The sequence below is a fragment of the Aggregatibacter sp. oral taxon 513 genome (assembly GCF_018128305.1).
Classification (GTDB): domain Bacteria; phylum Pseudomonadota; class Gammaproteobacteria; order Enterobacterales; family Pasteurellaceae; genus Aggregatibacter; species Aggregatibacter segnis_A.
This window is the reverse complement of sequence record NZ_CP072381.1, coordinates 978,166-1,093,508: the sequence shown is the minus strand read 5'-3', so window position 1 is coordinate 1,093,508 and position 115,343 is coordinate 978,166. Positions and strand designations below refer to the sequence as shown.

Annotated in this window: 108 protein-coding genes, 1 tRNA gene, 1 other RNA gene, 2 pseudogenes and 2 riboswitches (1 of these 114 running past the window's edge); of the genes and pseudogenes, 55 read left to right on the top strand and 57 right to left on the bottom strand. The window is 42.3% G+C overall.

Annotated features, from left to right (window positions below):
- Positions 1–88: 88 nt before the first annotated feature.
- The 13 genes from J5A60_RS05260 (at position 89) to dapB (ending at position 12,761) form a co-directional block, all read left to right on the top strand.
- Positions 89–1,273 carry a lipoprotein-releasing ABC transporter permease subunit gene (locus tag J5A60_RS05260; RefSeq protein WP_212509686.1) on the top strand — a complete coding sequence of 395 codons (1,185 nt, stop codon included), beginning with the start codon at positions 89–91 and terminating at the stop codon, positions 1,271–1,273.
- 15 nt (positions 1,274–1,288) lie between these two features.
- Positions 1,289–1,975, top strand: a complete 687-nt coding sequence (lolD, locus tag J5A60_RS05255; protein WP_109128663.1) for a lipoprotein-releasing ABC transporter ATP-binding protein LolD — start codon at positions 1,289–1,291, stop codon at positions 1,973–1,975.
- Entirely contained in the window at positions 1,975–3,225 is a 1,251-nt protein-coding gene (gene lolE / locus J5A60_RS05250; protein WP_212509685.1) for a lipoprotein-releasing ABC transporter permease subunit LolE, read from the top strand. Before lolD ends, lolE begins: the two co-directional genes overlap by 1 nt.
- Before the next feature lie 102 nt (positions 3,226–3,327).
- A complete protein-coding gene (gene aroG / locus J5A60_RS05245) occupies positions 3,328–4,410 on the top strand; it encodes a 3-deoxy-7-phosphoheptulonate synthase AroG (protein ID WP_371817611.1) in 1,083 nt (360 codons plus the stop codon).
- Positions 4,411–4,555: 145 nt separating this feature from the next.
- Positions 4,556–5,962 (top strand): replicative DNA helicase, encoded by a 1,407-nt coding sequence (locus tag J5A60_RS05240; protein WP_048750499.1) that lies wholly within the window; start codon positions 4,556–4,558, stop codon positions 5,960–5,962.
- Positions 5,963–5,986: 24 nt separating this feature from the next.
- On the top strand, positions 5,987–7,069 hold the full coding sequence (gene alr, locus J5A60_RS05235) for an alanine racemase (RefSeq protein ID WP_212509684.1): 1,083 nt from the start codon (positions 5,987–5,989) through the stop codon (positions 7,067–7,069).
- Positions 7,070–7,085: 16 nt separating this feature from the next.
- Positions 7,086–8,735: a glucose-6-phosphate isomerase gene (pgi, locus tag J5A60_RS05230; RefSeq protein WP_212509683.1), complete on the top strand. Its 1,650-nt coding sequence runs from the start codon at positions 7,086–7,088 to the stop codon at positions 8,733–8,735.
- A gap of 152 nt (positions 8,736–8,887) precedes the next feature.
- Positions 8,888–9,361 carry a 6,7-dimethyl-8-ribityllumazine synthase gene (gene ribE, locus J5A60_RS05225; protein WP_006718423.1) on the top strand — a complete coding sequence of 158 codons (474 nt, stop codon included), beginning with the start codon at positions 8,888–8,890 and terminating at the stop codon, positions 9,359–9,361.
- A 6-nt stretch (positions 9,362–9,367) separates the two neighbouring features.
- Entirely contained in the window at positions 9,368–9,793 is a 426-nt protein-coding gene (gene nusB, locus J5A60_RS05220) for a transcription antitermination factor NusB (RefSeq protein ID WP_109103870.1), read from the top strand.
- A 24-nt stretch (positions 9,794–9,817) separates the two neighbouring features.
- Positions 9,818–10,801, top strand: a complete 984-nt coding sequence (gene thiL / locus J5A60_RS05215; protein ID WP_212509682.1) for a thiamine-phosphate kinase — start codon at positions 9,818–9,820, stop codon at positions 10,799–10,801.
- Between the two features lie 10 nt (positions 10,802–10,811).
- On the top strand, positions 10,812–11,303 hold the full coding sequence (locus tag J5A60_RS05210) for a phosphatidylglycerophosphatase A (protein WP_212509681.1): 492 nt from the start codon (positions 10,812–10,814) through the stop codon (positions 11,301–11,303).
- 6 nt (positions 11,304–11,309) lie between these two features.
- Positions 11,310–11,930: a LysE family transporter gene (locus J5A60_RS05205; protein WP_212509680.1), complete on the top strand. Its 621-nt coding sequence runs from the start codon at positions 11,310–11,312 to the stop codon at positions 11,928–11,930.
- Between the two features lie 18 nt (positions 11,931–11,948).
- Positions 11,949–12,761, top strand: a complete 813-nt coding sequence (dapB, locus tag J5A60_RS05200; protein ID WP_212509679.1) for a 4-hydroxy-tetrahydrodipicolinate reductase — start codon at positions 11,949–11,951, stop codon at positions 12,759–12,761.
- A 92-nt stretch (positions 12,762–12,853) separates the two neighbouring features.
- Here dapB and yfaE read toward each other — a convergent pair whose 3' ends face one another.
- The 10 genes and pseudogenes from yfaE to J5A60_RS05150 form a co-directional block, all read right to left on the bottom strand.
- Positions 12,854–13,102 carry a class I ribonucleotide reductase maintenance protein YfaE gene (gene yfaE / locus J5A60_RS05195; protein WP_005703065.1) on the bottom strand — a complete coding sequence of 83 codons (249 nt, stop codon included), beginning with the start codon at positions 13,100–13,102 and terminating at the stop codon, positions 12,854–12,856.
- A 68-nt stretch (positions 13,103–13,170) separates the two neighbouring features.
- The gene (locus J5A60_RS05190; RefSeq protein WP_212509678.1) at positions 13,171–14,556 is read right to left on the bottom strand and encodes a DASS family sodium-coupled anion symporter; all 1,386 of its coding nucleotides are present in this window, start codon (positions 14,554–14,556) and stop codon (positions 13,171–13,173) included.
- A 258-nt stretch (positions 14,557–14,814) separates the two neighbouring features.
- Complete coding sequence (gene nrdB, locus J5A60_RS05185) at positions 14,815–15,945, bottom strand: class Ia ribonucleoside-diphosphate reductase subunit beta (RefSeq protein ID WP_005700384.1); 1,131 nt, start codon at positions 15,943–15,945, stop codon at positions 14,815–14,817.
- 1 nt (position 15,946) lies between these two features.
- On the bottom strand, positions 15,947–16,840 hold the full coding sequence (locus J5A60_RS05180) for a hypothetical protein (protein ID WP_212509677.1): 894 nt from the start codon (positions 16,838–16,840) through the stop codon (positions 15,947–15,949).
- A gap of 8 nt (positions 16,841–16,848) precedes the next feature.
- Entirely contained in the window at positions 16,849–19,119 is a 2,271-nt protein-coding gene (nrdA, locus tag J5A60_RS05175) for a class 1a ribonucleoside-diphosphate reductase subunit alpha (RefSeq protein WP_212509676.1), read from the bottom strand.
- Between the two features lie 299 nt (positions 19,120–19,418).
- Positions 19,419–22,514 (bottom strand): type I restriction endonuclease subunit R, encoded by a 3,096-nt coding sequence (locus tag J5A60_RS05170; protein WP_212509675.1) that lies wholly within the window; start codon positions 22,512–22,514, stop codon positions 19,419–19,421.
- 84 nt (positions 22,515–22,598) lie between these two features.
- Positions 22,599–22,832, bottom strand: a pseudogene (locus J5A60_RS05165) (hydroxyacid dehydrogenase); the annotation flags it as partial.
- 8 nt (positions 22,833–22,840) lie between these two features.
- Positions 22,841–23,914 carry an AAA family ATPase gene (locus J5A60_RS05160; protein WP_212509673.1) on the bottom strand — a complete coding sequence of 358 codons (1,074 nt, stop codon included), beginning with the start codon at positions 23,912–23,914 and terminating at the stop codon, positions 22,841–22,843.
- A complete protein-coding gene (locus J5A60_RS05155; protein WP_212509672.1) occupies positions 23,911–25,176 on the bottom strand; it encodes a restriction endonuclease subunit S in 1,266 nt (421 codons plus the stop codon). Before J5A60_RS05155 ends, J5A60_RS05160 begins: the two co-directional genes overlap by 4 nt.
- Positions 25,177–25,182: 6 nt before the next feature.
- Positions 25,183–26,730, bottom strand: coding sequence for a type I restriction-modification system subunit M (locus tag J5A60_RS05150; protein ID WP_212509671.1), 1,548 nt, complete (start codon positions 26,728–26,730; stop codon positions 25,183–25,185).
- Between the two features lie 312 nt (positions 26,731–27,042).
- Here J5A60_RS05150 and J5A60_RS05145 point away from each other — a divergent pair, with 312 nt between their 5' ends.
- The 3 genes from J5A60_RS05145 to J5A60_RS05135 are packed head-to-tail and all read left to right on the top strand — an operon-like array spanning position 27,043 to position 31,189.
- Positions 27,043–28,071 carry an ABC transporter substrate-binding protein gene (locus J5A60_RS05145; RefSeq protein ID WP_212509670.1) on the top strand — a complete coding sequence of 343 codons (1,029 nt, stop codon included), beginning with the start codon at positions 27,043–27,045 and terminating at the stop codon, positions 28,069–28,071.
- A gap of 57 nt (positions 28,072–28,128) precedes the next feature.
- Positions 28,129–30,147, top strand: coding sequence for an iron ABC transporter permease (locus tag J5A60_RS05140; RefSeq protein ID WP_212509669.1), 2,019 nt, complete (start codon positions 28,129–28,131; stop codon positions 30,145–30,147).
- A 1-nt stretch (position 30,148) separates the two neighbouring features.
- Positions 30,149–31,189 (top strand): ATP-binding cassette domain-containing protein, encoded by a 1,041-nt coding sequence (locus tag J5A60_RS05135; RefSeq protein ID WP_212509668.1) that lies wholly within the window; start codon positions 30,149–30,151, stop codon positions 31,187–31,189.
- A 103-nt stretch (positions 31,190–31,292) separates the two neighbouring features.
- Here J5A60_RS05135 and J5A60_RS05130 read toward each other — a convergent pair whose 3' ends face one another.
- From J5A60_RS05130 to J5A60_RS05120, 3 genes are all read right to left on the bottom strand, one after another.
- Positions 31,293–31,613, bottom strand: coding sequence for an HI1450 family dsDNA-mimic protein (locus J5A60_RS05130; protein ID WP_212509667.1), 321 nt, complete (start codon positions 31,611–31,613; stop codon positions 31,293–31,295).
- A 124-nt stretch (positions 31,614–31,737) separates the two neighbouring features.
- On the bottom strand, positions 31,738–32,739 hold the full coding sequence (gene purR / locus J5A60_RS05125) for an HTH-type transcriptional repressor PurR (RefSeq protein WP_212509666.1): 1,002 nt from the start codon (positions 32,737–32,739) through the stop codon (positions 31,738–31,740).
- 312 nt (positions 32,740–33,051) lie between these two features.
- Positions 33,052–34,143 (bottom strand): homoserine O-acetyltransferase, encoded by a 1,092-nt coding sequence (locus tag J5A60_RS05120; RefSeq protein ID WP_212509665.1) that lies wholly within the window; start codon positions 34,141–34,143, stop codon positions 33,052–33,054.
- Positions 34,144–34,336: 193 nt separating this feature from the next.
- Here J5A60_RS05120 and J5A60_RS05115 point away from each other — a divergent pair, with 193 nt between their 5' ends.
- Positions 34,337–35,059, top strand: coding sequence for a vancomycin high temperature exclusion protein (locus J5A60_RS05115; RefSeq protein ID WP_212509664.1), 723 nt, complete (start codon positions 34,337–34,339; stop codon positions 35,057–35,059).
- On the opposite strand, the gene cra is transcribed toward J5A60_RS05115, so the two are convergent.
- The gene (gene cra, locus J5A60_RS05110) at positions 35,043–36,032 is read right to left on the bottom strand and encodes a catabolite repressor/activator (protein ID WP_212509663.1); all 990 of its coding nucleotides are present in this window, start codon (positions 36,030–36,032) and stop codon (positions 35,043–35,045) included. The two genes, J5A60_RS05115 and cra, sit on opposite strands and share 17 nt — an antisense overlap.
- Positions 36,033–36,333: 301 nt before the next feature.
- On the opposite strand from cra, the gene J5A60_RS09560 reads away from it, so the two are divergent.
- Positions 36,334–36,702, top strand: a complete 369-nt coding sequence (locus J5A60_RS09560; protein ID WP_249113867.1) for an NYN domain-containing protein — start codon at positions 36,334–36,336, stop codon at positions 36,700–36,702.
- A gap of 255 nt (positions 36,703–36,957) precedes the next feature.
- Positions 36,958–37,122, top strand: coding sequence for an OST-HTH/LOTUS domain-containing protein (locus tag J5A60_RS09555; RefSeq protein ID WP_249113866.1), 165 nt, complete (start codon positions 36,958–36,960; stop codon positions 37,120–37,122).
- A gap of 95 nt (positions 37,123–37,217) precedes the next feature.
- Here J5A60_RS09555 and ilvN read toward each other — a convergent pair whose 3' ends face one another.
- The 3 genes from ilvN to J5A60_RS05090 all read right to left on the bottom strand — a co-directional run bounded on the left by ilvN (position 37,218) and on the right by J5A60_RS05090 (position 41,273).
- The gene (gene ilvN, locus J5A60_RS05100) at positions 37,218–37,709 is read right to left on the bottom strand and encodes an acetolactate synthase small subunit (protein WP_111294188.1); all 492 of its coding nucleotides are present in this window, start codon (positions 37,707–37,709) and stop codon (positions 37,218–37,220) included.
- Complete coding sequence (locus tag J5A60_RS05095; protein ID WP_212509662.1) at positions 37,709–39,427, bottom strand: acetolactate synthase 3 large subunit; 1,719 nt, start codon at positions 39,425–39,427, stop codon at positions 37,709–37,711. The genes ilvN and J5A60_RS05095 overlap by 1 nt, the downstream gene beginning before the upstream one ends.
- A gap of 313 nt (positions 39,428–39,740) precedes the next feature.
- Entirely contained in the window at positions 39,741–41,273 is a 1,533-nt protein-coding gene (locus J5A60_RS05090; protein ID WP_212509661.1) for a Na+/H+ antiporter NhaC family protein, read from the bottom strand.
- Between the two features lie 95 nt (positions 41,274–41,368).
- A riboswitch (Lysine riboswitch) is annotated at positions 41,369–41,542 on the bottom strand.
- Positions 41,543–41,702: 160 nt separating this feature from the next.
- Here J5A60_RS05090 and J5A60_RS05085 point away from each other — a divergent pair.
- The 5 genes from J5A60_RS05085 (at position 41,703) to J5A60_RS05065 (ending at position 46,458) form a co-directional block, all read left to right on the top strand.
- Entirely contained in the window at positions 41,703–42,101 is a 399-nt protein-coding gene (locus tag J5A60_RS05085; protein WP_212509660.1) for an H-NS family nucleoid-associated regulatory protein, read from the top strand.
- A 63-nt stretch (positions 42,102–42,164) separates the two neighbouring features.
- Positions 42,165–43,001: a formyltetrahydrofolate deformylase gene (gene purU / locus J5A60_RS05080; RefSeq protein WP_212509659.1), complete on the top strand. Its 837-nt coding sequence runs from the start codon at positions 42,165–42,167 to the stop codon at positions 42,999–43,001.
- A gap of 158 nt (positions 43,002–43,159) precedes the next feature.
- The gene (rlmE, locus tag J5A60_RS05075; RefSeq protein WP_006718370.1) at positions 43,160–43,789 is read left to right on the top strand and encodes a 23S rRNA (uridine(2552)-2'-O)-methyltransferase RlmE; all 630 of its coding nucleotides are present in this window, start codon (positions 43,160–43,162) and stop codon (positions 43,787–43,789) included.
- A gap of 115 nt (positions 43,790–43,904) precedes the next feature.
- Positions 43,905–45,839, top strand: a complete 1,935-nt coding sequence (gene ftsH, locus J5A60_RS05070; RefSeq protein ID WP_212510749.1) for an ATP-dependent zinc metalloprotease FtsH — start codon at positions 43,905–43,907, stop codon at positions 45,837–45,839.
- An 82-nt stretch (positions 45,840–45,921) separates the two neighbouring features.
- On the top strand, positions 45,922–46,458 hold the full coding sequence (locus J5A60_RS05065; RefSeq protein ID WP_212509658.1) for an elongation factor P hydroxylase: 537 nt from the start codon (positions 45,922–45,924) through the stop codon (positions 46,456–46,458).
- A 58-nt stretch (positions 46,459–46,516) separates the two neighbouring features.
- Here the strand turns inward: J5A60_RS05065 and queF are convergent, their stop codons facing one another.
- A complete protein-coding gene (queF, locus tag J5A60_RS05060; RefSeq protein WP_212509657.1) occupies positions 46,517–47,356 on the bottom strand; it encodes an NADPH-dependent 7-cyano-7-deazaguanine reductase QueF in 840 nt (279 codons plus the stop codon).
- Positions 47,357–47,364: 8 nt separating this feature from the next.
- Positions 47,365–48,147, bottom strand: a complete 783-nt coding sequence (locus J5A60_RS05055; RefSeq protein ID WP_212509656.1) for a Zn-ribbon-containing protein — start codon at positions 48,145–48,147, stop codon at positions 47,365–47,367.
- A 109-nt stretch (positions 48,148–48,256) separates the two neighbouring features.
- Between J5A60_RS05055 and J5A60_RS05050 the strand changes: the two genes are divergently transcribed.
- The 4 genes from J5A60_RS05050 (at position 48,257) to cspD (ending at position 49,912) form a co-directional block, all read left to right on the top strand.
- Positions 48,257–48,571 carry a YqcC family protein gene (locus J5A60_RS05050; RefSeq protein ID WP_212509655.1) on the top strand — a complete coding sequence of 105 codons (315 nt, stop codon included), beginning with the start codon at positions 48,257–48,259 and terminating at the stop codon, positions 48,569–48,571.
- Positions 48,568–49,281: a tRNA pseudouridine(65) synthase TruC gene (gene truC, locus J5A60_RS05045; protein WP_212509654.1), complete on the top strand. Its 714-nt coding sequence runs from the start codon at positions 48,568–48,570 to the stop codon at positions 49,279–49,281. The genes J5A60_RS05050 and truC overlap by 4 nt, the downstream gene beginning before the upstream one ends.
- A gap of 53 nt (positions 49,282–49,334) precedes the next feature.
- Positions 49,335–49,499, top strand: coding sequence for a YoaH family protein (locus tag J5A60_RS05040; protein ID WP_212509653.1), 165 nt, complete (start codon positions 49,335–49,337; stop codon positions 49,497–49,499).
- A gap of 203 nt (positions 49,500–49,702) precedes the next feature.
- The gene (gene cspD, locus J5A60_RS05035) at positions 49,703–49,912 is read left to right on the top strand and encodes a cold shock domain-containing protein CspD (RefSeq protein ID WP_109128629.1); all 210 of its coding nucleotides are present in this window, start codon (positions 49,703–49,705) and stop codon (positions 49,910–49,912) included.
- A gap of 58 nt (positions 49,913–49,970) precedes the next feature.
- On the opposite strand, the gene matP is transcribed toward cspD, so the two are convergent.
- Entirely contained in the window at positions 49,971–50,417 is a 447-nt protein-coding gene (gene matP, locus J5A60_RS05030; protein ID WP_006718352.1) for a macrodomain Ter protein MatP, read from the bottom strand.
- 145 nt (positions 50,418–50,562) lie between these two features.
- Here matP and J5A60_RS05025 point away from each other — a divergent pair, with 145 nt between their 5' ends.
- From J5A60_RS05025 to truA, 11 genes are all read left to right on the top strand, one after another.
- A complete protein-coding gene (locus tag J5A60_RS05025) occupies positions 50,563–52,347 on the top strand; it encodes a Lon protease family protein (RefSeq protein WP_212509652.1) in 1,785 nt (594 codons plus the stop codon).
- A gap of 142 nt (positions 52,348–52,489) precedes the next feature.
- The gene (fabA, locus tag J5A60_RS05020; protein ID WP_006718349.1) at positions 52,490–53,020 is read left to right on the top strand and encodes a bifunctional 3-hydroxydecanoyl-ACP dehydratase/trans-2-decenoyl-ACP isomerase; all 531 of its coding nucleotides are present in this window, start codon (positions 52,490–52,492) and stop codon (positions 53,018–53,020) included.
- A 183-nt stretch (positions 53,021–53,203) separates the two neighbouring features.
- Positions 53,204–53,280: transfer RNA gene (locus tag J5A60_RS05015), tRNA-Val, on the top strand.
- Between the two features lie 156 nt (positions 53,281–53,436).
- Positions 53,437–54,747: an NCS2 family permease gene (locus J5A60_RS05010; protein ID WP_212509651.1), complete on the top strand. Its 1,311-nt coding sequence runs from the start codon at positions 53,437–53,439 to the stop codon at positions 54,745–54,747.
- A gap of 2 nt (positions 54,748–54,749) precedes the next feature.
- Complete coding sequence (locus J5A60_RS05005; protein WP_212510748.1) at positions 54,750–55,106, top strand: DsrE/DsrF/TusD sulfur relay family protein; 357 nt, start codon at positions 54,750–54,752, stop codon at positions 55,104–55,106.
- Between the two features lie 69 nt (positions 55,107–55,175).
- A complete protein-coding gene (gene recB, locus J5A60_RS05000) occupies positions 55,176–58,838 on the top strand; it encodes an exodeoxyribonuclease V subunit beta (RefSeq protein ID WP_212509650.1) in 3,663 nt (1,220 codons plus the stop codon).
- A complete protein-coding gene (gene recD / locus J5A60_RS04995; RefSeq protein WP_212509649.1) occupies positions 58,838–60,817 on the top strand; it encodes an exodeoxyribonuclease V subunit alpha in 1,980 nt (659 codons plus the stop codon). The genes recB and recD overlap by 1 nt, the downstream gene beginning before the upstream one ends.
- A gap of 10 nt (positions 60,818–60,827) precedes the next feature.
- Positions 60,828–61,424 (top strand): bifunctional 2-polyprenyl-6-hydroxyphenol methylase/3-demethylubiquinol 3-O-methyltransferase UbiG, encoded by a 597-nt coding sequence (locus J5A60_RS04990; RefSeq protein WP_212509648.1) that lies wholly within the window; start codon positions 60,828–60,830, stop codon positions 61,422–61,424.
- Between the two features lie 241 nt (positions 61,425–61,665).
- Positions 61,666–62,094 carry a 50S ribosomal protein L13 gene (rplM, locus tag J5A60_RS04985; protein ID WP_006718336.1) on the top strand — a complete coding sequence of 143 codons (429 nt, stop codon included), beginning with the start codon at positions 61,666–61,668 and terminating at the stop codon, positions 62,092–62,094.
- Between the two features lie 17 nt (positions 62,095–62,111).
- Positions 62,112–62,504 (top strand): 30S ribosomal protein S9, encoded by a 393-nt coding sequence (gene rpsI / locus J5A60_RS04980; protein ID WP_006718334.1) that lies wholly within the window; start codon positions 62,112–62,114, stop codon positions 62,502–62,504.
- A gap of 149 nt (positions 62,505–62,653) precedes the next feature.
- On the top strand, positions 62,654–63,439 hold the full coding sequence (gene truA / locus J5A60_RS04975; RefSeq protein WP_212509647.1) for a tRNA pseudouridine(38-40) synthase TruA: 786 nt from the start codon (positions 62,654–62,656) through the stop codon (positions 63,437–63,439).
- Positions 63,440–63,540: 101 nt separating this feature from the next.
- Here the strand turns inward: truA and J5A60_RS04970 are convergent, their stop codons facing one another.
- Positions 63,541–64,998, bottom strand: a complete 1,458-nt coding sequence (locus J5A60_RS04970) for a DASS family sodium-coupled anion symporter (RefSeq protein ID WP_109103823.1) — start codon at positions 64,996–64,998, stop codon at positions 63,541–63,543.
- A 209-nt stretch (positions 64,999–65,207) separates the two neighbouring features.
- Here J5A60_RS04970 and J5A60_RS04965 point away from each other — a divergent pair, with 209 nt between their 5' ends.
- Positions 65,208–65,984, top strand: coding sequence for an MmcQ/YjbR family DNA-binding protein (locus tag J5A60_RS04965; RefSeq protein ID WP_212509646.1), 777 nt, complete (start codon positions 65,208–65,210; stop codon positions 65,982–65,984).
- 76 nt (positions 65,985–66,060) lie between these two features.
- Here the strand turns inward: J5A60_RS04965 and J5A60_RS04960 are convergent, their stop codons facing one another.
- On the bottom strand, positions 66,061–67,545 hold the full coding sequence (locus tag J5A60_RS04960) for an aldehyde dehydrogenase family protein (RefSeq protein WP_212509645.1): 1,485 nt from the start codon (positions 67,543–67,545) through the stop codon (positions 66,061–66,063).
- Positions 67,546–67,836: 291 nt separating this feature from the next.
- On the opposite strand from J5A60_RS04960, the gene thiI reads away from it, so the two are divergent.
- Complete coding sequence (gene thiI, locus J5A60_RS04955) at positions 67,837–69,285, top strand: tRNA uracil 4-sulfurtransferase ThiI (protein WP_212509644.1); 1,449 nt, start codon at positions 67,837–67,839, stop codon at positions 69,283–69,285.
- Between the two features lie 91 nt (positions 69,286–69,376).
- Here the strand turns inward: thiI and pepE are convergent, their stop codons facing one another.
- A complete protein-coding gene (gene pepE, locus J5A60_RS04950) occupies positions 69,377–70,087 on the bottom strand; it encodes a dipeptidase PepE (protein WP_212509643.1) in 711 nt (236 codons plus the stop codon).
- Positions 70,088–70,226: 139 nt separating this feature from the next.
- A complete protein-coding gene (gene yvcK, locus J5A60_RS04945) occupies positions 70,227–71,195 on the bottom strand; it encodes a uridine diphosphate-N-acetylglucosamine-binding protein YvcK (protein WP_212509642.1) in 969 nt (322 codons plus the stop codon).
- Between the two features lie 226 nt (positions 71,196–71,421).
- Positions 71,422–71,583, top strand: a riboswitch (molybdenum cofactor riboswitch).
- Here yvcK and moaA point away from each other — a divergent pair.
- The 6 genes from moaA to J5A60_RS04915 all read left to right on the top strand — a co-directional run bounded on the left by moaA (position 71,572) and on the right by J5A60_RS04915 (position 75,124).
- Complete coding sequence (gene moaA / locus J5A60_RS04940) at positions 71,572–72,585, top strand: GTP 3',8-cyclase MoaA (protein WP_212509641.1); 1,014 nt, start codon at positions 71,572–71,574, stop codon at positions 72,583–72,585. Its footprint overlaps the riboswitch before it by 12 nt.
- A 52-nt stretch (positions 72,586–72,637) precedes the next feature.
- The gene (moaC, locus tag J5A60_RS04935; RefSeq protein WP_212509640.1) at positions 72,638–73,120 is read left to right on the top strand and encodes a cyclic pyranopterin monophosphate synthase MoaC; all 483 of its coding nucleotides are present in this window, start codon (positions 72,638–72,640) and stop codon (positions 73,118–73,120) included.
- Positions 73,120–73,365, top strand: a complete 246-nt coding sequence (gene moaD / locus J5A60_RS04930) for a molybdopterin synthase sulfur carrier subunit (RefSeq protein WP_109858816.1) — start codon at positions 73,120–73,122, stop codon at positions 73,363–73,365. Before moaC ends, moaD begins: the two co-directional genes overlap by 1 nt.
- Positions 73,366–73,821 carry a molybdopterin synthase catalytic subunit MoaE gene (moaE, locus tag J5A60_RS04925; RefSeq protein WP_109103816.1) on the top strand — a complete coding sequence of 152 codons (456 nt, stop codon included), beginning with the start codon at positions 73,366–73,368 and terminating at the stop codon, positions 73,819–73,821.
- Between the two features lie 206 nt (positions 73,822–74,027).
- Positions 74,028–74,669: a stringent starvation protein SspA gene (gene sspA, locus J5A60_RS04920; RefSeq protein WP_006718306.1), complete on the top strand. Its 642-nt coding sequence runs from the start codon at positions 74,028–74,030 to the stop codon at positions 74,667–74,669.
- Positions 74,670–74,680: 11 nt separating this feature from the next.
- Entirely contained in the window at positions 74,681–75,124 is a 444-nt protein-coding gene (locus J5A60_RS04915) for a ClpXP protease specificity-enhancing factor (protein ID WP_212509639.1), read from the top strand.
- 159 nt (positions 75,125–75,283) lie between these two features.
- On the opposite strand, the gene asnS is transcribed toward J5A60_RS04915, so the two are convergent.
- Positions 75,284–76,687, bottom strand: a complete 1,404-nt coding sequence (asnS, locus tag J5A60_RS04910) for an asparagine--tRNA ligase (protein WP_048750409.1) — start codon at positions 76,685–76,687, stop codon at positions 75,284–75,286.
- 196 nt (positions 76,688–76,883) lie between these two features.
- On the opposite strand from asnS, the gene J5A60_RS04905 reads away from it, so the two are divergent.
- The gene (locus J5A60_RS04905; RefSeq protein WP_212509638.1) at positions 76,884–78,083 is read left to right on the top strand and encodes an ROK family protein; all 1,200 of its coding nucleotides are present in this window, start codon (positions 76,884–76,886) and stop codon (positions 78,081–78,083) included.
- A gap of 103 nt (positions 78,084–78,186) precedes the next feature.
- Entirely contained in the window at positions 78,187–78,915 is a 729-nt protein-coding gene (gene bioD / locus J5A60_RS04900) for a dethiobiotin synthase (protein ID WP_212509637.1), read from the top strand.
- Between the two features lie 132 nt (positions 78,916–79,047).
- On the opposite strand, the gene pyk is transcribed toward bioD, so the two are convergent.
- The 23 genes from pyk to J5A60_RS04785 all read right to left on the bottom strand — a co-directional run bounded on the left by pyk (position 79,048) and on the right by J5A60_RS04785 (position 102,274).
- Positions 79,048–80,487 carry a pyruvate kinase gene (pyk, locus tag J5A60_RS04895; protein WP_212509636.1) on the bottom strand — a complete coding sequence of 480 codons (1,440 nt, stop codon included), beginning with the start codon at positions 80,485–80,487 and terminating at the stop codon, positions 79,048–79,050.
- Positions 80,488–80,702: 215 nt separating this feature from the next.
- Positions 80,703–81,509 carry a tryptophan synthase subunit alpha gene (trpA, locus tag J5A60_RS04890; protein ID WP_048750406.1) on the bottom strand — a complete coding sequence of 269 codons (807 nt, stop codon included), beginning with the start codon at positions 81,507–81,509 and terminating at the stop codon, positions 80,703–80,705.
- A gap of 2 nt (positions 81,510–81,511) precedes the next feature.
- A complete protein-coding gene (gene trpB / locus J5A60_RS04885) occupies positions 81,512–82,705 on the bottom strand; it encodes a tryptophan synthase subunit beta (RefSeq protein ID WP_212509635.1) in 1,194 nt (397 codons plus the stop codon).
- Positions 82,706–82,721: 16 nt separating this feature from the next.
- Complete coding sequence (locus tag J5A60_RS04880) at positions 82,722–83,477, bottom strand: SDR family oxidoreductase (protein WP_212509634.1); 756 nt, start codon at positions 83,475–83,477, stop codon at positions 82,722–82,724.
- A gap of 260 nt (positions 83,478–83,737) precedes the next feature.
- Positions 83,738–85,042, bottom strand: coding sequence for a sodium ion-translocating decarboxylase subunit beta (locus J5A60_RS04875; protein ID WP_212509633.1), 1,305 nt, complete (start codon positions 85,040–85,042; stop codon positions 83,738–83,740).
- A gap of 10 nt (positions 85,043–85,052) precedes the next feature.
- Positions 85,053–86,846, bottom strand: coding sequence for a sodium-extruding oxaloacetate decarboxylase subunit alpha (oadA, locus tag J5A60_RS04870; protein WP_212509632.1), 1,794 nt, complete (start codon positions 86,844–86,846; stop codon positions 85,053–85,055).
- 16 nt (positions 86,847–86,862) lie between these two features.
- Positions 86,863–87,129: an oxaloacetate decarboxylase subunit gamma gene (locus tag J5A60_RS04865; RefSeq protein WP_109858828.1), complete on the bottom strand. Its 267-nt coding sequence runs from the start codon at positions 87,127–87,129 to the stop codon at positions 86,863–86,865.
- A gap of 215 nt (positions 87,130–87,344) precedes the next feature.
- Entirely contained in the window at positions 87,345–87,590 is a 246-nt protein-coding gene (locus J5A60_RS04860) for a YgjV family protein (protein ID WP_109858829.1), read from the bottom strand.
- Positions 87,591–87,753: 163 nt separating this feature from the next.
- Positions 87,754–88,527: a restriction endonuclease gene (locus J5A60_RS04855; RefSeq protein ID WP_109858830.1), complete on the bottom strand. Its 774-nt coding sequence runs from the start codon at positions 88,525–88,527 to the stop codon at positions 87,754–87,756.
- A 50-nt stretch (positions 88,528–88,577) separates the two neighbouring features.
- Complete coding sequence (hybG, locus tag J5A60_RS04850; protein ID WP_109858831.1) at positions 88,578–88,856, bottom strand: hydrogenase maturation factor HybG; 279 nt, start codon at positions 88,854–88,856, stop codon at positions 88,578–88,580.
- Between the two features lie 30 nt (positions 88,857–88,886).
- A complete protein-coding gene (gene hybE, locus J5A60_RS04845; protein WP_109858832.1) occupies positions 88,887–89,396 on the bottom strand; it encodes a hydrogenase-2 assembly chaperone in 510 nt (169 codons plus the stop codon).
- Positions 89,397–89,629: 233 nt separating this feature from the next.
- A complete protein-coding gene (locus J5A60_RS04840) occupies positions 89,630–90,109 on the bottom strand; it encodes a HyaD/HybD family hydrogenase maturation endopeptidase (protein WP_109103800.1) in 480 nt (159 codons plus the stop codon).
- Positions 90,109–91,818 (bottom strand): hydrogenase 2 large subunit, encoded by a 1,710-nt coding sequence (gene hybC, locus J5A60_RS04835; protein WP_109128603.1) that lies wholly within the window; start codon positions 91,816–91,818, stop codon positions 90,109–90,111. Before hybC ends, J5A60_RS04840 begins: the two co-directional genes overlap by 1 nt.
- Positions 91,818–93,044, bottom strand: a complete 1,227-nt coding sequence (gene hybB, locus J5A60_RS04830) for a Ni/Fe-hydrogenase cytochrome b subunit (protein WP_212509631.1) — start codon at positions 93,042–93,044, stop codon at positions 91,818–91,820. Before hybB ends, hybC begins: the two co-directional genes overlap by 1 nt.
- Positions 93,037–94,077, bottom strand: coding sequence for a hydrogenase 2 operon protein HybA (gene hybA / locus J5A60_RS04825; protein WP_109103798.1), 1,041 nt, complete (start codon positions 94,075–94,077; stop codon positions 93,037–93,039). The genes hybB and hybA overlap by 8 nt, the downstream gene beginning before the upstream one ends.
- 1 nt (position 94,078) lies before the next feature.
- The gene (gene hybO, locus J5A60_RS04820) at positions 94,079–95,227 is read right to left on the bottom strand and encodes a hydrogenase 2 small subunit (protein ID WP_212509630.1); all 1,149 of its coding nucleotides are present in this window, start codon (positions 95,225–95,227) and stop codon (positions 94,079–94,081) included.
- A gap of 309 nt (positions 95,228–95,536) precedes the next feature.
- Complete coding sequence (gene trpCF, locus J5A60_RS04815) at positions 95,537–96,967, bottom strand: bifunctional indole-3-glycerol-phosphate synthase TrpC/phosphoribosylanthranilate isomerase TrpF (protein WP_212509629.1); 1,431 nt, start codon at positions 96,965–96,967, stop codon at positions 95,537–95,539.
- Between the two features lie 33 nt (positions 96,968–97,000).
- Positions 97,001–98,002, bottom strand: a complete 1,002-nt coding sequence (gene trpD / locus J5A60_RS04810) for an anthranilate phosphoribosyltransferase (RefSeq protein ID WP_212509628.1) — start codon at positions 98,000–98,002, stop codon at positions 97,001–97,003.
- An 11-nt stretch (positions 98,003–98,013) separates the two neighbouring features.
- Positions 98,014–98,406 carry a tautomerase family protein gene (locus tag J5A60_RS04805; RefSeq protein ID WP_005703192.1) on the bottom strand — a complete coding sequence of 131 codons (393 nt, stop codon included), beginning with the start codon at positions 98,404–98,406 and terminating at the stop codon, positions 98,014–98,016.
- Between the two features lie 56 nt (positions 98,407–98,462).
- A complete protein-coding gene (locus J5A60_RS04800) occupies positions 98,463–99,047 on the bottom strand; it encodes an aminodeoxychorismate/anthranilate synthase component II (protein ID WP_048750390.1) in 585 nt (194 codons plus the stop codon).
- A gap of 10 nt (positions 99,048–99,057) precedes the next feature.
- Positions 99,058–100,605: an anthranilate synthase component I gene (gene trpE / locus J5A60_RS04795; RefSeq protein WP_212509627.1), complete on the bottom strand. Its 1,548-nt coding sequence runs from the start codon at positions 100,603–100,605 to the stop codon at positions 99,058–99,060.
- Between the two features lie 179 nt (positions 100,606–100,784).
- Positions 100,785–101,339 carry an HAD family hydrolase gene (locus J5A60_RS04790; protein ID WP_048750388.1) on the bottom strand — a complete coding sequence of 185 codons (555 nt, stop codon included), beginning with the start codon at positions 101,337–101,339 and terminating at the stop codon, positions 100,785–100,787.
- A complete protein-coding gene (locus J5A60_RS04785) occupies positions 101,339–102,274 on the bottom strand; it encodes a KpsF/GutQ family sugar isomerase (RefSeq protein WP_048750387.1) in 936 nt (311 codons plus the stop codon). The genes J5A60_RS04790 and J5A60_RS04785 overlap by 1 nt, the downstream gene beginning before the upstream one ends.
- A 123-nt stretch (positions 102,275–102,397) precedes the next feature.
- Between J5A60_RS04785 and rnpB the strand changes: the two genes are divergently transcribed.
- Positions 102,398–102,786: RNase P RNA component class A (rnpB, locus tag J5A60_RS04780), an RNA gene on the top strand.
- A gap of 19 nt (positions 102,787–102,805) precedes the next feature.
- Here rnpB and J5A60_RS04775 read toward each other — a convergent pair.
- A complete protein-coding gene (locus J5A60_RS04775; RefSeq protein ID WP_160309762.1) occupies positions 102,806–102,967 on the bottom strand; it encodes a hypothetical protein in 162 nt (53 codons plus the stop codon).
- On the opposite strand from J5A60_RS04775, the gene htpX reads away from it, so the two are divergent.
- From htpX to J5A60_RS04750, 5 genes are all read left to right on the top strand, one after another.
- The gene (gene htpX, locus J5A60_RS04770; RefSeq protein ID WP_212509626.1) at positions 102,957–103,826 is read left to right on the top strand and encodes a protease HtpX; all 870 of its coding nucleotides are present in this window, start codon (positions 102,957–102,959) and stop codon (positions 103,824–103,826) included. The genes J5A60_RS04775 and htpX overlap by 11 nt on opposite strands.
- 244 nt (positions 103,827–104,070) lie before the next feature.
- On the top strand, positions 104,071–105,060 hold the full coding sequence (pheS, locus tag J5A60_RS04765; RefSeq protein ID WP_212509625.1) for a phenylalanine--tRNA ligase subunit alpha: 990 nt from the start codon (positions 104,071–104,073) through the stop codon (positions 105,058–105,060).
- A gap of 19 nt (positions 105,061–105,079) precedes the next feature.
- Positions 105,080–107,470: a phenylalanine--tRNA ligase subunit beta gene (pheT, locus tag J5A60_RS04760; protein ID WP_212509624.1), complete on the top strand. Its 2,391-nt coding sequence runs from the start codon at positions 105,080–105,082 to the stop codon at positions 107,468–107,470.
- A 3-nt stretch (positions 107,471–107,473) separates the two neighbouring features.
- Positions 107,474–107,770, top strand: a complete 297-nt coding sequence (locus tag J5A60_RS04755; RefSeq protein WP_006718254.1) for an integration host factor subunit alpha — start codon at positions 107,474–107,476, stop codon at positions 107,768–107,770.
- Between the two features lie 66 nt (positions 107,771–107,836).
- The gene (locus J5A60_RS04750) at positions 107,837–108,319 is read left to right on the top strand and encodes a C40 family peptidase (RefSeq protein WP_212509623.1); all 483 of its coding nucleotides are present in this window, start codon (positions 107,837–107,839) and stop codon (positions 108,317–108,319) included.
- Between the two features lie 121 nt (positions 108,320–108,440).
- Here J5A60_RS04750 and ttcA read toward each other — a convergent pair whose 3' ends face one another.
- From ttcA to purK, 8 genes and pseudogenes are all read right to left on the bottom strand, one after another.
- A complete protein-coding gene (gene ttcA / locus J5A60_RS04745; protein ID WP_109432310.1) occupies positions 108,441–109,373 on the bottom strand; it encodes a tRNA 2-thiocytidine(32) synthetase TtcA in 933 nt (310 codons plus the stop codon).
- A gap of 212 nt (positions 109,374–109,585) precedes the next feature.
- Positions 109,586–109,663, bottom strand: a pseudogene (locus J5A60_RS09620) (iron dicitrate transporter); the annotation flags it as partial.
- Positions 109,664–109,784: 121 nt separating this feature from the next.
- Positions 109,785–109,994, bottom strand: coding sequence for a molybdopterin-binding protein (locus J5A60_RS04735; RefSeq protein ID WP_006718235.1), 210 nt, complete (start codon positions 109,992–109,994; stop codon positions 109,785–109,787).
- An 87-nt stretch (positions 109,995–110,081) separates the two neighbouring features.
- On the bottom strand, positions 110,082–111,116 hold the full coding sequence (locus tag J5A60_RS04730) for an ABC transporter substrate-binding protein (RefSeq protein ID WP_212509622.1): 1,035 nt from the start codon (positions 111,114–111,116) through the stop codon (positions 110,082–110,084).
- A 12-nt stretch (positions 111,117–111,128) separates the two neighbouring features.
- Positions 111,129–111,917, bottom strand: a complete 789-nt coding sequence (locus J5A60_RS04725) for an ABC transporter ATP-binding protein (protein ID WP_006718231.1) — start codon at positions 111,915–111,917, stop codon at positions 111,129–111,131.
- Between the two features lie 9 nt (positions 111,918–111,926).
- Entirely contained in the window at positions 111,927–112,913 is a 987-nt protein-coding gene (locus tag J5A60_RS04720; RefSeq protein ID WP_111305908.1) for an iron ABC transporter permease, read from the bottom strand.
- Positions 112,914–113,140: 227 nt separating this feature from the next.
- The gene (locus tag J5A60_RS04715; protein WP_212509621.1) at positions 113,141–114,331 is read right to left on the bottom strand and encodes an amino acid aminotransferase; all 1,191 of its coding nucleotides are present in this window, start codon (positions 114,329–114,331) and stop codon (positions 113,141–113,143) included.
- 89 nt (positions 114,332–114,420) lie between these two features.
- Positions 114,421–115,343 carry the 3' portion of a 5-(carboxyamino)imidazole ribonucleotide synthase gene (gene purK, locus J5A60_RS04710; RefSeq protein WP_212509620.1) on the bottom strand. Its footprint extends 166 nt past the window's final position, so the window shows 923 of its 1,089 coding nt (coding positions 167–1,089); its start codon lies beyond the right edge, outside the window; its stop codon occupies positions 114,421–114,423.

The window sequence follows — 115,343 nt, the reverse complement described above, 5'->3', positions numbered from 1 at the left end:
ATTCTTTGCCGATTTTCTGCTTTTTATCTTGGTCTATGCTAAACTAGCGCGCAATTTTTTCCGTATTTTGAATGATTTCTTATTCGTTATGAGTTTATCTATCCCTCTTTTTATTGCATTGCGCTATTGGCGGGCAAAAAGTGCCGATCGTTTTGGACGGTTGGTGACGAATTTAGCCAGTTTCGGCATTGTGCTTGGCGTGATGGCATTGATTATCGTGCTGTCTGTGATGAATGGTTTGGAAGGTTATCAAAAACAACAGGTGCTTTCTTCCATTCCACACGCCATTGTTAGCCCAAACGGCAAGGTGAAGATCGATGATGCCGAGCCACCGATGCCAAATTTTGTGCAAAAAGCCGTGCCGATAAACATGACCAATGTGATTTTTCAAACTGCAAGTGGTGTTAGCGCAGGACAAGTGATTGGAATTCGACAATTTTCAGATGACCCGATTTTGTCTGCTTTATCCGAATCGCATTTTGAGGATTTGCTCCCGACAGGTGAGTTTAAAATCATTCTTGGCGATCAACTGGCGCAGAAATTAAACCTGCATGTCGGCGACAAAGTGCGTTTGATGATTACCGAAAACAGCCAATACACGCCGTTCGGGCGCGTGCCGTTGCAGCGTTTATTTACCGTCAGCGAAATCTATTTTGATACGGGCGAAGTGTCAGGATATGAAGCCTTCGCCAATTTAACGGACATTGGTCGCTTAATGCGAATTCAGCCGGGCGAAGCCCAAGGTTTCCGTTTATTTTTAACGGATCCGTTCCAAATTACCGAGCTGCCGGTGGCATTTCCCACAGCCGCGCAAATTACCGATTGGCGCACGCAAAAAGGTGAGTTTTTCCAAGCGGTGCGTATGGAAAAAAATATGATGGGCTTGTTGGTGAGCTTAATTATCGTGGTGGCGGTGTCCAATATTATTACGTCTTTAAGCCTGATGGTGGTGGACAAACAGGGCGAGATCGCCATTTTGCAAACCCTCGGTTTAACGAAAGGACAGGTGCGTTCCATCTTCATTTATCAAGGTTTATTGGTGGGGTTAATGGGCACCTTGGCGGGCGCTATATTGGGCGTGTTAGTGACGTTAAATTTGGATGCCATTGTGAATCTCTTAGGTGCAAAAACACTTTATTTACCGACTGCACTTGAGCCTTGGCAAATCCTGACGATTGTCGCGTTTTCCTTATTATTGTCATTGTTATCCACCCTTTATCCTGCCTATCGCGCCGCGAAAGTCGAGCCGGCAGAAGCCTTGCGCTACGAATAAAAAAGAGATGAAAAAATGAATACAGCATTATTATCTTGCCAACATATCACGAAATTTTATCAAGAAGGCACCCAACAAACGGAAGTGCTAAAACAGGTGTCTTTTTCTATGCAACCGAGCGAATTGGTCGCGATTGTGGGCAGTTCCGGTTCGGGCAAAAGTACGTTGCTACACACCTTGGGCGGTTTGGATCAACCGAGCAGCGGTGAAGTGTTTATCAAAGGACAATCGTTGCAACAAATGAGCCCGAACGCCTTGGCGAAGTTGCGCAATCAATATTTAGGGTTTGTGTATCAGTTTCACCATTTGATGGCAGATTTCACCGCACTTGAGAATGTCATGATGCCGATGCTTATCGGGCAACAAAATAAAACGGAAGCACAGGATCGCGCCGAACAGATCTTAAGTGCGGTCGGTTTACAGCACAGAATTTCACATCGCCCGTCTGCGCTATCCGGCGGGGAACGTCAACGTGTGGCGATTGCCCGTGCGCTGGTGAATAACCCGGCATTGGTGTTAGCAGACGAACCCACCGGGAATTTGGATCACAAAACCACGGAAAGCATTTTTGAGTTGATTCAACAGCTTAACCAAGAAAAGCAAATTGCGTTCTTATTGGTGACCCATGACTTGAATTTGGCGGAAAAATTGAATCGCCGTTTAATTATGCAAGACGGCGTGCTACGCGAGGAAAATGCCTGATGAATACGCCATTTTTTATTAGTTGGCGCTATCAACGCAGTAAACATAAAAACCGTTTGGTGTCGCTGATTTCGTTTTTTTCCAGCATCGGCATTGCCTTGGGCGTGGCGGTGTTAATTATCGGCTTAAGTGCCATGAACGGCTTTGAACGTGAACTCAATCAACGGATTTTGGCGGTGGTGCCGCATGCGGAAATTTTCTCTGCAAACGGGCAAAACAATGCACCGATTGATCATTGGCAACATCTTGCCGCTAAGTTGAAACAAAATCCGCAAATCATTGGCGTTTCGCCTTTTGTCAGTTTTACCGCCTTAGTGGAAAATGGCGCAAAATTAAAAGTAGTACAAATTAAAGGCGTGGAAACGGTATTGCAAGATCAAGTGAGTTCTCTTGGGCGTTTCGTGTTAAATCAAGGATGGCAAAATTTCGCGCAACATGGCGGGTTGGTGTTGGGCTCGGGGATTGCACGAGAGTTGGATGTACAAGAAGGGGATTGGGTTTCCTTGTTAATTTCACAACAAACAGGCACGGAAAATTTAACCCAGCCATTGCGTGAACGAATTCAAGTAACCGGCATTTTGCGTTTAGATGGGCAGCTGGATCACAGCTATGCCCTCATGCCTTTGGCGCAGGCGCAGCAGTTGATGGATTATCAAGCGGAGCAGGTGAGTGGGGTAGAATTGAAAACCACCGATCCGTTTAACATTCAAACCCTTGATTATTCCATGTTGCAAGATTATCCGCAGATGCTCTACCTGCAAAACTGGATCAGTAAATTCGGCTATATGTATCGTGATATTCAGCTGATTCGCACGGTGATGTATATTGCCATGGTGCTGGTGATTGGGGTGGCGTGTTTTAACATTGTGTCCACGCTCATTATGGCAGTGAAAGATAAAGCCGGCGACATTGCCATTATGCGTACTCTTGGGGCGAATAATGGGTTTATTAAGCGTATTTTTATTTGGTATGGCTTGCAGGCAGGCATGAAAGGCTGTCTCATTGGCATTGTGTTGGGCGTGATTTTGGCCTTAAATTTGACCGCACTTATACAGGGTTTGGAAGGTTTAATCGGTAGGAAATTATTATCTGACGGCATTTATTTCGTGGACTTCCTACCAACCGAGCTACATTGGCAAGATGTGTTGCTGGTGTTGCTTTCTGCGTTAATTCTCAGTTTATTTGCCAGCCTTTATCCGGCAAATCGTGCGGCGAAATTGCAACCGGCACAGGTATTAAGCGGTCATTAAAAAAGAAATCAAATAAACTAGTTTACTAGTACAAATTGCAGTGGTAGAGTAATACCACTTTTTCGGTCATTTTAGAATTTTATGAAGATAAGCGAGTGAATAATGAATACAAAAAACGATATTTCTATTGAAAACGATGATACGCGAATTGGCAAGATTGAACAGGTGTTACCCCCGATTGCGTTGCTAGAAAAATATCCGGCAAGCAGCGTTGCGGTGAAAACGGTGGAAAATGCCCGTCACGAAGTGCATAAAATTATTCATGGTGAAGATGATCGTTTACTTGTGGTTATCGGGCCTTGTTCCATTCATGATCCGAAAGCTGCATTAGAATATGCGAAACGCATTAAATTAATGCGTGAAAAATACCAGGATACCTTACAAATTATCATGCGTGTGTATTTTGAAAAACCGCGTACCACTGTGGGCTGGAAAGGTTTAATTAATGACCCGCACTTAAATAATACCTATGCCTTGAACGACGGTTTGCGTATGGCACGTAAATTATTGTCTGACATTAACGATTTAACCGTGCCGACGGCAGGGGAGTTTTTGGATATGATCACGCCGCAATATTTAGCGGATTTCATGAGTTGGGGCGCGATTGGTGCAAGAACCACCGAATCCCAAGTGCACCGTGAACTGGCTTCCGGTTTATCTTGTGCCGTTGGCTTTAAAAATGCGACCAACGGTGGCGTAAAAATTGCCCTAGACGCGATTGGTGCCGCAGAAGCACCACATCATTTTTTGTCTGTTACGAAGTTTGGTCATTCTGCTATCGTTTCCACCAAAGGTAACGAAGACTGCCACATTATTTTACGTGGTGGTGACAATGGCCCGAATTACAGCGAACAAGATGTTGCCGAGGTGTGCGATGAACTTGCCAAAGCAGGTTATAGAGCCCATGTCATGGTGGATTTCAGCCATGCCAACAGCTACAAACAATTCAAAAAACAATTAGATGTGAGCCGTGAAGTGGCACGTCAAATTGCCGCAGGTTCCGATAAAATTTTCGGCGTGATGATTGAAAGCCATTTGGTTGAAGGCCGTCAAGATTTGGTCGAAGGCAAACCATTAACTTACGGCCAAAGCATTACCGACAGCTGTATCGGTTGGGAAGACAGTGAAAAAGTCTTGCAAGAGTTATCCGATGCGGTGGTGGCAAAACGCAAATTAAACGGCTGATCTTTCTTTTCACCCGTTCATTTCAAACAAAAGTGCGGTGGATTTTCAGAGCGAATTTCCACCGCACTTTTTTTGACTTTTAAGTTAAACCGCCTCCGGATTTGGTATATCATATAGGGACTTATTTTTATCCACTGAGGCAATAATGGCGTCTAAAAATTCTCCTCCGGCAAAAGAACAAAACACCACCAATTTGAACATTCCACCTCATTCTATTGAAGCTGAACAAGCCGTGTTGGGCAGTATTTTACTGAACAACATGTATTGGGATGATGTGGCAGAAAATGTGGTGAAAGAGGATTTTTATCGCTTTGAACATCGTCTGATTTTCGAGGAAATGGAAAAGCTGATTGCCCAGCAATCGCCGGTGGATTTAATTACCTTAGAACAGGCACTAAAAAGTCGCGAAGTCATCGAACAGGTGGGCGGTTTTGCTTATTTGGCGGAGCTTTCTAATAACACGCCGAGTGCCGCCAATGTGGTGGCTTATGCCAATGTGGTGCGAGAAAAAGCAATCATGCGCGAGTTGATTTCCGTGGGGAACAAAATTGCGCAAAACAGCTATTCTCCGAAAGGGCAGGATGTGAAACATTTGCTGGATGAGGCGGAGCGAGAAGTTTTTGCCATTGCTGAGAAGCGCACATCTGGCACTGAAGGCCCACAAAATATCATTTCCATTCTGGAAAACACCATCAATAAAATAGAACAACTCAGTCAAATTAAAGATCATTCCGGTGTTACCGGCGTTTCCACCGGTTTCAAAGATTTAGATAAGAAAACGGCAGGTTTGCAAAAATCTGATTTGATTATTGTGGCGGCGCGTCCTTCCATGGGGAAAACCACCTTTGCCATGAACCTATGTGAAAATGCGGCGTTAGGCAGTGATAAACCGGTATTGGTGTTCAGTTTAGAGATGCCGGCGGAACAAATTATGATGCGTAGCTTGGCGTCACTTTCGCGTGTGGATCAAACGAAAATTCGTACCGGGCAGGGCTTGGATGACAACGATTGGGCAAAAATTTCCAGTACCATGGGGATGCTGGCTAAAAAACCGAATTTATTTATTGACGATTCTTCCGGTTTAACGCCGACGGAGCTACGTTCCCGTGCCAGACGGGTTTATCGTGAAAATAACGGCTTAAGTTTAATCATGGTGGACTACCTTCAATTAATGCGTGCGCCGGCTTTTTCTGAAAATCGTACGTTGGAAATTGCGGAGATCTCCCGTTCCTTGAAAGCCTTGGCAAAAGAATTAGAAGTGCCGGTGATCGCCCTGTCACAATTAAACCGTACCTTGGAAAACCGTCAGGATAAACGCCCGGTCAACTCAGACTTGCGTGAGTCAGGCTCTATTGAGCAGGATGCGGACTTGATTATGTTTATTTATCGCGACGAAGTGTATAACCGTGAATCGGAAGAAAAAGGCATTGCGGAAATTATCATTGGTAAACAGCGTAACGGGCCGATTGGACGTGTTAAATTGGCATTCCAAGGCAATTTTTCCCGTTTTGATAACTTAGCAGAACATCATCATTATGATGACGAATATTAGATAACAGAGTAAAAGAGATAAAAAATGCACATGAAACCTGCAACAGCAAAAATCAGTTCTGTTGCGTTAAAACACAATATTCAAACCATTAAACAAAAAGCCCCAAACAGTAAAATTATTGCGGTGGTAAAAGCCAATGCCTACGGACATGGTGTGGTGTTTGTTTCTTCTGCCGTCGAAAGTATGGTGGATTGCTTTGGCGTAGCGCGTTTAGAAGAAGCACTAAAATTACGCTCCAACGGCATCACCAAACCGATTTTGCTGTTAGAAGGTTTTTTCTCTTCCAAAGACCTACCTATTTTAGCCGTTAATAACATTCAAACTGTCGTGCATAGCCAAGAACAGTTAGAGGCTCTTGAAGAAGCCCAAACGCCTAATCCGGTGAAAGTGTGGTTAAAAATTGATACAGGAATGCATCGTTTAGGCGTGCATTTGGACGAAGTGGACAACTTTTATCAAAAACTCAAATCGCTTCCGTGTGTTGATTCGAATATTGGCTTTGTGAGCCATTTTAGCCGTGCTGATGAGCTAGAGTGCGGTTACACAGAAAAACAATTAAGCCGCTTTTTACAGGCAACGGAAGGCAAAGCCGGTGAGCGGAGCATTTCTGCTTCCGGTGGTATTTTGTTCTGGCAGGACGCGCATTTAGACTGGATTCGCCCTGGCATCATTATGTACGGCATTTCTCCAAATAATACCGCAGGAAAAGAATACGGTTTAACGCCGGTGATGAATTTAACCTCCTCCTTAATCGCCGTGCGCGAACATAAAAAGGGCGAGCCGGTGGGATACGGCGGTGTTTGGACAAGTGAAAAAGATACGAAAATCGGTGTGGTAGCTATCGGGTATGGTGACGGTTATCCGCGTGATGTGCCACAAGGGACACCGGTTTATCTGAATGGTCGCCGTGTGCCGATTGTGGGTAAAGTGTCCATGGATATGCTGACTGTCGATCTTGGCGCAGACAGCCAAGACAAGGTCGGCGATGAAGTGATCTTGTGGGGCAAAGAATTACCGATTGAAGAAATCGCAGAAATTACGGGCGTTATCAGTTATGAATTAATCACTAAATTAACCCCGCGTGTATTAACCGAATACATTGATTAAATTTAAAGGAGTGCTTATGCAAAATATCAATCCAACCCAAACGAATGCATGGAAAGCGTTAACCCAACATCATGCGCAACATAAAAATACAACCATTCAAGATTTATTCGCGCAAGAGAAAGATCGTTTCGCCAACTATTCCTTAACCTTTAACAACGAGATTTTGATCGATTTTTCCAAAAATAACCTGACTCAAGAAACCCTTGGTTTATTGCGTCAACTCACTGAAGAGTGTGGTTTAACCCAAGCTAAAGAAGCCATGTTCAACGGTGAAAAAATCAACCGTACGGAAAATCGTGCCGTATTACATACCGCACTTCGTAACCGTTCTAATACGCCGGTTTTCGTGGATGGCAAAGATGTGATGCCGGAAGTGAATGCCGTGCTCGCCAAAATGAAATCGTTCTGTGAACGCGTGATTTCCGGTGAATGGAAAGGTTATACCGGCAAAGCTATTACCGATGTGATCAATATCGGTATCGGCGGTTCCGATCTTGGCCCTTACATGGTGACCGAAGCCTTGCGCCCGTATAAAAATCATTTAACCATGCATTTTGTTTCTAACGTGGACGGGACACACATTGCGGAAACGTTGAAAAAAGTGAATCCGGAAACCACTTTAATTTTAGTGGCGTCCAAAACATTCACCACCCAAGAAACCATGACGAATGCCTTGTCTGCCCGTGATTGGTTCCTTGCTGCAGCAAAAGATCCTGCCCATGTGGCAAAACACTTTGCCGCGCTTTCGACCAATGCAAAAGCGGTCGCAGAATTCGGCATTGATACCAACAATATGTTTGAATTCTGGGATTGGGTAGGCGGTCGTTATTCTTTATGGTCTGCTATTGGTTTGTCTATTGCGCTTTCTATCGGCTTTGAAAACTTTGAAGCCTTATTAAGCGGTGCCCATGAAATGGATAAACATTTCCGCAATGCGCCATTAGCACAAAATATTCCGACAACGCTAGCTTTAGTGGGCTTGTGGAACACCAACTTCCTCGGTGCACAAACGGAAGCGATTTTACCGTACGACCAATATTTACACCGTTTTGCCGCCTATTTCCAACAAGGCAACATGGAATCTAACGGTAAATATGTCGGCCGTGATGGCAAAGTGATCGACGGCTATCAAACCGGCCCAATTATTTGGGGTGAACCGGGCACGAACGGTCAGCACGCGTTTTATCAATTGATTCACCAAGGTACCACATTAATTCCTTGTGATTTCATTGCACCGGCGCAAAGCCATAATCCGTTGTCCGATCATCACAACAAATTGCTTTCCAACTTCTTTGCCCAAACCGAAGCGTTGGCATTTGGTAAAACCAAAGAACAAGTGGAAGCCGAATTCTTGAATGCAGGTAAAACCTTGGAAGATGTGAAAGACATCGTGCCGTTTAAAGTGTTTACCGGTAACAAACCGACCAATTCCATTTTGTTACAAAAAATCACACCGTTTAGTTTAGGGGCGTTGATTGCCATGTACGAACACAAAATTTTCGTACAAGGTGTGTTGTTCAACATTTACAGCTTCGACCAATGGGGCGTGGAACTAGGTAAACAACTTGCTAACCGAATTCTGCCTGAATTAGTAAATAACGAGAAAGTGGAAAGCCACGATAGTTCAACCAACGGCTTGATTAACCAATTCAAAGCTTGGCGTTAATTCTGTCTGATTGGCAATGCTAATTAGCAATAAAGTGCGGTTATAAAAAACAGTGTTTTTTAACCGCACTTTGGCTTTTTCTTACTGCCAGAAAATGAATTTTATGCTAGAATCCGCGCACTCTTTTTTATTCATCTTACAAAGGAAATCACATGAAAATTTTAGAAGGTCATATCGCTGCACCAGAAGCGAAAGTTGCCGTTGTTATCGGACGCTTTAACAGTTTTATCAATGAAAGTCTTTTGGAAGGTGCTCTTGATGCGTTGAAACGTGTCGGTCAAGTAAAAGACGAAAATATCACTTTAGTTCGCGTACCGGGCGCGTATGAATTGCCATTAGTTGCGCGTCGTTTGGCGGAAAGCAAAAAATTTGATGCTATCGTGGCTTTAGGCACGGTGATTCGTGGCGGCACAGCGCATTTTGAATATGTGGCAGGCGAAGCCAGCAGCGGCTTAGGCAAAGTGGCGATGGAATCTGACATTCCGGTAGCATTCGGCGTATTAACCACTGAAAACATTGAACAAGCCATTGAACGTGCGGGCACCAAAGCGGGTAATAAAGGCGCGGAAGCCGCCTTGGTTGCGTTAGAAATGGTAAATCTTTTAAATCAAATTCAGGCAGCCTAAGTGACAATGACGGAACAAGTAAAGAAAATTTCTCCTCGTCGTCGTGCGCGTGAATGTGCCGTGCAAGCGTTATATTCTTGGGCGGTTTCACAAAATTCACCGGAAATCGTAGAACTCAATTTCATGACCGAACAGGACATGAAGGGCGTGGATACCCCGTATTTCCGTAAATTATTCCGCCAAACGGTGGAAAATGTGGAGGCAGTGGAGCGCACCATGCAAGGCTACTTAGATCGTGGTTTAGAGGAACTGGATCCAATCGAAAAAGCCATTTTACGTTTAGCGGTGTATGAGCTGCAATTTGAGGCGGATGTACCTTATAAAGTGGTGATCAACGAAGCAATCGAAGTCGCCAAAGTTTTTGGCGCAGATGAAAGCCACAAATACATCAACGGTGTGTTGGATAAAATCGCACCGGTTGTACGACGTTAATCTTCATTGAGACAAGGAGGCACAATGACAGAGGGTGAATTTGATATTATTCAACGCTATTTTACCGCCTCTAAACGTGTGCCTCGCAAAGATGTCCTCCTTTCTGTCGGTGACGATTGTGCCGTCACCGAATTAAATCCTAATCAGCATCTTGCTATTACCACCGATACTATGGTGGAAAACATCCATTTCTTGCCGAATATTCGTCCTGCCGATTTGGCGTATAAAGCCGTTGCGTGTAATTTAAGTGATCTTGCCGCCATGGGCGCAGAGCCTGCTTGGATTTCATTAGCTTTAACCTTACCAAAAATTGATCATGATTGGTTGGCGGAATTCAGCGAAAGCTTTTTTGATATCCTCGATCATTACAACGTGGATTTAATTGGTGGAGATACAACCAAAGGGCCTTTAAGTGTCACCATTACTGCGCAAGGGATTATGGCGAAGAACAAATGCCTTTGTCGCCATCACGCCAAAGTGGGCGATTGGATCTATGTATCCGGCACCTTGGGCGATAGCGCTGCGGGCTTGTCTTTCCTATTGCAGGGCAAAAGTGCGGTCAATTCTGCGCAAGAATATTTAATTCGTCGCCATTTACATCCTACACCAAGAGTCCTATTTGGCATGGAACTGGCGATGACCGGTGTTGTGAATGCCGCCGTGGATATTTCTGACGGGTTCGTTGCTGATCTTGGACATATTTTAACGCGCAGCCAATGCGGCGCGGTGGTTGAGTTGGACAAACTCCCACTTTCCCCTCAATTAATTGAGGAATTTGGCGCGGAACAAGCGGAACAATTTGCCTTATCGGGCGGTGAAGACTATGAATTATGTTTTACCGTTCCAGACAGCCATAAAGCAAAATTAGAAAAAGCCTTGGCGCATCTTGGCATTTCTTATACCTGTGTCGGACAAATTCGCCATGCCGGCAAAAAGCGCATTCAATTTCAACGTAACGGTCAACCGGTTGACATCGTGACCAGTGGCGGTTTCGATCATTTTAAATAGGTCTTTTATTATGACTGCACCACAAAATCCTCTCGAACGGGTAACGTTGCGCAACCCTATTCATTTTCTCGCATTGGGTTTCGGTTCCGGTTTATTGCATCCTGCGCCCGGTACTTGGGGCAGTTTAGTGGGCGTGATCGTTGGCGCATTATTACTGCCTTGGCTGGGTGCAAAAACGTTTTTTATATTGACCGCACTTTGTTTCTTTCTTGGTATTTGGTTATGTGAACGTACCAGCCATGACATGGGTGTGCACGATCATGGCAGCATTGTTTGGGATGAGATCGTCGCGGTTTTCTTGGTGCTGTTGGCTGTGCCGGAAGTGTCCTTATTTTGGTGCGCCGTTGCTTTCGTGACCTTCCGCCTGTTTGATATTTTAAAACCTTACCCGATTCGCTATTTCGATGAAAAACTCACCAACGGCTTCGGCATTATGGTGGATGATATTTTGGCGGCAGGTTATAGCATTCTCGTCATTCTCGCCTTAGCACATTTTATCTAGCAAATCATGTTACATTTAATGTTCGTTCATTTAATGGGGTTGCTTTCGCCTGGGCCTGATTTCTTTTATGTCAGCCGTACCGCTGCAATACATTCTCGGCGAACCGCAATTTATGGTGTGATTGGCATTACGATTGGCGTGACCATTTGGGCGACGGCCGCGGTGTTAGGTTTGGCGATTGTGTTTAAAACGATGCCGGCGTTGCAAGGTATTGTGATGGCATTGGGCGGTAGCTATTTGTTTTATCTGGGTGTGAAAATGGCTCGGGTCACAACCAATGCGGTATTTGATGAAAGCAATTTGGTGCAAAACACAGCGTCTAAAAATGAAATCATCAAAGGACTGCTGGTGAATTTATCCAACGCCAAAGTGGTGATTTATTTCAGCAGCGTGATGTCTTTTGTCCTCGTCAACATCACTGAAACGCGGCAAATGTTGACCGCACTTTTGATTATCACGATAGAAACCTTTGTTTATTTCTATGTGATTTCCCTCTTATTTTCACGCCCCTTTGCAAAACGTTTTTATAGCCGATATAGTCGCTATATAGATAACGTGTCAGGCGTGATTTTTATTCTGTTTGGCGCGTACTTAATTTACAGTGGTGCGTTGAACATCATGAGTTAGTTTAAATCGGAGAAGATTATGGCTTTAAGAATTGCAATCGTAGGCGCCGGCGGACGCATGGGGCGCCAGTTGATTCAAGCAGTACAGAACGCAGAAGGCGTGGTATTAGGCGCGACATTTGAACGTAAAGGTTCCTCATTGGTGGGCGCAGATGCCGGTGAGTTGGCGGGCATTGGTCACTTAGGCATTCAGGTGGGCAATGATTTAAACGCGGCAAAAGAACAATTTGACGTGCTGATTGATTTCACTCGTCCGGAAGGCACCTTGGAGCATTTGGCATTTTGTGTGGCGAATCAAAAAAATATCATTATTGGCACAACAGGTTTTGATGACGCAGGCAAAGCAGCGATTAAAGCCGCTTCGGAGCATATTGGTGTTGTGTTTGCCTCTAACTTCAGCGTGGGCGTGAATCTGGTGTTTAAATTATTGGAAAAAGCCGCCAAAGTGATGGGCGATTATTGCGACATTGAAATCATTGAAGCGCATCATCGCCACAAAGTGGATGCGCCGTCCGGCACCGCACTTTCCATGGGCGAACACATCGCCAAAACGTTGGGGCGTGATTTGAAAACCCACGGCGTATTTTGCCGTGACGGCATTATCGGTGAACGTAAACGAGATGAAATTGGCTTTTCTACGATTCGCGCTTCTGATGTGGTTGGCGAACATAGCGTTTGGTTTGCCGACATCGGCGAACGCGTTGAAATTGCCCACAAAGCTTCCAGCCGTATGACCTTTGCTAACGGCGCTGTGCGTGCGGCGAAATGGCTTGAGGGAAAAGACAAGGGCTTGTTTGATATGACGGATGTGTTGGATTTGAATAATCTATAAAAGTAGGGGCGAGTAAGCGCCCCTTTTTGTATCCGAAATCGATCATCATTTCAGCTTCATCGATCAAAGTGCGGTCATTTTTCACCGTGTTTTTACAACTCAATCTCCAAATCCTCTTCCACCCGACAACAACATAATAAAATCTCGTCTTGTTGTAAAAAGGCTAACGGTGTTTCTGCGTAGGACACTTTGCCTTTTTTTATTTTTACTCGGCAAGAACCACAATAGCCACTACGACATTGGTATTCATGATGAATGCCATGTTGTTCCAAGCGATTGAGAAGCGGGATTTGATTATCGTGTTCGATGGTTTGGCGACTGTGTAATAAATGAATTTTCATGATCATCAAAAGAAAAAAGAGCAGTTAGAAAACTGCTCTAAATAGCATTGGGCGTATTGTAATCGAAATTAGATCCACACGAAATATGCCATGCCGCCAATTATTCCGATACAGAAAAGGTTGAGAATAAAGCCGACTTTTGCCATATCCACTTGTTTGACATGCCCCGTAGCGAACACAATCGCATTCGGCGGTGTGGCGATTGGCAACATAAAGGCACAACTTGCACCGCAGGCGATGATAGCGGCGAGGGCAATTGGTGGCAGGTTTAAGGTTTGTGCTACCGAAATCACAATCGGCATGATCAATGCTGCGCTGGCGGTGTTAGAGGTGAATTCTGTGAGGAAGATGATGAACGCACTGACAACGAAACAAAGCACCCACAGCGGTTTTTCATTGGTAAATTGCACAATGGTATCTGCCATGATTTTACTGGCACCGGAGTCTTTCATCACGATACTCAAGGTTAAACCACCGCCGAAAAGCATTAACACGCCCCATTCCACACGTTCTTGAATTTCTTTCCATTTGGCTACACCGGTCACGCCGATAATCACCACGACGGTTAAGGCGATAATACTGTCGAAACTATCAATTTTTTTCTCTAAGCCCAGTAAACCGGAGAACCACGGGTTGATGAGCGAGCTAAACAGAAGCAGTAATGCCATCACGCTGAAGATAATGAGAGTGATGATGTTCTTTTTCGTGAAAGAGACTTTTTCAAGAGAAGGGGCAAATTCAACATGAAAGTTGGGACGTAAAATTACCCAAAGGGCAAATAACATGGAAGGTAGCAACAACAGCATTACCGGGAAGCCATAGCCTAACCATTCAGTAAAAGTCACTTGAATTTGAGAGGCTAAGATGGCATTAGGGGCGCTACCGACTAAAGTGCCAATGCCTCCGATACTGGCACAGAACGCCATGCCTAATAAGGTAAACGCATACAGGCGATAATTTTTTTCTGCATTCAACCCTTTTAACATCCCGATGGTAAGTGGCAACATCATTGCCGCAACAGCCGTGTTGTTGATCCACATAGATAAAAAGGTGGTGACCCCAAATAAATACGCCACGGAAAGTTTTAAATTGCCTTTGGCGAGTCGCACGATGTAATTCGCGATGATTTTATCCAGTTGCTGAATTTGTAATACTGCCGCGATAACAAAGCCGCCGAAGAACATATAAATAATCGGCGTAGCAAAAGGCGCAAGGGCTTTCTGTGTATTAATGAGCCCCAAACCAATGGCGAGAATAGGCACCATAAGCGAGGTTACCGTAATATTAAAGGCTTCCGTTAACCACAAAATACCGATGAACGTCAGCAAGGCCAAGCCGCGGTTTTCCTTTGGTGAGAAGGGCAACGTGTTGATTAGCACCAACATCAAGATAAAATCCAAAACAAGAATAATCAGGCTTTTATATTTAGCGAAGAAAGGGATTTGTGTTTGCATAATAAATGTCCTCCATGGCTGCTATTTATTAGCATTATTTTAATAAACTAGAAACATTTTTTTAACAAAATTGTGACGGCTATCAAATATATTTTGTGAAGAAGAAAGAGATAAAAGTGCGGTGATTTTTATGAAAGGATTACATGCTTGTTTTACTGAGTAGAGGAGACAATCATTGAGAAATAAAAAAGTGCGGTAGATTTTACCGGCGTTTAAAAACACCCGAAAAACCCACCGCACTTTTAGCGATATGAAAGATTACAGATCGAAATCGTCGAAATCTTTGGTGTCCACTTTGGAGTCAATTTGACCCACTAGATAAGAACTCACTTCCACTTCTTGTGGTGCCACTTGTACGTTGTCGGAAACCAACCATGCGTTGATCCAAGGAATCGGGTTGGAACGCGCTTGGAATGGCAATGGCAAGCCAACAGCCTGCATACGGATATTGGTGATGTATTCCACGTATTGCACCAAAATATCTCGGTTCAAACCGATCATGGAACCGTCTTTGAACAAATAATCCGCCCAGTCTTTTTCTTGTTCTGCTGCCGCCAAGAATAAATCGTAGGCTTCTTGTTTACATTCTTCCGCAATCTCTGCCATTTCCGGATCGTCTTGACCAGCCGCCATGATATTTAAAATGTGCTGTGTACCGGTTAAGTGTAACGCTTCATCACGGGCGATGAATTTAATGATTTTTGCATTGCCTTCCATTAATTGACGTTCAGCAAAGGCAAAGGAGCACGCGAAAGACACATAGAAACGAATGGCCTCAAGCGCGTTCACGCTCATCAAACAAAGGTAAAGTTGTTTTTTCAAGTTACGCAAGGTGACGACACATTCTTTGCCATCTACAGTGTAAGTGCCTTCACCGTAGAGGCTATAAAGTTGGCTGTCGCGGATTAAATCGTCGTAGTAAGAAGAAATATCGCGCGCCCGTTTGATGATTTCTTCGTTGGTCACGATGTCGTCAAACACGATAGACGGATCGTTCACAATGTTACGGATAATGTGCGTGTAAGAACGGGAGTGGATGGTTTCGGAGAACGTCCAGGTCTCGATCCAGGTTTCTAATTCCGGTATGGATACCAATGGCAACAATGCTACGTTTGGGCTGCGACCTTGAATAGAATCTAACAAGGTTTGATATTTTAAGTTGCTGATGAAAATATGTTTTTCATGTTCAGGCAACGCCGCGTAGTCGATACGGTCTTGCGACACATCCACCTCTTCCGGACGCCAGAAGAAGGAAAGTTGTTTTTCAATGAGCTTTTCAAACGTCTCATATTTTTGTTGATCGTAACGGGCAACGTTAACGTTTTGACCAAAGAACATCGGCTCTTTTAACTGGTCGTTTTTGTTTTGTGAGAAAGTGGTGTATGCCATTTTAATGTCCTAATAAGTTTGTTAAAGCAGGTATGAATTGTCCAAGAGTAGTAAGTATATTCGCGTGATCACTGATTAATCCAATAAAGTTTTTGTATTTTTCATTAAACGTTTTACTACTATTAGCTTCTTTCATCTGAGTCAGTAGACTTAGTAATTCACTTTTATATTTCATATCAATATCTGATATAGAATTAATACTATCAGCTATTTTTTCAAATAATTCAGTGCTATTCATTTGAATTTTTTGAGAGAACTCTTGGCTATTTGTTGCAACATTTTGAGTTCCTCCATAGAAATTAAAAGTATTTTGAACAATTTGTTCTGCATGTTTTAGGTCATAAGTCTCTGTCATTGGGGTCTCTCCAATTTTAGGGTATTCTTGGTTTATTTTCAGGCAGAAGTCTAAAATTATATTCCTTACTTTTTCTAATATCTCAGTAATTGCTGATGTAGGGATCTCTTGCCATGCATCTAAGCATGTCGCATGTTTATAAATTTTTTTCCCCTCAAGGAGAATTAAATTATGATCCCAGTTTGCATATAAAATATTTGAAGTCGAATTCCTTAGTAAATGCTCTAAGGCAGACACTCCTCTAGATATGTAGCAAGTATTAACATATTCTCTGTACTTCTCGCTTATTGCTATAGATGGGATATTTTGATTTTCTATGAGCATAGTAGGATACTTAAAATTCCCCTTGGAATGAACTTGGATTATTCTATAAGAAGGAAAATTATCTTTGGTTTCATACCCATTAATTTCATTATTAACCCAATTTACAAGCTCTGTATTTTTTAAACGATAAGCAAGAATCTTACATTTCATCAGAGTTTCGTCTAATGAAAGGCTGTGATTTACACAGCCATCAATAATATCTTGTAATAGATTCATATAAAACCTTAGATCTTACACGCCCCACCTGCACAGCCGTCATCTAAATCTTCTTGGCTGTCTTCGGCACCGTCACGGGTGTTTTGGTAGTAGAGGGTTTTTAAGCCGTATTTGTAAGCGGTTAACAGATCTTTTAACAACACTTTCATCGGCACTTTGCCATCTTCAAAACGTTTCGGATCGTAGTTGGTGTTGGCGGAGATGGCTTGGTCAACGAATTTTTGCATGATGCCGACCAAGTGCAAGTAGCCGTCGTTGCCCGGGATGTCCCAAAGCAATTCGTAGTTTTCACCTAAGTTTTCATAATCCGGCACCACTTGTTTCAAAATACCGTCTTTCGAAGCTTTGACGCTCACGTGGCCGCGAGGCGGTTCGATACCGTTGGTGGCGTTGGAAATCTGAGAAGAGGTTTCCGACGGCATTAAGGCGGTGAGGGTAGAGTTGCGCAAGCCGAATTCTTTAATGTCGCGGCGTAGGCTTTCCCAGTCGTAATGCAACGGCTCTGAGGTTAAGCTGTCGATGTCTTTTTTGTATGTATCGATTGGCAAAATACCTTGCGCGTAAGTGGTTTCATGGAAGTATTCACACGCGCCTTGCTCTTTTGCCAAGTTCATGGAGGCTTTCAATAAATAATATTGAATGGCTTCGAAAGTGCGGTGGGTTAAATCGTTGGCGCTGCCGTCAGAATAACGCACGCCGTGTTTCGCCAAGTAGTACGCATAGTTAATGACGCCGATACCTAAAGAACGACGGGCTAGGGAACTGCGTTTTGCCGCAATCACCGGATAATCTTGGTAATCCAATAAAGCATCTAATGCACGCACCGCAAGATCCGCCAGATTGTCTAGCTCGTCTAAGTTTTCCAATTTGCCCAAGTTGAAGGCGGAAAGGGTACAAAGGGCGATTTCGCCTTGTTCATCGTTAATATGGCTTAACGGTTTGGTCGGTAAAGCGATTTCCAAACAAAGATTAGATTGACGCACTGGTGCCACTTTCGGATCGAACGGTGAGTGAGTGTTGCAGTGATCCACGTTGTGAATGTAAATACGACCGGTGGACGCACGTTCTTGCATTAATAAAGAGAACAATTCCACGGCTTTTACGGTACGTTTACGAATGGACGGATCCTGTTCGTATTGCACGTAAAGTTCTTCAAACTTGTCTTGATCCGCAAAGAACGCTTCATAAAGCCCCGGCACGTCGGACGGGCTAAATAGGGTGATGTCGCCGCCTTTGATTAAGCGTTGATACATTAATTTGTTCAGCTGTACGCCGTAGTCCATGTGACGCACGCGGTTGTCTTCCACACCACGGTTGTTTTTTAATACTAGCAGGCTTTCTACTTCTAAGTGCCAAATTGGGTAATACACGGTTGCCGCACCGCCACGCACACCACCTTGAGAGCAGGATTTCACGGCAGTTTGGAAATATTTATAGAACGGAATACAACCGGTATGGAATGCTTCGCCACCACGAATTGGGCTACCCAGCGCACGAATCGCACCGGCATTTACACCGATACCGGCACGTTGAGAAACATATTTCACGATGGCAGAGGCGGTAGCGTTAATGGAATCCAAGCTGTCGCCACATTCAATCAACACACAAGAGCTGAATTGACGGGTTGGCGTACGTACGCCAGCCATGATAGGGGTTGGCAAGGAAATTTTGAAGGTAGAAGTCGCATCGTAGAAACGACGGATATAATCCAAGCGAGTTTCTTGCGGGTATTTGGAGAACAGACTTGCTGCCACTAATAAATAGAGGAATTGGGCGGATTCGTAGATCTCACCGGTCACGCGGTTTTGAACGAGATATTTGCCTTCTAATTGTTTTACTGCCGCATAAGAGAAGGTCATGTCGCGCCAATGGTCGATAAAACCGTCCATTTCATCCCATTCTTCACGGGTATAATCATCCAATAAGGCATGATCGTATTTGCCCATGCGCACGAGTTTTTTCACATGATCGTATAAACGAGGCGGATCGAAATGGCCGTAAGCCTTTTTACGCAAATGGAACACTGCAAGGCGCGCAGCAAGGTATTGATAATCCGGAGAATCTTTGCTGATTAAGTCTGCAGCTGCTTTGATAATGGTTTCGTGAATATCAGAGGTACGAATGCCTTCGTAAAACTGAATGTGAGAACGCAATTCCACTTGTGAGACGGACACATTGTCCAGTCCTTCTGCCGCCCATGTAATTACGCGGTGGATTTTATCGAGGTTAATCGGCTCCAGTGTGCCGTCACGTTTGGTGACCATTAGTGCCTTATTCATAGAAGATGCCTGCTCCTTGTGAAATGTGTTAAAACACAATATATAGTTATTGTTCGAAAAATCGCGCACAAGATAATGTGTTCTTATTGAAAGTTCAAGCGGTATATTTTTTCTCAATAGAGTTGACATCAAATAACTGGTTATAAATAAAGAAGATTTTTCTATGGGCGGAAATAGGCATTTATTAAAATTTGTGCGCGAGATCAAATTTTGAATTAAAAACGGATCCGAGGATGTTTTTGGAGATCAAAAGTGCGGTGAAAAAGTAGATTGAATTTCAACCGCACTTTTTTATTTGACTAGAGAGTTCCTCCAATCCCTTTAAATTTCTCAACAAATGCAGCGATTTTTTGGAATATACGTTGTTTGGTTGTGAGATACTGCGGATTAAGTGGGCTCATTTTCGGGAGCGCATCATTTAAATCCGTACCTTGTTCACTGGCGTATCCGCGTTTTAAAGATACGCTCATGTAACGTTTTGCGGCATCAATATTCAGTCCTTCACTGCTCATCAATTCATCGGCTTCTTGTTGTTGCTCTTTTTGGGCAAATTGGAAGAATGACTCAATAATGCCAGCTTTGTCGGCAATGTTATCCAAGTCAGTTTGATTAATAAAATCCACAATCAAACTTTCTTTTGCTCGGTTTCCTAGGCTTGCTCGAATGATAGATCGAATTTCATCAATGAGTTCAGATTTATTTTTCGTTTTCTTATTGTGTTCGAAAATCAATTCTAAGATGTAATCTAGATTGATTTCTTGGGATTTTAATAAATCCACTTCAAACACCACATCGTCCCAATCAATGGTCGATTTTGCTTTTTCCTCGCCCTCTTTTTGACGACGGAGCCAATCTCGAATATCGTTATAAGTAGATCGATAATTTTGAATATTACGTTCACTTGGTATATCAATAGGCCGCATTTCAGCAAAAGCGTCATCCGTTAAATAATATTTTTCTTTAAAGGCTTCAACGGCTTTTTCATCTGCTGTATCAAGCGATTGGAAGGCTTGCAAGGCGGCGAATTCGTCATAATTTTGCAGAATATTTTCAACCCGCAAATATTCACCAAATAATTTCACAAAGTCTTTCTTATCTTTTTCCGTTTGAATTTCACTTGGATCAGGAAATTTTTCTTTTAGCTCAGTTACAATATCAACATATCCACGACAAGCAACACCGGCATCGGTAAAGCCTTCCATATATTGTTGATAACTTTTTTCCAATACGACATTGCGTGTATTGGACTTACCGAAAAGCGTAATGGCATCAATGGTGTCTTGTTCCAAATCGCGGAAGGTCACGATGTTGCCAAAACTTTTAGTGCTGTTATAAATGCGATTTGTACGTGAATAAGCCTGAATCAAACCATGGTAGCGTAAGTTTTTATCTACAAATAACGTGTTTAACATCGGCGCATCAAAACCGGTTAAAAACATTCCAACAACAATCAGTAAATCCACTTCTTTGTTTTTGACACGTTTGGCTAAATCACGGTAGTAGTTTTGGAAGGATTTACCATCCACATCGTAATTCGTCGCAAAATAGTTGTTGTAATCGTCAATGGCTGATTTTAAAAATTCTTTGGCAGTAGAATTCATCGCTTCTACTTCAAAGCTTTCATCCACAATATCCCCAATGGCATCTTGCTCTTCATTGGCGGCAAAGGAAAAAATTGTCGCAATTTTAAGTGGATTTTTGACCGCACTTTGCAACCGTTTGAACGTTTCGTAATAGATTTTAGCCGCATCGACACTGCTTACGGCAAACATGGCATTGAAGCCATGATTACCCGTATTAAAACGATGGGTCTTTTGTTTGAAATTGTCTAAAACATATTGGGCAATTTGCTCGATGCGTTTAGGTTGTAAAAAGGCTTGTTTCTTCTCAAGTGCGGTCAGTTTTTCAAGATTTTTTTCGGTTTCAATGCTTTTAAATTGCGGGCGAACATCATTGTAATCCACTTTAAATTTCAGCACTTTTTCATCACGAATCGCATCGGTGATAATGTAAGAGTGGAGTTCGATGCCAAAAACACTCGCCGTGGTTTCTGCACCTAATGCGTTCCTTGGGAAAATTGGCGTACCGGTAAAACCGAATTGATAGTATTTTTTGAATTCTCTCGTCAGATTTTTTTGCGCTTCACCAAATTGAGAACGATGACATTCATCGAAGATAAAGACGACTTGTTTATCGTAAATCGGTAATTTATCTTCCGATTTCATCAGGTTGTTGAGTTTTTGAATTGTGGTAACAATTATCTTATTGTCATCTTTTTCGATATTGCATTTTAATCCTGCCGTACTTTCCGAACCATTCACGCTATCCGGTGAAAAGCGTTGGTATTCCTTCATGGTTTGATAATCCAAATCCTTTCTATCAACCACGAAGAATACTTTTTCAATAAAGTCTAATTCCGTTGCAAGGCGTGCAGCTTTAAAGCTGGTGAGCGTTTTGCCGGAGCCGGTGGTGTGCCAAATGTAGCCGCCACTTTCTTTATTGCTCCAATTTTTAGCCAAATAAGAACTTTTAATTTTCCATAAAATACGCTCGGTGGCGGCAATTTGATACGGGCGCATAATCAATAGGGTGTCGGAAACATCAAACACACAGTAATTCACCAACACATTAAGCAGGGTATGCTTTTGCAAGAAGGTCGCTGTAAAATCTTTTAAATCTTTAATTAAGGTATTTTTTGCCGTAGCCCAATTCATTGTGAAGTCATAGCTGTTTTTATCGCGCTTGGTGGTGTTGGCAAAATAGCGAGTATCTGTGCCATTAGAAATGACAAAAATCTGAATGTATTTAAAGAGCGAATTTTCTTTATTGAAGCTTTCTTTGCTGTAGCGGTGAATTTGATTAAAAGCTTCACGAATAGCCACACCGCGTTTTTTTAATTCAATATGTACAAGCGGCAAACCATTCACCAAAATCGTCACATCATAACGATTGTCATAGCTGCCGCTTTGCTCAAATTGATTGATGACTTGTACAGAGTTATTGGCAAGATTTTTCTTATCAAGCAAATAGATGTTCTGAATGCGTCCATTATCAAACACAAAATCATAAATATAATCATCGTGAATCTTACGGGTTTTCTCAATGAGACTATCACTTTGTTTATCCAAATATTCCTCTAAAAAACGTCGCCATTCCGCATCGGAGAAAACCACGTTATTCAAGTGCTGTAATTGTACCCGTAAATTTTTAACCAATGCATCATGGCTATTGAGCTCTTGTAAATACTCATACCCTTGCGCCTGTAAATCACGAATAAACTCACGCTCAAGGCTCCCTTCAGTTTGATAACCGGCATTAGGCTCTTCTACAAGCTTATTATATTGATCTAAAACGATAAAATGGTTGGATTCGGCGATGGTTTTATATTGGGTCATAAGGGTTCCTTAATTCTTTTGCTTTTTCAGATCTTTTTGCCAGTTTTCTAAACTTTCTAAATCTTCAGTATCTATTTACAATGTTTTTGCCTGATATTGCTTACCATTCTGGGCAGTTATCAAGTAATCCTTGATAACTGAATTTTCGTCTAATTCATTGTCTTCTAATATATTTTTTATATGTAAGGCGATATTTTGTACAGAGGTGTCAAAAAGTCCCGCAAGCTGACTTTCAGTCAACCAAGCCTCATTTTCGACAACCAATAAAGCAACGTGAGATTTACCATCATCGGTGTTGTAGATGATTAAGTCGTTCATTAGTGTTACTACACGAAATTGCAGAATTCATCAATAGCTCTAATTAATTTTTTTACTTCATTTTTATCAGAATCACTTAAATTTGAAGTTTCTTCGCTTGAATGCGCTGAGTGGCTATTTAGATCAATTAGTCTAGGCTTAAAATCATTGCCTGTTTTTTTATTAATGGCTTCTAAGAGATCTTTCCATCCTTTATATCCAAGATAAGTAGATGTTTTTTCTAGGAGATTACGGAGAAAATTAAAATGATATTTTTGTAGATCTCCATTAACTATGGCTTTCTGAATTTCTTTTCTCAAAAAAATATGATATGCGAATGGGTGATCATTATCTTGTTTAATTAGAGCATATTCTTCATTTTCATATTTCTCTAGATAATATTTTTTATAGTCATCTTTTTTAAATTCATTATGTAATACATTATAAAATAATGGGTTGTGTGTTGATATTATTACTCTTACTTTGGATTTTATGATCTTAATTATTTTTGCTAAATCCATAGCTAGTTCTATTAAATGATTCTCATCTAAAGAGCTAACTGGATCATCTATAAAAATGTATTTAATGGATTTGAATCTGTCGTCAGATTCTTCATAACTTATTTTTACTTTATCTAAAATAGTGTAAAATACACTCCATATGAAGTTGCTTTCTTCCCCTTTTGATATTTTTATTTTTTCTTCTGCCCTGTTATCTCCACTAGCATAGTAAAAAATCACTTTAGAAAAGTCTTTATCAATATTAGGGGTTAGTTTGTTATTGTTTATATATCTTTGAAAGTGTGAGATTATTTCTTCTTTTTCATCCTCATATAATATGTTGTTTATCCAGTCAATAAATTTATTTTTATGTATATTCAATATTGGTGTCGGACTCTCATTATTCCAATGAAAAATATCTTCAGTATACGAGTTGTAATATATTATTTTTCTATTCTCATCTATAGATGTAGATGATTGGACTAGCTTCTTGAATTCATTTGACAACCTTGTTTTGCCTGTTCCATTGAAGGCATAAATTAAATGAACTCTCCCTTCGTCTAGCATTAAATCTTGAGATAGTTCAGATAATTTTTTACTCATAAATCCCCCTTCCCTAAAAAGTTTAGTAATTCATTTTGATAATATGAATATTGTTTTGTTCGATTATTAATTTCTTTTGGTAAACCATGAAGTAATGAGTTTGTTAAACTATAAAATTTATCTAGTTTTTCAATAATACTTTGTTGAATAATTACTTCGGGAACAGGTATTCTAAATTCCTTAACTTTTGAATCTGAGATTGCAGGATATGCAGAACCACTTTGATTTTCTTCCACATAGTTTTTAAAGTTAATTGTAGATAAAAAGTAAAATAACCATTTTGGTAAAACAATATCAGTATTAGCTCGTAACACACAGTATCCTGTACTTGCTATTTCACCTGAAAATTCTTTAGTAATTGATGCCATACGTTGCTGTGTTGGTCTGGTTGTTGCAAAGATAATATCATTTTCTTTGACTATTTTTTGTGCTCTACTAGGAGCGTTTAGTGCATTAATTTCAATGGTGTCGATAATATTATTATTTTCTCTATCTACAGACGTTAAATCTATATAGCGATATGTTTTAGTATTGTTTTTCCATCTTATATTTTGAGTTTTTTCAACAAGCTCTTCCAACGTTTTCCACTCAAACCCAACCTTCCCAAGTTCTTCTTCACTTAACAATCTCTCCCGATAGTATTCATACTGCTTCCGGCGTAGTATAAGCTCGCTGGTAAGCTCGCTGGTAAGCTCGCTGGTAAGCGCTGTCAATGCGTCCAAAATTCGGACGATTTCGGTTTGGACAGAGAGTGGAGGGATGGGGATAACCAAAGATTTCCAGCGTGGTAGAGTTAAACCGAACCTTGTAATTCCTTGGGCATTTTTTCTGATTTGTTGCTTTATTTGTGATGTTCTAAACAGATAATTTAAAAACTCAGGTAACAGAAAATTAGTATCATGAATTCTAATTCTCATAATGTGGTAACTATAAACAGCATTATCAATATTTTCCAAAGCAACGGCAGATTGTCCTATTTCATCTAAAATTTCAGACGTAGGAGTGATAAAAAGATCGCCTTTCAAAATATTGCAATCAATAATTTTTTTATCACTTGCTGTTACTATCATGGTTGGAGTGCTATTTGATAAATATTGATTATTAAATACATCTGTAAAATTTAATAACCTAACACTTTTTTCACTTTCATTAATTTTTTTATCCACTCCAGTATTACGTAACTCTGATACTTCACCTAAAGTTCTCCACTCAACCTCAGCCCCATCCAATAATTTTTCTAAAAAAGTGCGGTTGTTTTTCATGGTGTTTTACCCCTCAATTTCCGCTACAATCTTGTCAATTTCAGCACGCAAGCGGTCGATATTGGCAACGGTTTCACGAATTTCAGCGTTGAGTTTATCGATATCGATCACTTCTCGAGTGTCTTTTTGTTCTACATAAGAACTCACCGCAAGGTTGTATTCATTGTTAACGATGTCTTCAAAGGACACGGATTTGGCTAAATGAGGCACATCTTCTTTATCGGCAAACAATTTGAGAATTTGCTCGATATGTTCCTCTTCCAAAATGTTGTTATTGGTGGCGGATTTAAATAAACCGCTGGCATCAATAAATTGGGTTTGGGTATTGGGTTTATGTTTGGAAAGCACCAAAATATTCACCGCAATACTGGTGCCGAAAAAGAGATTTGGCGCAAGCGCAATGACCGTTTCCACATAGTTATTATCCACCAAATATTGACGAATTTTTTGCTCGGCACCGCCGCGATAAAAAATGCCGGGGAAGGAGACAATCGCCGCGCGGCCTTTGGCTGAAAGATAACTTAACGCATGCAAAATAAAGGCAAAGTCCGCTTTGGATTTTGGCGCAAGCACGCCGGCAGGGGCAAAGCGTTCATCGTTAATCAATGTCGGGTCGTCTGAACCAATCCATTTCACGGAGTAAGGCGGATTAGAAACGATAGCATCGAAGGGTTTATCATCGCCAAATTGCGGATTCATTAAGGTGTTGCCAAGGGCGATATCAAACTTGTCGTAGTTGATGTTATGCAAAAACATATTCATACGAGCAAGGTTATAAGTGGTGTGATTAATTTCCTGCCCGAAGAATCCCTCTTCAATGATGTGTTCATCAAATTGTTTTTTCGCTTGCAATAATAAAGAACCCGAACCGGCCGCAGGGTCATAAATTTTATTGACCTTGTCTTGTCCATATAAAGCCAGTCGAGCAATCAGCTTGGAAACGCATTGTGGCGTAAAGAACTCGCCACCCGATTTACCGGCATTAGCAGCATAGTTGGAAATTAAAAATTCGTAAGCATCACCGAATAAATCAATATGATTATCTTCAAAGTCACCAAAATCTAATTCGGCAACGCCTTTTAATACAGCAGCGAGACGACTGTTTTTATCGGCAACGGTATTGCCCAAGCGGTTGCTGGTGGTATCAAAATCAGCAAATAAGCCTTTGATATCCTGTTCGGAAGGGTAGCCTATGGCGGAGTTTTCAATGTCGTTAAAGATTTGTTTTAATTCGGTGTTAAGATTTGGATTGGTGTTGGCATTCGCCGCAATATTTTTAAATAATTGGCTGGGGTAAATAAAATAGCCTTTTGCTTTGATAGTATCTTCTTTGATGGTTGCAATAATAGGGTCGTCATCATTAAACGCAGAATAATCAACGCTATCATCGCCACCTTCAATATAGTTGGCAAAGTTTTCGCTGATAAAACGATAGAAAAGCGAACCAAGCACATATTGTTTAAAATCCCAACCATCAACAGCGCCCCGTACATCATTAGCGATTTGCCAAATACGGCGTTGAAGCTCTTCTCGTTGTTGAATTGCAGTGGCCATGATTGAAACTCCTTAGAGATTATTAAAAGACATTGATAATTAAGGCGCTATTCTACCTTTAATGTCATGTTTTGATAAAGGTTAAAACATTTGAAAAATGAGTATGTCATTAAAAATCAAAAGTGCGGTCTTTTTTCCCAACAAATTTTAAACCACAACGACAAATTCATCGTTTTTGTTTACAGGTGATTGGTTGTACCTGTATTTACAAGGCTTTCATTGGCATAAAAATTAAACGCAATCGATTTCGATTTTTCATGTAATGGCATATAATCTCAGCCTTTCATTATTTCAGTTTAAGAGAGCGTTGAAATGCAAAAATGGTTTAAACATAGTTTAGGTTTGGTGTGTCTTTCGTCTTTATTTTTTAGCCAACAAGTTGTGGCAGAAGGGCGTTTGACCGTGTATTGCACGGTGCAAAATGCCTTGTGTGAAAAAGTGACGACGCAGTTCGGGGAAAAATATGATGTGAAAACTGAATTTGTACACGGGGGCACGGAAACCATTTTTGGCAAGATCAAAGCGGAGAAAGACAATCCGCAGGCGGATTTTTGGTATGGCGGCACCATTGAGCCGCATTTCCAAGCAGGCGAGTTGGGTTTGTTAGAAGCCTACCGTTCGCCAAAACAAGTGGAAATCTTACCGCAGTTTAAATCGCTTATGATGCAAAAAGGCGATTTTACTTCCGTGGCATACATGTTGGTGTTGGGCTTTGGTGTGAATACACAAAAATTGGCACAACTGGGTTTGCCCGCACCACAAAGCTGGGAAGATTTGCTCAAACCGGAATATAAAGGTGAAATTCAACTGCCCGATCCGCGCGCTTCCGGCACGACCTATACCATCATGGCAACCTTGATTCAGCTTTGGGGCGAAGAAAAAGCCTTTGATTATTTGAAAAAGCTCAATGAAAACGTGTCGCAATATGTGAAAAGTAATTTAGTGACGGCGAATTTATCCCGTGGTGAAAGTGCGGTGAGTGTCGGTTTTGTGCATGCGTATGCCACCGAGAAAGAAAAAGGCGCGCCGGTGGAAACGGTGATCCCACAAGGTAAAACCGGTTATGCATTGGGAGGTGCAAGTATTATTAAAGGTGCACGTAACCTCGATAATGCTAAACTTTTTATGGATTTTGTACTGTCGAAAGAGGTACAGGAAATACCATGGCGTGAATTCGGTTTATATCAAATCCCAACCAATGCCAATGCGGAATCTTCACCAAAATCCGTTGACCCGAAAAAATTAGATTTTGTTGAATTTGATTTTGTGAAATTTGGTTCTAAAGACGAAGGCAAGCGATTAATTAATAAGTGGCTGGCTGACATCAAATTATCGAAATAACCCTACCTATGCTCGGCATAAATATTGTGCCGAGCAAGATCTTATGCTGACGTATCCATGCTAAAACACCTATTCCATCAACCTATCACTTGGATTTTGCTCGCTTTCTTGGCATTTGCCTGTTTGCCGGTGCGTGCCTTGGATTATGGCCTTTTCGGGGCGACCGCGAAAGAATATTTCGCCGCGATGGGATGGGCTCAGGTCAATATCAGTTGGCTGTGGTTTGGTGCATTGTGGATTTTCCCCTTTTTTCAGCGACTGCCTGATTCTCGTCGCTCGGCAAAAATAATCGTTATTTTGACCGCACTTTTGAGCTTCTTCATTTGGTTCTCCGCGGAAGCTTATGCTTTTCGCTTCGGTTATGCGGTGATTTTCCTGTTTATTGCCATAGGCTCCATATTCGTCAATGCCTTGGCGTGGTTAGGTTTTTTACGGGGAGATCGTTTTTTATTGGCGGTCGCCACAGGCCTTGCCGTGTTGGTGATCGGTTTTATTTTTTATCCGATCACCGCATTATTTACGATCTTTTTTACTGGCGAATCCGGTGAATTTGGCAATGTTTTTACGCTATTAAACCACCTCGGCTTGTGGAAAGTCATTGGTAATTCCTTGGCGGTCTCCTCTGCGGTCGGCGTATGTTCTGTTATGTTTGCTCTTGTTTTGGCGTTGTACACCACAAGAATTGCCAAACGCAGTTTGTTTATCAGCAAGATCTTTTCCTTATTGCCGATGGTGACGCCGCCTTTTGTTGTGAGCTTAGGTGTGATGTTGATGCTTGGGCGCTCAGGCTATGTCACTCAATTTCTTACGCAACATTTCGGCGTGAACCCGAATTGGCTTTATGGTTTTAACGGTATTCTTATTTCTCACACGTTGGCACTCACGCCCATGGCATTTATGTTGTTGGAAGGGGCATTAAAAAATCTTTCACCGAAATTGGAAGAAGCCGCCGTGATGCTCGGCGCAAATCGTTGGCAGAGTTTCCGTTTTATCGTGTTGCCGTTATTAAAACCGGCACTAGCCAATGCCTTTTTAATCGTGATGGTGCAATCTTTGGCGGATTTCAGCTCGCCTTTTGTGTTAGGCGGCAATTTTGACGTGTTGGCAACGCAAATTTATTTTTACATTGTGGGGGCACAAAACGACTATGTCTCTGCAAGTGCCTTGGGGATTATTTTGTTAAGTATCTCCCTCGGGATTTTCTGGCTGCAATATCATTTTATCGGGCGTAAAAATTACGTTACGCTCTCGGGCAAAGGGTTTGAAGGTCGAAGCACGCCTTTATCTTTCGGTTTAAAGATTACCGTTGTAAGTATTTTTGCTGCCTGGGTTGGTTTCAATGCTTTATTGTATGGCAGTATTTTTTACGGCAGCGTGATGCAGAACTGGGGTGTTAATCACACTTTTACTTTGCAACACTACATCACGCTATTCGGACAAGGCTGGAAGAACGGTGCGATTCCTTCTTTACTGCAAACTGTCTTGTTCGCAGTGATCGCCGCCCCTTTTACGGCAGTGAGTGGCTTTTTGTTGGCTTATTTCTTTTCTCGTCATCGTTTCTTCGGACAAAAACACATTGAATTTCTCACGTTGCTCAGTTTTGCGGTGCCGGGAACAGTTGCCGGGGTGTCTTACATCCTTGCGTTCAATAATGTCCCGCTCTATTTAACCGGCACAGGAGCGATCATTGTGCTTTCGATGGTGACTCGCAATATGCCTATTGGTTTGCGTGCCGCATTAGTGAATTTTAAACAATTAGATCCGGCATTGGATGAAGCTGCCTATTCTTTAAAAGCCAGTGCGTTTCAGACGTTACGTTTTATTACTTTGCCTTTATTGAAGCCCGCTTTATTGTCTGCTTTAGTGACCAGTTTTGTGCGTGCCATGACGACCATTAGTGCGATTATTTTCTTAGTTACGCCAAGCACCCGCGTGGCAACGTCGTTTATTTTAAATCGGGTAGAAGATGGCGATTACGGTTTAGCCGTGGCCTATGGCGCTAGTTTAATTGTGATTATGATGCTGGTTATCGGCTTATTTGGTCGATGGGTTGGTGAGACAAAGTTAGGACGATAACATGACACAACATATTGAATTAAAACAGGTTTATAAAGCTTTTGGTTCAACCAAGGTATTGCAAGATTTCAATCTTTCTTTTGAAAAAGGCAAATTTACGACCTTATTGGGTGCATCAGGCTGTGGCAAAACCACCATTCTGCGCCTCATTGCCGGATTAGAAGATCTCGATCAAGGGCAAATTTTATGTGACGGAAAAGACATCAGTCGGTTACCGCCACAACAGCGTGGTGTCGGCATTGTGTTTCAATCCTATGCGCTTTTCCCGCATTTAACCGTCGGGGAAAATGTGGCGTTCGGTTTGAAAATGCAGGAAACCCATTCCTCAGACATCGCCGAAAAAGTCAGTCAAGCATTAAAAATGGTGGAGCTCGAGGGGTTTGAACATCGCCGTATCGAACAACTTTCCGGTGGGCAACAACAACGTGTCGCCTTGGCGCGGGCGTTGGTAATTGCGCCACAAATTTTATTATTTGATGAGCCGTTAAGTAATTTGGATACCAACTTGCGCCGCACCATGCGTGAGATGATTCGCCATTTACAACAGAAATTGGGCATTACCGTGCTCTATGTGACCCACGATCAAACAGAAGCCTTTGCTATTTCTGATGCAGTCGTGGTGATGAATCAAGGAAAAGTCGAACAGATTGGTTTGCCGAATACGCTCTATCATCATCCAACCTCTCGTTTTACGGCAAACTTCATGGGGGAAGTGTCTTTCTTTCCTGTGACGGTAAAAAACGGAAACTATGTTCTGGCAGAAAATCCCTTGTCGATTGAATCGAATGAGCTACCACAGGATGGAAATTATTTACTCGGTATTCGCCCGGAAGGTGTGTTATTGGCATTAACCGGCGAACCTGCAGAACGTTGTGATGTGCAATCGGCGATTTCTATGGGGAATTATTGGGAGATTCAGGTGCGATGGCATGGATTGCCATTATTGGTGCATTTAAATCCGAATGATTACATACCAAATCAGCCCGAGTATTTTGTTAAGTTACGTCCGATTGGTTGGTTTGTGCTGCCTGTAGAGAAATAGGAAAGACGGAAAGTGCGGTGGGTTTTACCGTGTTTTTCGCCCTGTGTTAGACGAACAGGGCAGGGCGAGGGTTTTCGCGTGCCGGAATGAACGGAAATACGCGTTATTCTTTCCAAATAATATGATATTGACGATCTTCTTCTCGGTGAGAAATTAAAAACTTGGCAAAAATATCATCCATTTCGTCTTGTTCATTCACCAGTCCAATCCAGACTTCGGCATATTCTTCCGGATCAATTAACACACCAATTTCTTCTTCCCAGTTATCAGCGGTTTCGACGAACTCCACAGCGCCATGTTCTTCAAATTGCAGATTAAATAACAGAATATCGGCAGGATCGAGATTTTCCGGTGCCATTTCAAGAAAAATATCATAGGCAATATCAATAGCCGTATCGGGATCCAGTTTTTTGAATTCGCTCATTTGTGTATTCCATGCAAGTAAATTGGGGGCTCATCATAGCATAATTGCGGCGAAAGTGCGGTCGGTTTTTGTGGCGTTTTAAATGTAAAGAAAAGAGGCTTTTTTGAGCCCCTTTTTTATTTGTTTATGACATTTTTTTCACCGATTTGCGAACCACCAATTCAGGGTGGATTTCAATTTTTTCTTTCTGATCGGATTTATGGTTAATGCGTTCAAATAATAAATTCACGGCTTGCACACCTAAACGAGACTTAGATTGGTGCACGGTTGTCAGTGGCGGTGAATAAAAACGTGAGGCATGAATGTTGTCATAACCGATAATGGAAATGTCTTCCGGTACACGTAAGCCTTTTTCGCCAATCGCAGAAATTGCGCCCAACGCCATGACATCGTTACAACAAAATACAGCGGTTGGTAGGTTGTCTTGGCTTAAAATTTTATTCATGCACTCATAGCCGTCTTCCGGTTCAAAAAAGCCTTCCATTACCCAGTTCGGATTAACGGTTAAACCGGCTTCTTTCATCGCATGGATAAAGCCTTCATAACGGGTTTTAGCCGTCGTTTTAGTGAGTTCACCGGCAATAATGCCGATGTATTTATGACCGTTTTCAATGAGATGTTTGGTGGCTAAATAGCCGCCATCAAAGCTGTTATCTTGAATGATGTCAGTGTATACATTCGGGCCCCAATCCATCACGACCATCGGGATATTTTCAAAAGAATGGAGTAGGTTTAAGGAATCCGGCAAATATTCGGAACACATGACCAAAATGCCATCTACGCGTTTTTTCGCTAGCATTTCTAAATGGTTTTTGATTTTTTCCGCATTATTTTGCGTGTTACACAGAAACAATGAATAACCTTGGCGATAGCAGTGTTCTTCTACTGCATGAATGATTTCTGCAAAATAAGGGGCTTCACTGGTGGTGACGATCATGCCGATAGATTTGGTGGTATTCACTTTAAGGCTACGCGCCACCGCACTTGGGGAATAATTAAGATCTTTGATGGCCTGTAAAACCAAACTTTCTGTTTCTTGTGCCACAAAGCGGGTTTTATTGATTACGTGCGACACCGTGGTGGTGGATACGCCTGCCATTTTGGCAACATCTTTGATGGTAGCCATAACTTTCTCCCTAAAAATTTTGGCTATTATAAAGAGGTAAGTGCTTTTGGTTAAGGGCATAACACAGAATTTTTATTAATCTGTCGGCTTTTTCATATTTGGTTGGCTTTTTATGTGAATTTTTTGTTAAGATATAGGCTCTTTTAACATAAAGACAAAAAAAGAGGTGAATCATGGGGACTTTCGGTTATGCAATGATGACGGTTGCGCTTTCTCTTAGCGTGATTCTTGTTTTAGCGTTTTCCATTTTTTAATGAAAAACACATCAAAAAGAAACCGCACTTTAAAACGAAGTGCGGTTTCTTTTTAGGTTCATTTTTCTATTTTTCCTGCCAATCCATCACGAATTTTATGTTCAAAAAAGGCGTAGTCCACTAAAAAGGCATCATGACCATAGTCTGAGCTGAATTCGTAATAATTTAAATTCACACCATTTTCTTCCAATAGCTGTTTGCTTTTGCGTAATTCCGGCAATTTGAACAGTTGATCGTTATCCACTGAAACTAACGTGTAGCGTGCTTGAATGCGGGAAAGTGCGGTTTTTAAGTCGACATAACCGAGGCTTGGATCGTATAAATCTAACGCACGTAGTAAATGCAGGTAGCTATTGGCATCAAAGCGCGCAAGAAATTTCTGACCTTGGTAGCTCAAATAAGATTCCACTTGGAAATAGTCACCCTGCAAATTGCCTTCTGCTTTGGTCGCGCGTCCGAAAGCTTTGGTCAGCTGAATATCCGTACGATAGGTGAGCATGCCAAGCATACGCGCTAACGCTAATCCTTTATCCGGTTTTGCACCGTCGTAATAATCACCGTTATTGAAGTTTGGGTCACTGATAACCGCTTGACGCATAACGTGATTAAATCCGATGGCTTCTGCACTGAAAGACAGAGAAGAGCATAAATTCACTATGTTAGAAACAAAATCAGGGTAATCAATCGCCCATTGATTGGCTTGCATGCCGCCAAAAGAGCCGCCAATGATGGCGTGTAAATGTGGAATCGCCAGCGAGTCTAATAAGGCTTTTTGTACTTTCACAATGTCTTGTACGACGACGGTAGGAAATTGGCTACCATACGGGCGACCGGTTTGCGGATTAACTGAAGAAGGGCCGGTTGTGCCTTTACAACCACCAAGCACATTGGAACAAATAAAGAAATAGCGCGAAGTATCTAATGCCAATCCGTCACCCATGAAATTTTGCCACCAACCTTGCTGGTTTGCCTCTTGTTCAAAATAAGGTTCGGCATCCCCGGTAAGGGCGTGGCAAATTAACACGGCATTGCTTTTATCCGCATTCAATACGCCGTAAGTTTGATAGGCGACATCAATATGTTCCAGTTGACCGCCTAACGTAAGCTGTAAAGGTTGATGGGTAAAAACGGTGGTCTTTTTTATTGTCATTGCAAAATCCGGCGCAATTTCTCTTGTTATCAGTAAAGGTGAGTAACGTTACATCCTGCGACTGTCCCTTGTCAAGAAATTTTAGACGTCTAAACATCTGGAAGTTTTTAAGGCTATAAATAACGAAATTACACTTGAATTCCAGGCTTTTTTTCATTATGTTGAATACCAATTTTTTCTGATAAAACAGCTAATGAAATTGAATTTAAAAGAAAAGTTACAAACATATTTCACACTAACGCAGATGAAACGGCTTTCCCGTTACATGGCGTTATTTATGGTTTTTTTTGCAATTTTGTTGGTGATTGTTGATCAGACCATTGGATACTATGTGCGTAATGACATCTACTACGACATCGAAAAAGTGCCAAATCGTCCTTATGGTTTGGTGCTTGGTACGTCAAAATATTTCTCGGATAACACTCTGAATCTCTTTTATTACAATCGATTATTGACTGCGCAACGTTTGTTTGAAAAAAGAAAGGTGGATTATTTGTTGTTAAGTGGTGATAACCGTACGTTGCAATACAATGAACCTCGCACCATGTTAAAAGATTTGAAAAAAATGGGCGTGCCGCAAGAGTTTATTTATTTGGATTTCGCCGGTTTTCGCACGTTGGATTCCGTAGTTCGTGCCGATCAGGTGTTTAAAGCACATTCTCTTACAATCATTTCACAAAAATTTCACTGTGAACGAGCCTTGTTTATTGCGAAATTCCACAATATTGATGCCATTTGTTTTGTTGCCGATTATCCGCAAGGTTATACAAAAGTGCGAGTGCGAGAATTTTTTGCCCGCTTGCAGGCTGTGTGGGATTTATTAATGGAAAGGGAACCGCACTTTTTAGGGACACCGGAACCTTTGCCCCCTCCGGTGACGATTCCCGATGTGACGGATGCTAACAGTGGTACTTAATCACTTTACGGCTTAAAGGCGTGCTATTTACTGTCGTTTTATGTTTTTTCGAAATAGCATCAAATGCCAAATTCAATAGCGATTGCGATACTTTATCGTAATCTTGCACGCTACAAATCACTGGATTCTCCAATAACTCCAACATTTCAAAATGACCAAAGGTTGCAATCGTTAAGTGATGAGGCACATGCCCAAAACGTTGTAATAATACCAACATCACGCCTTCTAATAGCGTAAATGACGTGGTAAAAATGGTTGTTGGCAAAATCCCTTTTTCTGATAACCATTGTGCAAATGTATTTGCCGCATTGTTTTTATGAAATTTATCTGTATATAAATAATCAACTTTTACCGTTTTATCTTTCAGTGCTTTGCGAAAACCCAACTCACGTTCTTTGCTAGTGGGCAATTCAGACAGTGCGCCAAAGAATAACACCTGCTGTTGATTTGGCAGTTTGAGAAATTCCTCTGCTAAGCGGCAGGCATCGCCTTCATCATCGGTCAATACATTTACCACATTGGGTGATTGAATACGGCGATCAAACCCAATAACAGGGACATCGGCATTTTGATAAAAATCTGTGTTATAAGGCAGAGCAGAAGAAACAACCAACGCATCAACTTGACGTTGTAATAAATGTTTTACGCAGTCTTGTTCATTTTCAATGTGATCATTCGAACAAGAAATTAACAGCTGATATCCTTTTTCTCGCAAGTGATTTTCTAACTTGTTGGCGATTTTTGCGTAGCTGATATTTTCAAAATCAGGAATAATCAAACCAATAGTTTTACTTTTGCCCACGCGCAAGCTTGCCGCCATGGCATTGGGTTTGAAATCATATTGCTTAATCAGCGCCTGCACTTTGGCTATCGTGCTATCGCTTACGCGATATTGTTTAGCTTTTCCATTCACAACGTAGCTCACCGTTGTGCAAGAAACGCCCGCTAACTTGGCGATTTCATCTAATTTCACATTAACTCCTTATAAATGTCAGAAATAGATCGTAGATTGATTAAATTGCACAAATTTTGCATGTAACTACGTAAATTATAGCACCTCATTTTATTAAAAATGGAATGCATGTCACAAAATTGTTTATTTTTTCCAGGGGGGTTATATGCGGTGTTTGTTTATGTAATATATTTTGTGAATAGATAGTAAGTAGCACAGTTTAAAAATGGAATAAAAGTACGGTCGTTTTTTACTCGCATTTTTCAATGTATTTTTAACGAGCAATTTACACTGTTTCACATTTATTTTTAGGAATAAGAATATGTCTAAAATTAAGACAAGTTTTAATGTAGTGGAAGAAAGTACTAAACGTTTAGCGGTATTAATTGATGCTGATAATGCTTCTGTTAAAGATATTAAAGCCATTTTGGAAGAAACAACACATTATGGGGAGGCGACAGTTAAACGTATTTATGGCAATTTTGTTTCTACGAATGGGCAATGGAAAGAAGCCATTAATGAATACGCAATTAAACCTATGCAACAATTTGCCTTTACGACAGGGAAAAATGCAACTGATGGATTTATGATTATTGATGCCATGGACTTACTTTACACAAATCGTTTTGATGGTTTTTGTTTAGTTTCCAGTGACAGTGATTTTACTGCATTAGCAATTCGCTTGAAGTAACAAGGTGCTACTGTTTATGGATTTGGTAAGAAACAGACCCCAGCCGCGTTTCGTAATGCCTGTAGTCGTTTTATTTATGTTGAAAATTTACATGATGAGACGGAAGAAATAGGAAATGTCGTTGGTAAAAAAGAATCTAGTCAACTTCAAATATCTAAGACTGCTAAAACTTCTACAACAAAAGGTAAAGGGCTTCCTTTAGAAACATTACATAAAATTTTTGAACAACAACCTGACTGGATACAATTAGGTTTTTTGGGACAACAGTGGGGGTTATTGGAAACTGATTTTGATCCGAGGAATTATGGATGTAAAAAACTAAGTGATCTTGTAAAAATGTATAGCAATATTTTTGAATGTCAGCTTAAAAAGGATTCAGAAAATAGCCCTGGGCAAATGTATGTCAAATTAAAAAAATAAAATAGATAGCCTCTGCTTTTCGGCACGTAGTTAACTAAAAAAGTGCGGTCAAAATTTTCAACGAATTTTGACCGCACTTGATGTTTATATAGCGGCTATAAATAGCCTTTTTCTCCACGAGGTAAGCTCACTAAACCGGAGCGGACGATTTCGATGACAATGGCTTCTTCTTTTAATGTGCTCACGAAGGCGTCCAGTTTGTCTTTGGTTCCGGTGAGTTGGATGATGTAAGACTTCGTGGTGACGTCCACAATTTGTGCACGGAAAATATCCGTCAAACGTTTCAGTTCTTCCCGTGCCGCGCCTTGTGCTCGGACTTTAATTAACATCACTTCACGCTCAACGTGTTCACAGTCGCTTAAATTAATCACTTTGAACACGTCCACCAATTTGTGCAATTGCTTTTCAATTTGCTCCAATACTTGTTCATCGCCGTAGGTTTCGATAGTCATACGGGATAACGTCGGATCGTCTGTGGGTGCCACGGTAAGGCTTTCAATGTTGAAAGCACGTTGTGAGAATAAGGCGACGACGCGGGATAACGCGCCTGATTCATTTTCGAGTAATACTGATAAAATTCTACGCATTATGCATTCTCCGGTTTAGTCAAAATCATTTCATTCATGGCGCCGCCACGTACTTGCATTGGGTAAACGTGTTCGTTGGCATCAACGTTGATGTCAACAAAGACCAGTTTATTTTTAATGCTGAACGCCTGTTGGAGTTTTTCTTCCAGTTCTTCCGGTTTGGCGATTTGAATACCCACATGATCGTAGGCTTCCGCTAATTTCACGAAATCCGGCAACGAGTTCATATAAGTTTGCGAATGGCGACCGGAATAAATCAAATCCTGCCATTGTTTCACCATACCGAGGAAATGGTTATTCAAACAAATGACGACGATAGGAATATCATACTGTTTGGCGGTAGAAAGCTCTTGAATGTTCATTTGAATACTCCCATCACCGGTAATACAAACCACCGTTGCTTTCGGTTCGGCGAGTTTTACGCCAAGTGCAGCAGGCAAACCAAAGCCCATAGTGCCAAGCCCACCGGAGTTGATCCAACGCCGTGGTTTGTCAAACGGGTAGTGTAATGCAGTAAACATTTGGTGTTGTCCTACATCAGATGCCACATAGGCATCACCCTTGGTTAGGCGATAAATCGTTTCAAGCACTTGTTGTGGTTTAATTACGCCACTGTGACGATCGAAATCTAGGCATTTCTCTGCTTTCCATTGTTCGATTTCTTTCCACCAATCGGTTAAATCAGATTGGGACTTCGCAAGATTTTCATCTTCCAATAACGATAAAAATTCCTCTAATACGCTTTCTGCGCTGCCTACAATCGGAATTGCCACCGGTACGGTTTTGGAAATGGAGGTGGGATCTACATCTACATGAATCACTTTCGCATTCGGGCAATATTTCGAGAGATTATTGGTGGTGCGATCGTCAAAGCGAACGCCGATACCTAAAATCAAGTCGCTGTTATGCATAGCGGTGTTGGCTTCATAAGTGCCGTGCATACCGAGCATACCAAGGAATTGTTTATCCGTGCCCGGGAAAGCACCTAAGCCCATAAGAGAAGAGGTGATCGGCAAATTTAACTGTTTAGCAAAGCGTGTTACGGCATCGTGGCAGTTGGCCGAAATCACACCACCGCCCACGAAAAGCACCGGTTTTTTTGCCACCAATAAGGCTTTTAGTGCTTTTTTTATTTGCCCTTTGTGGCCTTGCACCGTTGGGCTGTAAGAACGCAAAGTGACTTCTTCCGGATAAGTGTAGGCAAATTTGTTCAACGGATTGAGTATGTCTTTCGGCAAATCAATTACGACAGGACCGGGACGACCGGTAGAGGCAATATAAAAGGCTTTTTTAATGATGGTCGGAATGTCTTCCGGGTTTTTAACTAAAAAACTGTGTTTCACGACCGGACGGGAAATCCCCACCATGTCGCATTCTTGGAAGGCATCACTACCAATTAATCCCGATGGTACTTGTCCGGAAAGCACCACTAACGGAATAGAATCCGCATACGCGGTAGCAATACCGGTAATGGCATTGGTGGCACCAGGGCCGGAGGTAACTAAAACACAGCCTACTTTACCGGTGGCGCGTGCGTAACCATCAGCCATGTGTACTGCGGCTTGTTCGTGGCGTACTAAAATATGTTCAATACCGCCGAGGGTATGAATGGCATCATAAATGTCTAAAACCGCACCGCCAGGATAACCAAATAAAAATTCAACACCTTGATCACGCAAGGATTGAACGACCATTTCTGCTCCCGATAATTTTTTCATTTTCACCTCTTAATATGTTGTCTTAAAAAACACTGATTTTTTTGACCGCACTTTTACATGAGCAACGTAAATGTGGGTACTTTGTAAGGGATGGAGTTATTTGTAATGGAAAGCAGCTGAGTTGTCTATTTAAAATTTGATGAGAAAATGAAATTTTTCTTGATTTTCCAGAATAAAATTCTTTTTAAATTTTAATTTTGGTGTTTTATAAAATTATTTTTATTTTAATTATAAAAAATGCGACTTTATGCCGCATTTTATAAATTTAACAAAATTAAATTTTTTGTTTTGGTTTTGTGCGCCAGATCACAATTTAGCGTTTTTTAAAGATAAACACGAGTAAGGCAAGTACAGCACCAGTGGTGATAAAACCAAGTAGGCCGGAATAGGTAAAGCCAACGACGATATAACCTGCGATAGTCGCGATTGCCACGGTAAGGGCATAAGGCAACTGTGAGGTAACGTGATCCATGTGGTCGCATTTTGCTCCTGTGGAAGACAAAATGGTCGTATCGGATACCGGTGAACAGTGGTCACCGCAAACTGCTCCCGCCATCACTGCGGATAAGCAAGGCAACATAAATTCTACAGAGCCCGGCATTGAGTGAGAGGCAATGGCGGCAGCGATTGGCAACATAATACCGAAGGTTCCCCAGCTGGTGCCCGTGGAGAATGCCATGACGGATGCCAAAATAAATAAAAGTGCAGGTAATAAAGCAAGTGGCAATGTATCGGAAACTAAAGAGGCTAAATAAGCACCGGTTTTCACATCACTTACTACATTATTAATGGTCCATGCGAAGAATAAGATGAGAATTGCGCCGGACATGGATTTAATCCCTACGCCCCATGCTTTGATGTATTCGGAGACATTCACCAAACGATCGGCAAAAACACAAAGTGAAGCAACTAATACCGCGCTTAAACCGCCGGCAACTAATGAGACACCAACGGTGGTATTTTCAAATGCACCTAAGATAGAGAAAGGTTTGCCATCGGCGGCTAAGGCTTCGTTACCCGTATACATCATGGCGGAAACGGTCACGATAATTAAGGTTAAAATCGGTAATATAAGATTACGTACATGGCCTTTTACATCAGAGAGTTGTTCTTCTTCGCTATTTTCAGCTTCTAAGGCAAGTTTTTCATGTTGTGCCATCGAGCCAATATCAAAAGAGAAATAGGCAACAAAGAACACCATTAAAATGGAGAAAATGGCATAAAAGTTCATGGCACTCATCGCCATAAATGCGCCGATTGGGGTATAGCCGGTGAGTGAGTAGGTTGCAAATAAACCTGCGATTAACGTAATAATGTATGCTCCCCAGCTGGACACCGGCATAAGCACACACATCGGCGCAGCAGTAGAGTCGAGAATATAAGCTAATTTAGCGCGAGATACTTTGAATTTATCGGTAATTGGGCGAGCAATTGCACCGACGGCTAAGCTGTGGAAATAGTCATCAATAAAGGTAATGAAAACTAATGCTGCGGCAACTAATTTTGCACCACGACGATCTTTAATGTGTTTTTGCGCCCATTCGGCAAATGCACGGTTACTGCCGGACATGCTTAAAAGTGCGGTCAAAACACCAAGCAATAATAAGAAAAGCAGAATGTTAATGTTGTTGCTATTCAAACCGTTTTCTGTAATGAAAAGGGAAGAAATATTATTTTTTAAATACACTAAGGTATTCAGCGGTTCAAAGTTCGCCAACATGGCGGCACCGACCAGAATCCCGACACTTAAAGAAAGGATAACTTTACGCGTAACAATCGCTAATAGCAACGCAAGTAAAGGAGGAAGTATTGACCAAATTGACGATGAGTAATCGATGAGTTCCATATGTTGTTCTACCTAAAATTAAGGGAGAACCACTGACTTTAAATATTTAGAATAATCAGAAATGATTTAAAACGGTAGGTAAACAAAGACCTAACCTAACCAGTAGCGCTCCATAGTTGTTATTGACTATGACAGTGACGGTTCTTTCGAAGACGCCACCAACCAGTTAAAACGACTTTTAACTGATTTCGGCAAACGTTCCTTTCCATTTTCTTCATCGTTATCCACTCTGAAAATATACTTATAACGTTTGCACCTCTACGTATGTATAGGACACCACAAGACTACAATAAAAAAAGAGAGATGCCAATAAGGAAAATGAAATTTTACGTCATAAATAAATTCGATGAATTCTGTTTACCTAGAATATTTATTTGTTTATGATAGTTAAGGATTTTATATTAATAATGAATATCGGAGGTAAATTTAATGGCTGAAGTGTTAAAAGTTTTAACAAATATTCGTAGTTTACGTGTACTTGCCCGAAACGAATCGTTGGAATTATTAGAAAGTATTTTAGAAAAGTTACAACTGGTTATTTATGAAAAAAGAGAAGAACTCTTGAAAATTCAACAAGAGGAAAAAGAGCGTCAAGAACGCATCGCTAAATATAAAGATTTATTGAAACAAGAAGGTATTACCGTCGATGAATTAGCTGAGATTTTAGGTGCGGAAGTTCCTCGTAAGAAGCGAGAAGCACGCCCTGCAAAGTATCAGTATGTTGATGAAAATGGCGTGACAAAAACTTGGACAGGTCAAGGTCGTACGCCAAAAGCGATTCAAACAAAATTAGATAAAGGTCAATCTTTATCCGATTTTGAAATTTAATACTATTTTTAATTATCGAGAGAAGCCCATTTTTATGGGTTTCTTTTTTATTAAGAGGATAATATGCTTGAAAATAAAATATTATTGACGGATTGTCCTGATGATAAAGGACTTGTTTCTAAGATCACAAATATTTGTTATAAGCATCAATTAAATATTGTGCATAATAATGAATTTGTTGATTTTGAAACCAAACATTTTTTTATGCGCACGGAACTACAAGGGATTTTTAATGAAGAAACCTTGTTGGCCGATTTGGCACTGAGTTTACCTGAAGGGACAAATTGCCGTCTCATCAGTGCAAAACGTAAACGAATTGTGATTTTAGTGACGAAAGAGGCGCATTGTTTAGGTGATATTTTGATGAAAAATTACTATGGTGGTCTTGATGTAGAGATTGCTGCGGTGATTGGAAATCATGATTCATTGCGTACGTTGGCAGAGCGTTTTGATGTACCGTTTTTCTGCATTAGTCATCAAAATTTAACCCGTGAAGAACACGATCAGTTGCTCGCTGAAAAAATTGACGAATTTGCACCGGATTACATTGTGCTTGCAAAATATATGCGCGTGTTAAATCCAAAATTTGTGGCTCGTTATCCTAATCGAGTTATCAATATTCACCACTCATTCTTACCGGCATTTATTGGTGCGAAACCTTATCAACAGGCTTATGAACGTGGCGTGAAAATTATTGGTGCAACAGCGCATTTTATTAATAATGAGTTGGATCAAGGACCGATTATTATGCAGAATGTGATCAATATTGACCATACTTATAGCGCGGAAGCCATGATGAAAGCCGGTCGTGATGTAGAAAAAACAGTATTGAGCCGAGCTTTAGATTTGGCATTGCACGATCGTATTTTCGTTTATAAAAATAAAACGATCGTTTTATAGACCGCACTTTAATTGCTACAATAAGCACCATTCTGATTTAAGCCACCTTTCCGCCAAAAATCGAGGAAAGGTGGATTTTTTATTAATGATGATTTAAGGCTTGAAAAGTAAAGCTTAAGCCTTCATATACAACGACATTACAAAATATAAGACAGGTTATGGGCAAGAAAAAACGCTCAGCGAGTTCTACTCGCTGGTTAAACGAACATTTTAAAGATCCTTTTGTACAAAAAGCGCATAAACAAAAACTGCGTTCCCGTGCATATTTCAAACTTGATGAAATCCAGCAAACAGACCGTTTATTTAAACCGGGTATGACAGTGGTCGATCTTGGTGCCGCTCCGGGTGGTTGGTCGCAGTATGTCGTCAGCCAAATTGGTCGGAATGGACGCGTTATCGCATGCGATATTTTGGAGATGGATCCCATTGTAGGGGTTGATTTCCTACAAGGGGATTTCCGTGATGAAAATGTCCTGAGTACTTTGCTAGAACGCGTTGGTGAAGAAAAAGTCGATGTGGTGATGTCGGACATGGCGCCTAATTTCAGTGGAATGCCATCAGTGGATATTCCACGTGCAATGTATTTGGTCGAGCTTGCATTGGATATGTGCAAACAGGTGTTGGCAAACAAAGGCAGTTTTGTTGTAAAAGTTTTTCAGGGTGAAGGTTTTGATGAATACTTAAAAGAGATTCGTTCTCTCTTTAGTGTAGTAAAAGTTCGGAAACCTGAGGCCTCTCGAGATCGCTCTCGGGAAGTTTATATCGTTGCAAGTGGCTATAAGTTTTAATGGGTTAAGTAACAAAGAAAGACAATCAATTTGATAACTTTAACTTTCGAAACAAATATAGTAACCTTGCAACATTTTATTAACTTTATAAGTATGGGGTAATGCCTTGAACGATATGGTAAAAAATTTAATTCTTTGGGTTGTTGTTGCTGTTGTCATGATGACGGCATATCAAAGTTTTAATTCGACTTCTACCGGCAGTGTAACGGACTATACAACTTTTATTACTGATGTTGAAAATAGTCAGGTGCGTCAGGCTAAGTTTGAAGACAATGAAATTTTAGTTACCAAAGCAGACGGTTCTAGATATACAACAGTCATTCCTTTAGAAGATAAAAACTTACTGAATGATTTATTAAATAAAAAAGTCAAAGTAGAAGGCACACCTCCGGAAAGAAGAGGCTTATTATCTCAAATCTTGATTGCTTGGTTCCCGATGTTGTTATTAATCGGCGTCTGGGTTTTCTTCATGCGTCAAATGCAAGGCGGTGGCGGTAAAGCCATGAGCTTTGGCAAAAGCCGCGCGCGTATGATGACACAAGAGCAAATCAAAACCACTTTTGCTGATGTAGCCGGTTGTGATGAAGCAAAAGAAGAAGTGGCTGAAATCGTTGACTTCTTACGTGAACCGAAAAAATTCCAAAATTTAGGCGGTAAAATTCCAAAAGGGATTTTAATGGTGGGGCCTCCAGGTACCGGTAAAACGTTATTAGCAAAAGCAATTGCCGGTGAAGCTAAAGTACCTTTCTTCACGATTTCCGGTTCTGATTTCGTTGAAATGTTTGTGGGGGTCGGGGCTTCTCGTGTGCGGGATATGTTTGAACAAGCGAAGAAAAATGCGCCTTGTTTGATTTTTATCGATGAAATCGATGCCGTTGGTCGCCAACGTGGTGCTGGGCTTGGTGGTGGTCATGATGAACGCGAGCAAACCTTAAACCAAATGTTGGTTGAAATGGATGGATTTGAAGGCAATGAAGGCGTTATCGTGATTGCTGCAACTAACCGTCCGGATGTTTTAGACCCAGCGTTAACCCGCCCGGGACGTTTCGACCGTCAAGTTGTGGTTGGATTGCCTGATGTGAAAGGTCGTGAGCAAATTCTTAAAGTTCACATGCGAAAAGTGCCTGTTGGGCCGGATGTTGATGCAATGACCCTTGCGCGTGGTACGCCAGGTTATTCCGGTGCGGATTTGGCAAACTTGGTGAATGAAGCGGCGTTATTTGCTGCACGCACCAATAAACGTATCGTTACGATGGTTGAGTTTGAAAAAGCCAAAGACAAAATCAACATGGGACCTGAACGTCGTACCATGATCATGACCGATAAGCAAAAAGAGTCCACTGCATATCATGAAGCGGGTCATGCCATTGTCGGTTATTTGGTGCCGGAACACGATCCAGTGCATAAAGTGACAATCATTCCGCGCGGACGTGCTTTAGGTGTAACCTTCTTCTTACCGGAAGGCGACCAAGTGAGCATTAGTCAAAAACAATTGGAAAGTAAACTTTCTACGTTGTATGCAGGGCGTTTAGCAGAAGACTTGATTTACGGCGAAGAAAATATTTCGACAGGTGCTTCTAACGACATTAAAGTGGCAACTAATATTGCTCGTAACATGGTGACTCAATGGGGTTTCTCCGATAAACTTGGCCCGATTCTTTATACTGAAGATGACGGGGAAGTGTTCTTGGGGCGTTCCATGGCGAAAGCAAAACACATGTCTGATGAAACTGCGCATGTGATCGATGAGGAAGTGCGTGCGATTGTGAGTCGTAACTATGAGCGCGCGAGACAAATTCTAATCGACAACATGGATATTTTACACGCCATGAAAGATGCATTAGTAAAATATGAAACCATTGAAGAAGAGCAAATTAAACAGTTGATGAATCGCCAACCGGTCACACCACCTGCTGGCTGGGAAGAACCGAGAGGTGCTAATCGCGCTGAGCCTCAACAGCCAAAAGCTGAAGATCCTAAAGCAGCAGAGACTCAACAGGCTGAAAGTGCGGTAGAAAAAAACGACGATTCTGCCTCCTCTGATAACTAAACAAAAAAGCCTTTTCGGTTCGCCGCAAAGGCTTTATTATTGCAACCCGCTTCTTTAAGCGGGTTTATTTTTTGGAGTCAAAATGGAACATCATATCGAAGATTTAATCCATATTTTTAATCAATGTTTTGAACAAGAATACAACACCAAATTAGTCAAAGGGGGCGATGAGCCATTGTATATCCCGGCAAATGAGGATTGCCCTTACAATGCCATTTATTTTGCGCGTGGTTTTTACAGCAGTGGATTACATGAAATCGCCCACTGGCTGGTTGCCGGTAAAGAACGCCGTAAATTAGAAGATTTTGGCTATTGGTATGAACCTGATGGACGTAGTGAAGAGCAACAACGTTTATTTGAAAAAGTGGAAGTCAAACCGCAAGCATTAGAATGGATTTTGGCAACCGCTGCCGGTTTTCGTTATTTTGCCAGCGCTGATAATCTCAATGGGCAACCTGGTGATACTCAACCGTTTAAACAGGCGGTCTATGAACAAGTGAAGGTCTATGCGGAAAAAGGCTTACCGAAACGGGCTGAAACTTTACGACAAGCGTTAGCTAAGTTTTACGGCACAGAAGATGGTATTGATCTAACGAAGTTTGATGTGACAAGAATTTAGTTTATAACGTAAAAGTGCGGTCATAAAATCTAGCGAATTTTGTGACCGCACTTGATGTTTATTGTCGTGCTAATCGCAGGTTTTGTGGCAACGCTTCAAAGTTTGAGCGGTACGGGTTGATATCTAATCCACCTCGACGAGTGTAGCGCGCATATACCGTCAGCTTTTCCGGTTTTGCATATTGCATGAGGTCACAGAAAATACGCTCAACGCATTGCTCGTGGAATTCGTTATGTTGACGGAAAGAAATAATGTAGCGCAATAACTGCTCATGATTAATTTGTTTACCCACATAATGAATCTGCAAGCTCCCCCAGTCCGGCTGTTGGGTAATAAGGCAGTTGGATTTGAGCAAATGGCTAACTAAAGTCTCTTCGACCACATTATCCCCAGTACAATTTTTCAGCAACTCAGCGTTAAACGCATAATCCTGAATTTCAATATCTAACTCATCAATACATTCGCCTGATAGGGCAACAATAGGTTGCGCCGTATAGTCTGCCAGCGAATTTAATTGCACCTTAACTTCGCCTTTGGCGCAATCCTGTAAATCCCGTTGCAGGATGTGTTGCACTTCGGCGGCGTCAGCAAATTTTGTTTGGTTAAAACTGTTTAAATAGAGTTTAAAACTTTTCGATTCGATTAAATTCTCACTACAAAAATCAATTTGTACATCGGCAATAGCCACTTGGGGAACGCCTTTGAGGTTGAGCCATGAAATTTCATATGCCGTCCAAATATCGGCACCGATGGAAAAGGGCTGCGTTTGTGTAATGCCCAACGTGTCGCGATTGAGATGGCGAGGGACCGGTTGTAATAAAGTGCGGTCATATTTTTCTGCATATTGAGTTTGCTGACCGAGTTTTAAGGCGTTCAAGCTGGGATCTTGATAATGCATAGTTTTCCTTATTGCCAATGCCATGAGAGATTTGAAACGAGGCGGCAATGATCACATTTAAAATAGAGGAAGTCAAAAAGTGGTTGGCTTAATGTCCAGTTTCGTTTACACATCGGGCAGCAAGATTGCAATTCTGCCTCGCGACTTTCGCCCCCGATGCGATACAAATAATAGTAAGTCGGAATGCCACTGTGGCGCTCAATTTCTTGTGCTAAATGATAGCCATGTTTAAACAGCGTGCTTTTTGTGTCGGTAATTTGTACCAAGGCGGATTCTTCTAACACCGAACCATTCATTTGCAACTGATCGCACGCCTGCCAATTTTCCTGCCATTTGATCAAATCCATTGCTAAGTGCGGTATGTTTTTCAGTTGTTTATACAACGGAATTGGCTGCAAAGTATCACCGCTTTGTAGTGGAGAACATGATTGCAAATAGGTGGTGTAGAGCAGTTGCCAAGGGGGAGGTTCTGTAGCCGTGATTTCTGAATTGAGATCTTCTGCCACAATCTGAAAACTCTCAAAAAACACACCGCACTTTTCTGTTGCCTGAATGGCATCATCAACCAAGGAATTATTGAATTCTGCCAAAAGGGAGGTTTGCTCCGGGCAGGTAACACGTACGGCCAACCCCGTCTGATTTTCCTGTTCAGCAACAAATTGTGGAATTTCACGTCCGATAATTTGCCCATTGTAGCGCCATTGTTCAACTATTTGATTAACGCAATGATTTTGTTTTTCCAAGGAAAATTGATCACTTTGTAGAGAGAAAAAGGCTTCGATTAAATACATAGAAAGGTAACGTTAAAGTTGAAAGGGCAAATTCTACACTAAATTTGCCATGGCTGGCGCAAAAACGCGAAATCTTCTACAATGAGCCGTTTTTTACGAGGTCTTTTTTATGTATCAACGAACCCGATTACATTTACAAAATTTACAGCAAACTATGGAGCGTTTAGCGTTGTGGCAAACACTGCCGCCACAAGAAGAGGCGTTTTTGAGCGATCAGCCTTTTGCGTTAGATACCATGAGCCCGACAGAATGGCTACAATGGATTTTTATTCCGCGCATGTACGCCCTTTTGGAAAGTCAGGCACCGTTGCCAAGCCAAATTGCGATCAGCCCTTATTTGGAAGAAGCACTAAAAGAAGAGGCGTATTTGGCAGAATTACTACGCCCGATCATTGAAATCGAAGAATTGCTGCAACAACAATGACGTTAGAGATTTTATATCAAGACGAGCATATAGTAGCGGTGAATAAACCGGCAGGTATGTTGGTTCATCGTAGCTGGTTGGATCGTCATGAAACCCAATTTGTGATGCAAACATTACGTGATCAAATTGGGCAATTGGTTTATCCCATACATCGTTTGGATAGGCCTACATCCGGTGTGCTGTTGTTTGCATTAAATAGTGAAATGGCAAATTTGTTATGTCATCAATTTGAGCAAAAACAAACAGAAAAAGAATATTTGGCGGTGGTTCGTGGTTATGTGACAGGGCAGGGCGAAATTGATTATCCGTTGAAAGTTCAATTGGATAAAATTGCCGATAAATTTGCGCAACAGGATAAAGAACCTCAAAGTGCGGTCACGTTTTATGACGGATTAAAAACCGTTGAAATGCCTTATGGCGTAGGGCGCTATGCTACTTCTCGTTATTCATTGGTTCGCTTAATACCGAAAACCGGGCGTAAACATCAGCTTCGTCGTCACATGAAACATATTTTTCATCCGATTTTAGGCGATACGCAGTACGGCGATTTACACCAAAATCGTGCTTTGACAGAACACACTGGCTGCTCTCGTTTAATGTTACATGCGGAAAAATTAACCTTCGTTCATCCGTTAACGCAACAGTCAATTACGCTTCAGGCAGGGTTAGATGAGCAATGGAAAAATGTAATGCAGATTTTTCAATGGTAAAAAATACATAAAAAAACGACCGCACTTTTTATGCAAATAATAAAGGACAGAAAATGTTAGATAATGATTTACTTAATTTAACGCATGAACAGCAACAACTTGCCGTTGAAAAAATTCAAGAATTAATGTCGCAAGGTGTGGGAAGTGGTGAAGCCATTGCCTTAGTGGCAAAACAGTTACGAGAACAAAATACACAAAAACAAAATAAAAATGAATAAAATGGGAAATTATAAAAGCTGAAGGGATTTTGCTGATTAATTTTGTTATTTTTTGTGATCTCGGTTTGATTTTACAACTTTTCTTATTGCGTGCGAGAGAAATTTATTTAAATATAAATGCCAACATATCAAGGTGATAGGGCAATTGTCTTATTGAAGTAAACGTAGTTCTAAAAGGACGAAAACCATAAGAGGTTTAAATTATGGAAGTTGGTGTTGTTAAATGGTTTAATAATGCAAAAGGATTTGGCTTTATTTCTGCAGAAGGCAGTGATACTGATATTTTTGCACATTATTCTGTGATCGAAATGGATGGATATCGCTCATTAAAAGCGGGGCAAAAAGTTCAGTTTGAAGTGATTCACGGTGACAAAGGTTCACACGCAACAAAAATTATTCCGGTAGCAGAATAATAAAGATTTCCTTATTTAGTCATTGAAATAAAGACAAGCCCAGTTGGACTTGTCTTTTTTATTTGAGTAAATCTTTTAATCCGGCTTTCATTGCCGACATTTGATTTTCATATAACGCTTTTTTCTCTCGTTCATCAATCATATACATGATAGTTTCCGAGAGCGTCATTTTCATTTTGCGGGAATATTTTGATAAACGAAGCCAAACCGCATATTCCAAATCAATGGATTTTTTCTTCGTGGATTGTTTTTCACCATTGAAGAAACGTTTTCTTCTAGCACGAATAGCCTGATCCATTTTAATCACCAATTCAGGGGCTAAATGCGCTTTTATCCATTCTTCAATTTTTTGCGGATAGTTTTGGCAGCCGATGAGTTGTTTAACAATGTCTTCTTGCAAACTTTTTTCTGCATAGCGTGTGACATTTTCACCTTCACGGGCTTTCTTTGTTAAATACACCCATTTCCAATGAGCTTCTTGATTTTCTAGCTTTTGATATTTCATAGGAATTCTATTTAGTGACGTGGTAACTCTGTCACTATACGCTGTTTATCGGCATTTTTCTAGCAGATTTTTACGCGATGCGAAGAAAGACGGGAAGAAATGTGCGATAATGCGCGCAAATTAAATAGACAACACAGAGATTAATGTGACTTTATCTTCTTTATCTAATACTACATTGCCTTGGAAGGCCTTACGTCCGGAATTGACGGTAACCGAGATTCCCTCACTATCTCAGGATTTTTTTGCGTTACAACCTCGCGCAGGTGAAGCTGTGCGTCATTTCATCCGAAATTCTCACCGCGCTTTATTGGTGATGAAAGCGGATGACCAAGCGGAATATGCGTCTTTATTGGAAGGTTTTATTAAAACGTACCAACCGGAAGTCGGCGTGTGTGGGGTGCAATATATCGTGGAACAAGGGGATTCTTTCTCTTTTCCACGTGTTTACATTGAGCCTGCACAATCGCTAGAAGATAATTTTGCAGCCAAAAAAAGCGTTGCTACGGCGTTATATTTGGATCAGTTCCAGTTATTCGGTTCGCTTAAAGTGCATGCGTCTTCTCATGATATTCAACTTCATGCTGGGCTGGTTCACCAGCTGAATAACGGCGTATTGATCGTGAGTGCGGGCGCATTATTGGCACAATTTGATTTATGGCAACGTTTGAAACAGATTTTAACGACAGGTGTGTTTGATTGGTATTCCGCTCATCCATTTAAAACGTTACCTTGTGAAATTCCGAGTTACCCTTTGTCCTTGAAAGTGATTGTGCTAGGCAATCGCACGGAATTAGCGGCGTTAGAAGAGCTGGAAGAAGCGCTGTATCATCTAGCAGATTATGCGGAAATTGAAAGCTATTGCCGTGTGGAAACGGCGGAGCAACAACAGCAGTGGATGCGTTATGTGCAATGGGTTGCCCAACAAAATCAGTTACCGGCGTTGGATTTAAGAGGTTTTAACAAACTGTATCAATTATTAGTGCGTGACAGTGAAAATCGCCATTTGATTAATGTATCACCGCTGAAATTAAAAATGATGCTCACAGAGACCGCACTTTTAACCGAATCTAATCCACTCAGTGCGGTGGATTTTGAACGTTATTTTCAACATAAAACAGCGCAATTTGGTTTTCTGCGTGAGCAAACCTACGATGGTATTTTGCAGGAACAAATTTATGTGGCGACTGAAGGCGAGATGGTGGGACAAATTAATGGTTTGTCAATCATTGAATATCCGGGCACTCCATTGTCTTTCGGTGAGCCTTCGCGAATCAGTTGTATCGTGCAATTTGGCGATGGCGAAATTGTGGATGTAGAGCGCAAAAATGAACTAGCGGGTAATATTCACAGCAAGGGTATTATGATTGCGGAAGCCTGCTTGGCCAATGTGCTTGAATTGCCGTCACAGTTGCCCTTTTCCGCTTCTTTAGTATTCGAGCAATCTTATGGTGAAATTGACGGAGACAGTGCCTCTCTAGCGAGTTTTTGCGTCTTATTAAGTGCTTTGTCTTCCTTGCCATTATCACAATCCATCGCGATTACCGGTGCAATCGATCAATTTGGTTTAGTGCATGCCGTGGGCGGTGTAAATGACAAAATTGAAGGTTTCTTTACTATTTGCCAACGTCGTGGACTTACGGGTAAACAAGGCGTGATGATCCCAAGTGCGGTGCTAAATCAGCTGAGTTTGTCAGAAGCGGTGGTAAGTGCGGTTAAAAACCAAGAGTTTTTTATTTATCCGGTAGAAACAGTGGATCAAGCCTGTGAAATTTTGTTGCAGCGGGATTTGGTGGAACAAGAAAATAAAACGTATGATTTTGACACCTTGCCGTTGTCTCGTTTGATTCATCAGCGTATTGATCAATATTCTGAACAGCAATCTCACAAATTCGGTTTGTGGGATCTGTTCTTCGGGAGAAAAAATCGCTAAATCAAAATAGCCATCAAAAATTAACTGATCGGACAAGTTTGGCGTACAAGTGTTAGCTATTTTAAATAACGGAATGCTTTGCTAGAATCCAACCCGCATTCAACATTACGTTGTTTAACCATATTTTATAGGATGATTAATAATGAACACTTGTACTCCAAACATTAAAGACAGTTACACTTACGAAGATTTATTGGCTTCTGGACGTGGCGAATTGTTTGGCAAAGAAGGTCCGCAACTACCTGCACCGACCATGTTAATGATGGATCGTATTGTAAAAATGACCGAGGATGGTGGTACCTTTGGCAAAGGCTATATTGAAGCCGAATTAGATATTCATCCTGATTTACCTTTCTTTGCTTGTCACTTTATCGGTGATCCGGTAATGCCGGGTTGCTTAGGTTTAGATGCTATGTGGCAATTAGTTGGCTTCTTCTTAGGCTGGGTTGGCGGTAAAGGTAAAGGCCGCGCTTTAGGCGTTGGCGAAGTGAAATTTACCGGGCAAATTTTGCCAAGTGCGAAAAAAGTGGTTTACCGTATCAACATGAAACGCGTGATTAACCGTAAATTAGTCATGGGCATGGCAGACGGCGAAGTGGAAGTGGACGGCCGTGTAATCTACACCGCAACCGATTTGAAAGTAGGTCTTTTCCAAGATACGTCAAGTTTCTAATTCACGTTTCTAAAAAACATTCAAATTTTTGACCGCACTTTTCTAGCAAGGAAAGTGCGGTTTGTTTTTGCAATATTTTTATCTTTATAATGAATTGGTTAATTTTTTTGCAGTCATCCATGCAATCAAATAAAAAACTTGTTTTAGCCTAAAAAGGTAGCTATTATTAGCGCACTTTTCACTGCGACCGTAGCTCAGTTGGTTAGAGCACCACCTTGACATGGTGGGGGTCACTGGTTCGAGTCCAGCCGGTCGCACCATCTTTTTTTGCTTATTTTTCTTCTTTCTTATCTCGTTTTTTATTTTTCCAAACCCGTCGCAGTCTTTCTGATCTTTTGCTAGAATCAGCGGGAAAAACACCTTTCTTATAACCTTGTTTTTCATCGTTTTTATTTTGTCTCTGATTGGAAATTACAATGGAAAATCAATCTTTTCTACAACAATTCTTTAAATTAAAAGAAAAAGGAACCTCGTCCAAAACTGAAATTATTGCCGGTATTACCACCTTTTTCACCATGGTGTATATCGTTTTCGTGAACCCGTCTGTGTTGGGGGATGCGGGCATGGATAAGCAAGTTGTCTTTGTGACCACTTGTTTAATTGCAGGCTTCGGTACGATTGCCATGGGGTTATTCAGTAACTTGCCTATCGCGTTAGCGCCGGCAATGGGCTTGAATGCCTTCTTTGCTTATGTGGTGGTCGGTAAACTTGGCTATTCCTGGCAAGTGGGCATGGGCACCATTTTCTGGGGTTCTGTCGGCTTATTGCTATTGACTCTCTTCCAAATCCGTTATTGGTTGATGGCATCTATTCCGCTCAGTTTACGGGTCGGCATTGGTGCCGGTATCGGCTTCTTTATCGCCTTAATCGGCTTTAAAAATATGGGGCTGGTCGTTGCGAATCCTGCAACGTTGGTTGCTTTAGGCGATCTACACAGTCCACAAGTGTTATTGGGCATCCTTGGCTTCTTTATTATCGTGGTATTGGCAGCACGCAATATTTATTCCGGCGTGCTAATTTCTATCGCTACAGTGACCGCACTTGCATTGTATTTTGACGAAAGCGTGATGTTTCATGGCATCGTTTCCATGCCACCGGCATTAACTCAAGTGGTTGGCCAAGTGGATATCGCCGGCGCCTTGGATACGGCACTTATTGGTATCATCTTCTCTTTCTTATTAGTGAACTTATTTGACTCGTCCGGCACCTTGCTTGGCGTGACAGACAAAGCAGGTTTTAGCGATGAAAAAGGGCGTTTCCCGAAAATGAAACAAGCCTTATATGTTGATAGCGCAAGCGCCGTTGTCGGATCGTATATCGGTACTTCTGCAATCAGTACTTATATTGAAAGTGGCGCAGGCGTATCGGTCGGCGGGCGCACGGGTATGACGGCGGTTGTTGTCGGGTTATTGTTTTTACTGACGATCTTCTTCTCTCCATTAGCCGGCATGGTGCCTGCTTATGCCACCGCGGGCGCATTGGTTTATGTGGGTATTTTGATGGCATCCAGCTTAATTAAAGTGCAATGGGACGACTTAACAGAAGCGACTCCTGCCTTTATTACGGCTGCGATGATGCCATTTACATACTCCATCACAGAAGGCATCGCTTTTGGCTTCATCAGCTATTGTGTGATGAAAGTCGGAACGGGGCGTTGGCGCGAAGTGAATGCACCGGTGTGGGTGGTTTCCTTATTATTCTTAATTAAATTTATCTGGGTAGGTTAATGATGCAAAAACTTCTTTTTATTTTAAATGAATCGTCATATGGCACAGAAAAAAGCTTCAACGCATTACGTTTAGCCGTGAATTTACAGGAAGAACATGGCAAGGAAGTGGAAATTAAAGTGTTCTGTTTTGGTGATTCGGTGTTAAGCGGCATTGCCGGTCAGCACCCAAATGAAGGTTCTAACGTACAACAAGTGATGGAAATCTTGGTGGCACAAGGTGCGGAAGTTAAACTTTGCACAAGCTGCACCAAAGCACGCGGTTTATTTGAAGCCAAATTAATTGACGGCATTACTCGCGGCACTTTAGATGATGTTTCCAAATGGACGTTATGGGCAGATAAAGTCGTTAATTTCTAACGAGAGTATTGGGCGGATTCGGTTCCGCCCTTATTTTATTCAATATTTTTCATTCTTTTAATCTTAACCATGCAACAACTCAATCCGATCTCCATTCCATTAAATGCTGTCAGCTTAATTGAAGCCTCTGCCGGTACAGGTAAAACCTACACCATGGGTTCCCTTTATTTACGTTTGTTACTGCAAGCGGGAGAAAATACCTTTCCTTATGCGTTGAATGTTGAGCAAATTTTGGTGGTGACCTTTACTGAAATGGCGACAGAGGAGCTGAAACGCAAAATTCGCGAACGTATTTACGATGCCAAACAAAAATTGACAGCTTATCAGCAGACACAAGATTCCGCGGTGTTTAAACAGGATGATTTTTTACGCGAATTGGTTGCGAGCATCACTGATTTACCTTTGGCGATTCAACGCCTGACTTTGGCGGAACAAAATATGGATTTGGCGGCGATTTATACCATTCATGGTTTCTGTCGCCGAATGCTGATGCAATACGCCTTCAATTCAGGCGTTCATTTCAATCTAGAATTGACTGGCGAAGAAGACGAGCTGTTGTTGCGCTTGGCACAAAAAATTTGGCGTGAGTATTTTTATTCACAGCCTTATGTGGTTGTCGAATTTATTCAAAAGAATTTGGTTTCGCCAAGCAATATTGTGACAAAAATCAAAAAATTTGCCGGAACCGAATTAAAACTTCCGGAAAAACGACCGCACTTTTTTGAGGGGACTTTCGAGAAATTTCTTTCAAAACTTACCGATTACTCGCAAGCATTAATCGCTCAAACGCAGGAATTAAAGCAAAAATGGCTAGAAAAAGAGGTGGAAATTACGGAGTTGATTGAAACAGAAATCAACACCAAATATAAGAATGCGAAAGAACAAAAATTAAACCGTCGCAGTTTCACATCAGCTAATCACCCGAAATGGCTTGCCGCTATGAAGCATTGGGCGGAAAACGAAAAAGCAGATTTTCCGGATTGTTTTTACCGCTTCGGGCAAACGGCAATGGACGAACAGAAAGGCGAGGAAGCACAGGAAGCTTTGAGCCATCCGCTTTTCATCAAAATTGATGAGTTGTTAGCATTTTCCGAACAACAGGCTTTACTATCTCAAGCGCTCTGGTTTCATTATTTAGAAACGCTGAATGGGCAGCTAGCCAAATACAAACTCAATCATAGCGAAAAAAGTTTTCATGATTTATTGCGCTTGTTAAAAGACGCCTTGTACCACCCGAATAATACTGAATTCGCGCAGATGATTCGTTATCAATTCCCGTTTGCCATGATTGATGAATTTCAGGATACGGACGCGGTGCAGTATCAGATCTTTTCTAAGGTATATGTAGAACCACAGCGATTAGATCCTGCGTCGGATAACGGCTTTATTATGATTGGCGATCCAAAACAGGCGATTTATAAATTCCGTGGTGCAGACATTTTTACTTACTTTAAAGCGGCTGATGAAGCGCAGCACCGTTTCAATTTAGGAAAAAATTACCGTTCTCACCAAGATGTGGTGCAATGTGTCAATCATTTGTTTGATTTTACCGAACAACCTCCGTTTTTATATGACAAGATTCAATTCCTACCGGTCGCAGCCAAAGACGATCATCCGCAATTTTGGTTAAACGGTGAACTGGAACCTGTCGTGCGGTTTTATGTGGATGAAGCTTCCGTAAAAGAGAATATGGCGAAAGCCTGTGCCATTTCTATTCAACATTGGTTGCAAAGTGCGGTGGAAAATACCGCCGATTTTCGTTCCGATGAAAAAGGCATCGAAAAAACGCTAAAACCGGAAAGTATTGCGGTATTGGTGCGTAGTCGCAAAGAAGCTGATTTGGTAAAAAATGCGTTACGTCGTCTTGGTATTGCTTCCGTGTTTTTGTCTGAAAATAGCAATGTGTTTGACAGTAATGCAGCAAAAGATCTGTTGTTAATTTTAACGGCATGTCTGAATCCGTTTTCTGAACGCAACATTTTAAATGCTGTTGCAACGGCGATTTTTGCGCAAACGGCGGCCGATATTCAGCGTATTCGTTTAGACGAAAACCGTTGGGAATATTGGGTAGAAAAATTTATTCATTATCAAAGAACGTGGCAAAAACAAGGTGTATTGGTGATGTTGCACCAGTTATTCCTACAAGAAAAAGTTACTGAAAAATTGTATCCCACCGTGGATGGTAAACGTCTGGTGACAGATTTGCTGCATTTAGCGGAGTTATTGCAAGAAGCGGCAACGTTGAACGAAAGTGAAGCCGCATTGTTACGTTGGTTTGAAAAGCAAATTCAAGGGGAAGATCGGCAAAAAGAGCAACAAGTGCGGTTGGAAAGCGAATTGCAGTTGGTCAAAATTGTCACGATTCATAAATCCAAAGGGTTGGAGTATGATTTAGTTTGGTTGCCGTTTGTCGGTTATGCCCCCAAATTTAGGTCTGAACACATTTCAACTTATTACGACCAAGATCGGGATGAGGTGCTGTGGGATATTGATGATTCTCATGGGAAGGATGTAAAACAAGAGGATTTTGCCGAACATCTTCGTTTACTCTATGTGGCGCTGACCCGAGCGAAATATCAGTTGAACATCGGTGTGCCGAAAACCTTTGAGAAAAAGTGGAGTGCCTTGTTATATGTGCTCACACAAGGAGACATTCAAACGAATGAGAATCCGACAGCCTACGATAGCTTGCCGCTATTAGAAAACTTGGTTCAACGCGCCCCGCAGGGAAGTGTGCAGATTTCTGAAACCACGGCATTAAAAGCACTAGATGAACCAATGCAGTCGGAGACTCAAACGCCATTAAACGCGGCAACATTCACTGGACATATTGAACAAAACTGGACGGTGACCAGTTTCAGCGCTATTGAGGCAATTCATCAAAATAAAAAATATTACAAAGAACAGCTAGCAGCAGAAAGTGCGGTCGCTTTTGAGCCTGTTTTTGATGGCGGCAACGATTACGATTTTAACGAGCAAGCGACAGAAACAATGCCTGCAAGCACTAGTCATGAATCTGCCTATCCGTTCGGTTATTCGCCTTTTGATTTCCCGCACGGGATTAAAATCGGTACCGCATTGCACCGTTTCTTGGAAAAATATGATTTTAGTCAGCCGTTAAATGAAGACAAAGTGCAAAAACTCTGCCAATGGCTACAGTTAGATGAAACGTGGTTGCCATCCTTACAACAATGGATGAACGCTATTTTAGATACGCCGTTAAGTGCGGATGATCCAACGTTGAAGCTGAATAATTTATCTCGCCAGCAATGTGTGAAAGAAATGCAGTTTTATTTGAAACTCAATCGGGTATTTGATGTGTCGGCATTTAATCGCGTGTTGCAAAAACATCACCGTTTGCCATCGGAAGCGCTGCAATTTGATGCGATTAAAGGTATGTTACGCGGTTTTATGGATTTGGTTTTCTGCCATAACGGTAAATATTATTTGGTGGATTACAAATCGAATTTCCTGGGTGTAGAGCCGCAAAATTACGTTGGTAAAAGCCTTGAGCAAGCCATGCTGGCAAACCATTACAACTGGCAATATTTATTTTACACGCTGGCATTGCACCGTTATTTACAACAACGTGACGCAAATTATGACTACGAAACCCATTTTGGCGGTGTGTTTTATTGTTTCTTACGCGGCATGAACGGTGAAAATCAGGGCGGTGTGTTTTTTGATAAGCCGGATTACGCGTTAATTCAGGCTTTGGAGAATTTATTCTGATGTTAGCTCTATTATCCCAACTCAAAGAAAAAGGCATTATTAACGCCGCCGACTATTATTTTGCCGAGTTTATTCACCGTAAACAGCAACCGTTTGATTATGCGCCCTCTGTGCAAAACTTGGCGGTCCTGATGGCGGCATTGTGTAATTTTAATTATCGTCAAGGCAACACCTGTCTTTTGTTGAACCAAGCCACTGAACAGGATTTATTTGGTTTACAGGATTATTTCAACGAACGTATTTATCTGACGGAAATTCAGCAAAAAATTGATTATTTGCCGATCTCCCAATGGCAATCTACCTTGCAAAAGGCGCAACACATCGCCTTTACGGATTCGCCATTACAGCAAATTGCGCCCTTGGTGTTGCAGTTTAATTGCTTGTATTTTTATCGTGTGTGGCAAGACGAATTTCGAATTGCCGATTACTTCAAAAGTGCAGTCTGTTTTGAGCCTGTTTTTTCAACCGAGCAACTCTCACAAATTGCCTCGATTCTCGATCGCTATTTTCAGGAAGAACAGGGGATTGATTGGCAAAAAATCGCCGTGGCTATAGCGCTGCGTCAGCGTTTTTGTTTAATTACCGGCGGGCCGGGAACGGGGAAAACAACAACCGTAACCAAGTTGCTTTTAACCTTGCAAGAACTGTATCAAAACGATTTGCGCATTAAATTGGTTGCGCCAACAGGTAAAGCGGCAGCGCGTTTAACGGAATCTATTGTGGATGCCGTGGAACGTTTAAAACAGACATTTGCACAGGAACCAAGTAAGCGGGAAATCGTCGAGAATTTAGCGATTCCGATGAACGCAGAAACGATCCATCGTTTGCTTGGTGTACGCTTTTTCAGTGAAGAAACCCGTTATCATGTGGACAATCCATTGCCGTGGGATGTGTTGGTGGTGGATGAGGCATCCATGATCGATCTCACCTTAATGGCTAAATTGCTTAATGCGCTCAAACCGGAAACCAAACTGATTTTGTTGGGCGATAAAGACCAACTTGCTTCCGTAGAGGCCGGTGCTATTTTGGGCGAATTAGGGCGTTTTGTGAATGCGGCAAAACCGACATACAGCTCGTCCATGGCGCAATATTTACAGGCAACGACAGGGATGACATTGCCATCAGAAGATAAGGTAAATGCTATTAGCGACAGTATTTGTTATTTACAAGTCAGTCGCCGTTTTGGGGCGAATCCGGAAGTGGGTGAGTTGGCAACGACCGTGAATTTAGGGGATGCGCTCAAGAGTTGGCAGTTATTACAACAATATCAGCAACATCAAGATAAGCATTGTGGTGTGTACTTAACGGATTTTGCGCATTATTTGAGTAATAAAGACGACGAGCAACAGCGTAAAGCTTGTGTGAAATTGATTGTCGATCGTGCTGCGGAAGAATATGCGCGCTATTTACAACAGATTCCGTCAGAGGGCGTTCTTCATGAAGATCAAGTGCGGTCAATTTTTGCCGCGTTTAACCGTATCCGCTTTTTAACCGCATTACGCGTAGGCGAGTTTGGTGTCGAGCAGTTAAACCTCGCTATTGCAGAAAAATTGCGTCAAAAACGGTTGTTACAATTTCATCAGGAACGGGAATGGTATATCGGAAAACCGATTATGGTTACACAAAATGACAGTAGTGTCGGCTTATATAACGGTGACATCGGTATTTATTTAGGTCATGGGCGCGTATGGTTTGAACAAGGACAAAATAGCTACAAAACGGTGCTGGCAAGCCGGGTGCCGAATCATGAGACCGCCTTTGTCATGACCGTGCATAAATCTCAAGGTTCCGAATTTCCACATACGTTCCTGATTTTACCGTTGGAGAATAGCCCGGTTTTATCCAAAGAGCTGGTTTACACGGGAATCACACGCACCAAAGATTTCCTCACGGTATTTGCATCGCAAAGTGTGTGGGAAAGTGCGGTGAAAAATCCGGTACAACGCCAAAGCGGATTAGGGCAGTTATTAGCAGAATAAAGGAAAATACATGACAAAATGGGATGAGCGTTACCAAACGGAAGAATATATTTTCGGCACGGAACCCAATGAGTTTATCGCCAGAATTCAGCCTTACTTGCCAACCTCGGGAAGAGCCTTAGATCTTGCCACGGGAGAAGGGCGTAATGGCATCTTTTTAGCCCGTCACGGATTAGAAACGGAAGGAGTGGATCTCTCTCAAGTGGGATTGCGAAAAGCACAAGCGTTGGCGCATCAGTATCAGGTACCATTCACGACGAGATTAGCCAATATTGCCGAAATGACGATGCCCACGGCGCATTATGCGGTGATTACGTCCGTCTTTTGCCATTTTATGGAACCGGAACGGACTCAAGTCATGCAACGTATTGTGAATGCCTTGCAACCGGGCGGCTTGTTTGCCGGCGTCTTTTATCATCCTGATCAACTTCGTTATGGCACCGGCGGGCCTAGCCATGTTGAAATGCTCGGCTCGTTGGAGGAGATGCAACAAGCATTATTGGGGCTGGAATGGCTATTGGCAGAGCATGATGTGCGAGAAATGAATGAAGGCAGCCGTCATGTTGGTGCCAGTTCTGTGATTTGCCTGTTAGGGCGCAAACCCTAGATTTTTTATTTGACGGTGAAGAATAAAAAGACAAAGTGCGGTCAAAATTTATCGTATTTTCCCTGTAAAACCGTTAGCTTTTCGGTGAAATTTTCTGTATAATCGCCCGACCCTGTAAATGCTGCGGATTCCCACCGCGCATTATTTTGTCGAGATCGCACTCGAAGGGGTGAAGATTAAGATAACTGGTTGTGCTTTTTTAAGCACTGGGTATTAATATTATTATATTGGTAATTAATTAATGAAAACTTTTGTAGCAAAACCAGAAACGGTTAAACGCGACTGGTATGTAGTAGATGCGACAGGTAAAACTTTAGGTCGTTTGGCGACTGAATTAGCGCGTCGTCTTCGTGGTAAACATAAAGCTGAATATACTCCGCACGTTGACACAGGTGATTACATCATCGTTATCAACGCGGACAAAGTTGCTGTAACCGGTAACAAAGACAGCGATAAAATTTACTACTGGCACACAGGCTATGTAGGCGGTATCAAACAAGCGACTTTCAAAGAAATGATCGCACGCCGTCCTGAAGCAGTGATTGAAATTGCGGTTAAAGGTATGTTGCCAAAAGGTCCATTAGGCCGTGCAATGTTCCGTAAATTAAAAGTGTACGCAGGTGCTGAACACCAACACGCTGCACAACAACCACAAGTATTAGATATTTAATCACGAGGTTTTAGGATATGGCAGAGAATCAAAACTACGGCACAGGTCGCCGCAAAAGCTCTTCAGCTCGTGTATTTATCAAACCGGGCAATGGTAAGATTGTTATCAACCAACGCGAATTAGACGTTTATTTCGGTCGCGAAACTGCTCGCATGGTAGTTCGTCAACCGTTAGAATTGGTTGAATTAACTGATAAATTAGACCTATACATCACTGTTAAAGGTGGTGGTATTTCCGGTCAAGCGGGTGCAATCCGTCATGGTATTACCCGTGCATTGATGGAATACGATGAAACCTTACGCCCAGCACTTCGTGCAGCAGGCTTCGTTACTCGTGACGCACGTCGCGTTGAACGTAAAAAAGTGGGTTTACATAAAGCACGTCGTCGTCCACAATACTCCAAACGTTAATTTTTATACGTTTTTCCAAAAAGCAGAGAGCAATCTCTGCTTTTTTTATGTGTGAAATTCAGCAAAAGTGCGGTGGGTTTTTAGAATGTTTTGAGATCCGCCAAGCCTTGTTATAATGCACGCCGTTTTAAGTAAAATCAGAGTAGAACATGAAAATTGCATTAAGTGTGGAATACGACGGAAAACAGTATTTCGGTTGGCAGAAACAAGAAAAAGTGGCAAGCGTACAGGCTGAACTGGAACGGGCGATTTCCACCGTTGCCGATGAAGACATTAGTATTTTCTGTGCAGGTCGTACGGATTCCGGCGTACATGCCACTGGGCAGGTGATCCATTTTGAAACGACTGCTAATCGTCCTGAGAAAGCCTGGAGTTTTGGTGTCAATGCGAATTTGCCCGATGATATTGCTGTGCGGTGGGCGAAAGTGGTTGATGATGATTTTCATGCCCGTTTTAGCGCTACTGCTCGTCGTTATCGTTACATTTTATATTGTAATAAACTGCGTTCAGCCATTTTGCCGCAAGGCGTGACCCATTGCCATTTGGAACTCGATCATCAATTAATGCACCAAGCAGGGCAGGCGTTGCTCGGTGAAAATGATTTCAGTTCTTTCCGTGCTGCGCAATGCCAATCCAACACGCCGTGGCGTAATGTGCACCATTTAAACGTCAGTCGCCAAGGGCAATATATCATCGTGGATATTCAAGCAAACGCGTTTGTTCATCATATGGTGCGTAACATTGTGGGGAGCTTGATTGAGGTGGGTTGCGGCAATCAACCGGTGGAATGGTTAGCTTGGTTATTGGCTCAGCAAGATCGTACTCTCGCCGCACCGACAGCTAAACCGGAAGGATTATATTTGGTCAATGTGCTTTATCCCGACCGATTTGCATTGCCGAAAATGCCGATGGGGCCATTATTTCTCGCAGATTAATTTAAAAATACTGGAAAAAGTGACCGCACTTTAGGTTGAAAAATAAAGTGCGGTCATTTTTTTATAAGAATTTTAGGTCAGTAATAAAGCTTGATATGGTTTTACCACCAACCTAATAGTTTCATCCATAAGCCACCGACACCAAACCATATAATGAGGGATACGATGGAGGTGGCGAAGCTGACGCCCCACCATTGACCGGTTGAGTTATAACCGGAACCATAGAGGGCTGGGCCAGGGCCGCCGGCGTATTGGGTTAAGCTCATTGAGAGGGTAGAGGTATAACCTAAGCCGAGCGCGGCAATAATCGGTGGTGTGCCAACGGCAATGGCTGCCGCAACGAATGCCAAGTACATGGCGGAAATATGCGCCATGGCAGACGCGAAAAAGTAGCGAGTGTAGAAATACACTAAGACTAAAATCGTAAAGGCAACCGGCCAACTGAATGCCCCCACCGAGGAGGAAATATGGCTGGAAATCCAAGCAATGGCACCGTATTTATTCAATGCATTTGCCATCATCACCAAAACTGCAAACCAGAACATGGTGTCCCATGCGGTGGTTTCAGCAACGATATTTTTCCAACTCATGATGTTGGTGAGTAACAAAATCACCAAACCGATAAAGGCGGAGACGGTTGCCGGAATATGGAAGACCAAATCACCTACGGTCCATAAGAACAACAATAAGATGAAATCAAGCGCCAAAATCCATTCAGCTTTGCTCATTGGCCCCATATTATGCAATTCTTCACGCGCCATTTCTGCCATTTTCGGTGTGTCTTTGAGTTCAGGCGGGTAAATCAAATAGACGAAATAAGGCAATACGATCAAACTGATAACGCCCGGTACGATGGCTCCTAAGAACCAAGTCATCCACGTAATTTCAACGCCTTGACCTTTGGCAAGTTCCGCGATTAACGGGTTGCCCGCCATGGCAGTGAGGAACATGGTACACACGATAGTGTCGATTTGTGATACGGCGATGGCAAGAAATGCACCGGCACGTCTGGCGGTTGGGCCGGGTTTGGAATCGTAGGCATCAGCGATGGATTGCATGATGGGATACATGATACCGCCACCACGCGCAGAGGCAGACGGAATCCCCGGGCCAATGACCACATCGGCTAATGCGATACCATAAGCAACGCCCATCATTTTTTTACCGAAACGCGCGACGAAATAGAGGGCAATGCGTTTTCCCAAACCGGTTTTGATGACCGCGCGAGATAAAAACATCGCAATGGCGATTAACCAAATGGTTCCGTTGGAGAAACCGGATAACATGCCCACTTCCCCTTTGGCGGGAGATAACGGTGTTAAGCCGGTTAAACCGCTAATGACGAGTGCGACTAATGTTGCTGCGCCCATGGGCATGGCTTTGGCGATAATCGCCACAATCGTGGCAACAAATAGGGCAAGCATACCCCATGCTTTGGCAGAAAGGCCTTCCGGTATTGGAATCAGCCAAATTGCCATCCCGACAATCACTGAAAGCAGTAACCCTTGCCATTTGAAGCCCATTTTTACTTCAATTGGCGCAATTGTTTTCCCTTCCATATAACTCCTCCGAGTTTATTAATTAGAGTGAGATTGCTCTCTACGGTGAATAATCCATTATTCATATGATTAAATTGAGTCCTTTCTCAAGGAATATAATATGCCTGTTGAACTAAAAAGCACAATAATGATGTGGAAATTAATGTCTTTTATTTTGAGGACTAAATTGGCGTAAAATGATGTCATCAAAGTGATAGAAGGAACGTGGAATGACCGAGTTAACCCAACAAGTTTTCGAGTATGTCTTCACCCAATATGGCATTAAACCGGAATATTTGTGGAAGACCCATCCAGATTATGCGGTGTTGCGTCATGCCGATAATCGAAAATGGTATGCCATTGTGATGAATGTCGAAAAATCGTCGTTGGGGCTAAGTGGCTCAGGGAAATTACCGGTGATGAACGTGAAATGTTCCCCTGAAATGCTGAGTTTATTTTTACCTCAATCAGGATTCCTACCAGCCTATCACATGAACAAAAATCACTGGTTGACGGTGTTGCTAGATGGCTCCGTAGAAAAAGACACTGTATTGTTTTTATTAAATGCCAGTTTTGATCTGACCGCTACACGACAAGTGAAGAAGCAACTGGGGATCGTGCGTTATACGGAATGGATCGTGCCGGCCAACCCGAAATATTATGATGTGGAGAAAGACTTGCGCGAAGGCGGAGAAATTTACTGGAAGCAGAGTAACAATATTGCGGTAGATGATATTGTGTATATGTACGTCACTGAACCTACAGGGGCTATTCGCTATAAATGTTTGGTGTTGGAGGTGAATATTCCGTATCATCAAAAACGTACGGATGATTTACAGGTGAAGCGGGTGATGAAAATTCGTTGCTTAAAAGAATATGATGAAAGCCTCATTCCACGCGCGAAAATGGGGCAATTCGGTGTTACTGCCGTACGCGGACCACGGCATATGCCTTATGCATTAAAACAGGAAATTGCGCTGTTGAGCGGAGAGTTCGTCGAAAAGTAAAAACACATTAAAAATAAACCGCACTTTGAAGGGATAAAATCAAAGTGCGGTTTGTTTTTAGGGGAAAATTGAAAGATTAATACATGCCTTCACGCTCTTCACGAGTGCTGATAAAGATATTTTTGACCTGTGTATAGGCGGCAAGCATCATTTTATGGGTTTCACGACCGATACCGGAAGTTTTGTAACCACCAAACGGTGCGCCGGCCGGTAAACGGTTATAGCAGTTCACCCAAACACGACCGGTTTCGAGCGCACGTGCAACCCGTAGTGCGCGGTTAATGTTATACGTCCACACTGCGCCACTAAGGCCATAATCGCTGTCATTTGCCATTTGGATCACATCTGCTTCATCTTTAAACTTGATCACCACAGCAACCGGACCAAAGATTTCTTCTTGCGCGACACGTTTTTTGTTATCTGGCGCCAAAATTAAAGTTGGTTGGAAAAATTCGCCTCGAGCCAATGCCGGATCGGTTGATTTGCCACCACCGAGGATAATTTGGCAACCTTCTTCTTTGGCAATATCCACGTATTTACTGATCACCTTAATTTGATTTCCGTTGACTTGTGCGCCCATTTGCGTGTCATCTTCCCAAGGCAAGCCGACTTTAACTTTCTTAAATTCTTCTTTTAATGCCGCGATGAATTTATCGTAAATGCTTTCTTGTACGAAGATCCGTGAACCGGCACAACACACTTGCCCTTGGTTGAAGAGAATCCCTTTTTGTGCGCCTTCTAATGCTTTATCAAATGGCATATCGTCAAAGAAAATATTGGCGGATTTGCCACCTAATTCCAAGGTGGATGGAATCAACATTTCAGCCGCAGCCATACCAATTTTTCGACCGATTTCGGTGGAACCGGTGAACGCCAGTTTGCTAAATCCCGGGTGACGTAACATATATTCGCCGGATTTGGAGCCCTTGCCGGTAATGACATTGAAAACGCCTTTCGGCAACAAATGATTAATCTTTTGCGCCAAGGAAAGCAGACTCAATGATGTGGAGGATGACGGGTGAATCACGACAGTACAACCTGCCGCCAATGCTGGCGCAATTTTCCATGCGGCCATTAAGAACGGGAAGTTCCACGGAATAATTTGACCAACAACGCCAATCGGTTCGCGTAAAATCAACGATAAGTCTTCGTTATCCAGTTGGTTTGCCACACCTTCTTCGGAACGAATCACACTGGCAAAATAGCGGAAATGATCTGATGCCAACGGAATATCGGCAGCGCGCGTTTCGCGAATTGGCTTACCGTTATCCAGCGTTTCTTGTAAGGCAAATAACTCGGTATTTTCGTCAATAATGTCTGCGATTTTATTTAAAATCGTGGCACGTTCTGTCGCACTGGTATTTTTCCAGGTTTTAAAGGCTTCTTTGGCGGCATTTACAGCAGCATCCACATCCGCATCGGTGGCGTCAATAAAGGTCGCCAATGCGTCTCCATTTGCAGGGTTATGGGCTGTTAAGGTGTTGCCTTCTGAGCCATCCGTCCATTCGCCGTTGATTAATAAACTGTAGTGTTTGTCAAAGACATTAAGATCTTTTGCCATCTGTTCTCTCCTTTTTTCTACGTTGTGAATCAAAGTGATATCCCCGATCTTTTACTGCCATCAGGCATTTAATATTTTGTCCTTAAAAGAGGGCCGTTTTTCAATTTGAACACAATGCAAGGCTTGAAACTGCGAGATAGATCACATTTTGGTGGTGATGAGGAAAGGTAGGAAAAATTAATGGCGGAGCAGATAATTGTTCATTGTTAATAAACAACCCTCAGCATGGCAATTTCTGCACTATCTGCTAAAATACGCCGCATTTTTCTATTGGATAAAAAGTGAATTAACATGAAATTTATCGTCAAATTATTTCCTGAAATTATGATTAAAAGCGAATCCGTGCGGAAACGGTTCGTGAAAATCCTGACCAGCAATATTCGTAATGTATTAACAAGGCATGATGATACGGTCACGGTAGTGAAACATTGGGATTACATTGAAGTGCGGTCGAAAATTGAGGCAAATTTTCCGATGCTCATTGAGCAGCTGCAACGCATTCCGGGGATTCACCATTTTCTGCAAGTAGAAGAGAAACCGTTTTCCAGCCTACATGATGTTTTTGAACAAACCTTGTCAGACGTGGCATCTCAGTTAGAAAACAAGACTTTTTGCGTGCGAGTGAAACGTAAAGGGAAACACGAATTTACGTCAATAGAAGCAGAGCGTTATATCGGTGGCGGATTGAATCAACATATTGCCAGCGCCAAAGTGCAACTGAAAAATCCTGATGTGACGGTGCGTATTGAAATTGAAGACGACAAAATGATGTTGGTACGTGCCCGTTATGAAGGCATCGGCGGTTATCCGATTGGCACGCAGGAAGATGTGTTGTCGCTGATTTCCGGTGGATTTGACTCCGGCGTGTCTAGTTATATGTTGTTACGTCGCGGTTCACGCGTGCATTATTGCTTTTTTAATTTAGGCGGTGCGGCACACGAAATTGGCGTGAAACAGATGGCGTATCATATTTGGCAACGTTACGGTAGTTCCCACAAAGTACGTTTCGTGGCGATCAATTTTGAAGGCGTGGTAGGCGAGATCCTCGAGAACGTAGATAACGGGCAAATGGGGGTGGTGCTTAAACGGATGATGGTGCGTGCAGCGTCTAAAGTGGCGCAACGTTTTGATATTCAGGCGATTGTGACCGGCGAGGCGCTAGGTCAGGTTTCCAGCCAAACCTTAACCAATTTGCGTTTAATTGATGAAGCTGCCGACGTATTGGTATTACGCCCGTTAATTACGCACGACAAAGAACAAATCATCGCCATGGCAAAACATATCGGCACCGATGACATCGCCAAATCCATGCCGGAATTTTGCGGCGTGATTTCCAAAAATCCGACAGTGAAAGCGATAAAAGCGAAAATTGAACAAGAGGAAGGCAATTTCAATTTTGCCGTGCTAGAAAGTGCGGTGGAAAATGCGCAATATTTAGATATTCGCCAAATTGCCGAGCAAACGGAGAAAGAAGTCGTTTCTGTGGATGCTGTGTCTGTGTTGAATGAAAATGATGTGATCATCGATATTCGTAGCCCGGAAGAAATTGATGAAAATCCGTTGCACATTGAACATCAAGCAATGATTCTGTTGCCGTTCTATAAACTTTCCAGTCAATTTGCCGAGTTAGATCAAAGCAAGAATTATGTGCTGTATTGCGAACGAGGTGTCATGAGTAAGTTGCAGGCATTGTATTTAAAAGAAAGCGGATTTAACAATGTGAGAGTGTTTAAGAAATAACTTTCTTTAATCATACCTCCAAAAGTGCGGTCGATTTTCAAAACGTTTTTACATTCGAAAAACAAGCTGAAAACCGACCGCACTTTTTTATTCACAATGAGATTTCAAACACCGAGCCGGCAGGAATGTCACGGCGCTGCATATTTTTACTGAAATGCACAATATTATTCTCACCCAGAATTTTCACCTGATTGCCGTTAATTAAAAACGCCGTGCCTTCCGGCATGGCGTAAATTTGTGCCGTTGGGTTCACCAGTAAAAATTCCTCAAAACGTTCTTCGCGGCTTTCCCCGTTATGCCCCGGCATTTTGCCAGAAATAAAGTGCGGATTGATTTGATAAGGGAATAGATTAAGCGCATCAAAAGATGGTGGATAGGTGATGGGCATATCGTTAGTGGTCATGATGGATTTGCTTGCCATATTGGCACCTGCGCTCCAACCGAAATACGGCGTGCCGCTTTTCACTTTTTCACGAATAATGTCCAATAAATCATGTTCATACATTTGCTTTAGCAAACAAAACGTATTGCCGCCACCAATGGCGATCACATCCGCTTGTTCAATAATGGCGCGGTGCGGTTTGCCATGATGTACTGACTGAATTTTCATATTTAAGGGCGCTAAAATTTGTTGCACTTTTTGTTCATATTGATCGTTAGTTTGACGCACACCTGCGTAAGGCACAAAGGCGATTTTCTTGCCTTGGTATGCTGCTAAAAAATCCTGTAACCACGGAATGGCATGTTCCAAATAGCCTGTATTGCCATAGCGAGAACCGCTAAGCAGTAACATTTTTTGCATAATTCAATCTCCTGATGAAATAACCTTCACCATTATGCTGAGTTATGTGTTTTTATTAAGCAAAAAATGTGAAATTTGTGATCTGCGTAGAGATTTAAGTGCGGTGAAAATTTTCGTTGTTTTTTCACCGCACTTTTTATTAAAGCGAGGTGGGTTCGGAATGTTCTTCTTCCGGCGATTCTAAGAGTTCACCTAGGAGTTCATCAATAGCGGAGCAGAGGAGCGCGCGATCGTGGCGATAGGAAATATCGTCTGCATTAAGACGGCCCGAAAGGATTTTGATCTCCATGGGTTGGCTATTTTGTACGGCATTAAAGGGCACAATTGCACCATCGATGATAGGTTGACCAACGGTTTTATTGATCCACTGAATGCGATCTGCAAGAGAAAGACTGGATGCCGGGCTGTGCTCAATACCTAAATTATCAATAAAGATCTTTTTTGCTTCGCTTTGTCGAAGTTGTTCGGTAATTTCCGGTAGAAGAATAGGCGGCATAATGCTGGTGAGGAAACTACCGGGGCCAAATAAAATCAGATCAGCTTCTTTTAGCGCTTGAATGGCTTCCGGTGTGGCGGTGACGTAAGGCACAAGAAAAATGGATTTGGGTAGTTCAGTTAAGCTATCGACGCTGACTTCGCCAACAACGCTGTTGCCACCGTTTAATACGGCCGCGAGGTGTACCGATTGCTCGGACATCGGGACAATAAAAGATTTTACATGCAATAATTCACGAATGAGATTGACTGCTTCCGTTGGGCGAATATGCATATCTTCCAAGGCTTTTAACATGAGATTGCCGAGGTTATGCCCCGCTAATTCGCCGTTGCCACCAAAACGATATTCAAACAATGCGGAGGCGGTGCTTGGTTCCGTGATGATTTGATTTAAGCAGTTACGTAAGTCTCCCCAGGCAATGCCACCTTGATTAGTGCGAATTCGGCCGGTTGAACCGCCGTTATCGGTGGTCGTAACAATGGCGGTAAGACGTTCTTTCAAAAAACTTAAAGAAGACATCACGCGGCCGAGTCCATGCCCACCACCAATAGCGACGACTTTTTTGAGTGTACTTAAATTTTCGTATTGTTGATATCCTTTAAAGTCCGCCATCTTATTTCCCTTATCAATTTTCGTGCGCAATTATAACCTGGTTTATGAGCCTGTACAGATTGGCAATTATTATTAGGTATATTAGTCATTGTTTTTGGGTATTTTATCAACGCTATATAAAAGTATATATAATTGATTTTAAAGAATTTTATGAATTTATAACCTAGATCAAATTAATTGATTGCTTTTGTTTTCGTGAATCTTTTACAATGCTGCAAAATTTATTAACCGCATGTAACTCCGAGCTTACTCACCTACGTTTTGTGCACAATGTGTTGAACACAAAATAGGGTGGTAATGCCAATAATACGAAGTCGGTATTATTCAGGGATACGTTGGAAACGATTTATCCTCTCCGTTTTTAGAAAGGTGTCAAATGCAAACCATTCCAATCAAAAATGTTGGCGCGGCTCAACTCGTTGATTCGTTCCAGCGTGAATACTACTATTTACGACTGTCGATTACCGATGTATGTAATTTTCGTTGCAATTATTGCCTACCTGACGGTTATCAGCCTGAACCTAATAAGCCGAGTTTTTTAACCTTGGACGAAATTCGTCGCTTGGTCAGTAGCTTTGCTGTGATGGGAACGGAAAAAGTCCGTATTACCGGTGGCGAACCGACCTTACGTAAAGACTTCCTGCCAATTGTCGAAAGCATTCGTGGCATTGACGGTATCAAACAAATTGCACTGACTACAAACGGTTTCCGTTTGTTTAAAGATGTGGCCGATTGGAAACAAGCCGGCGTAACGTCTATTAACGTCAGCGTGGATAGCCTAGATGCAAGAATGTTCCAGCGTATTACCGGCGTCGATAAGTTTGATGACATTATGCGTGGTATTGATCGCGCTTTTGAATGTGGCTATCAAAAAGTCAAAGTCAATTCTGTCTTAATGAAAGATTTGAATGATAAAGACTTTTCCGGTTTCTTGGCATGGATTAAAAATAAACCGATTCAAATGCGTTTCATCGAGTTGATGCAAACCGGTGAAATGAATTCTTTCTTCCAAAAACACCATTTATCGGGACAGATTTTAGAACAGAAACTCTTGCAAGACGGCTGGCAATTGCAGATAAAAAATCGTTCTGATGGCCCGGCAAAAGTTTTCCGTCACCCGGATTATATGGGCGAAATCGGCTTAATCATGCCTTATGAGAAAAATTTCTGCGCCAGCTGTAACCGTTTGAGAGTTTCTGCCAAAGGGAAATTGCACCTTTGCTTATTTGGTGAAGAAGGGATTGATTTACGTGATTTGTTACAATCTGATGAGCAACAAATGCTTTTGCAATCAAGAATTTTCTCAGCGTTACAAGGTAAGCGTGAACATCATTATCTGCATGTCGGCGATAGCGGTGTGCGTAATCATTTAGCCAGTATCGGCGGTTAATTTACGTCGATACTGAAAACATCAAGAAAACCAACCGCACTTTTAAATTATCATGACCACATTTACTCACATTAATGCGAATGGCGAGGCGAATATGGTGGATGTTTCCGCCAAAGCCGACACGGTTCGTGAGGCGCGTGCTGAAGCCTATATTCGTATGGCGCCGGAAACCTTACAAATGATCCTCTCCGGACAACATCACAAGGGCGATGTGTTTGCTACCGCTAGAATTGCCGGTATTCAAGCCGCAAAACGTACTTGGGAACTAATCCCTCTGTGTCATCCACTTTTACTTTCAAAAGTCGAAGTGAGTTTGAATGCACTTCCTGAAACCAATCAAGTACGCATTGAAAGCCTGTGTAAATTGAGCGGTAAAACCGGCGTAGAAATGGAAGCCTTAACTGCCGCAAGCGTTGCCGCATTAACCATTTACGATATGTGCAAAGCAGTGCAAAAAGACATGGTGATTGAAACGGTACGTTTGTTAGAAAAGAGCGGTGGAAAATCCGGGCATTTTATTGCGGAGGGGAAATAATGTTACGTGTTTTATTTTTTGCTCAAACTCGAGAATTAATCGGTTTGGATGCCATTGAAGTAAACGAAAATTTCGCCACGGTAGAAGAATTACGTCAACATCTTGCGGCGAAAGGTGATAAATGGGCATTGGCGTTGCAATCGGATAAACTTTTGGTGGCCATTAATCAAACCTTAATGCCGTTAGAAAGTGCGGTTCAAAATGGCGATGAAATTGCGTTTTTCCCACCGGTGACCGGGGGCTAAATGAACGATATTCAAATTTCTGTGCAAGAGCAGACGTTCGATCAAAATGCCGTTTATCGCTGGTTAAGTGAAGAAAATTCGGTTGGTGCCACAGTGATGTTTGTGGGCAAAGTGCGTGATATGAACTTAGGGGATGAAGTCAGCAGTTTGTATTTGGAACATTACCCGGCGATGACGCATAAAGCCTTGATGGACATTGCTCAACAGGCAAAAGCGCGGTGGGATTTACAAAAGATTTCTATCATTCATCGTGTAGGTGAATTGAATACCGGTGATGAAATTGTGTTGGTGGGAACAGCTTCTGCGCATCGTGGCGATGCTTACCACGCGAATGAATTTATTATGGATTATTTGAAAACCAAAGCGCCTTTTTGGAAAAAAGAACAAACCGAAAAAGGGGAGCGCTGGATTGAAGGTCGCGACAGTGATTATGCGGCTGCCGATAAGTGGAAATAAGAGATCTCATTGATTTTACCTATTCGTATTTGAAAAAGAAAAATCCGTTTTTTATAAAACGGATTTTTTATGCTTATTAAAAATAAAATATCATGCCTTTTCTTGGAAAAGACATGACGCTTTATGCTAGAATAGTCGACCATTTTTCCCGATATGAGGCATATCGGTTAAATATTTCAATTATTACCAAGTCGTCGGAGGAATAGATGACAAGTTCTGCAAATAAACGTTCTGTGATGACGCTATTTTCAAATAAAACCGATATTTATTGTCACCAAGTGCGTATTGTGTTGGCTGAGAAAGGCGTAGCTTATGAAACGGAAATTGTAGATCCGCAAGCATTATCAGAAGATTTAATGGAACTCAATCCGTACGGTACCGTGCCTACGTTAGTTGATCGTGATTTAGTGCTGTTTAATTCTCGCATCATTATGGAATATTTGGACGAGCGTTTTCCGCATCCGCCATTAATGCCGGTTTATCCGGTGGCTCGCGGAAAAAGCCGCTTGCTAATGTTACGTATTGAGCAAGACTGGTATCCAACGTTGGAAACCGCGCAAAATGCCGCTTCCGAAACTGAACGTGCGAATGCGTTAAAACAATTGAAAGAAGAAATTCTTGCGATTGCACCGATTTTTAATCAAACCGCTTATTTTATGAGTGAGGAATTTAGCTTAATTGACTGCTATGTAGCACCGTTACTATGGCGTATGCAGGAATTGGGTGTCGAGTTCAGCGGTGCTGGCAGCAAAGCAGTGAAAGCCTATATGTCTCGTATTTTTGAACGCGATTCTTTCTTGCAATCCGTGGGCGAATTAGCGCCGAAAAACTTAATGGATGAAAAATAATAGGGGACCAAATGGAATATAAATCATCCCCGAAACGTCCTTATTTATTAAGGGCTTATTACGATTGGTTGGTCGATAATGATTTCACACCGTATTTGGTGGTTGATGCCACTTATTGGGGCGTGAAAGTGCCGGTAGAGTATGTCAAAGATGGACAAATTGTGTTGAACTTGTCTGCTAATGCCACCGGAAATTTACAGTTAACCAATGATTTTATTCAATTCAATGCCCGTTTTCGTGGCGTGCCACAGGATATTTACATTCCAATGGGGGCAGCATTAGCAATTTATGCGCGTGAGAATGGCGATGGCGTGATGTTTGAGCCGGAAGAAGCTTATGATGATCATCCGGCGCAGGCAGAAGAACAACCAATTGGGTTTGAGAAAGCTGTCGATAAAACGGATAGACCGAAAAAGGCGGAGAAATCTACATCTCACTTACGCATTGTTAAATAGTTGCTCGATCATCAGATTAAAAAAACACAGAAAAAAGATACCGCACTTAGGTATCTTTTTTGTTATTCAAAGCATCAAAAGTGCGGTCAATTTTAAATGTGTTTTTTAAGCATAAAAAATCGCCTTGTTTTTAACAAGGCGATTCTGTGTATCATTAAATTAGAAGTTTGCGTTGCGTGGTGCTCGCGGGAATGGAATTACATCACGAATGTTTTGTAAACCGGTAACATAAACAATCAAACGTTCAAAACCTAAACCGAAGCCGGAGTGCGGTACGGTGCCATAACGGCGCAAATCGCGGTACCACCAATAATCTTCAGGGTTTAAGCCCATTTCTGCCATACGTTTATCCAGCACATCTAAACGTTCTTCACGCTGTGAACCACCGATAATTTCACCGATTCCCGGTGCTAACACGTCCATTGCAGCAACGGTTTTTCCGTCATCGTTTAAACGCATATAGAAGGCTTTGATGTCTTTCGGATAGTTTTTCACTACAACAGGCGATTTGAAATATTCTTCTGCTAAATAGCGTTCGTGCTCGGAAGAAAGGTCGATCCCCCAAGAAACCGGGAATTCGAAAGTTTTGCCTGATTTCAATAAAATCTCAATCGCATCGGTGTAATCTACTTGTGCAAAATCGGAATGAATGAAACGTTCCAAACGATTAATGACATCACCATCAACATGTTTAGCAAAGAATTCTAGGTCATCACGACGTTCGGCTAAAACGGCACGAAAAACGTATTTCAACATATCTTCAGCAAGTTTTGCGTTGTCTGCGAGCGTTGCGAAAGCCACTTCCGGTTCAATCATCCAGAATTCTGCTAAGTGACGAGTTGTATTGGAGTTTTCAGCACGGAACGTTGGACCAAACGTATAGATTTTACTTAACGCACAAGCGTAAGTTTCACCGTTTAATTGTCCGGATACGGTTAAGAACGATTCTTTACCGAAGAAATCTTGGCTAAAATCCACCGCACCTTTATCTGTGCGCGGTAAGTTTTCTAAATCTAACGTAGAAACGCGGAACATTTCACCCGCACCTTCCGTGTCGGAAGCAGTGATTAATGGCGTAGCAACCCAATAAAAACCTTGTTCATGGAAGAAACGATGAATTGCTTGTGCTAAACAGTGACGCACACGGGCAACAGCACCAATGATATTAGTACGAGGACGTAGATGCGCGACTTCGCGTAAATATTCGATTGAATGGCGTTTTGCTGCCATTGGATAGGTTTCCGGATCTTCGACCCAACCGGTGACTTCGACACTTTCAGCTTGTAATTCGACCGCTTGCCCTTCTGCCGGAGATTCTACAACAGTGCCGGTGACAATCACGGAACAGCCGGCTGTTAAGCGTAATACTTCAGATTCATAGTTAACGATATCATTATTTACGATAGCTTGAATGGGAGCAAAGCAAGAACCGTCATAAACGGCGAGAAAGGATAGGCCTGCTTTGGAATCGCGACGAGTACGCACCCAACCGCGTACAGTCACTTTTTCGCCAATTGCAATTTTGCCTTGTAGTACATCTACAATTGATGCAATTTTTGTCATATATACCTCAGAATTAATGCTTTTTTAGAAACCGCGTTAGTTTACCTCAAGTTCGAAAATTTTCAAAAATCTATCCGGTGGTTTTTATTTTTGTGACAGGAGGCGCAGATTTAAAGCAAATTTCTTGAGTAAAAAGAGTTAACTGGTATAACTACGTTCGTCAAATTAATTATGATAATAAATATGGACGCATTGAATGAATAAGGAAGAAAAAACACCCTCACGCCTAATTCAATTAGGCAGAATTTACCGTTTAATTGAACAATTTGAAGAAATTTCCCGTATTGAACTTTCAAAACTTTCCGGATTTGCTCCCGCGACGATTACTTCTCTTACTCGCGATCTCATCGAAAAGCATTTAATTATGGAAAAAACGGTACGTAATACAGACAATCGTGGACGACCGGCAACCGCATTATGTGTCTCTCCAATCTATTGGCAGTCCTTATGTGCCACATTGATGGAAGATCGTTTTGAAATCACACTTAGTGAGCTTAACGGTGTTATTGTTAAACAAAAGATTTTCCCACTATCAACAAATAAATTGTCAACGCTCGATGAGTTTTTAGTCAGTAGCATTGAACAATTCCTTAATAAAACAAAAGAATTATCAAATTTAATTACATTTTCAGTCACTGTCGGTGGGGAATTGGATAAAGACGGAAACCTAATAAAACTAGGAAGTCAGAGATTTAATCAATTAAATCTTAGAACGTTATTTTCGCCTTATTTTGATGTTCCAATTTTAATTTCAGAGTATTTTAAGACTTGGTTATTAGCTGAATCGACTTTAGGTAATGCAATTAATTGTGATGATGCTTTGTTTATCCAATTAGATGATGAGGTTAATTTTAACGTATTGTCAGAAGGGAATATTTTATTTAATCGAGAGCATGAGCGAATTAATATTAATCACTTAGTCGTTCCTCGATTAAATGAGTTACAAGCCCTAATTAATCGTGATTTACCGGAAGTAGAGCGTTATCAAGTACAACATCAGATTACCCATCGGGCAATTATTCAGCTCATTGATTTGCTGTATCCGAATAATCATTTTTCCACAAATGCTGAAAAAATTAAGTTCTTGTGTAGAAATATTATCCAACAAGAGAAGACGGCATTACGAATTTTGGATCATTTAACAGATTGTTTAGCCTATATTTTGATGAATCTCCTTCATATTTTCTCTGCAGAGAAGATCATGCTCAACTCTAGTATGTTAATTGTTAAAGATGCTTTACTTGAAGAACTCAATCAAAAACTCGCGACCTATTTTCCTCATGGAAAGGTTGCAGAAGTTGTGATGGGTAAATATGAATGGAATAGTCCGGTCGTCGCTGCTGCCGCAATTAAGCAAGGAATTTATGACGGAGCTTTGTTAACCAGTTTGGAATAACAGGAATAAATCGTAAATAAATTCAGCAAATTTGTTTTAGCTCAATACTACTCATTATAAATTCTCTTAGAATTCTGAAAATTATATGAAAAAGGGGATATTAATGAGTAGTTTTTTTGTCACCGGAACTGACACAAATGTAGGGAAAACTGTGGTAAGTCGGGCAATTATGCAGGCCTTACAAAAAGCGGGTGTGCAGGTTGTCGGCTATAAACCTATTGCATTTGGTCAGGATGAAATGATTTATCCGCCACATAATTTATCTGAAAATAGCGACTATGACACGAAAGATAATCCTGATGTATTAACGTTAATGGCGAGTACAGAAGAAAAAGTTAGTTATGAAGAAGTGAATAGCTATACGTTTTTACACACGATACCTATCTTAACAGAGGGCAGTAAGCGGGTTCATATTGAAAAATTAAATAAAGACTTGGCTCATTTACGTGATAAATATCAATCAGTTGTTGTTGAAGGTTCTTTTGGGTGGTTAACACCGATCAATAAAGATTATAGTTTTGCCGATTGGGTTGCTGAGCACCATATGCCGGTTGTTGTTGTGGTAGGTATTAAAGAAGGTTGTATCAACCATGCTTTATTAACAGTGCAATCGATTATTGATAAAGGATTGCCGTTGTTGGGTTGGGTAGCTAATCGAATTAACCCTGGATTGGGGCACTACGCAGAAGTGATCGAAACCTTGAAACAAAAAATTGATGCCCCGTTATTGGGCGAGGTTTCTTATGTTCACAAACCGGAAGAGCAAGACTTAAGTCGTTTTATTACAGACGTAGATCGTTTAACTTATATGAAAACCGAGTTAGTTGCTTAATGCATTAGAATAAAGTGCGGTCAGGAAATAAGATATTTTTAGTGAGTTAATATTTTCTTCACGATAAAGACAATATAATTGATATAAAAAAGGCTTAGAAATGTTTCTAAGCCTTTTGTTTTATACAATCAATTATTCAACGGTCAGAATACGGCAAGTGTTTGTACCACTTTCGCTAAATTCAGCCCCTTGAGTTAATAACACGATATCACCGGTCATTAAGAAACCTTTGTCTTTTAGCACGCTAATTGCTTTTTGAGCACCTTCCATTGTACGGCTAACATCATTGTAAAAGACCGGAGTTACACCGCGATATAATGCGCACAAGTTTAATGTTTTTTGGTTACGGGATAAGGCAAAAATCGGTAAACCGGAACTAATACGGGACATTAATAACGGTGTACGGCCACTGCTACTCATCGCAATAATGGCGCTGACACCTTTCATATGGTTGGCTGCAAACATGGTTGACATAGCAATAGTTTCTTCGATGTCGTCAAATTCAACATTCATACGGTGATGAGAAACGCTTGCACCCGGCATTTTTTCTGCGCCTAAACAAACTTTTGCCATTGTCGCAACCGTTTCAGCCGGGTATTGACCTGCAGCAGTTTCTGCAGACAGCATGACCGCATCAGTACCATCCAATACCGCATTCGCCACGTCCATGACTTCCGCACGGGTTGGCATAGGGTTGCTGATCATGGATTCCATCATTTGTGTTGCAGTAATTACCACACGGTTTAATTGACGGGAACGACGAATTAATTTCTTTTGAACCGCTACTAATTCCGGATCACCGATTTCAACACCGAGGTCACCACGGGCAACCATGATGACATCAGCAGCCAAAATGATGTCATCCATCGCTTCGTTAGATTCTACGGTTTCAGCACGTTCCACTTTAGCAACGATTTTGGCATCTAAACCGGCATCTTTCGCTAATTGACGGGCGTAGTTCAAATCGGCACTAGAACGCGGGAAAGACACTGCAAGGTAGTCTACACCGATACGTGCAGCGGTAATGATGTCAGCTTTATCTTTCTCAGTTAATGCATCAGCAGACAAACCACCGCCTAATTTGTTGATCCCTTTGTTATTTGATAATGGACCACCAACGGTAACTTCCGTGAAGACTTTTGCGTTTTCGGTAGATAACACTTTTAATTGAACGCGACCGTCATCCAATAAGAGGATATCGCCTGGAACCACATCTTGCGGTAAAGTTTTGTAATCTAAGCCAACAACTTCTTGTGTACCTTCACCTTTCGGTAATTCTGCATCTAAGATAAATTTATCACCGACATTTAAGAAAATTTTGCCATCTTTGAATGTAGATACACGAATTTTAGGACCTTGTAAGTCGCCTAAAATTGCAACAGTTTTGCCTAGTCTTTTTGCAATTTCACGGACACGTTCTGCACGACCAATATGATCTTCCGGTGTACCGTGAGAAAAATTCATACGTACTACGTTCGCACCGGCGGCAATAATTTTTTCTAAATTGTTACCGCGGTCAGTGGTTGGACCCATGGTACATACAATTTTTGTTCTTCTTAATTTTCTGGACATTAACATTCTCCATCTATGTTTATCTTATAAAATTTTCTTTATGTGAATGATTATTTCTTAATCACAAAAAAACTGGTCGGCATTATACGCTTAAAATAAAATTAGATCGAGATCACATTTTAGGGAAAAGTCCTTGCTGTTTGTGGGATTCCAAGAAAAGCCTTTATACATAATTGGTTACGATTTATACATTAAAAGTGCGGTCATTTTTTCCGTTATTTCGTAGCGGCTTTCATGTTGCGAACAAACTCAGCGAGTTCCGTTAAACATTGGGCGTGATTTTCTAAATTTCGCTCAATGATTTTTACGGTCGCCGAACCGGAAATCGCGCCGGCTGCGCCAAGTTGAAGAGCTTCTTTTACTTGCGCCGGTTGAGCAATGCCGAAACCTTGTAGAATAGGCGGAGCATGGTGAGCGTTGAGTTGCTCTACAAGGGTGTCTAAGTTAGCCGCATGAACTTGGTTTTCTGCGCTGGTCACGCCAGCACGCGAGACCAAATACGTATAACCTTCACTGCTTTCAGCCACACCTTGAATCGTTTTTTGATCCGCATTCGGCGGACAAATAAAGACGGGCTGAACACCGTGTTTTTTGGCTGTTTTTACATAGTCTTCTTTTGCCAATAATGGAATATCCGCCACTAAAACAGCATCCACACCGACTTCCGCACAACGTTGATAAAAATTATCCAAGCCTTTGGCAAAAATTAAATTCGCGCAAAGTAATAGGCTGATGGGAATCTCCGGGTATTTTGACCGCACTTTGGCAAGCAATTTAAAACAGTCTTCCGTGCTATGCCCGGCGTTGAGCGCACGATTATTGGCTGCCTGAATAACAGGACCGTCCAATAACGGATCAGAAAACGGGAAGCCCAATTCCAATGCGTCCGCACCGTTATCAACGAGGGTACAAATAATTTCAAAAGAGCGGTCAAAGGTCGGGTCGCATAAGGTAACGAAAGGAACGAATGCGCCTTCCTTTTTTGCGTGTAATCGGGAAAAGGTCGTTTCAAAACGGCTCATAATTACATTCCTTTTTCATTTAAAATTTTATCTACGGTAAAAATGTCTTTATCGCCACGACCGGATAAATTCACTACCAAAATTTGTGCTTTATTCGGTTCCTGATGAATCATTTTTAGCGCGTGCGCCAGTGCATGAGAACTTTCTAACGCAGGAATAATGCCTTCATGTTTTGCCAGTGCTTGGAACGCATTTAAGGCTTCATCATCGGTAATGCTAGGGTATTCCGCGCGACCAATGCTTTGCAAATAGGCGTGTTGCGGGCCAACAGAAGGGAAGTCTAGCCCGGCAGAAATGGAGTAGGATTCTTCCACTTGACCGTCTTCTGTTTGCATTAATGGCGATTTCATCCCGAAATAAATACCGACTTTTGCATGGCCTAACGGCGCGCCGTGTTCACCGCTTTCAATGCCGTGGCCGGCAGGTTCTACGCCAATTAAACGCACATTGGGTTCATCAATAAAATCCGTAAACATACCGATAGCGTTTGAGCCGCCCCCTACCGCCGCAATCACGGCATCCGGTAAACGGCCTTCTTTTTCTAAGATTTGACGTTTGGTTTCTTCGCCAATCATTTTTTGGAATTCGCGTACAATGGTTGGGAAAGGGTGAGGGCCTGCTGCTGTACCCAATAAATAATGGGTTGTTTCATAGTTTGCCGACCAATCACGCATAGCTTCACAGCACGCATCTTTTAAAGAACAAGAGCCTTTTTGCACCGGCACCACTTCAGCCCCCATTAAGCGCATACGGAATACGTTGGGTGATTGGCGTTCTACGTCTTTGGCACCCATGTAAATGCGGCAAGGCATATTCAACATGGCACAAGCAAGGGCTGTCGCCACACCGTGCTGACCTGCGCCGGTTTCTGCGATAATGCGGGTTTTCCCCATGCGTTTTGCCAGTAAAATCTGACCTAAAACTTGGTTGGTTTTGTGGGCACCGCCGTGGAGTAAATCTTCCCGTTTTAAATAAATTTTGGCTTTGGTGCCTTTGGTTAAGTTACGGCAAAGTGTAAGTGCGGTCGGTCTGCCGGCATAATTTTTCAGTAAATCCTGAAATTCACGTTGAAATTCCGGATCATGTTGCGCTTCAACAAATGCTTTTTCTAATTGTTGAAGCACAGGCATTAAAATTTCCGGCACATACATTCCACCGAATTCCCCAAAATAAGGGTTTAAAATCGTGTCTGACATGTAGTTTCCTTTTTTGTTAGCCATTTCTTGCCACATTTAATGGCGCGAAAGTTTGCGCCGTCGGCATCACTTCAATTCGATTAATATTCACGTGTTCCGGTTGTTGATTGAGCCATAAAACGATATTGGCGATATCCTGTGCAGTGACATATTGGACGTTCTCATACACTTTATCCGCGCGGGCGTCATCGCCTTTAAAACGTACGTTAGAAAATTCCGTACCGCCACATAATCCCGGTTCTACATTGGAAACACGTACATTGGTGCCGGCCAAATCTGCACGGAGGTTTAAACTGAATTGTTTCACGAAGGCTTTTGTGCCGCCGTAAACGTTGCCACCCGGATAGGCATAATTGCCGGCAATTGAGCCTAAATTAATGATATGCCCTTGATTACGCGCCACCATTTGCGGCAAAACTAAGCGGGTTACGGTAACCAAACCTTTCACGTTGGTATCGATCATTTTTTCCCAGTCATCTAAATTGGCTTTATCTGCGCTTTCCAGGCCAAGGGCAAGGCCTGCGTTATTCACTAATAAATCGATGGCTTGTAATTCTGTCGGCAGCGTTTTGAATGCATTTTCAGTCGCGTGACGATCCGAAATATCGAATGCAAGAGGAAAGAATTGGCTGCCGTATTCTTGTTCTAATTGCGCTAAACGTTCTTGTCTTCTTCCTGTACCAATCACTAAATAGCCCGCTTTCAATAACGTGCGACAGATAGCGTTTCCAAAACCGGCGGTGGCACCTGTGACCAATGCAATTTTTGTCATGTTTATTTCTCCTTGTTGTGGAATTGGTGTACGGAAAAATTCATTTAGAAAAATGACCGCACTTTCTATGATGTAGAGCATACTACTACACTAGTATGTAAAAATATAGCGTGTTAATAAAGAAATTTAAAAGAGAGTAAAAAAAAGTGCGGTTGTTTTTTAATGAATTGAAGAGAAAGAAAAAAGCACGCTAGAAAATAGCGTGCTTTTTTACTTGGAATGAACCTAAAGTGCGGTGCTTTTTTGCCGCATTTTCAATGCTACATCATTGCACCCACATATTTCAGCATCACTCCGGCGGCAATGGCGGAACCAATCACACCGGCAACGTTAGGTCCCATGGCATGCATGAGTAGGAAGTTTTGGTTATCTGCTTCCAGTCCGATTTTGTTGGAAACCCTTGCTGCCATTGGTACGGCAGACACACCGGCAGAACCGATGAGTGGGTTAATTTTATTTTTGCTGAATTTGTTCATCAATTTCGCCATTAAAACACCGCTGCCGGTACCGATCCCGAAGGCAATCACACCAAGAATCAAAATACCCAAGGTTTGCGGTTGTAGGAATTTATCGGCGATGAGTTTAGAACCCACAGACAAACCAAGCACGATGGTGACGATGTTAATCAAGGCGTTTTGTGTAGTATCGCTTAAACGTTCTACCACGCCACTGACGCGCATGAGGTTACCGAAACAGAACATCCCGAGCAATGGGGCGGCATCCGGTAAAAGTAAACCAACGAGCAACAGCAAAATCACCGGGAACAAGACTTTTTCACGATTGCTCACATGGCGCATTTGTGTCATACGGATCCTGCGTTCTTCTTCCGTGGTTAAGGCTTTCATGATCGGTGGCTGAATCAATGGCACTAACGCCATGTAGGAATAAGCCGCCACAGCAATGGCACCAAGCAATTCCGGTGCGAGTTTGCTGGTGAGGTAAATCGCAGTCGGACCATCCGCACCACCGATAATACCGATGGATGCCGCTTGTGGGAGCGTGAATTCGATAATACCGAAATAGTTCAATGCCAATGCACCGAGTACGGTGGCGAAAATACCGAACTGTGCTGCTGCACCAAGCAGTAATGTTTTCGGATTTGCTAATAACGGGCCGAAGTCTGTCATCGCGCCTACGCCCATGAAAATCACTAACGGTGCAATGCCATAACCGATAGCCACTTTATAGAACAAAGCCAAGATCCCGGCGCTGTATCCCATGTCCATAGACAAGGCTTCCAGTTGATTTACGGTAGAGCCGGAAGCTGTCGCAAGTGCAGTTTTAATGACTGCCGGATCAGCGGCGACACCTAATTTCGCCGCAATGACGGCAATTTGCTCCGGTGAACCAAGATGAAGCAAATTCTCCAATGCCGTCATGGCAAGCCCGGCTTCGGGAATGTTTGATAACAATCCACCAAAGCCGATAGGCAATAATAGCAATGGCTCAAACTTGCGCGAAATGGCAAGCCACAATAGGAGCAAGCTGATAGCGATCATCACTGCTTGACCCCATTGCAAATGGAACAGTCCCATACCCTGAATTAATGCAATAATGCTATCCATAGGTAACTCCTTAGACGAGGTTCATAACAGTATCACCCACCGCGACGGCATCGCCGGCTTTGACACAGATACCACGCACGGTACCGGCTTGTGCCGCTTTGACTTCGGTTTCCATTTTCATGGCTTCAAGAATGAATAACACATCACCTGCCGCGACAGTTTGACCTTCTGTTGCCACCACTTTCCAAATGTTACCCGCCATTGGCGCCGTTACTGGTGTACCACCACTGCTTGGCGCTGGTGCCTGTGCGGTTTGTGGCGCAGCTGCTGTGGTTGTGGCTACGTGTGAAATGTCGCCGCCTTCACTGACTTTCACCACAAAGGCTTTGCCTTCCAATTCCACAGTATAAACGGTGGAGCCGGACGCTGCTGGTGCTGCTTTAGAAACAGGTTTATTTTCCACCGCACTTTCATTGCCGGTTGGTGCCGGTTCAAAGGCTGCAGGGTTGTTGCGGTTTTCTAAGAATTTCCAAGCGATTTGAGGGAAGAGCGCCACGATTAAAGCATCGTCCACCGCATTGTCTGCTAATTTCACCCCTTTTGCTTTGGCTTGTTCGGCAACTTCAGCTTCAATTTTCGCCATTTCAGGGGCAATGTGATCGGCTGGGCGGTCAGTCACCGGAGCGGCACCTTCTAATACGCGAGCTTGTAATTCGCTATCTACCGGTGCAGGTGTTTTACCGTATTCACCTTTTAAAATACCGGCAGTTTCTTTCGCGATGGTTTTATAGCGTTCGCCTGTCAGCACGTTAATAACGGATTGTGTGCCGACAATTTGAGAGGTTGGGGTAACAAGTGGAATGTAACCTAAGTCTTTACGTACGCGAGGAATTTCTTCTAAAACCAAATCCAATTTGTCGGAAGCATTTTGTTGTTTTAATTGATTTTCTAAGTTGGTAAGCATGCCGCCCGGTACTTGTGCCACTAAAATACGGCTATCTACACCGCGTAGCTGACCTTCAAATTTGGCGTATTTTTTACGTACATTACGGAAATAGGCAGCGATTTTTTCCAAACGCGGAATATCCAAACCGGTGTCATATTCGGTGCCTTGTAAGGTCGCTACCATGGATTCTGTTGCCGGGTGGCCGTAAGTGCCGGACATAGAAGAAATCGCCGTATCCACACCGTCCACGCCCGCTTCAATGGCTTTTAACAGTGCCATTTCCGCCATACCGGTAGTCGAGTGGCAGTGTAAATGTAATTCCACGTCGAAACGTTTTTTGATTTCGCGCACTAAGTCTGCCGCCGCCATCGGGTTCAAAATACCTGACATATCTTTAATCACCAAGCTGTCTATACCGATTTCCAATAATTGTTCGGTGGTATCAAGCCAGGTTTGCATGGTGTGTACCGGGCTGGTGGTATAACTTAATGTTCCTTGTGCATGACCGCCGAATTTACGCACGGCTTGCAATGCCGCTTTCATATTACGCGGGTCGTTGAGCGCATCAAATACGCGGAACACGTCCATACCGTTTGCTACGCAACGTTCGACGAAACGTTCTACCACGTCATCGGCATAGTGGCGATAACCTAAGAGGTTTTGACCACGTAACAGCATTTGTAACGGGGTTTTCGGACAGGCTTTTTTCAATTCACGCAAACGTACCCACGGATCCTCTCCTAAAAAACGAATACAACTGTCAAACGTTGCACCGCCCCAAGCCTCTAACGACCAATAGCCGATATTGTCTAATTCTTGAGCGATCGGCAACATGTCATCGAGACGTAAACGGGTCGCGAAAAGCGATTGGTGAGCATCACGAAGCACCAGTTCGGTCATTTTAATTTTTTTAGTCATAGTAAAATCCTTATTTTTATTTGAACTGTTGGGTACGGCGATGGTGCGCGATAGCCGCTGCAATTACAGGGCGCAAACGCTCAAAATCGTCAGTAGGTGCCGCAGAAAGTGCGGTCGTATTTGGAGGCGTTTTTGGTGAGGGTTGAGGCTCAGGAAAATATTTGTTTATCAGCTTTGACATCAGTCCGATTGCCCAGATTAAAATGAGCAAAAAGACCAATACAAAACCCATCCCTGAAAACATCAGATTAATTCCTTCACCGAAAAGTTCTGCCGAAGTCATTAGTCGTATCCTTATATTTAATATGGGATTTTTATTCTACCCAAGTCATTTTCACAAAACCGTGATTGAGATCATAAATTGAGTGAAATAGAAGAAAAGGGAAAAGTGCGGTGTTTTCTGAAGGGGATTTGAGCGTTATTTTAAAATGATGTTGCGTGCTGTCTGACGAATTAAATAAGCCATCAGCACGCATTTGAAGAGAAGTTCTATTGTGACTATTTCACACTCACTACTGTGCTTTTATTTCTTAAGCGCCACAATTGATAAACGTTTACTAAAACCAAGAAAATATTCAATAACGCTACGGGATAGGTACCCTTAAGAAGACCATAGACCACAAACAAAATTGCACCGATGCAGTTAACGGTTCTCAAAGAAACGATAGATTTAAATAAAAATGATGCTGCCACAAAGAATGTGGCCACATAGCCTAAAAGCTCAATAGAATCGATTTCAAACATGAATGCCTCCAGGGAGTTAGAAATAAAATGGGGCGCAATAATATTGCAAATAAGCGTGTCTTGCAAATAAGACACCAATATGAAAACAAAAAGCAAGCTGAAAGCCTGCTTTTATCTTCAATTAATAACGACTTAAATTTTTCTCATAAGATAGCGAAAGTATTCACGCTTGTACTGAAAATATATATTTGTAGAAATCAATTGATATTGAGGGATAATCTAGTTTAGGTAAAAACTCATTGTTTTTCTGCATTTCTATTTCAGCAAGTATTAATCTTTCATCTAAAAGATTTAAACCTAAATTTAGCCAGTTTATAGCTTGCTGAAGGTTATTAGCTTCTAATTCTCCAACTTGTGTTAACTGTGGAATACATAGATCGATTGGGTAGGACACATTTTTAATATTTTCTATTACGGAGCAAATTTTTGCTAACAAAAGGAAACCTGAAAATTCAATGTTATCTTCTATGTAAGCTCTTAGATTATATTTTTGTCTAATTTTTTTAGAATGTGACCAATATCGTGCTTCAAGAATTTTAAACCTCTTTTCATATGGGCTTAATATATTGGTTAATGAATAACGTTCAGTTTCTTTTTTTAACTCTTCAAATGTTCGTAATAGAATATTTGAATTTTTTACTGCTTCGTCAGCACCTGCTTGAAAGCCTTCTTTAGAAACAATAATTCCTTTATCAGCACCAGCTTCACCTACTCTATGCATAAATGCAGATACTGTATTTTTATCTACTTTTTTATTCCAACATTTTGTTTCGATAAGCCAAACGGTTTCTAAACCAATAAAGGAAAAATCTATGTATACATCAATATCATGCTCTGTTCTTATACCTTTTATTGTTTTATTCGTTTCTGCATATAGGCCTAGGCTAAGAAAATAATTTTTAATAGTTTCTTGAAATACATACCATTCTTTTTCCATAAAGATCCTTAAAATATAATAAGAGTTTTAGTAGTCATTGAAGTATAAATTTATCCCCCCTGATTCAACCCCAAAAAATCACCTACTTCATGTTCCAACTGACTCATGGCAAGCAGGGCTTCTTGAGTCTGTTTAGCTTCTTCTTCATCAATAATGCTCATCGCGAAACCAACATGGACGAGAACCCATTTGCCAAGCAGAGGTTTGGGATCATCGTTACAGATAAGGGAAATATTCACTTCACGTTGCACACCGCAAACATCAACGGTGGCAAGTTGTAATGCGCTGTCGCCGATTTTTACAATTTGACCGGGCACGCCTAAACACATAATTCATTTACTCCGATTAAAAATTTTCGCTTATTTTACCATTGCTTTAAATAAATTGCGGCGATCTGGATCAAACGTCGCTTGTTTGGTCGGCATGGATAAAATCATGCGTAGGCAATCCTGTGTTAGTTGGATAGCTTGTTTGTTACTAAGATTCGGATCAAGCGGGGAATGCAAGGAACAGCTTAAGTATTGCGGTACGGTTTCAACGCCACTGACCGTGAAAGTAAGCGCCTTGTAAGGCAGTTGTACAGTGAGTTTATCACCTAATTCTCGCGGTTCCCACGTTTGTTGCGGGCCTGGCAGAATAACGACGCTAATCATCCATGGGGTTAACACCGAGCCGACCCATTGTCCTTCAAATACAACGAATTTTGGACAGAAACATTCAATGCCTTTGTGATAGAAAGGAAGATCCTGCATTTCAGGCACAATTTTTTGCATTTCAGCAAGAAAGAGCTCAGTTGGGTTTTCATCAAAGCCAGTAACGGAGGTTAAAAGTGCGGTGGCATTTTCAGGAGTTTTTTCGTGTCGGTACATGGTTAACTTTTCACAAAATAGTGGCGTGCGTTCTATAACGTGTGCCAGAAGTATTAATAAAATAAGCACGCGTCAGAGACGCGCGCTATCAGTGGGTGTTTGTCAATATCAATAAGATTAAAGCATAGTAGGTGAAATCTTAAAGAAAGTTCCCCTCTTTCGTAAAGAGGGGTTAGGGGAGATTTAACTCTTGCCTCTATTAATTAGGTCAAATCTCCCCCCGTCCCTCTTTTCTAAAGAGGAGAGTCTAGATTCAAACCATATTCAGTAATCACTTGATTCAAGGCTACAAAAACATTCGGTAATGTTTTTTGTATCGTTTCCGTCAAGCCAATTCCGGATTCTAGCGATTCTGGCTGGATACCGATAAGACAAAGGTGTTTTGGGAATTCGTCCGTCAATTTCATTGCAGAAAGTACATCACATATACCCAGTTGGTGTGGCGAAATTTTGCGTGAGAAAAAGGTAGGCACTTGTTCGTCATGTAACACAATAATCTCACCTGGCTGTTTGTTAGCAAGCACAGCATCGATAATAATTAAATGCTCGCGATTTGCCATCGCATCCAGTAATTCCATGCCACAAGTACCACCATCGATGATGTCAAAGTGCGGTTGAATTTCAAGGCGTTTTTCAAGCTCCTGCACAACGCGCACACCGACACCTTCATCACTTAACAAAATATTGCCGACGCCAAGAATTAATGGCTTCATTACAACACCTTCACTTCGGTCACTTCACCGTTTTCTGTGTTAACAACGTGCACGGCGCAGGACATACAAGGGTCGAAAGAGTGAATGGTTCGAACCACTTCTAATGGTTTAGTCGGATCTGCCACCGGTGTACCAATAATGGAAAGCTCATAAGGACCCATTTGGTCTTGTTCGTTACGTGGACCGGCATTCCATGTGGATGGTACAACCGCTTGGTAGTTTTCAATGCGACCGTCTTTGATCACAACCCAGTGAGAAAGCATACCGCGTGGTACTTCACCGAAACCAACACCACGGAATTCACCGTTTGCTGGAATATCCGTTTTGATATAAGCCGTCATATCACCTTTCGCGATGTTATCAATGAGCATTTGCCATTGAGCGCTTAAAATGTCGTTGATCGCACAGCAATGCACGGTACGACCGATAATACGTCCAAGGGTAGAATGTAGTTGATCGGTGGTTAACGTGTTACCAGTCAATTTTTCATAAATGCCTTTCAATTCATTGAAATGGGTCACGGTTGGTGTGTCATTTGCTGCCAAACCACACATTAAATAGGCGAGAGGCCCCACTTCGACAACTTTACCGTAGAATGTCGGCGCTTTTACCCAAGAGTATTTACCATCATCTTGCCAGCCTGTGTATTTCGGACGAGTTAAACCCGCCCAAGGTTCTAATGGCTCATCGTCTTCGTACCAAGCGTGTTTACCGCTTTCTTTAATGCCTTTTACAACGAACTCATCTTTTTGTTGATCAATTGGGCGGAAAGTCGATAAATCGCCGTTTTCGATATAACCACCTTTTAACATGAATTTAGAGTTATCTGCATCAATTGGGTATTCTGGTACAGATAAGTAGTTGCCGGATGTTTTACCTAAGCTTAACCATTCAGGATAGTAAGCCGCAAATACTGCTGCATCTACTTTATACACTTGGTTAATGAAGTCAGTTAAGCGGTCGATACAAGCTTTCACGAACATGAGACGTTCTTGGTTTAGTACTGCTTGGGAATCTAAGTTAATTGGGTTTGCTACACCACCAATCGCCAAGTTTTGAATGTGTGGTGTTTTACTACCGAGTAATGCGACTACACGGTTAGCATCACGTTGACATTCAAGCGCTTGCAAATAGTGCGCGACGGCAATGAGGTTGACTTCTGGTGGAAGTTTCATTGCAGCATGACCGAAATAACCATTAGCGAAAATACCAAGTTGTCCGCTGTCCACTAATGCTTGAATTTTTTTCTGTACATTGCGGAATTCGTTAGCACTGTTTAATGACCATGTAGAGACACCTTTTAGCATGTCTGCTGCTTTTTCAGGATCAGCTTTTAGCGCAGCGGTGATATCCACCCAGTCCATCGCGGAGAGTTGATAGAAATGCACGATATGGTCGTGAATGCTGTGTGCAGCAAGAATCATGTTGCGAATGTACTGCGCATTGACTGGTACTTTAGCACCGATAGCATCTTCTACGGCACGCACGCTGATAATCGCGTGTACTGTGGTACATACGCCACAGATACGTTGCATAATCATCCATGCATCACGTGGGTCGGCACCTTTTACGATATTTTCCATACCGCGCCACATGGTACCGGATGACCAAGCATTGGTGACGACGCCGTTTTCAATTTCGCAATCAATACGTAAATGCCCCTCAATACGGGTAATTGGGTCAATTGAGATACGTTTTTTTTCTGACATTATTCTGCTCCGCTAACTTTTTTGCTGAATGCCGCTTTTTCGGCAATAATTTTTTCTGAGTCTTCGGTATGTTTTTCTTTAAATACCGGCAATACAGGGAATAAACGAATGATTAAAATATAGGCACATACTTCAATAGAAACGAAGCCGATTGAAATAAGCAATTCTTCCGCTGATGGGAAATATTGATAGCCATTGCCCGGATTATACATGATAAGCGAGTAGTTCATCCGCCATAATGCTGCACCGAGTAACATGCTTAATGCCGAAATAAATAACCAACGGGAATCTGATTTTTTCTCTCCGAGGAAGAGGGTAAGTAACGGTAATACCATCAACCAGACTTCAATCCAGAACATCCATGCTTCAAATTTAGTTAATTTGTCGAAACCCACAACCATTTGCAGTTTATCGTTATAAATCAACTCACCAAAACGCACAGCTAAGAAACAGAAAATCAAGCCTGCTGTAACGCGTGCCAATTGAGTAAATAAATGACGTTCATCCGGTGTTTTTCCTGCAAGACCCGCTTTAACTAAAGAACCCTCGAAAATCACAATAGAGAAACCCATAATGAAAGCTGTCAGCAAGGAGAGAATTGGTAGCGCTTCATAGCTTTGCCATACCTGATGGACTTTGTGTCCCGCTACAATCATCAAGGAACCCATGGAAGATTGGTGCATCATCGGCAACAAGGCACCCAAGGCAATAATGAAGAACATGATTTTATTGAGTTTATTAAACCATTTCTTTAAACCAAGGAAACCAAGCCATACCGGGGCAAATTCTAAGGTGACGACAATGATATACACAGTCATACAAAATGCCGTTTCAAACAACACGGAATTGGTATTGAATTGTCCCGGAACGTAGAAATACGGTAAGTGCCAATAACGGCCCATATCAATCGTAATGGATAAACCACCAAGGGAATAACCGAAGAGACTGGCAAGCAATGCCGGGCGCACAAGGGCGTGATATTTCCCTTTGTTGAAAATATACACTGTCCAAGCTAATGCCCAACCGCCACAGGCAAAACCTGTACCGACAAGCAAGTCAAAGGCAATCCATAAACCCCAAGGATAACCGCCATTAAGTGCGGTCACGGAACCGATACCGAAAACCAAACGTTTTAAAATTAATAAAACGCAAAGTACGGCAAGTGGTGCAAAAAAGAGAATTGCGGCAGAAACAAGGCGACCGCCCACCGGACGTGGATTACTCATGGTGTTCATCCTCCGCTTCTTCAATTTCCTTGCGTGCCTGACGCATGGCTTCTTTTTGTGCTGCAATACGCTCGGCAATTTTATCGCCATGCATATTTTTGTAAGTCATAAAGGTGAGACCGGCAAGTGCCACTAATGGCAATGCCAAGCCGCGATACAAGAAGTGTTGTAAATGCGCAGCACGAGAACCTGTCGCTACTTCATCTAGAGGTGGCAAGCCAAGATTTTCAAATGGTACACCACTTAAAGCAAGGACTTGTGTACCACCACCTTCTTTTTCACCGTAGATGTGATATTGATATGCCGGTACGGTAGCGCGGTATTTATCCGTGCTATTGACGTGTTGACGTGGGTAGTCGTATTCGGTACCGCGTAATAAGCTTAAACGGCGTTTTGCTTCTGCCAATAACTCTTCACGCGTACCAAAAATAATGGCACCCGTTGGGCAAACATGGCAGCAACCCGGTAATTCGCCTTTATCTAAGCGTTCAACACCTTTTTGGTTACAGAGTTCACATTTGCTGATTTCACCGAACGGATTGTCGTAGTCGTATTTTGGTACATCAAAAGGACAACCCACCATGCAATAGCGGCAACCGGTACAAATGTCAGGATCGTATTTCACGATACCTGTTTTTGGATCTTTGGTGAGGGCTTGAACAGGACAAACCGCTACACAGTTCGGATCAACGCAATGCATACATTGTTTTTTAACGTAAGCATAGCCATTTTCCGATTGGTCTTTATTTTTACCATCGCCATCGCTCCAAACTTGAATGATATTGCGGGTAAACGGCGTAAGTTTGTCGTTATTTGACCAAGTCTGATCGCCTTTTGGATTCACTGGTGTATGGTTCACGTTTTGACATTCAGCCACGCATGCCTGACAACCTACACAAAGGGTAGAGTCGTAAAGCATTCCAAGCGCACCGGGAATAGGTTCAACCACTTCGGATGCCTGTGCACTCGACACAGGCAAGGTGGAAGCAATTCCGCCAAGCACACCGGCTTTTAGAAATTTTCGTCTATCCATCTTATTTACCTGTATGCTGTTCTTTATCTGCCGCTTTGGCTTCGGAACGGGCTTTATGTTGAACACTTAATTCGCGTAAGGTCACGACACTGACACCGGCAAGGATGGCAGCAGCACCACCTAATAAACCAATAGCGGTCATAGTTGCACCCGAACCTTCGGTGTTGTTGACATCCGGTTTTTCAACGCGTGGTGTTGGGTTTTCTACGCCCGCTAATTGGAAAATACCTTTGGTAAAGCCCACACCTTTTTCGTTACAACCATAACAAGGATGACCGATACCGACCGGCCAGTTATTGCCGCCGACATCACAGAATTCTAAGGTAGAGCAGTTGCCGTAAGTTTCCGGTCCTTTACAACCGAGATGGTATAAACACCAACCGTTGCGGTGACCGTAATCACCGTATTCTTTGGCAAAGCGACCTGCATCAAAGTGCGGTCGGCGATAGCAGTTTTCGTGAATTAAGCGATCGTAAGCGAATAGCGGACGATTGAGTTTGTCCATTGCCGGCAATTTCTTATAAGTAAGAATGTAAGCGACTGTTGCAAGGAAGTTATGTGGATTTGGCGGGCAACCCGGAATATTAATGACCGGCGTGCCTTTTGGTAACACTTCGGATAAGCTGCTTGCACCGGTTGGGTTACCACCGCTGGAAGGCACGCCCCCCCATGCTGCACAAGAACCGATGGCAATAATGGCTGCAGCACCTTTTGCCGCTTCTTGAATGTGTTCTACAATCGGTTTCCCGGCGACCATACAATAAACACCACCGTCTTTCACAGGAATGGAACCATCTACGACTAAAACATATTTGCCATAATATTTATGCATAGCATTATGTTTATTATCTTCAGCTTGTTCCCCAAAGGCTGCAGAAAGCGTTTCGTGGTATTCTAAGGAAATCATTTCCAATACCAAGTTTTCTACTGTTGGGTGGGTGGCACGTAGCAGAGATTCAGTACATCCCGTACACTCTTGTGCACCAATCCATAATACCGGCGGACGAGCAGGCGCCATCAAGGCTTCTGTCATTTGCGCACCGGCTTTACTACTTAGCCCCATTGTTGCCGCAAGTGCGGTACATAATTTCATGAAATCCCGGCGGGAAACATCGGCTAAGGCAGAAAATAATCCATCGCTTCGTTGCATATATTCACTCCAATTCACACATTTTATACATGGTTATTGGCGCTATGATATGCTCATAAGGTGGAACATTATTTGATCGTCATCAAGAATATCCCTATTTTTTATCCGAATATAGGATGTAACCTTTTGTTTTTATAGATTAATTGCGATTAATTCTCATTTGTTAAATTGTTGTAACTATAACGAGGTATTAGGTTTTATTTGGAGTCAGAGAAAAACGGATTTGATCGCAGAAAAGGCTGAATTAAGAAAAGAAAAAGGCGCACATTGGATATTGTGCGCCATTATTTATTGTGTGGTCTTGTGACGCTATAAAATCTTTGCAAAAACCGACCGCACTTTTTCAGCGTCTTTTATACCGGGGGCACGTTCCACACCGGAATTCAGATCCACACCGACACAACGTTGTGCCAATGCGTCTTCAATGTTATCGGGGTTAATGCCACCCGCCAGAATAATTTTATGTTTCAGATGGGCAGGAATCAGCGACCAATCGAAAGCCTCACCCGTACCGCCTTGTTGTGCGCCTGACTTGCTATCGAAAACAAAACGATCCATCTCAGAAACGTCGTCAAAAACCACCGCACTTTTACGGGTTACATCCATGGAAATCGCTTTCCAAATACGAATGCTTTCAGGCAATTCGGCGCGAAGTGCGGTGATAAATTCCGTTGTTTCATCGCCATGCAACTGAACGGCATAGAGCTGTAATTGCTGTGCGATTTTCACGATAAAATCAATGTCTTGATTTTGAAACACGCCCACAAAGCGAAGTGGGGCTGCTGTCACCAATTCTTGGGCTTGGCGTAAACTGACACAACGTTTAGAATTTTCGACAAAAATCAGCCCGCCGTATAATGCGCCGCTTTCGTAAACGGTTTTTACGTCTTGCGTACGGGTTAAACCGCACACTTTGTTTTCGCCGAGAATAACTTCACGCACGGCGTTGTTTAAGTCGGGACTGCCCATTAAACTGCTGCCGATTAAAAAGCCATGGGCAACGTGTTGCAATTCACGTACTTGCTGATGATGGTAAATGCCTGATTCGCTGATGATTCGTACATCGGCAGGAATGTGGTCGGCATATCGGGTGGTTAATGCCACCACGCGGTTTAAATCCACGCTTAAATCGTGCAAATTACGATTATTTACGCCGATAATTTTTGCCCCTAACGCCAAGGCGCGTTCAAATTCTTCTTCGTTGCTGGTCTCGGTCAACACGCCCATGCCAAGAGAATGTGCTAAATCCGCCAAAATACGATAAGTCTCATCATTCACCACCGAAAGCATGAGTAAAATCGAGTCTGCTTGGTAAAAACGCGCCAAATAAACCTGGTATTCGCTGATCATAAAGTCTTTGCATAATACCGGTTGTGTGACAACGTCTCGAACTTGCTTGATATAGGCAAAATCGCCTTGGAAGTATTTTTCATCGGTCAGCACAGAAATCGCATTGGCATAGTTTTTATAGACCTGCGCAATTTCTGTCGGTTTAAATTCACTGCGAATCAATCCCTTAGAAGGCGAGGCTTTTTTACATTCTAAAATATATGCCGGTTTTTGGTGCGTGCCTTTTGCTAACGCCTCATAAAAAGCGCGGTCGGATTTTTGAATGTTTTTTTCAAATTCACTTAATGGAAATTCCGCTTCTTTGTTTTTTACCCATTCGGCTTTATCGAGCACGATTTTTTGTAACACCGTGGCGGTTTCAAGGGGTTTGGAAAAGTCTTGTGTGATCATGTTGATGTCTTATTTTTGAAAACAGGCTTTAAATTAATAGGTCGTCAATTTCTGTAAAGTTTCAAACGGTTTGCCTTGCGCAATCACATCCAATACTCGTTGCGCATTATGTTTAATGTCTTCTTGTCCGAACAGTTTTAGTAAGAGGGCTGTGTTCATGGCAACGGCTTGGTTGTGTTCCGCTTTGCCTTTGCCTTGTAAAAGTGCGGTAATCATTTGCGCATTTTCTGTCGGTTCGCCACCGCGCAAACTTTCCAACGGTTTGACGTGGAAGCCAAAATCCTGTGGTGTTAGGGTATAACGTTCAATCTCGCCGTTACGCACTTCCGCCACGTCTGTAGCACCATGAATGGCCACTTCGTCTAAGCAACTGCCGTGCACGATAATCGTGTGTTCGTGACCTAATTGAGCAACGGTTTTAGCATAAATATCAATCAGTTCAGGAGAATAAACGCCGAGCAATTGACGTTTCGGACGTGCCGGATTAATAAGCGGACCAAGAATATTAAAGAGTGTACGGGTTTTTAAGGCTTGGCGTACCGGTACAACATATTTGAAGCCCGGGTGATATTGCTGTGCAAACAAGAAGCAGATGCCGATGTTGTCCAATGCCTTGCGGGCTTGTTCTGGAGACATGGCAATATTGACGCCAAGTGCGGTTAATAAATCGCTTGAACCGGTTTTACTGGAAACGCTACGGTTGCCATGTTTCGCTACTTTGGCACCGCAAGCGGCTGCGACAATAGCGGACGCCGTAGAAATATTGATGGTATTGGCGCCGTCACCGCCTGTGCCGACGATGTCAGCAAAGGGGTAATCGGGTGTGGGAAACGGTTTGGCATTTTTAACGGCGGCTAATACGGCACCGTTGACTTCATCGATGGTTTCGCCACGCACTTTTAGTGCCACTAACATGGCGGCGATTTGTTCGTTGCTTAATTCACCCAACATGATGGCGTTAAATAAGGCTTCGCTTTCCGCGGCGGTTAAGGTTTGTGCGCCATAAAGTTTTTCTAATAGAGCTTGGTTTTCCATCATCCTTGTCCTTATTTATGAATATCGTAGTCCAAATCGCGCGCTTCATCGCCGGTCATGCCACGGAAGCCCCAGCAATGCGCCGGTTGCTCTTTGATGGTGATTTCCACGTCAAACGGGCTAATGCCTAATTTGTATTCAAATTCACTGAACAACATTTTGATTAAACGTTTTTTGGTTTGCTCTAAACGACCTTGCATTAAATTGATTTCAATCACCATGTAATTGTCGGTACGGTTTGTGGTATGCGGGTAGTAAAAATCGTCGTCTTCCAAACAAATAAAACGAAGTGCGTGCTTGCCTTTGGCGACATCTAAACCGAGCTCCAGACAGTTATAAATCACCTCTGCTACAGCAGATTTGCGAGGGGATAGGGTACGTTTTAAGCCATATACTGTGATCATGTTTTATCCTTTTCTATTTAAAATCCCCCTCTTTGCTAAAGAGGGGAAGTGGCATATTAATTCCGTTTCAACAACCATTCCACCGATTGCGCTAATAACTGTGCCCCTTGTACCGTTAAAATAGATTCGGGGTGGAACTGGAAGCTACAAATTGGCAAAGTGCGGTGGCGAATTGCCATATTAATGCCATGATAAGAGGCGTTCGGAATCAATTCATCGGGTAAATTAATGCCCATGAGGGAATGATAACGCGCGACCGGCATCGGGTTGGTCAAACCTTTGAACATGGCTTCATTGTCGTGTTCAATGCGGGACACTTTACCGTGTAAAATTTCACCCGCGTGAACGACTTTGCCGCCGAAGGCTTCGATTAACGCTTGATGCCCCAAACAAATGCCCAGCATCGGTACTTTGCCGATTAATCGCTTAATCAACGGAATCATATTGCCCGCTTCATCCGGGGTGCCCGGCCCGGGGGAGAGGGCAAGAATCGTGTCCGGCTGTGCTAAAGCATTTTTTTCTAAAATCGCTAAACCGCAATCATTGCGGTAAATGTGAACCTGATGTCCCAATCCGCGAAATTGATCCACTAAATTGTATGTAAAGGAATCAAAGTTATCTAAAAATAAAATGGTTGCCATGATCTCACTCCTATTGATTCGCTTTCTTATTGGTTTGTACGATGGCGTTGATGACCGCGCGAGCTTTGTGACGGGTTTCATCGGCTTCCATTTGCAGGTCGGAATCCAACACCGTACCACAACCGGCTTGCACATGAGCAATGCCGTTTTGCACGAAGGCGGAGCGAATCACGATACAGGTGTCAAAATTGCCATTAGATTGTAAATAGCCCACGGCGCCGCCGTAACTGTGGCGTTTTTGTTGTTCAAATTGATAAATTAACTGCATGGCTTTGATTTTCGGTGCGCCGGTTAGCGTCCCCATGTTCATGCAGGCTTGGTAGGCGTGTAATGCATCCAGTTCAGGGCGAAGTTTACCTACAACGCGAGAAACAAGGTGCATAATGTGCGAATAACGATCTACTTGCATTAAATCTTTCACATGGCGGGTTTTACTTTCGCACACACGGGCGATGTCGTTACGTGCTAAATCCACCAACATCAAATGTTCCGCTTGTTCTTTATGATCCAAACGCAATTCCAGTTCTAAACGGGAATCTAATTCGGGATCGATATTGCCGTCAGCATCAAAACCGCGCGGGCGGGAACCGGCAATCGGGTAGATCTCCAACTGACGGGTAGTTTGCGAATATTTCAAGGCGCTTTCCGGTGAAGCACCGAACAGAGTGAAATCCTCGTCTTGAATAAAAAACATATACGGGCTTGGGTTGTTTTGTTTTAACTGACGATAAGTCGCCAACGTATTCGGGCATTCAAGGGAGAAACGACGGGACGGCACGATTTGGAACACGTCGCCACAATAAATATGTTGCTTCAGGCGCTCAATAATTTTCTTGAATTTATCATCATCTAAATTAATGGCAACCTCGGTAGAAGCCGATTTGAGGCTCAAGTGCGGTCGAATTTCCAAGAGTTTTTTGGCAATCTCTTGGGCGTTCTGTTGCAACGTAGCCAACGCATTTTGTGCAAAACAAAAGGTTTGTAATTCCGCTTGTTGCAATTGATGATCGATCACCAGTAATTGTTCCGCTAAATAAAAGCAATAATCAGGGCAGGTAATGCCATCATCTTGCAAAGTGATATTTTCCATCGGAATAAAATTTGCCACCAAGTCATAGGCGAATAACCCGCCTAAAAAAACCGGTAACGAACTTGTCTGATAAAGTTCGGTGAAACAACGCAATCCATCGAAAATGCCTGGTGCCAATAATTTGCTGTCTTCGTCCGCATTATTGCCGGCAGGTTTGAATTCCACTTGCAGTTCGGTGCTTGTTTGGGATGTTACGTTGACCTGTGCCGAAAGTTTTTGCGCAATTAACGGTAACACTGCGGTACCGTTGTCGGTCAACGCATGAAAAGTAACACTTTGCCCCAAGCAAGAAATTTTCATGGCTGCGTTAACGAGTAATAAACTTTTCAGACTGTTTTTGCTGGAAATTTCGGCAGATTCTAACAGTAGCGTATTCGGTTTGTTTTCGCATAAGGTGGCGAAAATAGCGGTAGGGTCACTGTGATAAGCAACGTTTTGTGTGAATGTTTGAATAAAAGCAGATGACATTCTCATTTCCTTAAAACATAAAATCAAGTTGCACTATTAAACTAGTACAAAAATCTAAAGTCAAGAGGAAATAAAAATTTTATTTAAGAATGGAGGGAATGGATGAATAGCAAAGTAGGGCAGATTTAATATCCGCCCACGATATGAATCAAAAAGTGCGGTCGTTTTTCACGGCGTTTTTACTGCGCCATCTTTTTCGCCGTCTTCAAAAATCCTTGAGCTGAATTGTAAATTTCCGCTTTGCCTTGGGCATTGAGAATCATATCGGACATTTCACGGAAGGCGCCTTTGCCGCCACCTAAGCCCAAGGTGTAATCGGCGCAGTTTTTGACGTATTCAGGGGCATCGGCAACCGCGAAGGAAAGTCCACAAACAGCAAAAGCGGGGAGATCAACGCTGTCATCGCCAATGTAAGCCGTTTGCTCTGGTGCAACACCGGCTTGGCGGCATAATTCAAAACAGGCGCTTTCTTTTTCCAGCTTGCCTAAAAAAGCGAGTTTAATGCCTAAATCGGCAATGCGTTTGCGCAAAATTGCCGAATCACGTCCGGATAACACGGCGACTTGAATGCCGGCTTCCATCAACATGCGAATACCTAAACCATCGCGCACATGAAAACTTTTGAGCGCTTCGCCGTTAGCATCGTAGTGCAGTAAACCGTCTGTTAATACGCCATCCACATCGGTGATAACGAATTTCACCTGTTTTAATTTTTCTTGTAATTCCGTTATCATTAGCTTGAGAACTCCACTAAACCCACGACATTTTGCGCATCATCCACCACAACCAAAGAATGAATTTTATGTGCTTTCATGTAATTTTCCGCTTCGGATAAATAGGTATCCTGATGAATGGTTTTCGGATGAGAGGTCATCAATTCCTGTGCGGTTTTGCTAAGCGTATTGGCACCATTGGCCGTTAATGCACGGCGAATATCGCCATCGGTGATGATACCGCGTAATTGCTGTTGCTCCATCACCAACGCCACGCCCATACGACCTTCGTTCATAATGGTTAAGCAATCGGTGAAGGAGGTTGTTAAGGCGGCAATCGGTAAACGGGTTTGCATTTGATCTTTGACACGGCATAACAAACGGCGACCTAAGCTGCCGCCCGGATGGAATTTCGCAAAATCTTCCGGTTGGAAATCACGAGCGCGCATTAAACAAACTGCCAACGCATCGCCCAATGCCATGGTAACAACTACGGAAGTGGTCGGGGCAAGATTGTTCGGGCAGACTTCCCGTTCTACGCTAATGTCCAACACATAATCCGCATGGCGCGCTAAAGTGGAATTTTTATTGGAGGTAAGCGCAATGATTTTGTTGCCGAAGTTTTTTAGGCTTGGAATGAGTTTGTTGACATCATCGGTTTCGCCGCTGTAGGAAATGAGCATCACCACATCAATGGGTTTCAGCATACCTAAATCGCCGTGAAAGGCTTCCGTAGGATGCAGGAAAAAACTCGGTGTGCCGGTGGAAGCAAAGGTGGCGACCATTTTTTTGCCCACTAAGCCGGATTTGCCGATACCGCCGATCACTAAGCGTCCTTTGCAATTTAAAATTAAATCAACAACCTCAGTGAAGGTGCCGTCTAATTTTTCGCTGAGTTGCCCTAGGGCTTTTTCTTCAACGCCCAGGGTTTCTCGGGCAATTTGTAAATAATTCATTGAAGTTTCCTTATGTGGCACAAAAGTGCGGTATATTTTAGGCCTGTTTTTATGGCGTTCATTCTAGCCCAACTTTTTACTTAACACTATATTTCACCTTGAATTTAAGCTATACTGCGCGCCTGAGTTGGTCAGGCAATCGCCGGTCTATTGAAGCCTCTAACATCGCGAAAGCGTAAACTGGGGGACAAGTAGGCGGGAGGAAAGTCCGGGCTACACAGGGCAGAGTGCCGGATAACGTCCGGGAGGCGAGAGCCTACGACAAGTGCAGCAGAGAGCAAACCGCCGATGGCCCGCAAGGGATCAGGTAAGGGTGAAAGGGTGCGGTAAGAGCGCACCGTGCCGCCGGTAACGGTTGGTAGCAGGGTAAACTCCACTCGTAGCAAGACCAAATAGGAATCCAATGAATGGCCCGTTCAGGATTCGGGTAGGTTGCTTGAGCGCATGTGTAAATGTGCGCCTAGATGAATGATTGTCCACGACAGAACCCGGCTTATCGACCAACTCCCTTTTTCTTTTCAAAAAACATCGTCAAAATCCACCGCGCTTTTCTCTTTTCTCTTTTTCCAATAAAACAACATTTTTTCTCATTGAATTCATTGGCATACTTGATTTTCCTTTTTTCGTCGCCATTATAGCCAAGCGTGTTTTTATTACTGTTTTATTGAGGAGTTTTTCATCGATGATGCGCATTTTACTTTTCCTTGCCACCAACATGGCAGTATTGTTGGTTTTTAACATCATTTTATCGTTGACCGGCATTCAATCTCGTGATGCGAGCGGTTTAATGCTGTTTGCCGCACTATTTGGTTTTGCGGGTTCGATTATTTCGTTATTTATGTCCAAAACCATGGCAATTCGTTCTGTAGGGGCTGAAGTGATTCAACAACCGAGAAACGAAACAGAACGTTGGTTGTTGGATACCGTATATTCACAAGCAGATCGTGCCGGTTTGCCGCGCCCGGAAGTCGCCATTTATCATTCTGCAGATGTGAACGCGTTTGCCACCGGCGCAAGCAAAAACAATTCGTTAGTGGCGGTGAGTACCGGATTGTTAAATAAAATGACCCGTGGCGAAGCCGAAGCAGTCTTAGCGCACGAAGTGAGCCACATTAAAAACGGCGATATGGTGACCATGGCGTTACTACAAGGTGTTCTCAATACATTCGTGATTTTCTTATCACGCATCATTGCAAACGTGGTGGCTAACTCCCGCAATCAGGGCAGTGAAAGCTCAAGCAATTCCGGGATCTATTTCTTAGTTTCGATGGTGCTGGAAATCGTATTTGGTTTCTTGGCAAGCATGATCGCCATGTGGTTCTCTCGCCAACGCGAATTCAGAGCCGATGCAGGTTCGGCGAATTTAGTGGGTAAGCAAAAAATGATTGATGCGCTAAAACGCTTACAAAATTTGCATGAGCCGGAAGAGCTCGAAGGTTCCACCTTGGCGGCATTTGCCATTAACGGTAAACGCGGTGGCGGCTTAACAGAATTATTCTTAAGCCACCCGCCGTTGGAAAAACGTATTGAAGCGTTGCAACAGTTACGCTAATAATAAAATGTATTTTTAATCAATAGAGGCTTTTTTAAGCCTCTATTTTTTTATCCAAAGAAAATGGCTGAAAAGTTTCATGAGAAAGGCAAATGGAAGAATAAAGTGCGGTCATTTTTCTCGATAAATCTTCGTTTTATTACGGAATAATTTCTGCGGTCATAGATAAATTGCGTGATTTTCTAAACAGTTAGTATTATTATTGACAAAATTTTAGATAAATTAATCATCACAGAGGATATTTATGCAGCATCTTAAAGAGCTTGTGGATAAAGCAAGACATGCCATAGACAACATTGAAGATAAAAGCCTTGCAGCGCTTGATGAAATTCGCGTGGAATATTTTGGTAAGAAGGGTCATTTTACCCAATTAATGCAAGAATTGCGCAACGTGGCGGCGGAAGAACGTCCGGCAATGGGCGCGAAAATTAACGAAGCCAAACAAGCCGCATTAGATTTCTTAAATGCGAAAAAAGCAGAATGGGAACAAGCCCTGTTAAATGCACAATTAGAAAATGAACGTATTGATGTGAGTTTACCGGGACGCAAAGTGGAAATGGGCTGTTTACATCCGGTGTCCATTACGATTGAGCGCGTGACCAAATTCTTCTCTGAACTCGGGTTTTCTGTGGAATCCGGCCCTGAAATCGAAAGCGATTATTATAATTTTGATGCCTTAAATATTCCTAAACATCACCCGGCGCGTGCCGATCACGATACGTTCTGGTTTAATCCTGAATTATTGTTAAGAACGCAAACTTCCGGGGTACAAATTCGTACCATGCAAAAACAACAGCCGCCAATTCGCATTATGGCGCCGGGACGCGTGTATCGTAACGATTACGACCAAACCCACACACCGATGTTTCATCAAATCGAATTATTGTATGTGGATAAACATGCGAATTTCACCGAATTAAAAGGCCTGTTGCACGATTTCTTACGTGCCTTCTTCGAAGAAGATTTGCAAGTGCGTTTCCGTCCGTCTTACTTCCCATTCACAGAGCCTTCTGCCGAAGTGGATGTAATGGGTAAAAACGGAAAATGGCTAGAAGTGTTGGGTTGCGGTATGGTACACCCAAATGTTTTACGCAATGTTGGTATTGACCCAAATGAATACTCTGGCTTTGCAGTGGGCATGGGGGTAGAGCGTTTAACCATGTTACGCTACAACGTCACAGATTTACGTTCATTCTTCGAGAATGATTTACGCTTTTTGAAACAGTTTAAATAATTTTGAGTGAGAGATAAGTATGAAATTTAGTGAACAATGGGTACGCGAATGGGTTAATCCAGCGATTTCTACGGAACAACTTTGCGAACAAATTACCATGTTAGGCTTGGAAGTTGACGGAGTAGAAAAAGTGGCCGGCGATTTCACCGGTGTGGTTGTAGGCGAAGTGGTGGAATGCGCACAACATCCTGATGCCGATAAATTACGCGTAACCAAAGTGAATGTGGGCGGCGAGCGTTTGTTAGATATCGTGTGTGGTGCACCGAATTGTCGTCAAGGCTTGAAAGTGGCTTGTGCGGTAGAAGGCGCTGAATTACCGGGTGATTTCAAAATCAAGAAAACCAAATTACGCGGACAACCTTCCGAAGGCATGCTTTGCTCATTCAGCGAACTCGGCATTGAATCTGATGCCAATGGCATTATCGAATTGCCACAAGATGCGCCTATCGGTACCAATTTATGCGATTATTTAACATTAGACGACAGCGCTATTGAAATCAGCTTAACGCCAAACCGTGCAGACTGTTTAAGCATTGCCGGTGTGGCGCGTGAATTAGCTGTGGTGAATAAACTTCACGAAAATCCACCGCACTTTGAGGTGGTTAAACCGACCATTAGCGATAAAGTACAAATTGATGTTCAAGCTGCCGAAGCCTGTCCGCGTTATTTATTACGTGTGATTAAGAATGTCAATGTTAAAGCGCAGTCACCAATGTGGTTACAAGAAAAATTGCGCCGTTGCGATATTCGTTCTATCGATCCAATTGTGGATGTCACGAACTATATTTTGCTTGAATTGGGCCAACCGATGCACGCTTTTGATATGGCAAAAGTGGCACAACCGGTACAAGTTCGCATGGCGAAAGAAAATGAAGAGCTTGTCTTGTTAGATGGTACGACAGCGAAACTTCAACCGAACACTTTAGTGATTGCCGACCAAAATGGTGCATTGGCAATGGCGGGGATCTTCGGTGGTGAAGCCAGTGGTGTGAATGTAGAAAACACAAAAGATGTGATTTTAGAAGCAGCATTTTTTGCGCCATTGGCGATTACCGGTCGTGCTCGTCAATATGGTTTGCATACAGATTCTTCTCATCGTTTTGAGCGTGGTGTGGATTTTGAATTGCCACGTAAAGCAATGGAAAGAGCGACCGCACTTTTATTAGAGATTTGTGGTGGGGAAGCCGGTGAAATTTGTGAGGTGACTCATGAAGCCCATTTACCAAAACGTCAACAAGTCACATTACAACGTCACAAATTAGATGCGTTACTTGGCCATCATATTGAAACAGAAACGGTAACCGATATTTTACAACGCCTTGGTTTACAGGTTTCTTACGCTAACAACAGTTGGACGGCCGTTCCGCCATCTTGGCGTTTTGATATTGAAATCGAAGAAGATTTAATTGAAGAAGTCGCGCGTATTTATGGCTATAACAGTATTCCAAATAATGCACCGTTAGCGCATTTGCGCATGCGCGAGCATAGCGAAGCAGACATTGAATTATCGCGAATTAAAGCGGCATTAGTGAGTTGCGATTTTTATGAAGCCATTACTTATAGCTTTGTTGATCCGAAAATTCAAAGTTTACTCCACCCGGAAATTAAACCGTTTATTCTACCTAACCCAATTTCTGTTGAAATGTCCGCGATGCGCGTTTCACTATTAACCGGATTGCTAGGGGCGGTAAGTTATAACCAAAATCGTCAACAAAATCGTGTGCGTTTGTTTGAATTTGGTTTACGTTTTGTACCGGATGAAAAAGCCGAATTTGGCGTACGTCAAGAACAAGTTTTTGCGGCAGTGATGACCGGTTCGAAAGCAAATGAACAATGGAGCGAAAAAGCTGCGCCTGCCGATTTCTATGATTTAAAAGGTTATATTGAAAATTTACTTTCATTAAGTTCTGCTGGAAATCGCGCAAAATTTGTAGCAAAATCATACACAGCGTTACATCCGGGGCAATCTGCTGCAATTATGTTAGACGGTGAAGAAATTGGTTTTATTGGTCAACTTCATCCGACGATTGCTCAAAAAATTGGTATCAACGGCAAGGCATTTGTGTGTGAAATTTCCATTGCGCATATTTCTCGTCGTGATATTGCGAAAGCAAAAGAAATTTCCCGTTTCCCGGCGAATCGCCGTGACTTAGCTCTTGTGGTTGCGGATAGTGTTGCAGCAGACGATGTATTAGACGCTTGTCGTGTTGCAGGCGGTGATAAATTAACGCAAGTGAATTTATTTGACGTTTACCAAGGTAGTGGCGTCGCAGAAGGTCATAAGAGCTTAGCGATAAGCCTCGTGATTCAAGACAATGAAAAAACCCTTGAAGAAGATGAAATTAACGCAGTAATTTCAGCGGTATTATCTGAGTTAAAACAACGTTTTAATGCTTACTTGAGAGATTAAACTATGACATTAACTAAAGTAGAACTCGCCGAGAATCTTATTGAGAAATTCCATCTCAGTAAACGTGAAGCCAAGGATTTAGTCGAAAGTTTTTTTGAGGAAATCCGAATTGCGTTAGAAACTGGGAATGACGTGAAATTATCCGGGTTTGGTAATTTTGAGTTACGCGATAAATCCTCTCGTCCGGGGCGTAATCCGAAAACCGGTGAAAGCGTGCCGGTTTCTGCTCGCCGCGTAGTGGTGTTTAAACCGGGACAAAAATTGCGTAATCGGGTGGAAAAAGTCAAACCGAAAGCCTAATAAGTATAAAAATAAGCTATCAATAATGTCCTTGTTGATAGCTTTTTAGTTTGAGATGTTCTATCAATGCGTGTTTTAAAATCTTTATTGCTTTGTGGTTGTGTGTTGGCGTTAGCTGCCTGTTCCGGCGGATACAAATCCTCGCGCATTAATTACAAAGGACAAATTAACGATCCCATTATGGCGATAGCTTTATTAAGCGAACAACAACATGAATGGGCGGGAACGCCTTATGTGCTTGGTGGGCTTGGTCGTAATGGCGTGGATTGTTCCGGTTTTGTGCAAACCACGTTTTTTGATCGCTTTGGCATAAAATTACCGCGCCAAACCAAAGATCAAGCTAAATACGGACAATATATCGAAAAATCAGATATTCAAACCGGGGATTTAATCTTCTTTAAAACAGGATTAGGACCAAACGGTTACCATGTGGGTATCTATGTTAAAGAGGATAAATTCCTTCATGCGTCAACAAAAGGTGGTGTCGTTTATTCTTCCATGAATAGCGATTATTGGCGCAAAGCCTATTGGCAGGCGAGACGTATTTAAGTGATGTAGAAGAAAAAGATAAAAGAAAAAGGTGCGTATAAACGCGCCTTTTTATTTGTTTTCAACCAGCTTTTTATTACGCACCTCGCACTAAAAGTGCGGTGGTTTTTAGCCACGTTTTTTACTTCACTTCTTTAAATGCAATCATTTCTTGTTCACTGAAATCAGTCTGATCTTCATCATCAAATTGCATTGGCGTGATATTTTGCTCATCAAATGCAGTATCGCCCTCGATACCTTCAAGCGCTTGACCGTGTTTAATGCCTTTAAAGTTGAAAAGTTTCGGATCACATAAATGAGAAAGGGTAATGTTTTGCATGGCGCTAAACATGGTTTCCAAACGCCCCGGATATTGGCGATCCCAAGTGTTCAACATTTCTTTCACCACTTGTCGTTGCAAATTCGGCTGTGAACCGCATAGGTTACAAGGAATGATTGGGAATTGTTTCGCAACGGCGTATTTCTCAATGTCTTTTTCTTTGCAATAGGCAAGCGGACGAATCACAATTTGTTTGCCATCGTCAGAAATCAATTTTGGCGGCATGGATTTTAATTTTCCGCCGTAGAACATATTCAGAAACAGCGTCGCCAACATATCATCGCGATGATGCCCTAACGCAATTTTGGTTGCGCCAAGTTCGGTCGCTGTACGGTATAAAATCCCGCGACGTAAACGGGAACAAAGCGAGCAAGTGGTTTTTCCTTCCGGAATTTTCTCTTTCACGATGCCATATGTGTTTTCTTCTACAATTTTGTAATCTACACCAATAGATTGTAAATATTCAGGCAAAATATGCTCCGGAAAGCCCGGTTGTTTCTGGTCTAAATTCACCGCCACAATATCGAAATTGACCGGCGCATTTTGTTGTAGGTTGAGCAAAATATCCAATAAGGTATAGCTGTCTTTCCCACCGGAAAGGCATACCATCACTTTATCGCCTTCTTCAATCATATTGAAATCGGCAATGGCGTTGCCCACATTACGGCGTAGGCGTTTTTGTAACTTATTGAAATTGTAACTTTGTTTCTTTTCTGTTTGGCTTGCTGTATTCATTGTTTCTATTCGGTTATTTGGAAAGCGGCTCATTATATACGAAGCCTCAATTTTTGCATAAATGAATTGAAAAACACGGAAAAAATACACCGCACTTTAGGCTCAGAAAATACAAAGTGCTGTGCTTTCTCATGGTATTTTTGCCAATCTAAGTCAAAAATAAAGCCCTGTTAAACAGGGCCTTGTTATTAATAAAATTGTTAAGAAGGGGGTTAGAAGCTGTATTTCAAATTCGAGAAATAAACGCGTCCTTCTTCCGGATAACCTGCATGATAGTAGTAGTTTTTATCAGATGGATGAACCGACGGCAAGCCTCGATTTTGGAAACCAAATTCGTGTGTTGGAAAAAACACATAAAAAAACAACCGCACTTTTTTAAGTACGGTTGTTTTGTCTTTCATTAAGAATAAATTATTCTACGCCAACCATTACGGAAGTTGCTTTGATAATTGCATAAGCGTCTTTGCCTACTGCTAAACCTAATTCTTTTACCGCTTCAAGAGAGATGGTAGAAGAAATTACGTTGCCGCCACCGATATCAAGGTGAACGATTGCGTTTACAGAACCGCTTTCGATTGAAACAACTTTACCTTTTAATTGGTTTCTTGCACTGATTTTCATAGAAATTTCCTTGTATTAAGGCCTACAAAAAGTAGGCGGATGAAAAAAGAGTCTGCATTTTACCCATAATTACGATAAAAACCAATACTACTTAAGAGGTGATAGCCCTTTTAAGATTTGCTCAGCGTTTTCTTTACTTAATGCATAACCGTAATATTTTTTGTAAAACGCCTGTGTTTTTTCCACCATATCAATGTCTTGGAATTTTTCTGGGTGGAATAATTGTGCCGCCCACAAAATTTGTAAGGCTTCTTCTGCACTATAACGATCCCATGGGAAAGTCCCCGTCGGGTTGGCATAAATACGATTATTTTTGACCGCACTGATGGATTGCCAAGTTGGATCAGATTTGATTTTCTCAATGGCGGCTTGAGATTTATTGCCGCTGCTGCCGATGATAATTACATCTGGGTTGGCTTCCACAATGGACTCCATGGTGACAGTCACCATGTTGGCTTGATCCGGTAACACGCTTTTACCGCCGGCTAAACGAATCCATTCACCAATCATGGATTTGCCACCGTCAATCTTAAGTAAATCAGCGCCGCTAGTGATGTGCAATACAGTTGGACGTTTTTCTTCTTTCACGTCTTTAATGCGGGATTCGACGAATTGAATGTTGCCTTCAAGTTCTTTGATGTAACTTTTCGCGATTTCAGGGGCTTTGTCTCCTAAAACCTCGGCAGTGATGCTCACAGTTTTCTTTAATCCCTCAAAATCTTGAAAACTCACACGCACGCCTTTTAAGCCGGCTTGGTTTACTTCGGTTAGCATGGATTTTTTAGACAACAACACAGCATCCGGTTTTTGGGATAACAATTCTTCCACTTGAATCGTTTCGCCGTTAGTTAGCACCGGAACGTTTTTAATGTTTGGATACACTTCAGCGAACCAAGGATTCGCCGCAATAGCAGTGGTCGTTGCAACTAATTTGTCGGCCCCACCTAATAACAACACGATTTGGTTATTGGCATGCCAAAGGTCGGCGACACGTTCGACGCGATCGGGAATGTTCACTTGGTTGCCGTCCACGTCGGTGACGATTTTTGCCTGTGCAGAAAATGCCAACAGGGTAGCAGCAAAAAGTGCGGTAAGTTTTAGAGATGTTTTTTTCAGGGTCATAAGCACGTCCTCTTAAATATGCGTAATGGCACAGATTTTGCGTCCTAATTCAGGCACCTCAATTAAGCGCAAATCTGTTTGGTAAAGTTCTCGCAGATTGTCTTCTGTGAGAATGTCTTCGGTTAAACCACAGTGCAATTTTCCTTGGGTATTTAAGATGGCCACTTTGCTGTTCGGGATCACATCATGCAAAAGCATCGGGTGATCAGGATTATGGGTGGTCATAATGATGGAAAATTGCTGATGTGATAACTCTTTAATCAGGCTCAAGGTTTTAAATACATTGCCGTAATCCAGGGCGGAAGTGGGTTCATCAAACAAAATCAGTTGCGGCTGTTGCACTAAAATTTTGGCTAAATTGACTAATTGTTTTTCACCGCCGCTCATTTGCATATAAATTTTGTCGGCAAAATGGCTGATACCCAGTTGGGCTAACGCTTGTTCTGCCAAGTGATAATCTTCCTCACGCGGTTTGCCGAACAAACCTAGGTGAGCTGCACGTCCCAGCACCACATAATCCAATACCTTGTATTGATAAGTTTGCGGTGAATGTTGCGATACATAGGCGACTTGACGGGCAATTTGTTTACTTGTCAGATGCTTAATTTCTACATTATTGAGAAAAATTTCGCCCCGTTGTGGTGTGAGTAAACCGGCAATACAGTTCAGCAACGTTGATTTTCCGCGTCCGTTAGCACCGAGGATGGTGACTAATTCACCTGCATTCAGCGTTAAGTCCACACCATTTAATAACGGAATATGAGGCTGATGTTGAAAATAAAGTTGGTTGATTTTTAACATGTCGGCTCCTTATTCCGCGACCTTTTGCTTCACTAACACCCAAGCAAAGAACGGCGCACCAATAAAACCTGTCAGAATGCCGAGTGGAACTTCTTGGGTATATAAGTTGCGTGCTAAGGTGTCGATAATGAGCAAGAATAGGGCACCGATCAGTGCAGAAAGCGGAAGGGTGCGAAGGTTATTGTCGCCGATAAACATACGCGCCAAATGCGGAATAATTAAGCCAATCCAACCGATCGTGCCGCTTAAACAGACCGCAGATGCAGTGAGCAAGGTGGCAAACACCACCATAACGTTGCGTTCCAAACGAATATTGGCACCAATTAATTTTGCCTCCCGATCACCTAATGACAATACGTTAATGCGCCAACGCATCATGAGTAAACCGCCGGTAGTAAACAGAATAATCGGGGCGAGCATGCTCAGGTTTTTATAATCCACTTTGGTCAAACTCCCCATTTGCCAATACACAATGTCGGCAAGTTGAGTTTCCGGGTCGGCGAGATATTTAATTAAACCAAGGCAAGCCATCATAAAGCCGGAAATGATAATCCCGGAAAGCACAAGAATAATCGTGGAATCACGTCGCACTAGTTTCGGCAGGCTCATGGTCATCAACACGGCAATTAAACCGCCCACAAATGCAAATCCCTGAATGGCAAACAAACCAAAACCGAGCAAAATCGCAATGGCTGCGCCAATACAAGCCCCACTGGATACACCTAACAGATCAGGCGACACCAGCGGATTGCGGAAAATTCCCTGAAAAGTTGCGCCCGCCACCGCAAGCGCAGCACCCACTAAAATAGCGGCAAGAATGCGTGGCAAGCGCAGATTGAAAATGATGTTGTTTTGCACGTCGCTGGTGTTATTGCCCATTAGGCTTTGTACTACGTTTTCAATCGGAATGGCAAAACGCCCCCACGACAAAGAAAACAAGGCAAGACCGAAAAGCAATAAAATGAGCAAGATAAAAATCAGCGTGTTTTTATTCATAAGAAAAGCGCGGTTAGTTTTTAATGTGGTTCATTATATATGAAATTATACATACCTTTGTAATTTATTTTATATAACGAAATTAAGGGAGTAAGTCAAAACGCGCAGGAAAAATAACTGGACTTTTGTTTTGAGTGATAAAAGTGCGGTCAGTTTTGAGACTGTTTTTCAGAAAACAAAAACGGCATCTATTTCGATGCCGTTTTCTTTTAAAGAGCGGTTAAAAATTACAACACTTTGACAATGCTTTCGCAGAGGTAACGAATATTGTCTTCGGTAATACCGGCAACGTTGATACGGCCTGAGCGCACGGCATAAATGGCAAATTCTTCTTTCAAGCGGTCAACTTGTTCTGCGGTCAAGCCACTGAAAGAGAACATCCCGTTTTGGTTGATGATGAAGCTAAAGTCTTGTTGTGCACCGTATTCTTTAAGCAACTCAACAAAACGGTGGCGCATTTTTTTGATGCGGTCGCGCATTTCGGTGAGTTCGTTTTCCCAGTCTTGGCGCAATTTTGCATCATTTAATACCAATGCAACGGTATTTGCCCCGTGAGAAGACGGGTTGGAGTAGAGGGTACGGATAATGACTTTTACTTGAGTTAATGCTGTTGCAGCAATATCAGAATTTTCTGCCACGACAGTGAATGCACCAACGCGCTCATTATATAAACCAAAGTTTTTAGAGAAGGAGCTTGCTACTAAAAGTTCTTTGTGGTTTTTGGCAAAGGCGCGTAAACCGTAAGCATCTTCTTCTAAGCCATGAGCAAAGCCTTGGTAAGCGAAGTCGAATAATGGCAACCAGCCTTTTTGTGCAGACATTTCAGCCAGTTTGTCCCATTGCTCCGGTGTTGGGTCGATACCGGTCGGGTTGTGGCAGCAGCCATGAAGTAAAACCACATCGCCTTCACCGGCTTGGCTTAAATCCGCAATGAGGTTGTCCCAATCTAAGGCTTTACGTTCGGCATCGTAGTAACGATATTCGCGAATGTTGATGCCCACCGCTTTGAAAATTGCATTGTGGTTTGGCCACGTTGGTGTGCTGATCCACACATTTTGGCTGTTCGTTTGGCGTTTGACGAACTCTGCGGCAATGCGTAGCGCGCCGGTGCCACCTAAACTTTGTGCGGTTCTGGCACGGTTGTTTTTCACGATATCGGAATTTGCACCAAACAATAATTCTTTGGTACGTGTGTTAAAATCAGCAACACCGTCAATCGGTAAATAGTTTTTGGTATTTTCTTGTTCTAATAAACGTCTTTCCGCTTCTTTTACCGCCTTAACAATCGGGGTATTGCCTTTGGCGTCTTTATATACGCCGATGCCTAAATTAATCTTGTTACTACGGGTTTCGGATTTAAATGCTTCGCCTAAACCTAAAATTGGATCCGCCGGTGCGGCAGTAATCTTTTCAAACATAGTATTATCCTCGGATGGTGGGTGAAAAATCTCTTTAGTTATACTGCTCGGGTTTCTTTTTGACAAGCAATATGTTGCGAAAATGTTAACTATATCAACTTATTTTTTGCCCATTGCAAACCGGATTGATAGTCTTCCGGCAACTCTGTGGCGAGTTTGTCTAATTGCGCGATAATGACCTTTTTATCCGGATGGGAAATGTTAATGTGTCCCACTTTGCGCCCCGGGCGAACTTCTTTGCCATACCAGTGTAATTGTGCAAAGGCGGTGTTTAACCACTGTGGGTTGTGCGCGGTGCCGATCAAATTCACCATCACGCTTGGCGCGGATACTTTTAATTCCGGCGTAGGCAAATCCAACAATGCGCGCAAATGCAATTCAAATTGACTGACGGAGCAACCGAGTTGCGTCCAGTGTCCGCTGTTGTGTACGCGTGGTGCAAGCTCATTAATTAAAAGCTGATCGCCAACCACAAAACATTCCATTGCCATCACGCCCACATAATTGAGCTCATTCATGATTTTGCTTAACATCATTTCAGCTTGCTGTTGCTGTGCGCTTTGTTGTGGGAAAGTGATATCCATGACACTGTAACGTAATATGCCATTTTGCTGTAAATTGTGAGTGACCGGATAAAAACGAGTCTCGCCGTTACGGAAACGGGCGCCCACGAGAGACACTTCGTAATCAAAGGGAATGAATTTTTCAGCAATGGTTTCCCCAAACAAGTCCTCAGTAATTTGTGCTTTGTTTTCATCAGACACAATCCACTGCCCACGGCCGTCATAACCGCCCATGCGACGTTTAACGACAACTTTCTCACCAATGTGCTGAAATACCTCTGCCCATTGCAATGGTTCTTTTAGCAGACACCAAGGCGAAGTCGGAAGATGTAATTGATCTAATAAGGATTTTTGGCTTAAGCGATCGGCTAATTGAGCAAAGATTTTTTGATTGACGAAATTGGCGTGATTGCCGAGGAGGTTGGTGAGTGGCGTTGGTTCCCAACGTT

What these genes read in the sequence shown, in the direction of transcription:
- J5A60_RS04840 (WP_109103800.1), bottom strand. Translation starts at nt 90,109, where the DNA reads ATGAAGCCATTAATTCTTGGCGTCGGCAATATTTTGTTAAGTGATGAA.
- htpX (WP_212509626.1), top strand. Translation starts at nt 102,957, where the DNA reads ATGATGCGCATTTTACTTTTCCTTGCCACCAACATGGCAGTATTGTTG.
- ftsH (WP_212510749.1), top strand. Translation starts at nt 43,905, where the DNA reads ATGGTAAAAAATTTAATTCTTTGGGTTGTTGTTGCTGTTGTCATGATG.
- J5A60_RS04915 (WP_212509639.1), top strand. Translation starts at nt 74,681, where the DNA reads ATGGAATATAAATCATCCCCGAAACGTCCTTATTTATTAAGGGCTTAT.
- sspA (WP_006718306.1), top strand. Translation starts at nt 74,028, where the DNA reads ATGACAAGTTCTGCAAATAAACGTTCTGTGATGACGCTATTTTCAAAT.
- ribE (WP_006718423.1), top strand. Translation starts at nt 8,888, where the DNA reads ATGAAAATTTTAGAAGGTCATATCGCTGCACCAGAAGCGAAAGTTGCC.
- hybG (WP_109858831.1), bottom strand. Translation starts at nt 88,856, where the DNA reads ATGTGTTTAGGCGTGCCCGGTCAAATTGTAAAAATCGGCGACAGCGCA.
- trpA (WP_048750406.1), bottom strand. Translation starts at nt 81,509, where the DNA reads ATGAGCCGTTTTGAAACGACCTTTTCCCGATTACACGCAAAAAAGGAA.
- J5A60_RS04880 (WP_212509634.1), bottom strand. Translation starts at nt 83,477, where the DNA reads ATGACAAAAATTGCATTGGTCACAGGTGCCACCGCCGGTTTTGGAAAC.
- trpD (WP_212509628.1), bottom strand. Translation starts at nt 98,002, where the DNA reads ATGGAAAACCAAGCTCTATTAGAAAAACTTTATGGCGCACAAACCTTA.
- aroG (WP_371817611.1), top strand. Translation starts at nt 3,328, where the DNA reads ATGAATACAAAAAACGATATTTCTATTGAAAACGATGATACGCGAATT.
- thiL (WP_212509682.1), top strand. Translation starts at nt 9,818, where the DNA reads ATGACAGAGGGTGAATTTGATATTATTCAACGCTATTTTACCGCCTCT.
- J5A60_RS05090 (WP_212509661.1), bottom strand. Translation starts at nt 41,273, where the DNA reads ATGGAACTCATCGATTACTCATCGTCAATTTGGTCAATACTTCCTCCT.
- nrdB (WP_005700384.1), bottom strand. Translation starts at nt 15,945, where the DNA reads ATGGCATACACCACTTTCTCACAAAACAAAAACGACCAGTTAAAAGAG.
- purU (WP_212509659.1), top strand. Translation starts at nt 42,165, where the DNA reads ATGCTTGAAAATAAAATATTATTGACGGATTGTCCTGATGATAAAGGA.
- J5A60_RS04790 (WP_048750388.1), bottom strand. Translation starts at nt 101,339, where the DNA reads ATGATAACGGAATTACAAGAAAAATTAAAACAGGTGAAATTCGTTATC.
- J5A60_RS05010 (WP_212509651.1), top strand. Translation starts at nt 53,437, where the DNA reads ATGGAAAATCAATCTTTTCTACAACAATTCTTTAAATTAAAAGAAAAA.
- J5A60_RS04750 (WP_212509623.1), top strand. Translation starts at nt 107,837, where the DNA reads ATGCGTGTTTTAAAATCTTTATTGCTTTGTGGTTGTGTGTTGGCGTTA.
- J5A60_RS04960 (WP_212509645.1), bottom strand. Translation starts at nt 67,545, where the DNA reads ATGGCAAAAGATCTTAATGTCTTTGACAAACACTACAGTTTATTAATC.
- matP (WP_006718352.1), bottom strand. Translation starts at nt 50,417, where the DNA reads ATGAAATATCAAAAGCTAGAAAATCAAGAAGCTCATTGGAAATGGGTG.
- J5A60_RS05085 (WP_212509660.1), top strand. Translation starts at nt 41,703, where the DNA reads ATGGCTGAAGTGTTAAAAGTTTTAACAAATATTCGTAGTTTACGTGTA.
- J5A60_RS05210 (WP_212509681.1), top strand. Translation starts at nt 10,812, where the DNA reads ATGACTGCACCACAAAATCCTCTCGAACGGGTAACGTTGCGCAACCCT.
- J5A60_RS05155 (WP_212509672.1), bottom strand. Translation starts at nt 25,176, where the DNA reads ATGAAAAACAACCGCACTTTTTTAGAAAAATTATTGGATGGGGCTGAG.
- J5A60_RS04990 (WP_212509648.1), top strand. Translation starts at nt 60,828, where the DNA reads ATGACAAAATGGGATGAGCGTTACCAAACGGAAGAATATATTTTCGGC.
- purR (WP_212509666.1), bottom strand. Translation starts at nt 32,739, where the DNA reads ATGGCTACCATCAAAGATGTTGCCAAAATGGCAGGCGTATCCACCACC.
- J5A60_RS05055 (WP_212509656.1), bottom strand. Translation starts at nt 48,147, where the DNA reads ATGTATTTAATCGAAGCCTTTTTCTCTCTACAAAGTGATCAATTTTCC.
- rlmE (WP_006718370.1), top strand. Translation starts at nt 43,160, where the DNA reads ATGGGCAAGAAAAAACGCTCAGCGAGTTCTACTCGCTGGTTAAACGAA.
- J5A60_RS04735 (WP_006718235.1), bottom strand. Translation starts at nt 109,994, where the DNA reads ATGAAAATCAGTGCAAGAAACCAATTAAAAGGTAAAGTTGTTTCAATC.
- recB (WP_212509650.1), top strand. Translation starts at nt 55,176, where the DNA reads ATGCAACAACTCAATCCGATCTCCATTCCATTAAATGCTGTCAGCTTA.
- J5A60_RS04855 (WP_109858830.1), bottom strand. Translation starts at nt 88,527, where the DNA reads ATGGAAAAAGAATGGTATGTATTTCAAGAAACTATTAAAAATTATTTT.
- pgi (WP_212509683.1), top strand. Translation starts at nt 7,086, where the DNA reads ATGCAAAATATCAATCCAACCCAAACGAATGCATGGAAAGCGTTAACC.
- J5A60_RS05160 (WP_212509673.1), bottom strand. Translation starts at nt 23,914, where the DNA reads ATGAGTAAAAAATTATCTGAACTATCTCAAGATTTAATGCTAGACGAA.
- ttcA (WP_109432310.1), bottom strand. Translation starts at nt 109,373, where the DNA reads ATGAATACAGCAAGCCAAACAGAAAAGAAACAAAGTTACAATTTCAAT.
- asnS (WP_048750409.1), bottom strand. Translation starts at nt 76,687, where the DNA reads ATGACAAAAATTGCATCAATTGTAGATGTACTACAAGGCAAAATTGCA.
- J5A60_RS04805 (WP_005703192.1), bottom strand. Translation starts at nt 98,406, where the DNA reads ATGATCACAGTATATGGCTTAAAACGTACCCTATCCCCTCGCAAATCT.
- J5A60_RS05095 (WP_212509662.1), bottom strand. Translation starts at nt 39,427, where the DNA reads ATGAAAAAATTATCGGGAGCAGAAATGGTCGTTCAATCCTTGCGTGAT.
- alr (WP_212509684.1), top strand. Translation starts at nt 5,987, where the DNA reads ATGCACATGAAACCTGCAACAGCAAAAATCAGTTCTGTTGCGTTAAAA.
- J5A60_RS04970 (WP_109103823.1), bottom strand. Translation starts at nt 64,998, where the DNA reads ATGGAAGGGAAAACAATTGCGCCAATTGAAGTAAAAATGGGCTTCAAA.
- truA (WP_212509647.1), top strand. Translation starts at nt 62,654, where the DNA reads ATGAAAATTGCATTAAGTGTGGAATACGACGGAAAACAGTATTTCGGT.
- lolD (WP_109128663.1), top strand. Translation starts at nt 1,289, where the DNA reads ATGAATACAGCATTATTATCTTGCCAACATATCACGAAATTTTATCAA.
- recD (WP_212509649.1), top strand. Translation starts at nt 58,838, where the DNA reads ATGTTAGCTCTATTATCCCAACTCAAAGAAAAAGGCATTATTAACGCC.
- hybC (WP_109128603.1), bottom strand. Translation starts at nt 91,818, where the DNA reads ATGTCAGAAAAAAAACGTATCTCAATTGACCCAATTACCCGTATTGAG.
- J5A60_RS04715 (WP_212509621.1), bottom strand. Translation starts at nt 114,331, where the DNA reads ATGTTTGAAAAGATTACTGCCGCACCGGCGGATCCAATTTTAGGTTTA.
- J5A60_RS04965 (WP_212509646.1), top strand. Translation starts at nt 65,208, where the DNA reads ATGACCGAGTTAACCCAACAAGTTTTCGAGTATGTCTTCACCCAATAT.
- moaD (WP_109858816.1), top strand. Translation starts at nt 73,120, where the DNA reads ATGTTACGTGTTTTATTTTTTGCTCAAACTCGAGAATTAATCGGTTTG.
- J5A60_RS04720 (WP_111305908.1), bottom strand. Translation starts at nt 112,913, where the DNA reads ATGAATAAAAACACGCTGATTTTTATCTTGCTCATTTTATTGCTTTTC.
- J5A60_RS05050 (WP_212509655.1), top strand. Translation starts at nt 48,257, where the DNA reads ATGTATCAACGAACCCGATTACATTTACAAAATTTACAGCAAACTATG.
- J5A60_RS04865 (WP_109858828.1), bottom strand. Translation starts at nt 87,129, where the DNA reads ATGACTTCGGCAGAACTTTTCGGTGAAGGAATTAATCTGATGTTTTCA.
- yfaE (WP_005703065.1), bottom strand. Translation starts at nt 13,102, where the DNA reads ATGAAAATTCATTTATTACACAGTCGCCAAACCATCGAACACGATAAT.
- J5A60_RS05145 (WP_212509670.1), top strand. Translation starts at nt 27,043, where the DNA reads ATGCAAAAATGGTTTAAACATAGTTTAGGTTTGGTGTGTCTTTCGTCT.
- ilvN (WP_111294188.1), bottom strand. Translation starts at nt 37,709, where the DNA reads ATGCGTAGAATTTTATCAGTATTACTCGAAAATGAATCAGGCGCGTTA.
- yvcK (WP_212509642.1), bottom strand. Translation starts at nt 71,195, where the DNA reads ATGGCGGACTTTAAAGGATATCAACAATACGAAAATTTAAGTACACTC.
- J5A60_RS05040 (WP_212509653.1), top strand. Translation starts at nt 49,335, where the DNA reads ATGTTAGATAATGATTTACTTAATTTAACGCATGAACAGCAACAACTT.
- J5A60_RS05120 (WP_212509665.1), bottom strand. Translation starts at nt 34,143, where the DNA reads ATGACAATAAAAAAGACCACCGTTTTTACCCATCAACCTTTACAGCTT.
- J5A60_RS05260 (WP_212509686.1), top strand. Translation starts at nt 89, where the DNA reads ATGAGTTTATCTATCCCTCTTTTTATTGCATTGCGCTATTGGCGGGCA.
- hybO (WP_212509630.1), bottom strand. Translation starts at nt 95,227, where the DNA reads ATGCAACGAAGCGATGGATTATTTTCTGCCTTAGCCGATGTTTCCCGC.
- J5A60_RS04905 (WP_212509638.1), top strand. Translation starts at nt 76,884, where the DNA reads ATGAATAAGGAAGAAAAAACACCCTCACGCCTAATTCAATTAGGCAGA.
- hybB (WP_212509631.1), bottom strand. Translation starts at nt 93,044, where the DNA reads ATGAGTAATCCACGTCCGGTGGGCGGTCGCCTTGTTTCTGCCGCAATT.
- nrdA (WP_212509676.1), bottom strand. Translation starts at nt 19,119, where the DNA reads ATGAATAAGGCACTAATGGTCACCAAACGTGACGGCACACTGGAGCCG.
- bioD (WP_212509637.1), top strand. Translation starts at nt 78,187, where the DNA reads ATGAGTAGTTTTTTTGTCACCGGAACTGACACAAATGTAGGGAAAACT.
- J5A60_RS04775 (WP_160309762.1), bottom strand. Translation starts at nt 102,967, where the DNA reads ATGCGCATCATCGATGAAAAACTCCTCAATAAAACAGTAATAAAAACA.
- rpsI (WP_006718334.1), top strand. Translation starts at nt 62,112, where the DNA reads ATGGCAGAGAATCAAAACTACGGCACAGGTCGCCGCAAAAGCTCTTCA.
- J5A60_RS05135 (WP_212509668.1), top strand. Translation starts at nt 30,149, where the DNA reads ATGACACAACATATTGAATTAAAACAGGTTTATAAAGCTTTTGGTTCA.
- J5A60_RS05130 (WP_212509667.1), bottom strand. Translation starts at nt 31,613, where the DNA reads ATGAGCGAATTCAAAAAACTGGATCCCGATACGGCTATTGATATTGCC.
- trpE (WP_212509627.1), bottom strand. Translation starts at nt 100,605, where the DNA reads ATGTCATCTGCTTTTATTCAAACATTCACACAAAACGTTGCTTATCAC.
- J5A60_RS04860 (WP_109858829.1), bottom strand. Translation starts at nt 87,590, where the DNA reads ATGTTTGAAATCGATTCTATTGAGCTTTTAGGCTATGTGGCCACATTC.
- J5A60_RS05205 (WP_212509680.1), top strand. Translation starts at nt 11,310, where the DNA reads ATGTTACATTTAATGTTCGTTCATTTAATGGGGTTGCTTTCGCCTGGG.
- J5A60_RS05065 (WP_212509658.1), top strand. Translation starts at nt 45,922, where the DNA reads ATGGAACATCATATCGAAGATTTAATCCATATTTTTAATCAATGTTTT.
- pheT (WP_212509624.1), top strand. Translation starts at nt 105,080, where the DNA reads ATGAAATTTAGTGAACAATGGGTACGCGAATGGGTTAATCCAGCGATT.
- J5A60_RS04875 (WP_212509633.1), bottom strand. Translation starts at nt 85,042, where the DNA reads ATGGATAGCATTATTGCATTAATTCAGGGTATGGGACTGTTCCATTTG.
- moaE (WP_109103816.1), top strand. Translation starts at nt 73,366, where the DNA reads ATGAACGATATTCAAATTTCTGTGCAAGAGCAGACGTTCGATCAAAAT.
- pyk (WP_212509636.1), bottom strand. Translation starts at nt 80,487, where the DNA reads ATGTCCAGAAAATTAAGAAGAACAAAAATTGTATGTACCATGGGTCCA.
- truC (WP_212509654.1), top strand. Translation starts at nt 48,568, where the DNA reads ATGACGTTAGAGATTTTATATCAAGACGAGCATATAGTAGCGGTGAAT.
- pheS (WP_212509625.1), top strand. Translation starts at nt 104,071, where the DNA reads ATGCAGCATCTTAAAGAGCTTGTGGATAAAGCAAGACATGCCATAGAC.
- pepE (WP_212509643.1), bottom strand. Translation starts at nt 70,087, where the DNA reads ATGCAAAAAATGTTACTGCTTAGCGGTTCTCGCTATGGCAATACAGGC.
- hybA (WP_109103798.1), bottom strand. Translation starts at nt 94,077, where the DNA reads ATGGATAGACGAAAATTTCTAAAAGCCGGTGTGCTTGGCGGAATTGCT.
- J5A60_RS05170 (WP_212509675.1), bottom strand. Translation starts at nt 22,514, where the DNA reads ATGACCCAATATAAAACCATCGCCGAATCCAACCATTTTATCGTTTTA.
- queF (WP_212509657.1), bottom strand. Translation starts at nt 47,356, where the DNA reads ATGCATTATCAAGATCCCAGCTTGAACGCCTTAAAACTCGGTCAGCAA.
- hybE (WP_109858832.1), bottom strand. Translation starts at nt 89,396, where the DNA reads ATGTACCGACACGAAAAAACTCCTGAAAATGCCACCGCACTTTTAACC.
- J5A60_RS05180 (WP_212509677.1), bottom strand. Translation starts at nt 16,840, where the DNA reads ATGAATCTATTACAAGATATTATTGATGGCTGTGTAAATCACAGCCTT.
- nusB (WP_109103870.1), top strand. Translation starts at nt 9,368, where the DNA reads ATGACGGAACAAGTAAAGAAAATTTCTCCTCGTCGTCGTGCGCGTGAA.
- J5A60_RS05115 (WP_212509664.1), top strand. Translation starts at nt 34,337, where the DNA reads ATGAAATTGAATTTAAAAGAAAAGTTACAAACATATTTCACACTAACG.
- J5A60_RS04730 (WP_212509622.1), bottom strand. Translation starts at nt 111,116, where the DNA reads ATGACCCTGAAAAAAACATCTCTAAAACTTACCGCACTTTTTGCTGCT.
- trpB (WP_212509635.1), bottom strand. Translation starts at nt 82,705, where the DNA reads ATGTCAGACACGATTTTAAACCCTTATTTTGGGGAATTCGGTGGAATG.
- rplM (WP_006718336.1), top strand. Translation starts at nt 61,666, where the DNA reads ATGAAAACTTTTGTAGCAAAACCAGAAACGGTTAAACGCGACTGGTAT.
- fabA (WP_006718349.1), top strand. Translation starts at nt 52,490, where the DNA reads ATGAACACTTGTACTCCAAACATTAAAGACAGTTACACTTACGAAGAT.
- J5A60_RS04755 (WP_006718254.1), top strand. Translation starts at nt 107,474, where the DNA reads ATGACATTAACTAAAGTAGAACTCGCCGAGAATCTTATTGAGAAATTC.
- thiI (WP_212509644.1), top strand. Translation starts at nt 67,837, where the DNA reads ATGAAATTTATCGTCAAATTATTTCCTGAAATTATGATTAAAAGCGAA.
- J5A60_RS05240 (WP_048750499.1), top strand. Translation starts at nt 4,556, where the DNA reads ATGGCGTCTAAAAATTCTCCTCCGGCAAAAGAACAAAACACCACCAAT.
- J5A60_RS09560 (WP_249113867.1), top strand. Translation starts at nt 36,334, where the DNA reads ATGTCTAAAATTAAGACAAGTTTTAATGTAGTGGAAGAAAGTACTAAA.
- J5A60_RS05150 (WP_212509671.1), bottom strand. Translation starts at nt 26,730, where the DNA reads ATGGCCACTGCAATTCAACAACGAGAAGAGCTTCAACGCCGTATTTGG.
- J5A60_RS05005 (WP_212510748.1), top strand. Translation starts at nt 54,750, where the DNA reads ATGCAAAAACTTCTTTTTATTTTAAATGAATCGTCATATGGCACAGAA.
- J5A60_RS04725 (WP_006718231.1), bottom strand. Translation starts at nt 111,917, where the DNA reads ATGTTAAAAATCAACCAACTTTATTTTCAACATCAGCCTCATATTCCG.
- J5A60_RS05140 (WP_212509669.1), top strand. Translation starts at nt 28,129, where the DNA reads ATGCTAAAACACCTATTCCATCAACCTATCACTTGGATTTTGCTCGCT.
- J5A60_RS05190 (WP_212509678.1), bottom strand. Translation starts at nt 14,556, where the DNA reads ATGCAAACACAAATCCCTTTCTTCGCTAAATATAAAAGCCTGATTATT.
- dapB (WP_212509679.1), top strand. Translation starts at nt 11,949, where the DNA reads ATGGCTTTAAGAATTGCAATCGTAGGCGCCGGCGGACGCATGGGGCGC.
- J5A60_RS04800 (WP_048750390.1), bottom strand. Translation starts at nt 99,047, where the DNA reads ATGGCAACCATTTTATTTTTAGATAACTTTGATTCCTTTACATACAAT.
- J5A60_RS04785 (WP_048750387.1), bottom strand. Translation starts at nt 102,274, where the DNA reads ATGAATTATTTACAAATTGCCCGAGAAACCCTGGGCGTTGAAGAAAAA.
- cspD (WP_109128629.1), top strand. Translation starts at nt 49,703, where the DNA reads ATGGAAGTTGGTGTTGTTAAATGGTTTAATAATGCAAAAGGATTTGGC.
- moaC (WP_212509640.1), top strand. Translation starts at nt 72,638, where the DNA reads ATGACCACATTTACTCACATTAATGCGAATGGCGAGGCGAATATGGTG.
- moaA (WP_212509641.1), top strand. Translation starts at nt 71,572, where the DNA reads ATGCAAACCATTCCAATCAAAAATGTTGGCGCGGCTCAACTCGTTGAT.
- lolE (WP_212509685.1), top strand. Translation starts at nt 1,975, where the DNA reads ATGAATACGCCATTTTTTATTAGTTGGCGCTATCAACGCAGTAAACAT.
- trpCF (WP_212509629.1), bottom strand. Translation starts at nt 96,967, where the DNA reads ATGATCACACAAGACTTTTCCAAACCCCTTGAAACCGCCACGGTGTTA.
- oadA (WP_212509632.1), bottom strand. Translation starts at nt 86,846, where the DNA reads ATGACTAAAAAAATTAAAATGACCGAACTGGTGCTTCGTGATGCTCAC.